This window comes from Pseudoalteromonas luteoviolacea (assembly GCF_001696455.1).
GTDB lineage: Bacteria > Pseudomonadota > Gammaproteobacteria > Enterobacterales > Alteromonadaceae > Pseudoalteromonas > Pseudoalteromonas luteoviolacea_C.
Genome location: NZ_MAUJ01000007.1, coordinates 115,344 through 230,686, shown reverse-complemented (window position 1 = coordinate 230,686; position 115,343 = coordinate 115,344). Strand labels below are relative to the sequence as shown.

Annotated in this window: 104 protein-coding genes and 1 pseudogene (2 of these 105 cut by a window edge); 53 read left to right on the top strand and 52 right to left on the bottom strand. The window is 43.0% G+C overall.

Going from position 1 to position 115,343, the window contains the following annotated elements; translation table 11 throughout:
• From A7985_RS19080 to A7985_RS19060, 5 genes are all read right to left on the bottom strand, one after another.
• Positions 1-548, bottom strand: partial view of a response regulator transcription factor gene (locus tag A7985_RS19080; RefSeq protein ID WP_065792018.1) — the 5' portion only. 184 nt of this gene lie to the left of the window's left edge; 548 of the gene's 732 nt are visible here — the first part of the coding sequence; its start codon is at positions 546-548; the stop codon falls past the left edge of the window.
• An 84-nt stretch (positions 549-632) separates the two neighbouring features.
• Entirely contained in the window at positions 633-1,331 is a 699-nt protein-coding gene (locus A7985_RS19075) for a spondin domain-containing protein (RefSeq protein WP_065792013.1), read from the bottom strand.
• A 9-nt stretch (positions 1,332-1,340) separates the two neighbouring features.
• Positions 1,341-2,042 (bottom strand): spondin domain-containing protein, encoded by a 702-nt coding sequence (locus tag A7985_RS19070; RefSeq protein WP_065792012.1) that lies wholly within the window; start codon positions 2,040-2,042, stop codon positions 1,341-1,343.
• 146 nt (positions 2,043-2,188) lie between these two features.
• On the bottom strand, positions 2,189-3,979 hold the full coding sequence (locus A7985_RS19065; RefSeq protein ID WP_065792011.1) for an alpha-keto acid decarboxylase family protein: 1,791 nt from the start codon (positions 3,977-3,979) through the stop codon (positions 2,189-2,191).
• Positions 3,980-4,052: 73 nt separating this feature from the next.
• On the bottom strand, positions 4,053-6,014 hold the full coding sequence (locus tag A7985_RS19060) for an FAD-dependent L-amino acid oxidase (protein WP_065792010.1): 1,962 nt from the start codon (positions 6,012-6,014) through the stop codon (positions 4,053-4,055).
• 383 nt (positions 6,015-6,397) lie between these two features.
• Here A7985_RS19060 and A7985_RS19055 point away from each other — a divergent pair, with 383 nt between their 5' ends.
• Positions 6,398-8,017: a tetratricopeptide repeat protein gene (locus A7985_RS19055; RefSeq protein WP_065792009.1), complete on the top strand. Its 1,620-nt coding sequence runs from the start codon at positions 6,398-6,400 to the stop codon at positions 8,015-8,017.
• Here A7985_RS19055 and A7985_RS19050 read toward each other — a convergent pair.
• The 3 genes from A7985_RS19050 to A7985_RS19040 form a co-directional block, all read right to left on the bottom strand.
• Positions 8,014-8,949 (bottom strand): glycoside hydrolase family 16 protein, encoded by a 936-nt coding sequence (locus tag A7985_RS19050; RefSeq protein ID WP_176716775.1) that lies wholly within the window; start codon positions 8,947-8,949, stop codon positions 8,014-8,016. The genes A7985_RS19055 and A7985_RS19050 overlap by 4 nt on opposite strands.
• A gap of 190 nt (positions 8,950-9,139) precedes the next feature.
• Positions 9,140-10,225, bottom strand: coding sequence for an efflux RND transporter periplasmic adaptor subunit (locus tag A7985_RS19045; protein ID WP_065792007.1), 1,086 nt, complete (start codon positions 10,223-10,225; stop codon positions 9,140-9,142).
• A gap of 10 nt (positions 10,226-10,235) precedes the next feature.
• Positions 10,236-13,355, bottom strand: a complete 3,120-nt coding sequence (locus A7985_RS19040; protein WP_065792005.1) for an efflux RND transporter permease subunit — start codon at positions 13,353-13,355, stop codon at positions 10,236-10,238.
• A gap of 593 nt (positions 13,356-13,948) precedes the next feature.
• Here A7985_RS19040 and A7985_RS19035 point away from each other — a divergent pair.
• A complete protein-coding gene (locus A7985_RS19035) occupies positions 13,949-14,407 on the top strand; it encodes a hypothetical protein (protein ID WP_065792004.1) in 459 nt (152 codons plus the stop codon).
• A gap of 44 nt (positions 14,408-14,451) precedes the next feature.
• Here the strand turns inward: A7985_RS19035 and A7985_RS19030 are convergent, their stop codons facing one another.
• The 7 genes from A7985_RS19030 to dinG form a co-directional block, all read right to left on the bottom strand.
• A complete protein-coding gene (locus A7985_RS19030) occupies positions 14,452-15,246 on the bottom strand; it encodes an NPP1 family protein (RefSeq protein ID WP_065792002.1) in 795 nt (264 codons plus the stop codon).
• Between the two features lie 132 nt (positions 15,247-15,378).
• Complete coding sequence (locus A7985_RS25835) at positions 15,379-15,552, bottom strand: YbaM family protein (protein ID WP_247684753.1); 174 nt, start codon at positions 15,550-15,552, stop codon at positions 15,379-15,381.
• The gene (locus A7985_RS19025; protein WP_065792000.1) at positions 15,542-15,817 is read right to left on the bottom strand and encodes a late competence development ComFB family protein; all 276 of its coding nucleotides are present in this window, start codon (positions 15,815-15,817) and stop codon (positions 15,542-15,544) included. Before A7985_RS19025 ends, A7985_RS25835 begins: the two co-directional genes overlap by 11 nt.
• 116 nt (positions 15,818-15,933) lie before the next feature.
• Positions 15,934-16,836 (bottom strand): histone deacetylase family protein, encoded by a 903-nt coding sequence (locus A7985_RS19020; RefSeq protein WP_065791998.1) that lies wholly within the window; start codon positions 16,834-16,836, stop codon positions 15,934-15,936.
• Between the two features lies 1 nt (position 16,837).
• On the bottom strand, positions 16,838-17,437 hold the full coding sequence (locus A7985_RS19015) for a primosomal replication protein (RefSeq protein ID WP_065791996.1): 600 nt from the start codon (positions 17,435-17,437) through the stop codon (positions 16,838-16,840).
• Positions 17,434-18,213 carry a sulfite exporter TauE/SafE family protein gene (locus A7985_RS19010; RefSeq protein ID WP_065791992.1) on the bottom strand — a complete coding sequence of 260 codons (780 nt, stop codon included), beginning with the start codon at positions 18,211-18,213 and terminating at the stop codon, positions 17,434-17,436. Before A7985_RS19010 ends, A7985_RS19015 begins: the two co-directional genes overlap by 4 nt.
• Positions 18,214-18,216: 3 nt before the next feature.
• Positions 18,217-20,286 (bottom strand): ATP-dependent DNA helicase DinG, encoded by a 2,070-nt coding sequence (dinG, locus tag A7985_RS19005; protein ID WP_065791990.1) that lies wholly within the window; start codon positions 20,284-20,286, stop codon positions 18,217-18,219.
• Between the two features lie 23 nt (positions 20,287-20,309).
• Here dinG and A7985_RS19000 point away from each other — a divergent pair, with 23 nt between their 5' ends.
• From A7985_RS19000 to A7985_RS18980, 4 genes are all read left to right on the top strand, one after another.
• Positions 20,310-22,682: a DNA polymerase II gene (locus A7985_RS19000; RefSeq protein ID WP_256096802.1), complete on the top strand. Its 2,373-nt coding sequence runs from the start codon at positions 20,310-20,312 to the stop codon at positions 22,680-22,682.
• 493 nt (positions 22,683-23,175) lie between these two features.
• The gene (locus A7985_RS18995) at positions 23,176-25,845 is read left to right on the top strand and encodes a TonB-dependent receptor domain-containing protein (protein ID WP_065791988.1); all 2,670 of its coding nucleotides are present in this window, start codon (positions 23,176-23,178) and stop codon (positions 25,843-25,845) included.
• A gap of 721 nt (positions 25,846-26,566) precedes the next feature.
• On the top strand, positions 26,567-29,377 hold the full coding sequence (locus A7985_RS18990; RefSeq protein ID WP_065791986.1) for a TonB-dependent receptor: 2,811 nt from the start codon (positions 26,567-26,569) through the stop codon (positions 29,375-29,377).
• Between the two features lie 777 nt (positions 29,378-30,154).
• Positions 30,155-32,941, top strand: coding sequence for a TonB-dependent receptor domain-containing protein (locus A7985_RS18980; RefSeq protein ID WP_065791982.1), 2,787 nt, complete (start codon positions 30,155-30,157; stop codon positions 32,939-32,941).
• A gap of 413 nt (positions 32,942-33,354) precedes the next feature.
• Here A7985_RS18980 and A7985_RS18975 read toward each other — a convergent pair whose 3' ends face one another.
• Entirely contained in the window at positions 33,355-35,685 is a 2,331-nt protein-coding gene (locus A7985_RS18975) for a DEAD/DEAH box helicase (protein ID WP_065791980.1), read from the bottom strand.
• A 103-nt stretch (positions 35,686-35,788) separates the two neighbouring features.
• Here A7985_RS18975 and A7985_RS18970 point away from each other — a divergent pair, with 103 nt between their 5' ends.
• Positions 35,789-36,625, top strand: coding sequence for a M90 family metallopeptidase (locus tag A7985_RS18970; protein WP_065791978.1), 837 nt, complete (start codon positions 35,789-35,791; stop codon positions 36,623-36,625).
• Between the two features lie 77 nt (positions 36,626-36,702).
• On the opposite strand, the gene A7985_RS18965 is transcribed toward A7985_RS18970, so the two are convergent.
• The 6 genes from A7985_RS18965 to A7985_RS18940 form a co-directional block, all read right to left on the bottom strand.
• Positions 36,703-38,598 (bottom strand): DEAD/DEAH box helicase, encoded by a 1,896-nt coding sequence (locus A7985_RS18965; protein ID WP_065791976.1) that lies wholly within the window; start codon positions 38,596-38,598, stop codon positions 36,703-36,705.
• Positions 38,599-38,726: 128 nt separating this feature from the next.
• On the bottom strand, positions 38,727-38,990 hold the full coding sequence (locus A7985_RS18960; protein ID WP_065791974.1) for a GrxA family glutaredoxin: 264 nt from the start codon (positions 38,988-38,990) through the stop codon (positions 38,727-38,729).
• 122 nt (positions 38,991-39,112) lie between these two features.
• Entirely contained in the window at positions 39,113-39,391 is a 279-nt protein-coding gene (locus A7985_RS18955) for a peptidylprolyl isomerase (protein WP_065791972.1), read from the bottom strand.
• Between the two features lie 172 nt (positions 39,392-39,563).
• Positions 39,564-41,636: a TonB-dependent receptor plug domain-containing protein gene (locus A7985_RS18950; protein WP_065791971.1), complete on the bottom strand. Its 2,073-nt coding sequence runs from the start codon at positions 41,634-41,636 to the stop codon at positions 39,564-39,566.
• Between the two features lie 112 nt (positions 41,637-41,748).
• The gene (locus tag A7985_RS18945) at positions 41,749-42,234 is read right to left on the bottom strand and encodes a TlpA family protein disulfide reductase (RefSeq protein ID WP_065791969.1); all 486 of its coding nucleotides are present in this window, start codon (positions 42,232-42,234) and stop codon (positions 41,749-41,751) included.
• 173 nt (positions 42,235-42,407) lie between these two features.
• On the bottom strand, positions 42,408-44,132 hold the full coding sequence (locus tag A7985_RS18940; RefSeq protein ID WP_065791966.1) for a GNAT family N-acyltransferase: 1,725 nt from the start codon (positions 44,130-44,132) through the stop codon (positions 42,408-42,410).
• Positions 44,133-44,299: 167 nt separating this feature from the next.
• Between A7985_RS18940 and A7985_RS18935 the strand changes: the two genes are divergently transcribed.
• Both A7985_RS18935 and A7985_RS26570 read left to right on the top strand, forming a co-directional pair.
• A complete protein-coding gene (locus A7985_RS18935; protein WP_065791965.1) occupies positions 44,300-45,220 on the top strand; it encodes a 2-hydroxyacid dehydrogenase in 921 nt (306 codons plus the stop codon).
• Positions 45,221-45,461: 241 nt separating this feature from the next.
• Positions 45,462-45,605 carry a hypothetical protein gene (locus A7985_RS26570; RefSeq protein ID WP_176716774.1) on the top strand — a complete coding sequence of 48 codons (144 nt, stop codon included), beginning with the start codon at positions 45,462-45,464 and terminating at the stop codon, positions 45,603-45,605.
• Between the two features lie 46 nt (positions 45,606-45,651).
• On the opposite strand, the gene smrA is transcribed toward A7985_RS26570, so the two are convergent.
• The 3 genes from smrA to A7985_RS18920 form a co-directional block, all read right to left on the bottom strand.
• Positions 45,652-46,233 carry a DNA endonuclease SmrA gene (gene smrA / locus A7985_RS18930; RefSeq protein WP_065791963.1) on the bottom strand — a complete coding sequence of 194 codons (582 nt, stop codon included), beginning with the start codon at positions 46,231-46,233 and terminating at the stop codon, positions 45,652-45,654.
• A gap of 227 nt (positions 46,234-46,460) precedes the next feature.
• Positions 46,461-46,700: a hypothetical protein gene (locus tag A7985_RS26975; RefSeq protein ID WP_065791961.1), complete on the bottom strand. Its 240-nt coding sequence runs from the start codon at positions 46,698-46,700 to the stop codon at positions 46,461-46,463.
• A 102-nt stretch (positions 46,701-46,802) separates the two neighbouring features.
• Positions 46,803-47,264, bottom strand: coding sequence for a hypothetical protein (locus A7985_RS18920; RefSeq protein ID WP_065791959.1), 462 nt, complete (start codon positions 47,262-47,264; stop codon positions 46,803-46,805).
• Between the two features lie 92 nt (positions 47,265-47,356).
• On the opposite strand from A7985_RS18920, the gene A7985_RS18915 reads away from it, so the two are divergent.
• Positions 47,357-47,740, top strand: a complete 384-nt coding sequence (locus A7985_RS18915; protein ID WP_063355236.1) for a response regulator — start codon at positions 47,357-47,359, stop codon at positions 47,738-47,740.
• Between the two features lie 64 nt (positions 47,741-47,804).
• On the opposite strand, the gene rpsT is transcribed toward A7985_RS18915, so the two are convergent.
• Positions 47,805-48,065, bottom strand: coding sequence for a 30S ribosomal protein S20 (gene rpsT, locus A7985_RS18910; protein ID WP_010382487.1), 261 nt, complete (start codon positions 48,063-48,065; stop codon positions 47,805-47,807).
• 405 nt (positions 48,066-48,470) lie between these two features.
• Here rpsT and murJ point away from each other — a divergent pair, with 405 nt between their 5' ends.
• The 13 genes and pseudogenes from murJ (at position 48,471) to A7985_RS18845 (ending at position 63,162) form a co-directional block, all read left to right on the top strand.
• Entirely contained in the window at positions 48,471-50,045 is a 1,575-nt protein-coding gene (gene murJ, locus A7985_RS18905; protein WP_256096800.1) for a murein biosynthesis integral membrane protein MurJ, read from the top strand.
• 98 nt (positions 50,046-50,143) lie between these two features.
• A complete protein-coding gene (gene ribF / locus A7985_RS26765) occupies positions 50,144-51,070 on the top strand; it encodes a bifunctional riboflavin kinase/FAD synthetase (RefSeq protein ID WP_065791953.1) in 927 nt (308 codons plus the stop codon).
• A gap of 24 nt (positions 51,071-51,094) precedes the next feature.
• Positions 51,095-53,923, top strand: a complete 2,829-nt coding sequence (ileS, locus tag A7985_RS18895; protein WP_065791952.1) for an isoleucine--tRNA ligase — start codon at positions 51,095-51,097, stop codon at positions 53,921-53,923.
• 9 nt (positions 53,924-53,932) lie between these two features.
• On the top strand, positions 53,933-54,439 hold the full coding sequence (lspA, locus tag A7985_RS18890) for a signal peptidase II (RefSeq protein WP_063371637.1): 507 nt from the start codon (positions 53,933-53,935) through the stop codon (positions 54,437-54,439).
• Positions 54,436-54,875 (top strand): annotated as a pseudogene (fkpB, locus tag A7985_RS18885) (FKBP-type peptidyl-prolyl cis-trans isomerase). The gene lspA and the pseudogene fkpB overlap by 4 nt, the downstream one beginning before the upstream one ends.
• Positions 54,875-55,804: a 4-hydroxy-3-methylbut-2-enyl diphosphate reductase gene (gene ispH / locus A7985_RS18880; RefSeq protein WP_065791951.1), complete on the top strand. Its 930-nt coding sequence runs from the start codon at positions 54,875-54,877 to the stop codon at positions 55,802-55,804. Before fkpB ends, ispH begins: the two are co-directional and overlap by 1 nt.
• Positions 55,805-55,807: 3 nt before the next feature.
• A complete protein-coding gene (locus tag A7985_RS18875; protein WP_065791950.1) occupies positions 55,808-56,851 on the top strand; it encodes a sensor histidine kinase in 1,044 nt (347 codons plus the stop codon).
• Positions 56,829-57,503, top strand: coding sequence for a LytR/AlgR family response regulator transcription factor (locus A7985_RS18870; protein WP_065791949.1), 675 nt, complete (start codon positions 56,829-56,831; stop codon positions 57,501-57,503). Before A7985_RS18875 ends, A7985_RS18870 begins: the two co-directional genes overlap by 23 nt.
• 97 nt (positions 57,504-57,600) lie before the next feature.
• Complete coding sequence (pilV, locus tag A7985_RS18865; protein ID WP_065791948.1) at positions 57,601-58,152, top strand: type IV pilus modification protein PilV; 552 nt, start codon at positions 57,601-57,603, stop codon at positions 58,150-58,152.
• Position 58,153: 1 nt separating this feature from the next.
• A complete protein-coding gene (locus A7985_RS18860) occupies positions 58,154-59,131 on the top strand; it encodes a PilW family protein (protein ID WP_065791947.1) in 978 nt (325 codons plus the stop codon).
• Positions 59,125-59,616, top strand: a complete 492-nt coding sequence (locus tag A7985_RS18855; protein WP_065791946.1) for a pilus assembly PilX family protein — start codon at positions 59,125-59,127, stop codon at positions 59,614-59,616. The genes A7985_RS18860 and A7985_RS18855 overlap by 7 nt, the downstream gene beginning before the upstream one ends.
• Entirely contained in the window at positions 59,613-62,756 is a 3,144-nt protein-coding gene (locus tag A7985_RS18850; RefSeq protein ID WP_370671176.1) for a pilus assembly protein, read from the top strand. Before A7985_RS18855 ends, A7985_RS18850 begins: the two co-directional genes overlap by 4 nt.
• Positions 62,746-63,162, top strand: a complete 417-nt coding sequence (locus tag A7985_RS18845) for a type IV pilin protein (RefSeq protein ID WP_247684763.1) — start codon at positions 62,746-62,748, stop codon at positions 63,160-63,162. The genes A7985_RS18850 and A7985_RS18845 overlap by 11 nt, the downstream gene beginning before the upstream one ends.
• On the opposite strand, the gene A7985_RS18840 is transcribed toward A7985_RS18845, so the two are convergent.
• Together A7985_RS18840 and A7985_RS18835 are read right to left on the bottom strand one after the other, a co-directional pair.
• Complete coding sequence (locus A7985_RS18840; protein WP_256096799.1) at positions 63,159-63,686, bottom strand: GspH/FimT family pseudopilin; 528 nt, start codon at positions 63,684-63,686, stop codon at positions 63,159-63,161. The genes A7985_RS18845 and A7985_RS18840 overlap by 4 nt on opposite strands.
• Before the next feature lie 281 nt (positions 63,687-63,967).
• Positions 63,968-64,510 (bottom strand): GspH/FimT family pseudopilin, encoded by a 543-nt coding sequence (locus tag A7985_RS18835; RefSeq protein WP_081310631.1) that lies wholly within the window; start codon positions 64,508-64,510, stop codon positions 63,968-63,970.
• A 131-nt stretch (positions 64,511-64,641) separates the two neighbouring features.
• Between A7985_RS18835 and glnB the strand changes: the two genes are divergently transcribed.
• A complete protein-coding gene (gene glnB / locus A7985_RS18830; protein ID WP_010382451.1) occupies positions 64,642-64,980 on the top strand; it encodes a nitrogen regulatory protein P-II in 339 nt (112 codons plus the stop codon).
• A 43-nt stretch (positions 64,981-65,023) separates the two neighbouring features.
• Here glnB and A7985_RS18825 read toward each other — a convergent pair whose 3' ends face one another.
• Positions 65,024-65,782 carry an outer membrane protein assembly factor BamD gene (locus tag A7985_RS18825; protein WP_065791943.1) on the bottom strand — a complete coding sequence of 253 codons (759 nt, stop codon included), beginning with the start codon at positions 65,780-65,782 and terminating at the stop codon, positions 65,024-65,026.
• A 123-nt stretch (positions 65,783-65,905) separates the two neighbouring features.
• On the opposite strand from A7985_RS18825, the gene rluD reads away from it, so the two are divergent.
• From rluD to A7985_RS18795, 6 genes are all read left to right on the top strand, one after another.
• Entirely contained in the window at positions 65,906-66,883 is a 978-nt protein-coding gene (rluD, locus tag A7985_RS18820) for a 23S rRNA pseudouridine(1911/1915/1917) synthase RluD (protein ID WP_065791942.1), read from the top strand.
• A gap of 60 nt (positions 66,884-66,943) precedes the next feature.
• On the top strand, positions 66,944-67,612 hold the full coding sequence (pgeF, locus tag A7985_RS18815; protein WP_370671175.1) for a peptidoglycan editing factor PgeF: 669 nt from the start codon (positions 66,944-66,946) through the stop codon (positions 67,610-67,612).
• 78 nt (positions 67,613-67,690) lie between these two features.
• The gene (gene clpB, locus A7985_RS18810; RefSeq protein WP_065791941.1) at positions 67,691-70,267 is read left to right on the top strand and encodes an ATP-dependent chaperone ClpB; all 2,577 of its coding nucleotides are present in this window, start codon (positions 67,691-67,693) and stop codon (positions 70,265-70,267) included.
• Positions 70,268-70,439: 172 nt separating this feature from the next.
• Entirely contained in the window at positions 70,440-71,375 is a 936-nt protein-coding gene (locus A7985_RS18805; RefSeq protein WP_065791940.1) for an NADP-dependent oxidoreductase, read from the top strand.
• Between the two features lie 67 nt (positions 71,376-71,442).
• On the top strand, positions 71,443-73,020 hold the full coding sequence (gshA, locus tag A7985_RS18800; protein ID WP_065791939.1) for a glutamate--cysteine ligase: 1,578 nt from the start codon (positions 71,443-71,445) through the stop codon (positions 73,018-73,020).
• 116 nt (positions 73,021-73,136) lie between these two features.
• The gene (locus A7985_RS18795) at positions 73,137-73,745 is read left to right on the top strand and encodes a transglycosylase SLT domain-containing protein (RefSeq protein WP_065792113.1); all 609 of its coding nucleotides are present in this window, start codon (positions 73,137-73,139) and stop codon (positions 73,743-73,745) included.
• A gap of 81 nt (positions 73,746-73,826) precedes the next feature.
• On the opposite strand, the gene A7985_RS18790 is transcribed toward A7985_RS18795, so the two are convergent.
• Together A7985_RS18790 and A7985_RS18785 are read right to left on the bottom strand one after the other, a co-directional pair.
• Positions 73,827-75,104 (bottom strand): HlyC/CorC family transporter, encoded by a 1,278-nt coding sequence (locus A7985_RS18790; protein WP_081310630.1) that lies wholly within the window; start codon positions 75,102-75,104, stop codon positions 73,827-73,829.
• Between the two features lie 83 nt (positions 75,105-75,187).
• Positions 75,188-75,991 (bottom strand): cytochrome C assembly family protein, encoded by an 804-nt coding sequence (locus A7985_RS18785; protein WP_065791937.1) that lies wholly within the window; start codon positions 75,989-75,991, stop codon positions 75,188-75,190.
• Positions 75,992-76,155: 164 nt separating this feature from the next.
• Between A7985_RS18785 and ffh the strand changes: the two genes are divergently transcribed.
• Entirely contained in the window at positions 76,156-77,535 is a 1,380-nt protein-coding gene (gene ffh, locus A7985_RS18780; RefSeq protein WP_065791936.1) for a signal recognition particle protein, read from the top strand.
• 79 nt (positions 77,536-77,614) lie between these two features.
• Here ffh and A7985_RS18775 read toward each other — a convergent pair whose 3' ends face one another.
• Genes A7985_RS18775 through A7985_RS18760 form a run of 4 tightly spaced genes read right to left on the bottom strand, consistent with a single transcriptional unit; the run spans position 77,615 to position 81,005 of the window.
• The gene (locus A7985_RS18775) at positions 77,615-78,358 is read right to left on the bottom strand and encodes a HugZ family pyridoxamine 5'-phosphate oxidase (protein ID WP_065791935.1); all 744 of its coding nucleotides are present in this window, start codon (positions 78,356-78,358) and stop codon (positions 77,615-77,617) included.
• Positions 78,351-79,148 (bottom strand): heme ABC transporter ATP-binding protein, encoded by a 798-nt coding sequence (locus A7985_RS18770; RefSeq protein WP_065791934.1) that lies wholly within the window; start codon positions 79,146-79,148, stop codon positions 78,351-78,353. The genes A7985_RS18775 and A7985_RS18770 overlap by 8 nt, the downstream gene beginning before the upstream one ends.
• Complete coding sequence (locus tag A7985_RS18765; protein WP_065791933.1) at positions 79,141-80,190, bottom strand: FecCD family ABC transporter permease; 1,050 nt, start codon at positions 80,188-80,190, stop codon at positions 79,141-79,143. The genes A7985_RS18770 and A7985_RS18765 overlap by 8 nt, the downstream gene beginning before the upstream one ends.
• A complete protein-coding gene (locus A7985_RS18760) occupies positions 80,187-81,005 on the bottom strand; it encodes a heme/hemin ABC transporter substrate-binding protein (RefSeq protein WP_065791932.1) in 819 nt (272 codons plus the stop codon). Before A7985_RS18760 ends, A7985_RS18765 begins: the two co-directional genes overlap by 4 nt.
• A 240-nt stretch (positions 81,006-81,245) precedes the next feature.
• On the opposite strand from A7985_RS18760, the gene A7985_RS18755 reads away from it, so the two are divergent.
• From A7985_RS18755 to tyrA, 6 genes are all read left to right on the top strand, one after another.
• Positions 81,246-83,339, top strand: a complete 2,094-nt coding sequence (locus tag A7985_RS18755; RefSeq protein ID WP_065791931.1) for a TonB-dependent hemoglobin/transferrin/lactoferrin family receptor — start codon at positions 81,246-81,248, stop codon at positions 83,337-83,339.
• A 276-nt stretch (positions 83,340-83,615) separates the two neighbouring features.
• Positions 83,616-83,864: a 30S ribosomal protein S16 gene (rpsP, locus tag A7985_RS18750; RefSeq protein ID WP_023398624.1), complete on the top strand. Its 249-nt coding sequence runs from the start codon at positions 83,616-83,618 to the stop codon at positions 83,862-83,864.
• 17 nt (positions 83,865-83,881) lie between these two features.
• Positions 83,882-84,415: a ribosome maturation factor RimM gene (rimM, locus tag A7985_RS18745; protein ID WP_065791930.1), complete on the top strand. Its 534-nt coding sequence runs from the start codon at positions 83,882-83,884 to the stop codon at positions 84,413-84,415.
• Positions 84,415-85,179: a tRNA (guanosine(37)-N1)-methyltransferase TrmD gene (trmD, locus tag A7985_RS18740; protein ID WP_065791929.1), complete on the top strand. Its 765-nt coding sequence runs from the start codon at positions 84,415-84,417 to the stop codon at positions 85,177-85,179. Before rimM ends, trmD begins: the two co-directional genes overlap by 1 nt.
• A 33-nt stretch (positions 85,180-85,212) precedes the next feature.
• Positions 85,213-85,572: a 50S ribosomal protein L19 gene (gene rplS / locus A7985_RS18735; RefSeq protein ID WP_065791928.1), complete on the top strand. Its 360-nt coding sequence runs from the start codon at positions 85,213-85,215 to the stop codon at positions 85,570-85,572.
• A 270-nt stretch (positions 85,573-85,842) separates the two neighbouring features.
• Positions 85,843-86,976, top strand: coding sequence for a bifunctional chorismate mutase/prephenate dehydrogenase (gene tyrA, locus A7985_RS18730; protein ID WP_065792111.1), 1,134 nt, complete (start codon positions 85,843-85,845; stop codon positions 86,974-86,976).
• A 102-nt stretch (positions 86,977-87,078) separates the two neighbouring features.
• Here the strand turns inward: tyrA and A7985_RS18725 are convergent, their stop codons facing one another.
• On the bottom strand, positions 87,079-88,233 hold the full coding sequence (locus tag A7985_RS18725; RefSeq protein WP_065791927.1) for a chorismate mutase: 1,155 nt from the start codon (positions 88,231-88,233) through the stop codon (positions 87,079-87,081).
• Between the two features lie 310 nt (positions 88,234-88,543).
• Here A7985_RS18725 and A7985_RS18720 point away from each other — a divergent pair, with 310 nt between their 5' ends.
• On the top strand, positions 88,544-91,528 hold the full coding sequence (locus A7985_RS18720; RefSeq protein WP_065791926.1) for an EAL domain-containing protein: 2,985 nt from the start codon (positions 88,544-88,546) through the stop codon (positions 91,526-91,528).
• Here A7985_RS18720 and A7985_RS18715 read toward each other — a convergent pair.
• Positions 91,525-91,854 (bottom strand): translation initiation factor SUI1, encoded by a 330-nt coding sequence (locus tag A7985_RS18715; RefSeq protein ID WP_065791925.1) that lies wholly within the window; start codon positions 91,852-91,854, stop codon positions 91,525-91,527. The two genes, A7985_RS18720 and A7985_RS18715, sit on opposite strands and share 4 nt — an antisense overlap.
• A 144-nt stretch (positions 91,855-91,998) precedes the next feature.
• On the opposite strand from A7985_RS18715, the gene A7985_RS18710 reads away from it, so the two are divergent.
• The 4 genes from A7985_RS18710 to A7985_RS18695 all read left to right on the top strand — a co-directional run bounded on the left by A7985_RS18710 (position 91,999) and on the right by A7985_RS18695 (position 96,143).
• A complete protein-coding gene (locus tag A7985_RS18710; protein ID WP_039608683.1) occupies positions 91,999-92,304 on the top strand; it encodes an STAS domain-containing protein in 306 nt (101 codons plus the stop codon).
• Between the two features lie 17 nt (positions 92,305-92,321).
• Positions 92,322-93,971 carry a SpoIIE family protein phosphatase gene (locus A7985_RS18705; protein ID WP_065791924.1) on the top strand — a complete coding sequence of 550 codons (1,650 nt, stop codon included), beginning with the start codon at positions 92,322-92,324 and terminating at the stop codon, positions 93,969-93,971.
• Positions 93,972-94,113: 142 nt separating this feature from the next.
• A complete protein-coding gene (locus A7985_RS18700) occupies positions 94,114-94,773 on the top strand; it encodes a GAF domain-containing protein (protein ID WP_065791923.1) in 660 nt (219 codons plus the stop codon).
• Positions 94,774-94,949: 176 nt separating this feature from the next.
• Positions 94,950-96,143, top strand: coding sequence for an amino acid aminotransferase (locus tag A7985_RS18695; protein WP_065791922.1), 1,194 nt, complete (start codon positions 94,950-94,952; stop codon positions 96,141-96,143).
• 101 nt (positions 96,144-96,244) lie between these two features.
• Here A7985_RS18695 and A7985_RS18690 read toward each other — a convergent pair whose 3' ends face one another.
• On the bottom strand, positions 96,245-96,559 hold the full coding sequence (locus tag A7985_RS18690) for a YebG family protein (RefSeq protein ID WP_065791921.1): 315 nt from the start codon (positions 96,557-96,559) through the stop codon (positions 96,245-96,247).
• A 212-nt stretch (positions 96,560-96,771) separates the two neighbouring features.
• Here A7985_RS18690 and A7985_RS18685 point away from each other — a divergent pair, with 212 nt between their 5' ends.
• On the top strand, positions 96,772-97,071 hold the full coding sequence (locus A7985_RS18685; protein WP_065791920.1) for a ComEA family DNA-binding protein: 300 nt from the start codon (positions 96,772-96,774) through the stop codon (positions 97,069-97,071).
• Between the two features lie 15 nt (positions 97,072-97,086).
• On the opposite strand, the gene A7985_RS18680 is transcribed toward A7985_RS18685, so the two are convergent.
• Entirely contained in the window at positions 97,087-97,389 is a 303-nt protein-coding gene (locus tag A7985_RS18680) for a hypothetical protein (RefSeq protein WP_065791919.1), read from the bottom strand.
• A gap of 13 nt (positions 97,390-97,402) precedes the next feature.
• A complete protein-coding gene (dsbB, locus tag A7985_RS18675) occupies positions 97,403-97,906 on the bottom strand; it encodes a disulfide bond formation protein DsbB (protein WP_370671178.1) in 504 nt (167 codons plus the stop codon).
• A gap of 458 nt (positions 97,907-98,364) precedes the next feature.
• On the opposite strand from dsbB, the gene A7985_RS26565 reads away from it, so the two are divergent.
• The 3 genes from A7985_RS26565 to A7985_RS18665 all read left to right on the top strand — a co-directional run bounded on the left by A7985_RS26565 (position 98,365) and on the right by A7985_RS18665 (position 100,098).
• The gene (locus A7985_RS26565) at positions 98,365-98,523 is read left to right on the top strand and encodes a hypothetical protein (protein WP_176716773.1); all 159 of its coding nucleotides are present in this window, start codon (positions 98,365-98,367) and stop codon (positions 98,521-98,523) included.
• 23 nt (positions 98,524-98,546) lie between these two features.
• The gene (fadR, locus tag A7985_RS18670; protein WP_065791917.1) at positions 98,547-99,260 is read left to right on the top strand and encodes a fatty acid metabolism transcriptional regulator FadR; all 714 of its coding nucleotides are present in this window, start codon (positions 98,547-98,549) and stop codon (positions 99,258-99,260) included.
• Between the two features lie 232 nt (positions 99,261-99,492).
• A complete protein-coding gene (locus tag A7985_RS18665; protein WP_065791916.1) occupies positions 99,493-100,098 on the top strand; it encodes a peroxiredoxin C in 606 nt (201 codons plus the stop codon).
• 67 nt (positions 100,099-100,165) lie between these two features.
• On the opposite strand, the gene A7985_RS26970 is transcribed toward A7985_RS18665, so the two are convergent.
• From A7985_RS26970 to smrB, 4 genes are all read right to left on the bottom strand, one after another.
• Positions 100,166-100,288, bottom strand: a complete 123-nt coding sequence (locus A7985_RS26970; RefSeq protein WP_256096798.1) for a hypothetical protein — start codon at positions 100,286-100,288, stop codon at positions 100,166-100,168.
• 1 nt (position 100,289) lies between these two features.
• The gene (locus A7985_RS18660) at positions 100,290-100,535 is read right to left on the bottom strand and encodes a hypothetical protein (RefSeq protein WP_065791915.1); all 246 of its coding nucleotides are present in this window, start codon (positions 100,533-100,535) and stop codon (positions 100,290-100,292) included.
• Between the two features lie 173 nt (positions 100,536-100,708).
• Entirely contained in the window at positions 100,709-101,509 is an 801-nt protein-coding gene (locus A7985_RS18655) for a response regulator (protein ID WP_065791914.1), read from the bottom strand.
• 191 nt (positions 101,510-101,700) lie between these two features.
• Positions 101,701-102,255 (bottom strand): endonuclease SmrB, encoded by a 555-nt coding sequence (gene smrB, locus A7985_RS18650; protein ID WP_065791913.1) that lies wholly within the window; start codon positions 102,253-102,255, stop codon positions 101,701-101,703.
• Between the two features lie 83 nt (positions 102,256-102,338).
• On the opposite strand from smrB, the gene prmB reads away from it, so the two are divergent.
• Entirely contained in the window at positions 102,339-103,274 is a 936-nt protein-coding gene (prmB, locus tag A7985_RS18645; protein WP_065791912.1) for a 50S ribosomal protein L3 N(5)-glutamine methyltransferase, read from the top strand.
• Between the two features lie 158 nt (positions 103,275-103,432).
• A complete protein-coding gene (gene aroC / locus A7985_RS18640) occupies positions 103,433-104,533 on the top strand; it encodes a chorismate synthase (protein WP_065791911.1) in 1,101 nt (366 codons plus the stop codon).
• 48 nt (positions 104,534-104,581) lie between these two features.
• Here the strand turns inward: aroC and A7985_RS18635 are convergent, their stop codons facing one another.
• From A7985_RS18635 to A7985_RS18615, 5 genes are all read right to left on the bottom strand, one after another.
• A complete protein-coding gene (locus tag A7985_RS18635) occupies positions 104,582-107,128 on the bottom strand; it encodes an Ig-like domain-containing protein (RefSeq protein WP_065791910.1) in 2,547 nt (848 codons plus the stop codon).
• A 133-nt stretch (positions 107,129-107,261) separates the two neighbouring features.
• Entirely contained in the window at positions 107,262-108,101 is an 840-nt protein-coding gene (locus tag A7985_RS18630; protein WP_065791909.1) for a mechanosensitive ion channel family protein, read from the bottom strand.
• A 29-nt stretch (positions 108,102-108,130) separates the two neighbouring features.
• Positions 108,131-108,820 carry an LrgB family protein gene (locus A7985_RS18625; protein WP_065791908.1) on the bottom strand — a complete coding sequence of 230 codons (690 nt, stop codon included), beginning with the start codon at positions 108,818-108,820 and terminating at the stop codon, positions 108,131-108,133.
• The gene (locus tag A7985_RS18620; protein ID WP_081310629.1) at positions 108,813-109,193 is read right to left on the bottom strand and encodes a CidA/LrgA family protein; all 381 of its coding nucleotides are present in this window, start codon (positions 109,191-109,193) and stop codon (positions 108,813-108,815) included. The genes A7985_RS18625 and A7985_RS18620 overlap by 8 nt, the downstream gene beginning before the upstream one ends.
• A gap of 21 nt (positions 109,194-109,214) precedes the next feature.
• Entirely contained in the window at positions 109,215-110,009 is a 795-nt protein-coding gene (locus A7985_RS18615) for a crotonase/enoyl-CoA hydratase family protein (protein WP_065791907.1), read from the bottom strand.
• 249 nt (positions 110,010-110,258) lie between these two features.
• Here A7985_RS18615 and A7985_RS18610 point away from each other — a divergent pair, with 249 nt between their 5' ends.
• The 3 genes from A7985_RS18610 to A7985_RS18600 are packed head-to-tail and all read left to right on the top strand — an operon-like array spanning position 110,259 to position 111,911.
• Entirely contained in the window at positions 110,259-110,573 is a 315-nt protein-coding gene (locus A7985_RS18610; protein ID WP_065791906.1) for a DUF440 family protein, read from the top strand.
• Between the two features lie 36 nt (positions 110,574-110,609).
• Positions 110,610-111,428: a DUF481 domain-containing protein gene (locus tag A7985_RS18605; RefSeq protein WP_065791905.1), complete on the top strand. Its 819-nt coding sequence runs from the start codon at positions 110,610-110,612 to the stop codon at positions 111,426-111,428.
• Positions 111,429-111,434: 6 nt separating this feature from the next.
• Complete coding sequence (locus tag A7985_RS18600; protein WP_065791904.1) at positions 111,435-111,911, top strand: hypothetical protein; 477 nt, start codon at positions 111,435-111,437, stop codon at positions 111,909-111,911.
• A gap of 9 nt (positions 111,912-111,920) precedes the next feature.
• On the opposite strand, the gene A7985_RS18595 is transcribed toward A7985_RS18600, so the two are convergent.
• Both A7985_RS18595 and ygfZ read right to left on the bottom strand, forming a co-directional pair.
• The gene (locus tag A7985_RS18595; protein WP_065791903.1) at positions 111,921-112,406 is read right to left on the bottom strand and encodes an FKBP-type peptidyl-prolyl cis-trans isomerase; all 486 of its coding nucleotides are present in this window, start codon (positions 112,404-112,406) and stop codon (positions 111,921-111,923) included.
• A 10-nt stretch (positions 112,407-112,416) separates the two neighbouring features.
• Positions 112,417-113,325, bottom strand: a complete 909-nt coding sequence (gene ygfZ / locus A7985_RS18590; RefSeq protein WP_065791902.1) for a CAF17-like 4Fe-4S cluster assembly/insertion protein YgfZ — start codon at positions 113,323-113,325, stop codon at positions 112,417-112,419.
• A 238-nt stretch (positions 113,326-113,563) separates the two neighbouring features.
• Between ygfZ and A7985_RS18585 the strand changes: the two genes are divergently transcribed.
• Positions 113,564-113,815 (top strand): FAD assembly factor SdhE, encoded by a 252-nt coding sequence (locus tag A7985_RS18585; protein ID WP_065791901.1) that lies wholly within the window; start codon positions 113,564-113,566, stop codon positions 113,813-113,815.
• Complete coding sequence (locus A7985_RS18580; RefSeq protein ID WP_141685398.1) at positions 113,796-114,203, top strand: hypothetical protein; 408 nt, start codon at positions 113,796-113,798, stop codon at positions 114,201-114,203. The genes A7985_RS18585 and A7985_RS18580 overlap by 20 nt, the downstream gene beginning before the upstream one ends.
• Positions 114,204-114,207: 4 nt before the next feature.
• Here the strand turns inward: A7985_RS18580 and nadB are convergent, their stop codons facing one another.
• Positions 114,208-115,343: the 3' portion of an L-aspartate oxidase gene (gene nadB, locus A7985_RS18575; protein WP_065791899.1), read on the bottom strand. It continues 466 nt past the right edge of the window; the window shows 1,136 of its 1,602 coding nt (coding positions 467-1,602); its start codon lies beyond the right edge, outside the window; its stop codon occupies positions 114,208-114,210.

The following is a 115,343-nucleotide window of genomic DNA, read 5'->3' as shown; positions in this document are numbered from 1 at the left end:
GAAAAAACTTGATTTGGGTGTTTGGCAAAAAACATTAACAGGTCAAATTCGGTGGCAGTTAAATCCAGTGGTTGTTTGTGTAGCGATACTTCATGACAGTGTGGGTCCACTTGCAAATTACCCACAGTGATAGGGGCGGGTGTGTCATGGGCAACTTGACTAGATTGTTCAGCCTGTAAAAGCTTCACATGCCTAAGTTGTGCTTTAATTCTGGCTTGAAACTCTCGATAGCTAAAAGGTTTGCAAATATAGTCGTCAGCACCCATTTCAAGACCAATGATACGATCCATTTCGCTGCTCTTTGAAGTCAGCATCACAACACTGATTTTTGGATGTAGGGTTTTGATTTCCCGGCACAACGTCAGGCCATCCACGCTTGGCAACATGATATCAAGTAATACAATGGCGTAATTTTGGTTGGTAAGCTGGGACATAACGCCCTCTCCACTTGCAAGGTGATCCACTTCTAGATCAAGCTCACTGACGTGAACACGCAATAGGTGTGCAATATCTAAGTCGTCTTCGACAATGAGAACCTTTTGATGCATATACTAACCTCCAGCCAAACCACTGATGTGGTTGACATGTACTCGCCCCAGCCACTCGCAATGAGAGCTGGAGCGAGTAGGAGGCTATTTCATTCTTGTGATAGTGATCGCCATCAATGGGTTGTCAAACTTATGGTCGCTCGATAGTACTGAGCTAGACAAACCATCATCTTGACCTACAACACCCGGGTGCATTGCGACCTTATTTAATGTCTCTCGCTGTGCGTTAAACCCTTCACCGCCATCTGCAGGTCCTGGGATCGTGCCACTGGCTTCTGTATTCGCTTCGGTACCCGCATCATATGCATAGGTGACAAAGCGCATTTCTTCGCCGACAGCCATAGAAGAGACATCTAGAGCATTAAGACCGGTAAAACCATCATTTGTATTCACCATCATCGTAATTACTGATAATTTTTGGTCAGCCAGCGTTTCTTGGCTTAATGTTAGCTCCGCTTTTGCACCCGGTGCCAAAGGGGCATCAGTGCTTGCTTTTGTCTGGACGACATCTAATCCTAGTAGCCCACTGTTATCGCCTCCTTCAGCCAACACCTCAAGTGCTTCACTTGCTGGCTCGCCCAGTTGCCAAAATTGGCCCTCTTTGTGCAGTGCAACACCAATCGGCGAAAGCGGCTGCGCATAGGTTAAATTGGTCGCTGTGATTTTAATCATCGCTTCTGTCGGTGTTGGCGTTGGATCAACAGTCATTGGTGGATCGTCATCGTCACCACACGCAACCAGAGTTAAGCAGGCTAATGGGATTATTAATTTAGACAGTTTCATGGTGCCCCCTTATTTAACCGTAACGGTAACTTTTGCTACAGGGTTAAGCCAGCGGTGTACTGTGTTGTGTAAGTCACTTTTGCCACCTGTTGCTTCGTCATCGCCAAGGTTACCGCGGTGGATATGTATCATTTCGTTGCTTTCTGTACTTGTTACACCACTGCCTTGCGTGCCAGGATCGACGCCAGGTGAGGCTGGGATGCCCAGTGTGCCAGGTGCACCAGAGCCATCAACAACCAATTCGTTGTTGGCTTCGGTACCCGCATCATATGCATTTAGATAAACGTGATATGTACCTGCTTCAGATGGAATTTTCCAACTGTTTAAACCAATGAAGCCGTCATTGGTTGGCAGCATCATTGCAACAATCGATAGTCTGTCATTGCCATCGCTCGTTTCCAGGCTAGCCATTGTGCTTGCAACAGGGGCGAGTAATCCACCTGCTGGGTTGCTTACGGTATTAGCACTAATGCCTGTTAATATTTCGTTTAAACCGTCTAAGCTGCCACCTTCGGCCATCGCTTGCAAAGCTTCCGAGGCTTTTTCTCCGGTATTAAACAGCATCGCATCGCTGGTGTGTGCGGTAACTAATATTGGAGTAAAGTAGATACCTTGGGTAAGGTTAGTTACTTTGACTTCCAACGATGCGGCGCTTGCTGCACCTGAAGCCAAAAGTGATCCTGCGATGAGTGATAGTATGCGTGTTTTCATAATCTGCTCTTATTGTTTGGATTTAACGTTAATAAGCATGCAACGCAATTGTTGAGAAACACTCGCTCAATTATCACGAAAGTATCACGAATGTATCATTTTTTAATTGCGGCACAGAAAAACCAGCCTTTAAGGCTGGCTACGGTTTAAAATTTACCTGCAGGTGGCCAATCGGGGTTGCTGATTTCATCCTCTCCAACCGCGCTGCCTGCTTCTTTACGAATGGTCAATGGCGTATCTTCTTTGGGAATACACACCTCTACGACATAATTGATACAGTCATTCGTGCGTATTTCTTCCATCACGCCTAATAGCTGCTCAACGGTGGTGACTTTTATCCCTTTACCACCAAATGCATCAGGTAACTTTGATATTTGCCAGTTTGGTAGGTCATTGTAGCTGTATACGCTATTGAGTAGCTTGTCTTGATAATCAACAGGAGGGTGTCTGAATGGGTTCGGGTTTACCAGATATTGTTCAATGCCATAAATGCCATTGGCTAACACGAATACGACCGTATTTTGTCCGTACGCGTGTTGATCAGCGACTGCTTGGCAAGTTTCATGGAAAGCGCCATCACCGACAACAACAACTGCGCGTTTATCTGGGTAAGCACATTTTACCCCTGTACCGGCCGGTACAGAGTAGCCAATAGATAACCAAGCGGCTTGCGCAACGAAGCCATTACGGGCGGGAACTTTGACACTTTGTGCGCCTATCAAAGGGAATCCTGCGTCGACAATCAAAACATCGTCTTCTGTTAGCCAGCTGCTCATTGCGGAGAAAAAGCTGTCGTAACCCAAATAATCTTGTGAGCTTTGTAGAGGCACAGGAGCGTGTGGTTTTCTGATCCCCTTCAGGTTTGCGGAACTTTGTTTGGCAAGTTCGTCAAATTCGGCGGTGAGGCAGTTCAAGTAATCTTTTAGTGTCACAGAAGGATAGAAGTTTGCACCTACATACACCCCTTGATGTGCTGCCAAAATAGTGTTGCTTGAACGGATATCTTGGTTACCGGTGTCTTTACCTGTAGTCCAAGCACCCATACCGACCAGTACGCCATCTTCCCCCACAAGCTGTTCAACTTCGCTAGGAGACATAGTTACGCAGCCTTCAAACCATGGGTGTGTTTCAGCGATCACCGATTTACTGAGTGCCGATGTGACAAAGTGGATGTGACCGTCTGGCATACTGTGTTTGCGATTAATCACTTCGAGCAAATTGAGAAACTCGTCTTGCAAACCTAAACGCTGCAACTCAATACCTGCCCAAAAGATACTTTTAGGCTTTGATAGCATTAATTTTAAGGTCGCTTGGGCAGCCTCTTGTGCACAGCTAACCGTAAGCGTGTCATTTTTACGTTCTCTAATGCGCCCTTGTGGTCTTTGACACGGGCTGCGCCAAATATCTTCGGTGACTTCAAAATAAACAGGGCGCTGTTCACTTAACAGGGCGGTCAGTGCCGAGTCTATTTGGAATGGTGCTTGCAATGCATTCGTTATCCGCTCAGCGGCGACGGTAATTGGCCTGAACATATGAATGTCGACAAATTCGTAACCGGTAGTGTGTGAATAGAGCAAGCCAGCACATTTTGAAATCTGATCTTCTTTATTAGTTGGCGCGCCATTAATGAGAATAACAGGCACTTGCTCGACATAAGAGCCCGCGATGGTATTGAGTAGGCTGAACGCACCAACACTATAAGTGACATAAAGTGCACTGGGGCCTTTTAATCTCGCATAGGCATCGGCGGCAAAGCCGGCACAGATTTCATTGGCATTGCCTTTTATGGTAATTGGAGACTGACTGTCTGCTAAAATGGTATCCAGCAACCCAGCGGTGTAATTGCCAGCTACTCCAAACATGTGATCAACGCCAATTTCTTCTAATCGATCTTTGAAGTAATCCGCAACGGTATATTCTTTAAAACTTGTAGTCATAATAAATCTCAATGATTTGTGCGAGCGCAGCGATCAATGGGAGTTGATCGCTGCTAGAAATAGACAGTAGGGGTTACTTGACATCAAAGTAACTAAGGTTGACTCCTATGACACTGGCGTCATCTGCTACTTTTTCTATCGGAGCCGCACTGGCTGCAAAATTGGTTTCAATGTATTGATTGATAAGCTTGCTGGAGTTTTCTTCGTACACGGCTTTGATAGCATCGGAAGATGAAATATTGGTAGATTCAAAATAAACCTGGCTCAATGGTTTGAGTCCAAACCCTTTTTCAAGGGCTAAGTCAGTTGAGCGCAATGCCCCTTCAACCCACCCCTGATAGTCAGAAAATGCCTCTCCACAGGTAAACAAGTTGGGCAATGGTTCAGCGAGGGTCGCCATGACCTCTTTATCGTTGGCACCAACAGCCCATTGGTGAACGCCATAACCAAATTGCCGACTAGCTGGAATATCAAATCTGACGCTGCCCTCCCAAATGCGTGCGCTGGTTAATATAGGTGCAGGTACATAATGGGTGTTAAAAATATCTTTAAAGAATCGTGTTGCTTGTTCAACCACCGCAGTAGAGGCCGGGTAAATATCATCTGGGACACTTTCTACGTAATGGTCTTGTTTTGGGTTATGGTAGGTTTCTCCGTTATTTTGCAAGTTGCTCCAGAAATTGATATTGAGATAATCGCAATATATTGTCAGGGCAGCAGGGCGCTCGTACTTGTCGTTACCGATACGCTCTAGCTTTTCTTCAACGGCACTGGAAGGGTGGGTCGTACGCTCTTGATACATAAGCGCGGCAGCCAGTTCTTCATTAACAGCATAAAAGGGATAGACAGAACCTGTTGGTAGATCAGCAAAGTTTGGACCAAACTCAACCGCAGGTCGGCCAGTTGTGCCGCGACCCCACCACGCAGAGTCATAGTAGAGGTTGATTTTGAGCAGGGGCTGGTTGCTCGCAGATTGTAGTGTATTCCACAGTAATTCTGAGCGGTCTTGCTCTAAGCGGTTAATCACATTTGACCGAACAAATAATTTTTCCAAAGCAAGTCTTGGTAGGCCCAAGATGACTTTTTCTGCTTTAATTTGACCTTTGTGCACTTTACCGTGCGCATCAGTATGCGCATAATGCAGCGAGTATAGGCCCGATTCCTCAGAAAAATCGATTTCTTCAATGGCTGTTTGCAAGTGAATGTTATCCGTGCCCACTTCTTCAACTAATTTGTTTGGTAGCGTACTAAAGCCATCTTTGAATGTTTTGAATTTAACGCCAGCGGGAAAGTCTTCCAATAGCTGATAGGCCACACCCGCATTCATTTGTGATAAAAATGTACCGTTAAAGCCTAATACACGATACAGCATGGATATGCACTCTTGAGAGTAGCCCATATCCGTGTATAGGTCCCAAAGTGTCCACTCGTTTAAGCCTTGCCCTTTCCATTGACACTCAAGTCTAAAGTCTTGCCAAAATTGCGGTCCACGGACTTTGGGCCTTTGCTGAAATTGTGGGTTAGCTTCCAAAATACGGTTAAAGACCACATTGACGATATCTTTCGGGTTAACGCCTTGCTCTGACTGATCTAAGTTATATAAGTGAGACCATATAGCGTAATCATCTTGCTGTGCGTCTTCAACGCTAAAGCTTTCCCCCCTGAAAAACAAACGGTTGTTGCCACCGCTGTTCATAGGAAAAGGGACAATATCGTCTTGTAAGTTAAGCTTCAAAAACAGCGCCATTAAATCATCCATGCCATCAAACAAAAAGCGCATGCCACCTTGCTCTTCTTTGACAGTGATCGTTTTGGGCGTTTCTGAGCGCAAGTTCTTAAACTCAATCAAATCTGAATCTAAACGCCCACCCGTTCTATCTGAACGCTCAAAAATGGCAAGATCCTGACAGTTTGCTTCTTGTTGTAATCTCCAAGCGCTGTATAAACCGGACATACCAGCGCCGACAATGGCTACTTTTACTTGAGAAGGAAGGGGCTTATCCGTTATTTCTTTTCCAAATGCGTAATGTGTCATCGTTTTTCCTTAGCCTTGATGGTTAAGTCTACTTTGACAGACGACTACTCCTATAAAACCACTACTGCGACTGTGCTGCAAAGCAGATGATTAAATCTGCAGTATTGTTAAAAGTTATTATCTCATTTCTGGCTTTACAGGTATTTGCATCGCAAATGTAGCGCCAGTAAACATCTCAATAAATGTAGCACATAGGTTAATTTATTTGCGGCATAATGTTTAGAAAGGAGAATTTCTGCAATGGTGAGTGTTTTGTACAGAATAATATTGAAAAGAACGTATATCGTCGCTTGAGAGTGATTGTGAGTTAAGGCAAACTACATTTAAAACATGTGGTTATATTTAAAATGATTGCTTTATGTGAATCATTAAGGTGTTAATTGATGCGCTTCAGGCTTGAAAATAAGGAGGTCGATCTTACTCGAGGCAAGGTACGTTTTCTGGATGTTGAGCCAGTTCAAACCTTTGAAATAAGAGCGAAAACGCTTCAGGTTATGGAAGTGTTGGTACAAAATCGAGAAAGAGTCGTCACGAAGCAAGAGTTGTTGGACAGTGTTTGGAGTGATTTGGTTGTACAAGAGCAAGTGTTAGTACAATCAATCAAAGAGGTGCGTGATTTATTGGGGGCAGAGACGATAAAAACGTTTCCCAAGTTAGGGTATCGTTGGATTGCCGCCATAGAAATCATGGATACTTCGCCAAGGCAGATGAGCCTACTGAAGTCGAATCGTTTTTCCATAGGCTTAATACTATGTAGCGCATTGCTCTGTGCAGTTTACTTTATCTTTATTAACTCCGTGGCTTCACAACTCCCTAAGGTGGCATTTTTACCTGTAGAAAATGCGATGCCGGATGAGATCCATGATTGGGTACCCATTCAAGGAATGGACCACTTATCTCGAACACTCAGTCAACAAAGTAAGTTACAGGTCAGTGCGGTTGACGATGTATTGTTAGCGATTGATCGCATTAATAAAGTGAGTCTTGGGCCTCAATATTTTTTTCAATTGCAGCAAAGGTTGGATGCGCAGCTAATCGTACAGACGCGTTTAACAGGCTACCCTCAAGATTTACAGCTTCACTATACCCTTCATTCCCAGTTGGGTCCTCAACAAGGTGTCATATTGGCACCCAATATAGATAACGCTTTTAATGAACTGGTTGATATTTTGACACAAAAGTTTGGCCAATCAGCTCAACTCTCAACCAACCAATACCACAGTGCATTTAGCAATCAAGCCTTTGCAAAAGGTGTGAATGCATACCTACAAAGAGACTATGAAGCCGCAATTACACTCTTTCGCAGTGCGCTGGTTGAACAGCCCGATATGTTAGCGGCAAGGCGATACTTAGCGGGCAGCCTTGCCAATACTTATGACTTTAAGCAAGCAATCAGTTTGCTCAAGGGAAGCCTAAAGATTGCAGATACTTCACAAAGCCAAAAAGAACATTTGCGTGCTAATTTGATGATTGGTTATTTACTCATCAATTGGCCCCAAGGTAGTGACAGACAAAAAGAGTTGGATACAGCAGAGCAGTTCATAGCAAGGGCTAAAAGTTTAGCGCAATCCAGCCAAGATAAGCTGTTTATTGCGTACTCTTATGAAGAACTCGGAAAAATAAAGCGTTTGCAAGGCCATTATAGCGAGGCGACCAGGTGGTTATTGGCTGCACTCGAGTACCACCAGAGCTTTCGCGGTCGGTATGGTCAAACTGCGGCGCTGATAGAATTGGCACGTATTGCGATTGCGCAAAAAGAACTAGAAGAAGCTAAGCGTTATTTTACCCAAGCAAAGCAAATCGCCGATGACAGCAAAGCCCATCCAAATCAGATTTGGGTGCTGTTAGCACAGGCTGATATGTACAGAGATTTAAATGAGCAAACTCTGGCGTCAGAGCTTGCTCAACAAGCCCTTGAAATCGCATATCGAGCCGACAGCCCGCAGCTCATTGCAAGGGTAGAGGCATGGTTTGCACACGTGCCCATTCACACCGTTAATTAAAGGCTACAATAATCAGCTTGTTTGGGTTGCCAGTCCGGTACGGTATCTTGCTGCGCGATTTTGTTTTTACGCAGCTGCTCGACAGACTGAGTAACGTCGCGCGGCGAGATCACTTCATCTTTGATAAAATAAACCCAATCGACATCGTGATGGTATTGGCGCATTAGGTTAGACTGCACGAGCTTATTGGGGTCAAACCACTGATTGAAGTTTATGGACATTGGCACTTCAGGGTAAACATCAGCGCCATGTGTCGCAAAAAGGTGGCCATTTACGTAGTATTTTAAAGTGTTATTTGCAACTTGAAGTACTAATGTGTTCCACCCTTGCAGCGATTCTATGTGGTAGTCATAAGCATTCACCTTGGTCCAAGGCGTCAATTGAAAGGTTTCCCAAGATGTGGCAAATAAAGCTAGGCGCTCAGTACCCCAGCCGCCATTTGGCAAATACTCAAAATCCATTTCACTGTAATTTTTATCCATCGGGGCCTGTAAGGGACTAATGGCATAAAATGTTTGAATGACCGCATCGCCATCTGGGCCATATTGTGGTGCATCATTGAAATATACTCTGGCTGCATAGGTTCCTTCACGGTATTTCCGTTTATGACATATTTGCGTATGTCGAGTATTTTCAGCTGTACCATCGGTTTTGGCAGTAATACGCATCACGGTATTATTTGAATCTATTGGGTCGGGGTGAAAGCTGATCCCTTCTTTCCACCAGATTGCATTTTTAATCCCTGGGTGACCTGTTTCATGACGAAATTGCCAGCCATTTTGTTGTGCCTCTGAAAATTGTCGATAACTAAAGTCATCAAACATCACTGCGTGTGTCTTTGCGTTTGCAAATGGGGCAGTTGCACAAAACCCGATCATACCTGCTGTCATGAGTCCTAGTTGTGTTTTTATTAGTAGCTTGTTGATTAGCATGGGTGCTTACTCCTATGAATTGCTCGGCAGTTAGCTTGAATAAGGAGCAAGGGAGAAGCTAATTAAACTTGCTTAAATAAGGTAATTGGCAGGGTTAAAAAAAATTAAATCAATGATATACATAGTTAAATTTAAAAAATGAGCCATTGCTTATCCATAAGCAGGCTCATTGGGCTAGTAATTTTTCATGTTAGTTTAACGGTTGCACTTCGACTTCTTGGCCGTCCGTAAGTCGCTCTGCACCGCGCACTGCAATTCTGTCACCTACCTTTAAGGCATTGATATCTGCTGGTGTAATGGCGACCAGTCTACCTTCACCTTTTCCAACTTCAACGGGGATTTGAGTGACGGTGTTATCCGCGCTTACTTTGACGATGTGCACGCCTTGCTTACGAATGATCAAAGCATCCCTATTGATGAGCATTTTAGCCTGCTGTGATTGCAGGGGTACTGTTACGTCTACCAGTTGACCGACCGCAAAAGTACGTTTGGTATAGGTACCTAGCTTTGCTCGCACTTCTACCGTCTGAGAACGAGGGTCGGTAGCTGGGATCACTGCTGTGACCATTGCTTGTGCCCTTAATGGGGTATCTAAATCCCCTGTCTGAATTGGCAGCGCTAAACCAGGCTTAACATAATGTAGATATTTAACTGGAACGTATAAACGGGCTTCTAAATTATCGATGTCAACAAAGTTCAGCAGTTCATCGGCACGACTGACCTCTCTACCTGCGCGCTTAAAGCGTTCACTCACGACACCTGAAAATGGTGCGCGAACCGTGGCGCGCTCTAATTGATCAGCAATCATCTTTAGCTCGATTTTTGCCAACTCGATATCCGAAAGCGCGAGATCATGTTGATTTTGTACACTGTCTACTTGCGCCGCCGCTGCGCTATTGGACTTAGCCAAACGTTTCAAGCGATTTAATTCCTGTTTATGAAACTTCAGATTCACTTGAGCACGATTAAGCATTTCTTTTTGTCGAGCTTGATCAAGCTCTAAGGGCAAAGTGTCCATTTTAACCAGAATGTCTCCTTCGCTGACATGTTGCCCTGGTTCTGCGACATACAGAACGCGGCCTGAGATACCGGCTGTAAGGATGACATCTTTTTTACCAAAGAGTGTCCCGTTGACTGCCAAAGAGCTTGTCAAAGGTGCTTGGGTGACAGGCTCCACGGTCACTGGGAGAGCAGCGTGGCTATTGAAGCTATAGATTGCAGTGCTGCATGCCAATGCGAGTGAAAAAAGTTTGACGGTAAAAAGTGAATTTTGCATTGGAATTTCCTTACTGATTCGACACTAAATTAAGTTTAGGCTGGGGTTCAGGTTGCTGATTAGAGCTAGGGTTTTTAGCTTTGCCCAATTGCAGCAGGCTTGGCATGAGAATGAGAGTGAACAGCGCACTAATCGCCATACCACCAACGATAACCGTTGCCAAACCACGATAAATTTCTGAACCCACACCCGGTACTAACGTTAACGGCAACATGCCAAACAAGCTTGTTAATGTGCTGAGATATACTGGCCTTGCACGCATTAATACGGCTTGGCGAACAGCTTCTTGCCTGATTAGGCCATTTGCTTCGGCTACGCGTGTTTGATCAACAAGCAAGATGGCATTGTTGACGACAAGCCCCAACAGAATGATAAAGCCAATCATGGTCAATAAATCTAAAGACTGAAATGTAAACAAATTCAGAACATACAGGGCGATTACCCCGCCAGCCGCAGCCATAGGCATCACCATGAGGACTAATAAACTGTCTTTTGCCGATTTAAACAGGGCGCTCATAAGCAGGAACAAAATGAATAAAGCGAGTACAAAATTGAGTGTCATTTCTTGAATTGCAGAATTGAGCTTTTGCGCATTACCCGCCAGAATGACACCGGCATTACTGGGTAAGGTCTCTTTGACTTTAGGGAGTACTTGCGAAACCAAAATCTGCTGTGCTTGCTCGAGCGTCATATTTGCTGGTGGTGTAACAACCACACTCACCGTGCGACGACCATTGACGCGGCGCAATTGGCTAGGGCCAACAGTACGCTCCACCCGAGCCAGTTCCCCGACTGTTTGAACGCCTGAGTCCGGTGTAACTATAGGCAGAGCTTTTAATTCCTCCGGCGAGTCCCATGAGGTGGCTCGCAATATGACATTCATACGATCGTTGCCGTTAAAATACTCATTGATAAACAAGCCACCAGTAAACGCCTGCATTGCTTGTGATACATCTTGTCGCGTGAGACCCGCTTGCGTAATGCGTCTATCATTAGGATGAAGTCTAAGTTCAGGCTCTGCCATATCCAGTCGTGGTTGTGGTTGCGCTGTTGCTTCTGGCATCGCCTCTTTGACTGCTGCAAGTGCCGTTTGAGCGCCGATTATGAGGTCATCCATATTGGGGCCAGTCAGGTCGATATTGATATTGCGGCCATCCCCACCGTTGGATACTTGGATCATCGAGCCCCTGAATAAGAATACTTGTGTGTCAGGTAAATCAACCAGTATCTCTTCTCTGGTGACTTTCATTAACTCTTCTACTCTTTGCGGATCTGCCGAGTAGATAAAGCCACCTGCGTTTGAGCCAAATACGAATTGATTAAAGCTCTTAATCCCGGGCTGTTTTTCCCCGGTGTAATAGGGCATTAATCGTGCTTTAACGCGTTTAAGCAGCTCTTCTTCCATGTAAGTGATGTTTGCACCAGGTGGTGTGACAAGAGAGAAAAAGAAACCGTCAGTGGGCGCCTGTGGCATAAAGTCGGTCTTTGGCAACATAGTCACCGTGATGAATAAAGAGCCACCAATGAGACCTGCAATCCATGAAACTTGTTTTGTTCGAGTATTTGTTAGTTTCATGATTAAGCCAGTCAGCTTATGCCAATACTGCTTATAAGGGTCTTGCTTTACTTTACTATCAGGTAAATAACGGTTTGCGATAGGGATGATGGTGAGCGCACTGATCAAAGAAGCGATAACGGCAATCGATAAAGTTAAGGCTAAATCAGAAAATAACTGACCTTCAATGCCTGCCATAAACATGATTGGCAAAAAGATAGCCACGCTGGTGGCAGTCGATGCAAAGAGCGCTCCAGCAACTTGTGTTGCCCCCCTGAGTGCTGCTTTGGCGTTGTCCATGCCCTCCGTTTTTAACCGAGCGATGTTTTCTTGTACTATGATGGCGGCATCCAATACGAGCCCAACTGCAAAGGCGAGACCTGCCAAGGAAATAACATTAATACTGCGGTCAAAAATATTCAGTGCTAAGAAGGCGACCATTAGTGAAACGGGTATTGTTGCGGCGATAACCAGAGTGGTTCGAAGTCCTCTGAAAAATAGCCACAGGATGATACAAGACAGCAGTACACCCAAGCCTAAGTTACTCTTTACTAATAACAGTGCATTACGGATATGCACCGACGCGTCGAAACTTAGCTCGATCGACAATCCGGCTTCTTTGAGCGGGCCTGCGTTTAACTCTTTAATCGCAATGTTGATATTGTCCAGTAGTGCAACGGTATTGGCGTCGTTAATCCTTGCGACACGTATATAATAAGCTGGCTGCCCGTTTCGCCCACTCATTGCAAGTCGGTCAGAAAAGGTTTCTTCAACGGTGGCAATGTCGCCCAAATAAATGGGCCTTTCGTTAGAGTAGCCAATACGCATCTGAAGCATGTCTTGCAAGTCATATTGGCCTGTAAAGCGAACGGTATATTGTCGGCGACCAACGTTTGCAAGCCCCGCGGAAGTATCACGAGATGCTTGTAAAGTGCGACGTATTTGGTTAAGGCTAATGCCCAGTGCAGCAGCTTTATGTGGGTCAAAGGTAATACGTAATTCTCTTGAGCGTTCACTGGCTAGATCAACGCGAGAAATACCGGGTATCTGGGCTAAGCGAGGCTCGATGATTTCTTCGATACTTTTTTGATATTTGGCCATATCAAAGCTGAGGCCCTCATCGCCCGCATCAAGGGGCAAAACAAGTAACGTGGCAGCTTGACCTGCAGAGCCACCAAAGTTGCCACCGGCAGAGACGACAGGGTCAATGGCATCAAGAGGGAGTGGTGGGGCTTGATTTAAATTGGTCAGTACATCCAGCATGGCTTGTTGCATATCAGTGCCGATGGCAAAAGTCAGCGTAATAAAGCCATTGCCACGGTTAATCGTGGTATCAACCTGCAGTGCACCTGGCGTATTTTTTACGGCGTTTTCTAAGGGCTCAAGGATCACAGACTCCACTTCTTCAGGGGCGGCTTGCCTCCAACCGGAAAAAATAGTGATTTGTGGTTGTTCAATATCGGGAGTGAGCTGAATAGGGAGCTTAAAAATACTGATTAATCCAAACACCATAACCAAAACCAGTAGCACAATAACACTGGCCGGATTTTTTAATGAATTGCGCGTTAAATTCATGACAACTTCCAAGTTTAACAGTACTTATTGCAGTGTAACGATTAGGCAAAAAACTGCTAGCACCAAAAATTAACGGATAACTCGAAATCACGATAAATGGTCACTTTTTCAGGTTCATTTGCACTGCCGTAATAACTTGTAACGATTTTGCAGATTTTGAAATATTACCGTATCATTTGCTGGCGAAAAATTAATCGCAAATTAGAGCGGTTTTAGCCTTTTCTAACCTTGTCTCCATATTAGAAAATTTATATTGAATGATACTTTGGCCAAAATGACCACTAATTCTTCAGCCTAGCGTTTTAGCTGGATGATTAATAATTTCATAATGCTGACATCAATCGGACATTAAATTGACGCGTATTTGATATAGGTTAAAAATGCTAGGATCTCTTAAAGTTTAACTGTATATGGTCTATTTGCTGGATTAGAATCCGAGCAGAAAAATGGAAATATCATCCTGAAACTATGAACAATTCGCTTTATTACGTAGGCTTTTTTAACGGTAATGAGTGAGGCGTAACGGATGAGCTTGTTTACGGACAAACGACATAGCACCTGAAATATGAAGTTTAATAGAAAGGAGTATCGAAATGTTTGTCGCCTTAAAATGGGATCATCAAATAGGTGCCCATTTTGTATCTTGGATTGTAGTTGAGTGCTCGGCAATAAGAGATAAATTTGGTTTGCCGCAGGCGCTACCGCCTCGTAGAGACGTTGCATATTTTGTTGACCCCCAGACTGCAGAACGAGACGCAAAGGCATTTGCTGATCATAAAAATGGCGTTGCGAGTGTATCTTGTGAGCAGGATTATTCCCCTTATTTATCTGATCATCACGGTTTTGTGCACTATCAGTGGGACCATACGTATCTCGAAGAGCTGGTAAAACATGCTGTTCTTTATTGGGAAGATGGTCACCATATTGAAGCACAACCAGTTCGCAACGACGTTGCTTATTTCGTTTGTCCCGAAGACTCTGAATCAGACAGCCGATTTTTTGCACAGTACAAGCTCTTGATTGATGGTCAATATATGTTGTGTAGCGCATAACGACATGACAATGCATGAGGGTCTTTTCGAGACCCTCATCTTTGTTATTGTGAGGCGGTTACATCAGCGTTAGAGAAGGTCGGAAAGTTAGCTGGCTTAAACCTGTTTAGGTTGTGTAAAAAGCGGCTATCTTTAACTGGCAATGTCGCAGAGCCGTAATCATATTGATTGAGCTTAGTTCTAAGCGTTTGATTACTGACACCATCCCCTTGCATGGTGTACCAGCTTATTATATTTGGTGTCACAAAGCGGTTATAATGGTTTTCGGCGACTTCATTTGATTTTGCGAATCTAAATGCGTGAGTGAGTATGCCATCTTTATGGTAAACAATCTTTAAATGGCCATTCTCAAAAGGCAGCTCATTGGCTGGCTTTGTAAAAAGATCACCGTGTGCGCTGTAGCTTCCATGTGTCACGATGCCATCTTTGGTCCAAACTGCGGCATATTCCCAGTCATGTCTGTGCCCCCCACCAAAATAAGGAAAAACTTGGTCTTTTTTAAAATACATAGCGTAAAAGTGGCCACAGTAGATGCCAGTTTCTGTATTTTTACAGGCGTAGCGGTGCACTGTATTTGAAGTATTTAAAAATTGGCTGTCTCGACAACTCCCGCCTAATGATCCTGTCGTTTTTAGACCTGAGTTTTGAACGCCTGTGCGGCTTATCCCTGCACTGGGCAAACATCCATCAGTATCAAAATCAAATACTGGCTCCGTGTCATTTATCACATAACTTGGCGGTAGTGCCTCATCGAGCGCGGCAAAATCATTTGCAATTGCTAAGGTACTTAAAAGAGTGAAGGGTAAAACAATATAGGGAAATGCGTTTGTATTTCTCATAATATTCCTTGTTGTCACAATGGATAGACATATCAGCGACGTGTGAAGCACGTATTTATGATCACTTACATACAGCTGAAATGACTTACGTTAAAGAAATACTATGACATATTTGTATTTAAATTGTTAAATTTAAGTTTTTTGCTCTAGCTGTATTTTATTTAAAAAATCTTGCTTTACAATTTCTAGAGCTTGTAGCACATCTTTGGGGGCAACTTCATTTTGTTCCAGTAGCATAATCAAATCTACCGCGAGCTTAACATGCTGCGGCGCATCATCGAGAGGGGACGTTTTTTTATTCATCATTAAATTGCTTTTTTTTGGCTACTTGCTTTATCGCGACCTCAATGGCGACGTCAACACGTTCTTCCATTTGTTGGCGCTCAGATTGTGGTAAATAAAACTCCATATCCACATCATAGCGAATATACCGAGCTGGTAGTTGATTGAGGACGGTACAGCAAAAATCTGCCATTACATTTTCGTCGTACATCTCATGTAACTTTCGCTCTACAATTTTTTCGAGCATAACTTTCTCATAGTAGTTATGCAAATCATCATGTAGTTTCATGGCGTTATCTCTCACAGTGGGTCTTTTAAGTTTACAACATAAAGTCTGGGTGTGCGACTTACTATCTAAGCAAAATCATCATCTCATGGAGTGCTAAGCACGGTTGATATTTTAGATCACTTTAATAAATTGGAACGCAGTAGAGCCCTAAAAAGCTGTGTATGTACGTCTACCAAAGATGCTAAATCTCTTTGATAACCGCCACCTAATGCGCACATCAAAGGAATATGTTGTTGCTGGCAAAATGAGAGAATGAGCTCCTCACGAAGAAACACCCCTTCCAAAGAAATGGCAAAATTCCCCAGCTCATCTTGAACATATATATCAGCCCCTGCGTTGTAGAGAATAATATCGGGATTGTGCAAGCGTGTGCACAGCGATAAGGCTTGTTCTAATGTATCTAGGTATTGACTATCTCGCGTGCCCTTCGGTAAGGCAAAGTCGTAATCTGATTGCTCTTTTAGCCGAGGGAAATTTTGTTCGCAATGCAGTGAACAAGTAATGATATCAGAACGACCTTTCAAAATGGCGGCAGTACCATCACCTTGATGCACATCGCAGTCTAGGATTAGTATGGTTTCTGCTTTGCCTTTATCAATCAGGTCGCAAGCGGCGATAGCTAAATCGTTAAAGATACAAAAACCGGTGGCTTTGTCTGCATAGGCATGGTGATAACCGCCAGACAAGTTTGCCGCAAAGCCTTGCTCAAGTGCTTGGTGGGCAGCGTGGATACTCGCGCCAACTGAGAGTAGGGTACGTTCTACGAGGTTTTCGGACCAAGGAAAACCCATCCGTTTGATGTCTGGAGCGCTCATGGTGCCTTGGCAAAATGAGTTAACATAATCGACGTGGTGACACAAATTGAGTTGTGCAGGTGTGGCTTTTTGATGGTTAATTAAAATATGCTCTGCCAACCCTAAGCGTTCAATTTGCTGCTTGAGCATCGCGTACTTCAAAATAGGAAATCGATGCCGTTCTGGAAGCGTGAGGTCACTATAGATAGGGTTGTAGTACAACATACTAGCGATTGCCTTGCTTTTCCAGAAGCTGGATTTTTTCCTCTGTTGCTGAAATAGCCTTGCGACAACGTCCTAATCGAGTATGCAAAGCGAGTATTTCAGCATTTAATTGTGCATTTTTTTCTGCATTCGCACCCTCTAATTGGGATTTTCGAATATCGATCATTTCTTGCAAGCGTCTTTCAAATTCATGATTTTGCGAAAGCTCTTGATACAGTTCATGGGATGATTGCATGATACGTTGTACAGCTTTGCGATAAACCTTGGCTTTTTTTGGGATATTAAGCTTGTTCTCTTTGGCCCATACAGGGGTAGACTTAAGCACCTTTATGATGGCTTGCATCTGCTCTCCAATTTGCTCCACGGCAAATTGATAAGCATGGCGGTTTTGTTCCGGTGGTAAGTTTTTCAATGCGACTTGTATTTCTTCCACATAGTCTACCAGCAGTAAGCTCTTGGTATGAAACAAGTGACTGTCGAATAAGCTTGGCTGGTTTTGAATATAGCGGTTTTTGTCGAACCACTTTGCATTGTCAAACTGCGTTGCTTGGTTAGCCAATTGGTCGAGCTTACTTTTGAGTCTAAGGAAAGCTTGATTCATGCAACATATGCCTCAAAAATGAGTTTGCCCGCCAAAAGAATGACCACAGTGTTGAAGATGGGTTTAATTAACTTACTACCAAACTTTATCGCTGAATGCGCACCAATCCAAGCCCCTAACATCAAAAAAGCACCCATTGTAATGCCTAACAAAAAGTTCACATGACCAAGTGCGACAAAAGTTATCAGCGAAATGAAGTTTGAAATAAAGTTCATTGAACGCGCTAAACCGCAATTGAGTAGTAGACTCATTTTGTAGAGTAAGCTGTTGGAGGCAGTCCAAAATGTACCAGTGCCGGGGCCTGCTAATCCATCAAAAAAACCGAGTGACAAGCCTTGCGCCCACTGTTTTACTTTCAGCATTTTGGTTTTCTCTGGGAGGGCGTGTTGTTCTGTTTTACTTAAGCTGCCAAACAGGCTGTATAGCGCCACCATAATAATAATGACCGGCAGTAATTTGTTCAAAAACTCAATACTAAGTTTGTCTACAAGCAAAGTCCCTAACAAAGCCCCAATGGCCGTTGCTAACATTGATGCCGCCCAAAACCTCGGGTTGAAAAGTTGCTTTTTATAATAGGTAAAACTGGCGGTTAATGATCCAAAACTAGCCGCCAGTTTATTGGTGCCTAGCGTAACGTGGGGAGGGAGGCCGGCAGTTAATAAGGCCGGTACCGTTAGCATGCCACCGCCACCTGCGACAGCATCTATAAAGCCCGCCGCTAAAGCGACTGCACATAAAAGTGCCCAAGTGAGAGGATCAAAAGCGAGTTCAAGCATTTATCAGTCTATTTGCCTTGCAAAGGGTGGCAGCGTGTCAAGCATGGCTTTACCGTAACGTTTCGTTATCAGACGCCTATCAAGTATCGTGATGCGACCAGAGTCAGTTTCTTTGCGCAGCAGTCTACCACAGCTTTGGACTAATTTCTTTGCTGCATCAGGCACTGTGATAGATAAAAATGGATTTCCGCCTTTTGATTGAATAAATTCGGCTTGTGCTTCTTCAACCGGTGAGGTTGGTACCGCAAATGGTATTTTTGTTATCACCAGGTTTTCGAGGTATTTCCCTGGCAGGTCTAGTCCTTCTGAAAGGCTTTGTGTACCAAATAAAATGCTGCCAGCACCTAAATCTACCGCAGCTTTATGACGAGTTAGTAACGCTTCGCGTGACATTTCCCCTTGTACCAAGATACTGAGCTTTTTCTTTCTAAGCGCGGTAACAACATGATCCATTTGCCAATAAGATGCAAATAACACCAAATTGGCTTTATTTTTATCAAGGTATTCAGGCAGCGCCTCAGCAAGAAAATCACTAAAAGTTTTATCCGTCGGCTCTACTTTTGTTTTAGGAATGTGCAAGGTTGCCTGAGTTGCATATGCAAATGGCGAATCCGCTTTGATAAATTTTACGCCGGGCTCATTGCTTAAGCCACTTTCTTTGGAGAAGTGATCAAAGCTGCCAAGTGCTGTGAGTGTGGCTGAGCACAAAACCGCGCCTGCGCATTCACGCCACAATTTATCTTTGAGATAAAAACCGACTTCAATGGGGCAATCACACAGCAAATGATCGTGATGGTGTTTGTATTCCATCCGTTTTATCCAGCGCGCATGAGGAGAGCTTTCTCCTTTGGCAGCGTAACTAAACCACAGCTTGTTTAATTGCTCTAAGCGATTTATGTACTGGCCGCTCTCGACAAGAAATGGGTCGGCTAAAAACGGTTGGACATCGCCATCTGAGACATCAGTTGTTAAGGCATCGTGCATCTTATTGATTGCTCTTAGTGCATCTAAGGTCGCATCTGCAATGTCTTTAGCCTGAGTTGTCAGTGACTCAGGTACTTCGCCGTGAGTGAATCGATAAGTATCGTCATCGTTATACTTAAAATCGGCTTGGTCTAAACTATCGCGTACGGATTTTAAAAACTTACTGGCATCATTTACGGCATCATTGAGTTTAAAATTTTGGCCAATGGCTTTTTGCGAAACAATGACGCCAGCCATTCGGCCGCTGAATTTTAGTAACTTTTCGAGCCACTCTATGGTGCCTTTTATTGTTGCTGCCGCGGAAGAGAAATCCCGTGTTATGTGAGGCAAGTGATGGGCTTCGTCAATGACATAGAAGGTGTCTTCGGGCTCCGGCAAAATTGTGCCTCCCCCTAATTCTAGGTCCGCGAGCAGCAGAGCGTGGTTAATGACCAACACGTCCATCTGTTGAATTTTTTGCCGAGCTAAATGAAATGGGCATAGATTGTGAGATTTCATTTGCCGTTGGCATGCATGCTTGTCACAGGCAATTAAATTCCACACTTTGTCGGGGATGGTGTCTTCCCAGCTGTCGCGATCTCCTGCCCACTGTTTGTTTTGATAGGCATTGGCAAGCTCTCTTAAGCACTTCTGTTCCATATCGGTTAACGGCGATGAAGTGGTTGGCACTAACGAGAGTTGTGTATCGTCTTCATTAATTGCAGCCATCAACTTTTGTACGCAAATGTATCTTTGTCGGCCTTTTACCAAATCAAACTTAAAATCGATCCCACTGTGTTCTTTAAAAAAAGGCAATTCCTTTTCTATGAGCTGCTCTTGCAAAGCCACCGTGGCAGTTGAGATAACGAGCTTTTTCTTTTTGGCGAGCGCCAAAGGCAGTGCGCCAAGACAGTACGCCAGTGATTTACCCGTGCCCGTACCTGCTTCGATAACACAAATACGCTGAGACTTATGATATTCACCGGCAAGTGTTTTGGCGATTTCTGCAACTAGATAGTTTTGGCTACTGCGCGGACGATAGTCTTCCAATTGCTTGGCGATGTTCTGATGGGCATGACGTACGGTTTTTTTCATTGAGTCTGACAACATGTGGATCGCCTAAGCAAAAAAGTATGGATATAATTACAGGGGTGTATTTTAGGCGGGGTTCACATTTGGCACAAGCAGTATATCAGGGCTTTGTTTTATCTAGACAGCAGGTGTCTCATCGAGGGCGGCTGCGATTATGTTATTGGCTGAAAACAGAGCAGGGCGTTATCAAGGCATTTGTTGAGCATGAGCGCAGTGTTTTTTTTATTAAAACAGCTGACACCGAGCAAGCAACCAAGATACTAGAAAAACTTGAAGGCGAGTATGAAATGACGCCTTTAGCTTTAAAACACTTTGATCAATCTCCTGTCACTGGTGTGTACTTTCCGCATTTGTCTAGCTTTTACCGAGCAAAAGAAGCACTCAATAAAGTACTGCCTATATATGAAGAAGATATTCGCCATGCTGATCGCTACTTAATGGAGCGTTACATTAAAGGTGGGGTGTGGGTGATTGGAGAGGCATCTCAGCAGCAAGGTTACATAGAGTTGAACAACGCCAAACTCAAAGCCAACGACACATTTATGCCTCAGTTTAAGATGTTGTCTTTTGATATTGAGTGCAGTGGTGAAGGTATTTTGTTTTCTGTGGGGCTGGTCACAGGTGCAGAGCGACTCGTTATTATGATTGGCGAAGCACAGTCTTGTGATATGAATATCATCTGGGTTGAGGATGAAATTGCTTTGCTAACGACTTTGTGTGACGAAATAAATCGATTGAATCCGGATGTGCTAATCGGTTGGAATGTGATTGAGTTTGATTGCGTTGTGCTTCATGAGCGGGCACAGGCGCTTGGCGTCGCCCTTAATATCGGTAGAGATGGGGAAGCGATGTTGGTTTCCAGCGGTCATTTTACTCGTGTACTCATTCCTGGTCGTGTGGTTGTCGATGGTATTGACACCATGAAAAATGCGACCTACCACTTCGAAACATTTAAATTGAGTTTTATCGCGCAAGAGGTGCTTGGTCGCACCAAGCTGATTGGCCAAGATGACCGATTAGAGGAAATTGTGCGCCAGTTCCACGAAGACAAACTGTCACTAGCCAACTATAACTTGCAAGACTGCGTGCTAGTGTGGGATATCTTTTGCAAGCTGTCGTTGATGGAATTCGCTATTGCGCGAACTAAATTGACCGGGCTTGAGTTAGAGCGAATGGGGGGCTCAGTTGCTGCATTTACCAACCTTTATTTACCTTTATTGCACCGCAGTGGCTATATCGCCCCGAACCTTGGTGAGCATGGTTTAAATTTTGATAGTCCGGGTGGGTATGTAATGGACTCAAAACCAGGGCTTTATAAAAACGTGCTCGTGTTAGATTTTAAAAGCCTTTACCCTTCGATCATACGCTCATTTTGTATTGACCCTATGGGACTGATTGAAGGTGAGCATGCGCCGGTTACCGCCATTCCGGGGTTTAACAAAGGGAAGTTTTCTAGAGAGTTACACCACCTTCCTAAGTTGGTCGCACAACTAGCTGACGAGAGGCAGCTGGCCAAGCAACAAGGCGAGCAAATGTTGCAACAGGCAATCAAGATCATCATGAATAGCCTTTATGGGGTACTTGGATCTAAAGGGTGCCGTTTTTATGACCCGAGGTTATCGAGTTCAATTACGATGCGTGGTCATGAAATCATGCAAACCACGCGACGCTGGATAGAAGAGATGGGTTATGAGGTGATTTATGGCGATACGGATTCTACGTTTGTTCAAGTTGGAGAGCATTTTTCCGCATCGGAATGTAAGCAATTAGGCGTGGCCTTGATGCAGGATATTAATCGACGCTGGTCTGAGCTGATCCGTGCAGAGTATCAACTTGAGAGCTTTCTAGAAATCGAGTTTGAAACGCATTACAGCCCATTTTTTATGCCGACGATTCGAGGGCAAGAAACGGGGTCTAAAAAGCGCTATGTCGGACAAATAGAGAAAGCCGGATCACAAGCGCTGGTATTTAAAGGAATGGAAACGGTGCGCAGTGACTGGACTCAAATTGCCAAAGAGTATCAGCAGGCGGTGATACGTGCATTATTTGATGGAGACAATGTCGTTAAAGTCACCGAAGATTATATTAGTCAAATAACCTCAGGTCAGGTGGATGACAAGCTGATATACAAAAAAAGATTGGGCAAATCGTTAGAGTCGTATGTGAAGAATATCCCTCCTCATGTCAGGGCGGCCAAAGAGGCGACACAGCAAGGCAATATTTCAGGCTTAGGGAAGGGGAGTCAAATTGCTTACTTTATCAGTAACACTGGCCCTAAACTGTTCATTAATAAAGTGGCACACCTTGACTATACACATTATATAGAGAAGCAAATACTGCCCATATACAAAATGTTGCCTGAAATAGATGAAAATGCCATCAATTTGGCTGGACAACGTTCGTTGGACTTGTAAACCTCTGAAAGCGATTGTTTATCGCTTTGTAATATTCACGAGTGAACTGCTCAGCCCTTCGCCACTGTTCAAAGTGCCATTTGCCAGCATGTAAAGTTTCTTTGGGGCTTATGTAAAGGAAATATTTTAATTTGGTTTTGGTGTATAAAAGTTGAGCACTTAGACAAAAAGAAAAAATATTTTTTTTAACCTTGGTAGCTGTTGATTTCTTCAGCTTTAGTATCCTGTGCCTAAATAGTGAACTTGCCAACTGTGAAATTAATTAATTTATTTCTATATTTTGAAGTAAGTGTTTATTTACTTTTTAAACCCATTAATTAATAGGTTTTTCGTGTATAACTTGTGTTAGTAAGTGTTAACTGCATCAGGTTTGACGCTTAACATGCCTCCCGATTAGTATCCCTCGCGAATTTTCAAATCAGGCCATTAGAGCCAGATATAAAGACTTATAAAACTCAAGCTTACCAACTGTAGTAAGCCCAGGGAGAATCACATGTTGAACACTAAAGTTACTAAAGCTGTGCGTATTGCATTGGCATTTGGTGCAGCTTCTTCTGCTGCTGTCGCAAATGTAGCGATGGCAGAAGAAGGCGCGGAAAAAGTAGAACGTATTGAAATCACAGGCTCACGTATCAAGCGTGTAGATATGGAAGGCGCAAGCCCTGTAGAGGTTATCTCAACAGCTGAATTTGAGAGCCAAGGTCGTGTTTCAGTAGCAGAGGCGCTGCAAAGCGTTACTTCAAATAGCTTTGGTTCGGTTGCACCATCTTCTGGCAGCAGCGGGCAGTCACAAAGCACAGTGAGCTTGTTAGGTGCTGGTGCTGGCCGTACGTTGGTACTAGTAGACGGTAAACGTTTAGGTGGTTCTCCATCACTTAATACAGGTGGTGCAAACCTTAGCTCTATCCCGATGGCGGCAGTAGAGCGTATCGAAATTTTAAAAGATGGTGCATCTGCAATTTATGGTTCTGATGCAATAGCTGGTGTTATCAATGTAATCCTGAAAAAAGATTTTGAAGGTGCAGCATTCGATATCCAAGTTGGTCGTCCAGAGGCAGATGGTGGCGAGACGAAACAAATGTCTATGTCATTTGGTGTGAGCTCGGACAAAGGTAATATTACGTTTGTTTACGACCATCAAGAGCGCCGTGCAATCTTCGACCGCGATCGTTCATACACTTCTGCGACGATGGAAGACTCGAACAATGACGGTGTAATCTCAATTTACAACGAAACAACGGGCATTAGCTATTTCGGTGCAACGGTTCAAGGTAAAGATGGTAACTATTTGGCTTCACCAAAGTGTGATGAGCTATCTAAAAATGTACCTGGGTTTATTGGCAAGCTAGATCAAGGCAGCGCTTTAGGCGGCATTGGTAAAGGCGAAGTATGTGGCTATGCATTCGCTGATGTATCGGCAAACATGGCTTCAACAAAGCGCGATTCAATCATGACTAGCCTTACGTACGAACTAACCGATGATATCGAGTTGTATGCGCGCGGCATGTTTAGCCGTAATGACTCTTTTGGCCGTTACGCGCCGCCAGCAGCTGAGTGGGAAAACATGGCTGCTGACAACGAGCACAACCCAACTAATGACGTAGTAAATGGCCAATTCCGTTGGTACCAACTGGGCAATCGTGACGGTGAAGTGACAGATTATCAACAAGACCTACTAATTGGTCTTAAGGGTATGGCTGGTGACACGGCTGAGTGGGAAGTGTCTTACCATAAAGCAAGATTAGACTACCGCACGGCTGGTCGTTATTACCTAAGTTATGCAGGTCTTGCTTACAATGAACTAAACGAAATTGATATGGGGTCAGAGGAAGGTATCAACAACATGCGTGCAACAACGTATGCTGAGAACCAAAGTGAACTGGATCACTTCTTTGCAGGCCTAGGTTTTGAGTTTGGTGAATTGCCAGGCGGTATGATCAGCCACTATGTGGGTGGTGAGTATTTTGAAGAGATCTTATCTTCAAAGTATGATGCACAAAATGACGCAGGCTTAATCGGCGGTAATGCAGGTGGTTCTGGTCACGGTGAGCGTGATGTGTCTGCGTTGTTTTACGAAGTTGCACTTCCAGTCCTAGATAATCTTATTGTAAGCGCAGCATATCGTTACGATGATTACAGTGACTTTGGTAGCGTTGGTAACCCAAGCATTAAGGTCGAATACCGTCCAATGGATGACCTATTAGTACGTGGTTCATACTCTGAAGGTTTCCGTGCTCCGACGCTTAAAGAGCTATACGGTGCTGACTCTGAAGGTAGCCCAACGACAACGGACTATGTTGCATGTCGTAATCAGCTTGGCGCAAATGCAACGCAATCGCAAATTGCTCAAGCGTACGCGAAATGCCCAACGAGTTCATTCAAAGAAGTTAGACAGAGTAACCCTGATCTAGGCCCTGAAGAGTCTACATACATCAACTTAGGTGTCGTTTACTCTGGCCTTGAAGACGTTTCTATCAAAGTTGATTACTTTGAACTAGAAGTGGACAACGTAATTTCATTGATCACCATCCAAGATTTAGTTCACTTGGAAAATGGTAATCGTCTTGATGAAATTTATGCAAAGTTCCCTGATGTGAGCTTAAGCCGTGGTTCAAATGGTTCTATTGCTGGTAAATCTTATACTCAGTCTGCGAATGGTTCATTTATGTCACGCAAAGGCTTTGATATTGATTTGTCATACAAGCTAGACACACACTTTGGTGAGTTTAAGTTTAAGAGTGTAACGACTCTTCTAACAGAAGTTGGTGAAGATGTTTACTTCTCTGGCCCAACAAGCGATCAGAAAGGTGGACCACAACAACCTGATTGGCGTTCACAATTCACGGTTAATTACTCTTTAGATAATTTCTCATTGAACTGGACGACTGATATTATTTCAAATACTTATGAAAATGACGTTGTACAGGTTGATGCAAATGACAACCCTTACATTGTGTACACGGGTAACTTACCAACATATGTGACTCACAACCTGAACATGAAGTTCTACACTGAGACTTACGGTACGTTCACTTTAGGTGCGCGTAACTTATTTGACAAAGATGTACTATTTGATGAGAACGGTAAGTGGGTAGATGACGCTATGTACAACACCGGTCATATCGGAAGAGAGATCTTCGCTGGTTACAGCATCAGTTTCTAATTAAGCAATATAACTAACAAAAGCCCCGTATCGATACGGGGCTTTTTTTGTTACTTCGAAAATTATCCTTTCTAGTAGTTTTGGATTGCTCATCTTTGAGTCTCTTAATTCAAGATTATTAGCCCGTTACAAATATTCCTCACTATTGCGAAAAGCAGGTTTAATTAAAATTAGCCATTTTTGTTTCTTTTATGGGTAAAAGATCAAATTTATGTGTTGCTTGTTTTTTATATGTAAATGCAATCAGCCTGTCCGTCCTTGTTTTTACGTTATTTTATCCGATTTCATATGTTAACAATCAAATAACCTTGTCTGGTTCTATATCTTAGTGTTTTTAAGTTTATGTTTTTAAAGTGATTATGATTTGCATGTTTAATGTTTGTTAATTGGGTGCGGATTTTTGGGGTTAATTATTGCGTTTAGTGATCTAATTTGACATGGGTTTTGTTTTTGTAATTATTCTGGATATTCTGAGGATTTGAGCTAGCATAAAATAAATTAATTAAAAACAGAGGGTTAATGTTTTTTGTTTGTGCTTTATGTAACTATTTTTGTTGTTTTATGTATATTTTTGCAATGATGTATGAAATAAAATTGTTGACGCTTCGGGTTTGGATTGTTTAGTATTCCTGCACCATGTTGCTCTAAGTGCAACAATAAAGATTTGGTTTACACCAATTAAATAATTATAACCACGCAAATGTGGTCCTGGGAGATTCAAATGTTAAACAATCAAGTAACCAAGGCTGTGCGCTTAGCACTGGCTTTAGGTGCGGTATCAGCTTCAGCTGTTACCGTTGCAGAAGAAGCTGATACACAAGAAGTAGAGCGTATTGAGATCACAGGTTCTGCGATCAAGCGTACAGATCTTGAGGGTGCTTTACCTGTAGATGTTATCGATGCTACTGATATTGCAAAGTCGGGTGTAACATCTGTACCTGATTTAATCGCAAACATTCCATCAATGCAGGGCTTCACTGCCGCAGGTGAATCTGTAGGTGGTGGTGGTGGTGGTATCCAAACTGCTTCACTTCGTGATTTAGGCGCAGAATACACACTTGTACTTATCAACGGTCGCCGTATGGCTTCATCTGATTCTGGTTCAAGTATTGATATTAACTCAATTCCGCTTGCAGCTATCAAGCGCGTTGAAATTCTAAAAGATGGTGCTTCTGCATTATATGGCTCTGACGCAATCGCGGGTGTTGTAAACTTCATTCTTAAAGATGATGTTACAGACTTCACAATTACAGCGCGTCACGACAAGCCAAAAGATACTTCTAGCTCAAACTTCTCTTTCACGGGTGGCTTTGGTGATTTGGGCTCTGACGGTTTCAACATCATGGCAAGCGTCAGCTATGACCAACAAGATAACCTTCGCTCAGTCGACCGCGATTTTGCTAAAACAGGCTTTGTTGAATTTGACTACGAAGGCCAAAGGTTGATTGCTATCGCAGGTTCATCAAACGCGATCCCGGGTAATGCTTACGTTACTTATAATACGCGTGACGAAAATGGTAACCTTGTTTTCAATGAAGAAAGTGGTAAAAACGTTACTGCAACATATTCTTTAAACCCATATAAAGAAGCGAACGGCAGTTGTCACGCTACAAGTGCGCCTTCTGGGAACGCGTGTCAATTCGACTACACAAGCACGCTTGAAATCCAACCAGAAAGTGATCGCCTAAACGGTTTCTTACAAGGTACGTTTGCAATTAACGATGAGACAGAGGCATACGTCACAGCATCTGCTTCAAAGTTTGAAATGACGACTCGTATCGCACCTTACCCAACAGGTACCTTCTCACTAGATCCTGATTCAGCAGTAGTACAAGACAATGTGACTAAGTATTTGCCTGACAATGTAAAAGCAGATATGACGAAAGTTGCAGCGCGTTGGCGTGTACTTCCGGGCGGAAACCGTACTGATGAGTGGAGCACAACAACTAACCATATCGTAGCAGGTATACGCGGTGATTTCGGTGAGTGGAACTATGATTTCGCAATCACAAGTTCAGGTGCTGATCGTGAGCAAAACCGTATTACTGGTTACCCACTTCAAAAAGAATTCATCGAGTTAGTAACTTCTGGCGAAGTGGATATCTTTGCAGACCCTGCAAGTTTGACGGATGAACAAAACACTGCTGTTAGAAACACAATGTTCAGTGGCAACTGGGAAACAACAGAAACAGATTTATTTGCTGTAGATGGTAAAGTATCGGGTCCAATTGCAGAGCTTGATGCGGGTACTGTATACATTGCGGCCGGTTGGGATTATCGTAAATCAAGCTACTCACTAACGAATGGTAAAGGTCAGAATGACGAAGTGGTTCTCTTTGAATCAGCGGGTACTGAGTTTGACTTAGAGCGCGACAGCTACGGTGCATTCGTTGAAGTAGTAGTGCCAGTTCTTGAGAATTTAGAAGTCACAGGTTCACTACGTTACGATGAAATCGGTGAAATCACTGACTCGAAACGCACAGGCAATCAAACGGTTAACCAAAGCGCAGATGATACAACGTACAAGCTAAGTGTTTCTTACAGACCAACTGATGAGCTGCTACTACGCGCTTCGTATGGTACGGGCTTTAAAGCAGCAACAATGCGCCAGATTGCAGAACCTCGTGTAGAGTTTGGTGTAACGGCATCGTCTTACGTTTGTCCACAAGAGTTGAGACAAGAGATCGCGCAATTCTGTCATACAGATAAGCTTCAGTATGATGTTTACCGTCAAGGTAACGCTGACCTGAAACCAGAAACATCTAAGCAGTATACGTATGGTTTTGTATGGTCTGGCGACCAAGGTATCAGTGTTGGTATGGACTACTGGAACGTGAAGATGGAAAACCAAGTTGACCGTCTGACTCAAAACCAGATTTTCTTTAACCCGGTTACTTATGCAGAGTGGTTTACAACTAAGATAGATCCAGGTACTGGTAATACTGTTGTAGCTATCATCCAGGCGGCAGATAACGTTGGTGAATCAAGAAACTCAGGTATTGACTGGCACTTTGATTACACCACTGAATTCTCTTTCGGCACACTTAAGTCTCAGCTAATGGGTACTTATATGATAGAAAGTGAGAGGTTGCGTGTTGGTAGCGACAACATTTGGGATACTAGCCTAGGGCAAGTAGGTACAAATGAAGCAGTTACTTTCCGTAACATTGTAAACTTCAACAACACATTCACGCACGGTGATTTCACACACAGCTTAAACGTTAAAGCGCGCAGTGGTTACAGAGATGCACCGGCTAGCAATAGCTTCTATGTTGCTAAAGCAGATGACTGGGATGAAGGTGTTGATGGTAGTGAAATTCAGTTGAATATCCCAACGTACATTACCTTTGATTATCGTCTAGCATATGCTTGGGGTGACAACGCAAATATCGGTTTTGGTATCAAGAACTTATTTGATAAAAAGCCGCCGTTTACCCTTAACGCAGCAGCGGGTCACCAAGTGGGTTACGACCCTCGTTACTCAGATGCATACGGTCGTGCATTCTACTTACAAGCTGATTACACATTCTAATCTAGCCTAGGTTCAAGCTTTGAGGGGACATACTCAAAGCTTGGATTTATAAGTGTATTTTTGAATTCTTGGTAAGAAAAATTCGAAAATCATTATGAGTATGTAAGTATGGTACCTAATATTTGTACGTTAACGTTAGCTGCTGTAACACAGCATACTTTTTAAATTAAAGATTGTTCAAAAACCCCGCTATCGCGGGGTTTTTTTTTGTTTGTTTTGTTTCTTTTTTTTCAATTTTTTTATTTCCAATTTGTGTACAATGTTTTTTTTGTGTGTTCCTTGGCTTGTTTTTTGAGCGATCATATATTGCGAGTTTAATTCATATCATTTGTGTTTCAAACCCTGTCTAGTGCCAATCATGATTGATGGCTTCTCTGAAATAAAAACATTTTTAGTTTGTCTCGAAATATAAAAAAGATAATTTTTTCATTTGTTTTTAGCGGTTTTCGGCTTTTTTTGAACACTTGGCTGTTGGTTGGTTTTATTGGCGATAGTTCAGATCGCGCTCCAAGTGGCAAGTGCTTATCGTGCCTTAACGAGTAGATTTTAGGCATATAAATAAATCCATCCTGGATGAAAAATGCTCAGTTGATAGTTGCGCTTTTTGCAATTGTTTTGTGTTTCAGCTCTATTTCACAAACTTGCATGGGTATTTACTTTGTGGTTACTATACCCGCGCTGTTTCATATAGGGTACACATAAAAGCAACCTGCTTAACCTTATATTGAAGTAAAAAATAAAATAAAAGCTTTGCAAAAAGCTCCAGGGAGAAAACAAATGTTAAACAATAGAGTTTCAAAAGCGGTTCGCCTTGCGATCGCGTTTGGTGCTGCATCGTCAGCATCATTCGCTGGCCAAGTAATGGCGGCAGGCGAAGAAGGCGCTGATAAAGTAGAGCGCATCGAAGTAACTGGTTCACGTATCAAAAGAACAGACCTTGAAACGGCTGTTCCAGTAACATCTATCGGTAAAGCAGAGATCGGTGACACTGGTACTCTGAACATCCAAGACATCCTTTCTCGTTCACCAATTGCACTAGCGGGTTCTGACCAGACATCTTCTGCGTTCACGACTACAACTGTTGGTTTGAACACAACTGAACTTCGTGGTCTAGAAGAAGAGCGTACACTTATTCTTGTAAACGGTCGTCGTTTCGTATCTGGTATGATCCCATCAGCTGGTTACGCGGTTGACTTAAATGCAATCCCTGCTCGTCTTATCGAGCGTATTGACGTCCTTAAAAGTGCATCTTCAGCTATCTACGGTTCTGACGCTGTAGCTGGTGTTGTAAACATCATCCTACGTGATGACATCGAAGGTGTTGAAGTATCTGGTCAAACTGGTCTTACAGATCGTGGTGACCGTGAAAAGCACAGCTTAAACGTTACTTTAGGTAACACATGGGATTCAGGTAATGCTTGGATTTCAATGGGTTATGATACAGATAAAGGTATCAAGTCAGTAGATCGTTCTTTCTCAGCTCGTGATATCAGAGCAACTGACGATGGCATCGAAGTTTCAAACTCTAGCTACCCACCAGGCGCACGTATTAACGGCTATAACGGTGACGGTACACCTTACGAGACTGCTACTAACTCATTTAACCGTTCAGCATACCGCCAGCTAGCTACGCCTCTTGAGCGTAAATATATTTCTGGTAGCTTGAACATTGAAGTTTCTGACAATGTAACAGCTTTCGCAGAGTTCCAGTGGAACAATGCAGCAACTGACGGCTCAACAATTGAACCTGTACCAATGAACGTAACTTCTGATATCTGGAAAACAGATGTTGGTAGTCAAACGCTTGGTATGAGCATTGACTCTCCTCTAGTTCCTGATCTTCTACGTACTAACCTACGTAAAGATGGCATCGAAAACCTAAACGAAACACTATTCGTTCGTCGTCTAGCTGAATTCGGTCCTCGTGATACTAGCCTTGAGCGTGATACTACTCGTGTTGCAACAGGTTTCACTTGGGACTTGGATGGTAACTGGGCACTAGACACATACGCGACTTACGGTCAAACAACGCAAACACAGCAAAATGGCGGTCAAATGAACGTTGAGCGTGCACGTTTTGCTTTAGATGTTGAAGAAGTAGATGGCGTTATCCGTTGTAAAGATGAGCAAGCTCGTCTACAGGGTTGTGTACCTCTAAACCTATTCGGTGTTAATTCAGTATCACCAGAAGCGCTAGCGTATGTAACTTCTCCAGCTAAAGTTTACGGTAAAGTAGAACAGTCAGTTGTTTCATCAGTAATTTCAGGTGAATTACCACTTGAACTTGAAGGTGGTCTACTTGCAATGGCTGCTGGTGTTGAATACCGTTATGAAAAAGGTGTAGCGCAACCAGGTGACCTTGCACAGGTTGGTGCAGCATCTACAAACAAATCAGCTGCTACAGCTGGTAGCTTCTCTGCAACAGACGTATTCGTAGAGTTCAGCATGCCAGTACTAGAAAATGTACGTATTGACCTAGCTGCTCGTGCTTCTGATCACTCTGTAGTAGGTGATACATTCACTTACAACATCGGTGCTGAGTTCCGTGCAACTGATACATTAATGCTACGTACTTCATACGCAACTGCAGTACGTACACCTAACGTTGCTGATTTATACGGTGGCCGTGGTGAAACTTTTGCTTCAGTAACTGCACCTTGTGATGGTCTTAAAGCGGATGGCACTGGTCTAGAGAACGCAACTGTTGCTGCAAACTGTATGAAAGATCCAGCAGTTGCTGCTCGTATTCAAAAAGAAGGCATTTTTGAGTTATCATTATTTGAAATTCAAGGTGTTGGCGGTACTCTAGGTGGTTCTCCAGACGTTAAAGAAGAAACTGCTGATACATTCAGTATCGGTGCAGTTTGGCAGGCAACTGATGAGCTATCTTTCACAGTTGACTACTTTGACGTTAAGATTGAAGATGCAATTACTCAGCTATCAAGAACAACAGTTATCACACGTTGTTACGAAAGCACTGATTTCACAGTAGGTTGTAACGGTTCATACGTTCGTAACCCAAGTACTGGTGCTCTAACTGAGGTTCACACTTCTTCAACTAACGAAAATACAATCGAAGTTTCAGGTGTCGACTTAGAAGTTGATTACCGTATCGATACTGATTACGGTACGTTTGGTTCACAGCTAATCTACACGTACACTGAAGAGTGGAAAACTACGAGTCAAAATACTGGCGCATCTGAAGAGAATGTTGGTGAAGTTGAAACTCCTAAGCACCGTTTCAACCTTAACCTAACTTACGGTTACGAAGATATCAATGCACGTTGGAGAGCGCGCTACTGGGATTCTGTAGTTGATACTAATCAAACTCAACGTCTACCAGATGCTTACCACAACATTGACTCTGTGATGTATCACGATGCTTCAATCGGTTACAGCCTGTTTGACGATACTAAATTCACTTTCGGTATCAACAACGTATTTGATAAGAAGCCACCTCTACTTCCTCGTGGTGTAAGTGCAATGACAACTGCAAATACAAACTCACGTGCGTATGACATTGCAGGCCGTGCTTACTTCTTGAACTTTGAAACTAAGTTCTAATTGTAAGACATAAGTCTTTAGAAAATTCAAAACCGGACGTCAGTCCGGTTTTTTCGTTTATGCTACAGGCTACGCTGTTGAGTTACATCAAAGTGATGAGCAAGGGTTTTTATTATTGAGGGGTAAGTAGAAAAAGCTAAAAGGCCTTTATAAGCTACGTTAACTATTCATGTGTATTTATAAGTAACCAAAGACATGTAAGGGTTTTAATATACTTTACTTGCCTTATCATAAGATTGTTTAGGTTTTAATAAGGTGTGTTTTTTGCTGTTTCGATTGCTGTTTTAGAGCTGATTGTTTTTAATGAAATATACAAGCAGCTCAATATAGCATGATAAATGATATTATTACTTTTCCATGTAACTAGATTAACCAATTAAGTTACTCATCGGTTTTGTGGAGAGTAAAGTTTTTCATTTAATATCAACCACTTTACTTGCTTTTTTGAACTGGATTTTATATCCCTGCCAACTCGGCAATTCCCAACGTTTAGGTGCGTCTTTTCTTGCGCCCGATATATACTCAATGATAATGCGTTTAGATAAAAAATTATAACTCACAGATAGCTCGAGTTCCGGGAGAATAACTTTGATAGGGTGCTTTTCAATAAAGGGGGTTAATATCCAGTCTTCGACTTGTTGAAAGTGTAAGTCGACTTCTTCGATTAACTCTAAATCCTCGGCTTCATTAATACCCAATTGCTTTAGTCGGCTGTGAATATATTGATTAACCGTCGGTAAGTTATTGTCGATTTTTTCATATTGATAATAGAGATTATGTTCCTTAAAACTGCGGGTTAGTGTGTCGTATAAACCGGGGAATAAATCGCCGGACTCAATAAGCATGACACACGCATCGATCAGGTTGTCACCCTCTGCAATCATCGTTTGTTTAGAAATAGTGACACCTGCATACTGAAGGTCTGCTTCAATTTGTATGCCTCGTTCATCTATATATGCGTGTTTGAGTATGGGGGTTGCTAGCCCCAAACTCGCCACAGATTTTAAAGGCATTGGCGCAGCTATGGTTGCCATGGTCATTGCTTGCTTAGTGCCTTTTCCGGCTAAAGCAAAGGTGTCTAATACTAACATGGCATCAGTGCCTTCGGTGACTCTGGAGGTATTCGATGGCGAGACTTCAATGTCTCCATTCCCGAAGCCTCCACGGCGGTTTTGTCTTTTGACAAACACCCACTCAGGTTTTATGGCGGCTATGGCACTGATCAGCGCTGCTCTATCGTAACTGGCAGCGTGCTCTAAATCAGGAAGAGAGAAGGCCTCGCGCAATTGATTGCTAAATTGTTTGGCTTCGTTTATTGCCTCTGATTCTATTTGCAATAGGCCATCCAATTTGCCTCGGAGCAGTGCGATGACGAGTTCGACATCACAGCAGTTCGGTAAGAGCGTATTAAGTTGATCGAGTTGTTCAAGGTTGTTTGGCAGTTGATAAACGCGCGCAGGCACTGATATGACGGCAATAACATCAATCGCAGCCTGTTTAAGTGCGCCTGAAGGCATTTGAGCAATAATATGGCCTAACTCTGCGTCAACGGGTAAAGGGTAAAGTAAATTGCCAAGCGTCGTGGCGGTTTGCTGTGTATCTAGAGCGCCAATGCGGGTGAGTATTTTCAAGGCTCGAGCTTTAGAAGCATCTGGGAGCGCGTCTATAAAGTCGAGAGAATCGACACCTTGCGATGCGCATCCAGCGGCTAAAACCAGCTCAGTAAGTGCCTCACGCTGTATTTCCGGTGGTGTGCGCTCAATAAGTGGTGCGTATTGACCGTAGAGTCTAATGCAGACTCCAGCTTGTGTACGACCAGCTCTCCCTAAACGTTGTTTGGCTGAATCTCGACCTATGGCATCTAATCCCAGAACTGTTTTGCCATTTCTAAGGTGTGTGCGTCTTTCTAGGCCTGAGTCCACTACGCAGGTCACATTGGGGATGGTTAAGGATGTTTCTGCAACATTGGTCGCCAATATGATTCGCTGCTGCTGTTGCTGAGCAAGCGCCAATTGCTGTTGTGATTTACTGCATCCACTGTAAAGCGTGACGACCAAAGCTTCCAGTGATTTTAGCGCTGATTGACAAGCCAAAATCTCCCCTTTACCAGGTAAAAAAACGAGGATATCGCCCTTTGTCATTGTTTGAGCATGTTTGCACGCTGCAACCACCCTGTCCGCAAGGTGCTCTTTTCGCGGTATTGTTCGCGGCTCTTTTGCAATAAAGCATTCTTCCACAGGGTACATATTGCCTTCGCTGTGTAGGATTGGTGCATCTAAATAACGGCTTAATCTATCTGCGTTTAAAGTAGCAGAAGTGAGCACCAGCCGATGCTGATTGTGCTGTTTGAGTAATGCGAGCAGTAAATCCATGTCCCATCTGCGCTCGTGAAATTCATCAAGCACAATATGTGAAAAAGCGGCCAGCTTGTCTTCAAAATACCACCTAAGTGCGACGCCTGGGGTCACAAAGACAATGTTGGTATCGTCAGTAAATACCGTTTCAAATCGAATAGCATAACCCACTTTTTCCCCGAGTGGTGTCGCACAAAGTGAAGCCACATATTCTGCGAGCGATGTGCAAGCAATACGCCTTGGTTCAACGACGAGTACTTTACCTTGAGTTGCGGCCCATATTGGTAGCTGTGTAGATTTTCCTGAACCCGTTGCAGCGGTGACCACAACATCTTGCTTTGAAATCGTGTTTAAAAATTGTTCTTTTATCGACTCGATAGGCAGCGACATGATTTTTATTTCTAGGTACTTTTTTCGGGATTTTACCAAAAAATTGTTGAAAAGGCGCAGATATGCACACACTTAAATTAAAAAGCACAGTATATGAGCAAGTATGATTAATATAATGTTACTTATCTTTTTAGTGGTGTTTGTGGCGGTGTATTGGCGCCTTGACGACATAAAAAGATACTTTTGGCAAAGAAAATACCAGCAGCAATCGCTTTCACGCGCTGATAAAAAAGTACTTCTAAAGTATATGCCTATTTATCGCAATATGACGGATCATGATAGAGAAAAGCTAGAAAAGCATATTGTCTGGTTTTTGGGCGAAAAACGTGTCATCGGAAGAGATGGGTTGAAAGTGACGCGGCCTATGGCTTTGATTATAGCAGCGGATGCGTGTTTATTAGTGATTAACCAAGCATGGCCACTGTACCCTAATGTAAAAGAGATACTGCTTTACCCGAGTCAATACTATGCCCCGCAGACGAATAAAGACAGTGCAGGTTTGGTAAGTTATCACACGGCAGTGAGGCAAGGGGAGTCTTGGCCCGGGGGAACGCTCGTTTTGAGTTGGCATGACGTGCTCGAAGGTAATCGTTTGCCCGGCGACGGTCATAACTTGGTATTTCACGAATTTGCACACCAACTCGACCAGCAAGCAGGGAATACCAATGGCACACCTGAATTGCCAAAAGAAATTAGTTATAAACGGTGGGGCGACGTGTTGGGTCGTGCATACAGCCAGCTTAAAATGCAGTTAGCGTACCATATGCCTCACGTGATACATGAGTATGGCGCAACCAACGAAGCCGAGTATTTTGCGGTGCTGACAGAAACCTTTATTGAAAAGCCCAATGAGCTAAAACAAGAAAACCCAGAATTATTTAACCTGTTAGTCAGTTATTTTCGTTTTGACCCGAGGGACTGGCTGGGGAGACCCGCCTGATAGCAATAAATTGTTATATCGTATTCTGGAAACAAAAAAGCCGCTAAAAAAGCGGCTTTTTTTAATCATCAATCAACTTATGAGAAGTTGATTTCGTTACGCTCGTTGCTATTTTTACGGCGATTGTCACGGTTACCATCTCTGTTACCGTCACGACGCTTATCACTACGAGGATCACGGAAGCTACGCTTACCGCCATCACGACGTTCACCACGCTCTTCAAAGCGACGGCCACCATCACGACGCTCGCCACGCTCTTCAAAACGTCTACCACCTTCACGGCGATTGCCACCATTACCACGTGCTTGGTCAGCAGGGTGTGTGCTCTTCGTCATCTTCATTGGACGTTGACAAATGTGCACACCTTGGAAGTGAGTTAACGTCTCAGCTGGCATATCCTGAGGAAGCTGAACAGTACTGTGCTCATCAAACAAACGGATTTCACCGATAAACTTGCTTGAGATATCAGCTTCATTCGCAATGGCACCAACAATGTTCTTAACTTGAACACCATGCTCACGACCCACTTCAATACGGTACGTATCCATAGGTGCAGAGCTATTGCGGCGGCCTTTTCTGTCGCCACGGTCACCACGTCTGTCATCACGGCGATCACCACGGTTACCATCGCGGTCACGACGCTCGCGTTGCTGTACTTTGATCTCTTCAACTTTAAGCGGAGATTGCTGTTGAGCTAGGCAAAGTAGTGCAGCTGCCAGTTGCTCTTGGCTAAGTTCAAGCTTTTCACCTAAACCTTGAGCAACTTCACTGAAGAACTCAATGTCTTTGTGATCAAGTGACATGCTTAGCTTGTTCTGAAGTGCTTCAATACGCTTTTGTTCAACGATTTTTGCACTTGGAAGCTCTACTTGCTCGATGTCTGAGCGAGTATGACGCATGATGTTACGTAGTAAGTAACGCTCGTTACCTTTTACGAACAAGATAGCTTTACCTTTACGACCAGCACGACCTGTACGGCCGATACGGTGAACGTAAGCTTCACTGTCTTGTGGAATATCGTAGTTGATAACAAGGCTTAGACGGTCAACATCTAGACCACGTGCTGCAACGTCTGTTGCGATAACGATATCTAGTAAACCACTTTTCAGTCTTTCAACTGTGCGCTCACGTGCTTGTTGGTTCATGTCACCATTAAGTGGTGCAGCAGAGAAACCTTCACGCTCTAGTAGCTCAGCAAGCTGAACAGTATCGTTACGAGTACGGACAAACACGATAGAAGCATCGTAATCTTCCGCTTCTAGGAAACGAACGATAGCTTTGTTTTTATGTGTAGTTGCACGCCAGTATACTTGCTCAATTGTATCTACAGTTGAGTTACGAGGTGTGATTTTTACTTGTTCTGCATTATCTAGGTACTTAGAACAGATAGATTGGATCTGCTTAGGCATAGTTGCAGAGAAAAGACATGTTTGCTTTTCTTCTGGTGTTTTTTCCATGATGCTTTCAACATCATCGATAAAGCCCATGCGTAGCATTTCATCTGCTTCGTCTAGTACTAATGCATTTAGATTAGAAAGATCAATGGTCTTACGGTTAATATGGTCGATTAAACGCCCCGGAGTTGCCACGATGATCTGTGCGCCACGGCGAAGTGCACTTAGCTGCACGCCATAGCTTTGTCCACCATATAGCGCAAGTACTTCTACGCCTCTGGTGTACTTAGCATACTGCTCGAACGCCTCTGCAACTTGCAATGCAAGTTCACGAGTCGGAGTCAGTACTAAAATTTGTGGTTGCTTAACGGATGCGTCAACATTGTTTAATAGCGGCAGAGCGAAAGCTGCCGTCTTGCCCGTACCCGTTTGCGCTAGTCCCAGTACGTCCTTTCTTTCTAGCAATAACGGTATACATTGAGCCTGGATCTCAGAAGGTGATTGATATCCTAGCTCTTCGACTGCTTTAAGGATTGCAGGAGAAAGGTCTAAAGATTCAAACGTTACTGGTTCTGACATTAATGCGCCTCAACAATTTAAAAGAGGCGGCATTGTACAGTAAAGAAAAAATAAATGCTTGTATAAATTGGCATTAAATTTGTAGGTGCTTGATATAGACCAAAAAATAAACAAAAGTTTTTTTGGGCCTACTGATATAAGCCCAAATTTTCTTTGGCATAAGCCTCAAAATCGTCAAAACCACCAATATGATCTTGGTCGACAAAGATTTGTGGAACCGTGTTGCAAGGCTTACCCGCAGACTTTTCTAAGTCCGCTTTACTCACACCTTCTTTATTAATATCGACATAGCGAAAGTTAAAGTCGTCTCTCGATTCTTTCAAGCGAGTGGCAAGATCTTTCGCACGTACACAATAAGGGCAGCCTTCACGACCAAAAATAACAGTAAACATAATTCAACTCTCTTTTAGTATTTGCAATGACGATAAGTATAGTGCAATGAAGATTAATGAAAATTGATTAAAACCTATTAGGGCAATCTGTTTTTTAGATTGGAGGCCATGGTTTTCTAAAGTTATGAACGATAGACTGTCTTAATTAAATGAAAGCCAAATTTTGTTTTAACAGGACCATGTACTGCGTAAAGTGGTTTTTTAAATACGACATCGTCAAAGGCTTTAACCATGTCGCCTTTGTTAAACTCACCTAAGTCGCCCCCTCGTTTTTTCGAAGGACAAGTCGAGTGCTGTTTTGCAAGTTTATTAAAATCACCCCCTTTATCTAACTTAGCTTTAATCGCTAAGCATTCTTTTTCGGTTTTAACTAAGATGTGATAGGCGCAAGCTTTTGGCATGAAAATACTCCAAGGGTCTTAAACGCGCAGATCATGCAAGGCGTTGGCGAAAAACGCAAGTGGCAATTGCTTGCTCGCCATGCCTTATTTAGGAGAGTAGGTTGTTTGTCAGAGAATTGAGAGGTGACGGTGTATGTCACCTCTCGATTAGATCCGCGACTCAATCTTATGACTAGAAAGTGACACTAAAGCCAATAGAGGGCCTCATTTCAAAATCATCATTTTCTTCTTTGATATATAAGTCGTTCACAGATTTCACTTTGTCATAATCTAAATCTATGTATGCTACGTTGTCTTGGCCATAAGCGTTCATTAATTCAAAAATTAACTTACCGTCTAGTCCAAATAATTGTGTTTTTCGCTCAAAACGTACATCTAGACGGTGATAGGTTTTGAAGCGCTCTGAAAATGGGTCTCCGTAGACAGGTAAGAAACGGTCTTCATGATCTGGGTTTTCTCTTACGCCGACAATGGGTGTATAAGCCTGACCACTGCGGGCCGTGAAGTTAAACCCACCTTGCCAAAGCTCATTGATTTCATAGTGGAATACGGCGTTGAAAACCAAAGGCGTATCAGCGTAGTAATCACGCGTGATGTTGCGGCTTAAATCCGTGCGCTCACTTTTTGCATAACTGAGTGCGACCCAACCATACCAGTTATCCGTTTTGTTCTTGTTGATTAAAATATCCACCCCGTATGCTCTGCCTTCTACTTGGTTGTTGTACAGCAGGTGCGCATCTGGACCATCATCAATGGCAAGTGGTAAATCTTCCATGGTCTTATAGTAGCCTTCTATCGACCATGACCACTCATTTTCAAGCTCTTGCCTAAAGCCTAACGTGCTGTGTGTGGCAACTTGAGATTTTAGTTTCGGGTTGCCAATTTCGGGTAGGATATGCTCCACATCTTGCATGCGATTGTAGCGGCCAATTTTCGCAGAGATAACGCTATTAGGTGTCACATAGTAATTCACAGCAGCTCTAGGAGAAGTAAAGGTTTCGTCGGTATAGCGGTTGTGCTGACTTTGTACGCCTACTTCAGTTTGCCACAACTCGTTAGGCTGCCAGACATGCGTTATACCAACAAACCCAGAATCAACATCAATACTGCGTTTTCCGGATATACGCTCTCCCTTTTTCAAGTCGCAATCTGGGTCTAACTCGGTACAAAGATATTGAAACGTGTCGTATTCATACGACGTTTCGTTATCAAAATATGCGGCGTCAAAGATGAATCTATTTTCATTATTGAGTGTGTAGTTTAGTCTTGCTTTATAGGTATATTGTTTTTCACTTTCTTGTTCAAAAAAGCCCGATGTTTTGGTTGCGAGCTTACCGTATTCTAGTCGGCCTGAGTGGTCGAGTGCACCCACGCCCACACGTAAATGAAACTTTTTATTGTAGTGATCCCAGAGGATATTTTGGCTATTAAACTCTCGAATAAACCTAGCGTCCCCTTGGAATTCAGGCGTTTTTTGAGCTAATTCAGAACGCTCGTTAAACCCTGCCGCCGCTGAGTCCTCTGCGCCAGTAAAATTGAAGGTCAGCGTATTATTACTGTTAATATCCCAAAGAAACTTGCCTTGATAATCATGGTCATCGGGTGCGTCATTGACGATGATACCGTTCGGGTTACCATCATCATCTTCTAGTTCTTCTCCCTCACTAAAAAATAGCGGCAGGGTGCTTTTTCGCCCTGATACATAAAAAGCAGTATTCTCTGTTGCTTGGCCCTCAACAAAAAAACCAGCATTAAACATGGTGAAGTCTAAGGTTGTTGTGATTGATTGGTATTTCGGATTGCGCAAAGTGACATCAAAGACGGCACCAGTTGCATTGCTATAACCTGCGCCATAGCCCGCTGAGTATAATTGAAAGTCTTGGATTATGTGGCGGTTGAATATGGAGCTACCAAAGTCGTGGAATATGTAGCCTGCGGGCATAAAATCTACTTCGAACATATTATCGCTTGGCGATGAACCTCGTACGGCAGGTTCACTCATGGAACCACCGGCTGCAACAACGCCGGGTAAAGCATACACTGCTCGTAATGGATCGCCCATAGCACCAGGCATTTCAATCAGCTTTTCGGTATCTTCAGTTATTTCAGACGTAATTGAGCTGCGTTTATAAATAACTTCGATGTGCTCCATGTCTTTTTGTTGAGATTGTGCTGTGGCTGACATAGCCATGCACAGCATCAATGGCGATAAGGCAAAGCGTTTTAGAGCGGTGGGTGCAAACATTGTCGAGTCCCTTTGGAGTTGAATTGGTTGATTTCGCGGGACAGTGTAAGCAAAAAAAGCGTTTATTTATTTGGGCTTTAGGTAATAAAGTGTTTGGAGGTTATACACTTTTTTACAAGCGTAATCGAATACCAAGCTCGCTGGAGTATCCAATGGAGCGTTCGATTATCTTTAGCTCTGGATCCATAACATAGTATGTAGGGTAAGCTTTGACTTTATAATCAGAGGCCGTTTTTCTATTGCCAAGTAGGATTGGCATACTGAGGTTTAAGTCCTTGCTAAATGCCTCAATCTCTTCCGTACTTTGGAAATCTAATGCGATGGCTACGGCATTGACTTTACCCAGCCGGTGCAGTTTGTCGATATTTGGCATGCTATAGCGACAAATATTGCACCAAGGGGCAAAGAAATAAACCACCGATCGCTCACCTTGCAGTTGGCTGATGTTGTAGCGCTGTGATTCGTCACTCATCATCGGAAGTGAAAAATAAGGGGCTGATTGCCTGCCATTGTCTTCGAGCATACCTAATTCTTGGTAGGCGAAAGCTGCTGACAGAACGACGACAAAGATGATGACGTTTATTAGATATTTAATCATTGTTGGCGCTTATTATGCCTTATTCGTTAATGAAGACCGAGCGCCAGTATAAAAAATTGCAAAATGCTTGCAAGGTGTTTATACCGAATCAAGCAACATTTATCGTAAGATTATGTTGCCAGCGTCTATTTAATAGATTGCTGGCAATAAACGCTGCTTTGATCCTGAAACTATTAATCCTGATAAATATTGTCACCAAGATAGCGTTTCGCTTTGTTCGCTTTGAGCTTTGTTAAGTCCACCAAAACGAGCCCATCGATACAATTGTTAAAGTCTGGGTCAATACTAAAGCTTAAGAAATTGGCACCACTCTCCTCACACAGCTCGGTATATTGCTTAAATAATGTCGGCACCTGAGCGCCCATATTGGCGAGAATATGTTTGAGTTCAGCAAAGTCTTCTTTTATGTCATCGCCACTAAACAAACTTTGACAAGTGCTGAGTTGAGACTGGCTCAATTTGAACTCATTGTTTGGCATGGCAAGTTCTGGTAGTTGCGAAAAATAATGTTGATAATGATATACCAGCATCGCTTTAGCTTTATCAGGCAAGGAATTTGACAGACTTACGGGGCCAAATAAGTAGCGATGTTCAGGGTATCTCTTAATGAAAGCACCGATACCATACCAAAGATAGTCAAGGCTTTTTCTTCCCCAATACTTTGGCTGCACAAAGCTTCTTCCAAGCTCTAATCCTTGGTCAAAATAGGTTTGCATGTCATCTTTATAAGAGAATAAACTACTTGTGTACAGGCCTTTGACGCCATGCTCTTTGACAACTTGTCGTGCACTGGCCAAACGGTAAGCGCCAACGAGTTCCAGTTGTTTGGCATCCCACAGGACCAGTTGTTGATAGTACATGTCGTATTTATCAGTATCTCGGCGCTTTCCACTGCCTTCGCCAACAGCGCGAAAAGCAATCTCTCTTAATCTGCCAAGCTCTCTAAATATGGCTGAGCTCCCCTGATATTGGTAAAGGTAGATTTGCATGCCATCGGAAGTTTCACCCAGTCGTTCACATTGTTCTATGGCTTTTTTAAGCTCTTTTTTACACTCAGGCATTGCAATAGGGGTTTGCGTTTTGAGTGGCAGTGACTTTTTGCTATTGAGGCGATACAACTGTTTGCGTATCAGTGCAACGACTTCTTTGTCTTTTAGGTTATCTAGTCGGTATGATGTGGGTGGAATGCTAGCACCGATTTCAAACTCAAGAGACTTTTGTCTTTGCTTAAACATTTCTTTGACTAATAGTAAACTGGCTAAGGGTTTATAGATCATGGATGTGCCATAAAACAGTGGGCTGTTTTTAGCTTTAATGAAAATGGGCAGGATAGGGCAATTTGCCTTTTTAGCCATACGCAAAAAACCACTGTTCCATTTACAATCCTTGATGCCAGTAGGGCTGAGCCGAGAGACTTCTCCAGCAGGGAAAATAAGCAATGCCCCTTCTGCTTTGAGGTGTTTTTGAATATTTGCCAGTTCTTGTTTTCTGCTGGCGTTAGATAAATTATCAACAGGCAGCAATAATGAATGCATGGGCGTGATAGACATTAACATCCTATTTGCCACGACCTTTAAGTCTGGTCGCGCTTTAGCCAGCACCTTTATCAGCGCTAATGCGTCTAAAGAACCAATCGGATGGTTGGCGACAATGACAACACTGCCTTCACTGGGAATATGCTCGATTTGTTTAGGTTTAAATCGCGCATCAAAATCGAGCTCCTCCAGTACTTGCTCAACAAATTCAAGTCCTTCTAAATGTGGATAAGTATCGGCGAAGGCAACAAACTCCTGTTCGTGTAAAAGGTATCCAAGTCCCTTTTTAACAAGTCCTTTCACTTTTGGTGAGTTTTCTAACTGAGGTAGGTTGGCTTCGATCACTTTATCGACACTGATCATAATTTTTCTCTACGACGTTTTTTATAGAGATTAAGAATCAACTATGACATTGATGTTGCATACTTATGTCAGTTTTATGGTGATGTGTTTTAACGACTCTAGGTATCTTCGAAAACACAAGCAGCGTTATAATGACCTTAAAAATAAGAGTTGAGGAGATTAAATCTATGTCAGTGCTAGTGTGTGTGACTGGGAGAAACAACGACAAGTTAATGGCAAAGCTGAATGAGGCATTACCCGACGTTAAAATTGAGCTGTGGCCCCACTGTGAAGATCTAAATCGCGTACAATTTGTATTGGCATGGAATGCGCCCGATGAGCTATGGGCGCAATTGCCTAATCTTAAAGTGGTTCAATCTTATGGGGCTGGCGTTGACGGTATCGCGCTCGATAAGTTAAAGCCCGATGTTTCTGTGGCTAGGATTGTAGATGAGCAGTTAAGTGCTGATATGGCGGAGTATGTTCTGTCTCATGTGCTTGCTAATAAGTTAAGACATAGGGAGTATGCGACAAATCAAGGGCACAGAAATTGGAAACCTCGCCGTGCCAAAAAGGGAAATGAAGTAGGCATACTCGGACTTGGTGAGCTTGGACGTGTGACTGCAGAACTACTCGGCCACCATGGTTTTTCAATACGGGGGTGGTCGCGCACACAAAAATGTATTTCTAATGTTGCATGCTATGCTGGAGAGGCACAATTAGAGGCGTTTTTATCTGGTATCGACTACTTGGTGTGTCTGTTACCACTTACCCAGCAGACTAAGGGGATTCTCAATGCTGAGCTTTTTTCACAGGTACCTCCAAATTGCGTATTGATCAATGTTGCCAGAGGTCAGCATTTAGTTGAAGCGGATCTGCTTGTTGCATTAGACAACAATGAATTGGAAGCAGCGGTACTGGATGTATTTTCAACAGAGCCTTTATCAGAGAGCCATCCGTTTTGGTCACACCCTAAAGTTACAGTGACACCTCATGTCGCAGCTGTAACCAATATGGATACCGTTGTTGCACAGATTGCAGCTAATGCACGTGCCTGTTTAGGGAATAACCCATTAGAAAATCGAGTCGATTTGGGCCAAGGGTATTGAGAAGGCAGTCATTGGGAAGCCATTGTAACTAAGCGAATTTTTATCTGAATTATTCTCAAGTATCTATTTTAGGGGCTGTTAAGTGAGCACTTATATTTAACTTTATGATTTGTAAGTAAATGTAAGTAAGAGTAAGTAAGAGTAATTCTAGTTTACAAAATTACTGTATAAAAAAACATCTTGAGACGAACTGCGAGTTTCAGTATGTTAGAAAAAAAACAATAATAAACAGGAAAGTACAATGAAAAACGGTCAAGGTGGTGTAAAGCTCTCTTTTGTCGTTATTTCAGTCGTTGCATTAGGTGTTTCAGCTTGGTTTAACCAAGCCCAAGCTGCTCAGTTAGGCACTTGCAATACCACGCTGATTGCAAAATTAGCCGAATGATATTGGGGCAGCTCGCCCCAATTTAAAAATGATGCGTTAAGGCATATTACCTTTTTGCGTGGATCTCTCGATTTTCCAGTTTCTTTTCTTCACTCTTTTTTAGTAACACATAGGTAGAGCCGCTTCCACCATGGCAAGTTAATGCTGAGTGGAAAGCCAATACTTGAGGCATTTCTTGCAGCCACTTATTACAGTAGCTTTTTAAAATGGCGGGAAAGGGTTTGCTTTTGAGTCCAATTCCATGACGGAGCAACAACACTCTAATATTGCGCTTTTGGCAGTCCGTCACAAATTCAAACAGTGATTGGCGTGCTTCTAAAAAAGTTTTCCCATGTAAATCCGCAGTCGCGTCGATTTGATACTTACCAAGCCGCAGGTTTTTGTATACACCTTCTTGCACACCATCCTTCTTATAACCAAGTTGATCATGAGGGTCGAGAAGGTCTACATATTCAGTGGAAAGAAAATTTGGGTCAAAATCGAGTTCTTTTTGTGCAGCTGCTCTTCTTGCGAGCTGTGCGTCGCTTGGTTGGTTCTTTTGGCGCTGAAGTTGTGCCCGATTATCTTGTGCCAACGGAACAACGTCGCCCATGGAAGCTAAAAATAGCTCTTCATCAGTCATGGCCATATTAACTCTCCCCAATACGGTGCAATTTCCTCGATTCTAGCTTAACAGTGGTGCATTTGAATAGAGCTACTAATGCGATTGCTGCTTTTTTCACTACTCGTGAGAAGCACGGAAATAAATTACACTTTAAGAGGAAATTAAATGTGAATAATTATGTAGTAATTCTTGATAGATATTTTTAATGATTTATTGCCGGAACGTTTGAGTTCGGCGGGGAATATGTGGGCTTAGTTGGCGTCGTATTGCTCTGTTGTAAAAACTTTAAAGAGATAGAAAGAATTGATCAATATTAAGCCTAAGTTAGAAATCACTGAAGTATTCATAAGATCCAGACTAAACAATACAAACAACAAACTACAAGCCATAACGGCCGCTATACGCAGTAATGTACGATGATTGATAAAAAGAGCTCCAAATCCCAGTACTAGCAGTAATGTATTTAGTAACCAGTCAAACTCGTTAGCCATGATCTTAAAATAACTCCATAAATGATTGCAAAGGGGCGCCATTATGCGCCGCTTTTTTATTCACTTCAAACGAGTAATTTTACTATTTTCGGATTAGTTTTTTTAATCTAAAATTAAGTTTTTCATTGCGGCTATGAATCCTTCTTTCTTGATAATTGCATACTTTTGGCAGGTGTCTGGGTTTGATACATCTTGACACAAATAAAGCGTATCTCTATCTAGCGCAGGTATAGGCTGTAAAATTGAATCAAAAAGGACGGGTTTTACGCCGGGCAGGCCGGGCCAATACACACTTTGAGCAACCAGCCCCAGTTTTTTATAAGTGATGAGCTGAGGTTTGGGGAAAAGAACGGCAACAACTGCTAATATTCCAATAATTATCATCTTTTTAGCTTTCGGCTTAGGAGATGCTTCGGTTGCAGCATTTTGCAGAGCTTGTTGTTGAAGGGCTTGTTGACGCATTTTTTGTTGTGGTGACAGACGTTGTTTTTTCTTTTTAGCTGCTTGTTGCTTTTGAAACTCGCTTTTATTTAGGAGTGTTTGTTTTTTTGGATTAATTGCCATGCTTAGGTGTAGCCTTTTGGTTGCAGGACTCTATAATAGTTCTATGCTATAGATGATAGCGCATTTCTAATTACTAGCCCACGGGAAAGGATATGGAACAACAAATCTCTATTCTCATTGTTGATGATGTAGGAACTGTTAGAAGCTTTTTGCATCAAACACTGATGCATCTGGGAATCGACAATGTCACAGAAGCTTCGACAGCGAAACAGTGTATAAATGCGTGTGAAGAGCGTCATTTTGATATTGTTTTTTTAGATATTGAATTACCTGATGGAGATGGTAAAGAACTTATTGCCGATTTGGCACAGATAAACCCTGATATTAATGTGGTGATGGTGTCTGCACATTCCACAGTTGATAATGTTAAAGATGCAATAGAGCGAGGCGCAAAAGGGTTTGTAGTAAAGCCATTTTCTCCGAAGAAAATTGCGGCAATGTTGAAGAAATTTTACCCTAAATTAGAAATAGCTTAGATATTGGTGAATTACAGATATAAAAAACGACTTACGTCGGTTTTTTTATATCCATTTCCACAGATTATAGCGCTTTGATTTTAGCAGCTAGGCGGCTCTTATGACGAGCAGCTTTGTTCTTGTGGATTAGACCTTTAGTTGCGTAGCGGTCAAGGATTGGAGTTGCAACAGCGAATGCTTGCTGTGCAGCTTCTTTATCACCAGCTTCAATAGCAGCGATTACTTTTTTGAAGTAAGTACGCATCATTGAACGACGGCTTGCGTTGTGCTGACGACGCTTTTCGCTAGTGATAGCGCGTTTTTTTGCAGACTTGATGTTAGCCAAGGTATGCTCCTAACAATCTTTTAAAAATAAGCTTAGTTTAAAGGCCGAGGACTATGCCTGTTTTATGATCCAATGTCAATAAAAAATAACCTGTCCGGCCTAATTGTTTCATGCGGAATACACGCAGGTTTTTACCTATCGCAAAATAAGTTATAAATTGCGTGTTCCTATCTGTCTGTTTTAACTATCTCCTTAACCTTAGGCCCTCGGCAACAGCGATAACAGACAACGAATCAAGAAACCTTTGGTCCCCTGATTAATGGCGCCATTGTAGCAAAACAGTCAACTCAAGCCTAGCGTTATGTTTAGGCGATAGGCGATTGGAGTGAATAAAGGTTTTCTATTATGGTTCTGTTGAGTATATGGCATACTTGACGCCCTCAATTGGATAGTTAGGTGAATTTAGTGGCGAAAGGGTTGTTTAAGTCGGGCATGATTGTAAGTGCAATGACGATGTTGTCTCGAATTTTGGGGCTTATACGCGATGCCGTGGTAGCAAACTTACTCGGCGCGGGACTTGCTGCTGATGTCTTTTTATTTGCTAATCGGATCCCTAATTTTTTCAGACGTTTGTTCGCAGAGGGGGCCTTTGCCCAAGCATTTATCCCTGTGCTGTCAGAAATAAAAGAAAAGCACGGTGACGATCAGGTGCGGGTTTTTGTTGCTCAAGCGGCAGGGACGTTGGGTACCATTCTGTTGCTAGTTACTATTTTGGGGGTGATAGGTTCTCCTGTGATTGCGGCGCTCTTTGGCACAACTTGGTTTATTGATTGGTGGCAAGGTGGCGAAAGTGCTGCCAAATATACGCTGGCTAGTAATTTGTTGAAATTTACAGTGCCATATTTATTTTTTATCTCTTTGGTTGCGCTAAGTGGTGCTGTGCTTAACGTTTACAATCGATTCTCCGTCGCAGCATTTACGCCTGTACTCCTTAACGTAAGTCTGATCAGTTGCGCTATTTTCCTACATGACAAATTTGATCAAGGTGCATACGCATTGGCTATTGGTGTATTCATAGGCGGTCTGATTCAGTTGTTGTTTCAACTCCCTTTTCTTGGCAAGTTGGGGATGTTGTCTAAACCATCTTTTGCATGGCGAGCACCCAATGTCGTAAAAGTGCGCAAGCTGATGCTGCCTGCGATTTTTGGTGTGTCGGTGAGTCAGATAAACTTACTACTAGATACAATCATTGCTGCTGCGTTAATGACTGGGTCCATTGCATGGCTTTACTATTCAGATAGGCTAATTGAATTTCCTCTGGGGTTATTCGGTATTGCCATTGCAACGGTAATTTTACCAACGCTTTCTAAATTACATGCTAATGATAAATCAGAAGATTTTCAAAAGACAATGGACTGGGGCGTGCGATTTGTTTTGCTACTGGGTATACCTGCTATGGGCGGGTTAATTGTAATTAGCCCGTTAATTATTTCTGTTTTGTTTGGCCATGGTGAGTTTCTCAATTCTGGTGTGGATAATATCGCAGCGGTAAGCGCAGGTGTAACAGCGTATAGTGTTGGACTTGTGAGCTTTATGCTTATCAAGGTATTGGCGCCCGGTTTTTATGCCCGTCAAGACACTAAGACCCCGGTAAAGATAGGCATAAAGGCGTTGGTATTGAATATGGTTTTCAACTTGGCATTAGCCCCATTTATCGGGTACTTGGGACTGGCTTTGGCAACTTCTTTATCAGCGACATGTAATGCATTATTACTTTACTTGGCACTGCGCAGTGACAATGTCTACCGAGTTTCTCGCTTTACCATTTGGTTCGCTTTGAAGTCTATTGTAGCGACCATTGTCATGTCTCTTTCGGTTTACTGGTTATCTCAGCAAATGGCTTGGCAGCAGGAGAGCACGTTGATGCAAGTCTCAATTCTTTGCGGTTTGTTAGCTGTTGCTATGACGCTATATTTCTCAATAATGTTTATTTTTGGGGTCCGAATATCGACAATCAAAGAGATCAAGCAACTTGATTAAGAAATAGGTCGGTTTGAAACGTGTTCATAGCTCGCATTTCTAGGTAACTTGGGTATAATCGGGCTTTTTGAAGACTCGAGCAAAAAGGCACTCGTTGTATGCAATTGATCAGGGGCATCCACAATATTCGGCCACATCACTATGGTTGTGTGTTAACCATAGGCAACTTTGATGGTGTGCATTTGGGTCATACCGAAGTATTGAAGGGGCTAAAGGCGGATGCTGAAAAATACAATTTGCCTAGTACCGTGATGCTGTTCGAGCCTCAGCCGCAAGAATTTTTTATTAAATCTAAGGCACCGGCTCGATTAACTCGACTACGAGACAAACTCGCACTACTTGCCGAGATAGGCATAGAGAGAGTGATATGTGTCAGCTTTAACAACAAGTTTTCAAATTTAGAAGCTGAGTATTTTGTCCGAGAAGTCTTATATCAAAAATTAGGTGTGAAAGCGTTAACCGTTGGAGATGACTTCCGATTTGGCAAAGCGCGCAAAGGAGACTTTGCAATGCTTCGTGAAATCGGCAAAGAGCTTGGTGTGCACGTAAAAGATACGCAGAGCTTTCGTCAACAAAATAGTAGAGTGAGTAGTACTTTAATTCGTGCAGCGCTCGCAGAAGGGGATGTAGACAAAGCACATGAAATGCTTGGTCACACTTATGCGATTTCTGGACGAGTGATCCACGGTTGGAAAAAGGGCCGAGAGCTTGGCTTTCGAACCGCTAATGTCGCATTAAAAAGGCAAGTAAGCCCTGTTCAGGGAGTTTTTGCGGTTAATGTTTACATTAATAATGAAGTATTCAAGGGTGTAGCCAATGTTGGTACTAAACCAACATTAAACGGCAAACGAGCGTTGTTGGAGGTTCACCTGTTTGATTTTGACCAAAATATCTACGGTCAATTTATTAAAGTGGAGCTTATCAATAAGCTTCGAGATGAGCAAAAATTTGAGTCATTGGCACATTTGACACAGCAGATCACCGCGGATGTCGATGCAGCCAAAGCAGTATTTTCTAAAATTTAGGTAGCCGAACGGAAAGTAAGTTAAATGAGCGAATACAAACATACTTTGAATTTACCGGAAACACAGTTTCCGATGCGTGGCAATTTGGCACAACGCGAACCCAAAATGCTTAAAAAATGGTATGAACAAGACCTATATGGTCAAATTCGCATTGCGAAAAAAGGTAAAAAGCCATTTATACTGCACGATGGCCCTCCTTATGCGAATGGCAATATACACTTGGGCCATTCAGTAAATAAAATTTTAAAAGACATTATCATTAAGTCTAAGACCTTATCTGACTTTGACGCACCTTATGTGCCTGGTTGGGACTGTCACGGTCTTCCAATTGAGTTGATGGTAGAGAAAAAAGTTGGTAAGCCAGGCAAAAAAGTATCTGTTGCTGAGTTCAGAGAAAAATGTCGTGAATATGCTCGTAAGCAAGTTGAAGGTCAAAAGACAGACTTCAAACGATTAGGCGTATTTGGTGACTGGGATAAACCATATCTCACAATGAACTACGACTTTGAAGCGAACGCGATTCGTGTACTAGGTCGTATCATTAAAAATGGCCACTTACACAAAGGCGCAAAACCTGTGCACTGGTGTACAGACTGTGGTTCTGCACTTGCAGAAGCTGAAGTTGAATATCAAGACAAACAATCTCCAGCAATTGACGTGCGCTTTGAGTTTACAGATGCAAGCGCGGTTGAAAGTGCATTTGCATTGGCTGAAGGTCATAAAGGTAACGGTACTATTAGCACCGTAATTTGGACAACAACACCTTGGACACTACCTGCAAACCGTGCCGTAGCTGTGCATGGCGGCCTTGAATACGCACTTGTACAAGTTGAAGACGAAGGTAAAGAGCAGCGCTTAGTACTTGGCTCTGAACTGGTTAAAGATGCACTAGATCGCTTTGGCTTTAAACACTATCACGTGTTGGGCTACTGTAAAGGGGACGTGCTTGAAAAGCTAGAAGTAGCACACCCATTTTACGATTTCAATGTACCAGTCATCTTAGGTGAGCACGTTACTACTGATTCAGGTACAGGTATCGTTCATACCGCGCCTGGCCACGGTCAAGAGGATTTTGTGGCCGGCCAAGCATACGGTCTAGAAGTTGCGAACCCGGTTGGTGCAAATGGCGTGTATTTACCTGATACCCCCATTTTTGCAGGTCAGCACGTATTCAAAGCCAATGCAAACGTAATTGAATTACTGACTGAGAAAGGCATGTTAATGCATCACCATGCATTAACGCACAGTTACCCGCATTGTTGGAGACATAAGACACCAATTATTTTCCGTGCTACTCCTCAATGGTTTGTGAGCATGGACCAAGCCGATCTTCGCAAAGATTCAATGCAAGAAATCGAAAAAACGCAGTGGATCCCTGCATGGGGTGAAAACCGTATTGCAAATATGGTTGAAGGTCGTCCTGATTGGTGTATTTCTCGTCAGCGTACTTGGGGTGTGCCAATTGCACTATTTGTTGATAAAGACACTGGTGCACTTCACCCTGATACTGAAAGCCTAATTGCGAAAGTGGCAGACTTAGTGGATCAATCAGGTATTCAAGCTTGGTATGACCTTGAGCCAAGCAGCTTACTAAATGAAGCTGACGCGCAGCAATATGTTAAGGTACAAGACACATTAGACGTGTGGTTTGACTCTGGCGTGACGCACGCATGTGTTGTTGATGCACGTGAAGAGCTGACAGGCCCAGCTGATCTATACTTAGAAGGCTCTGACCAGCATCGTGGCTGGTTTATGTCTTCAATGATGACTTCGGTTGCTATCAATGGTCACGCGCCTTATAAACAAGTGCTTACGCATGGTTTCACCGTTGATGAGAATGGCCGCAAGATGTCAAAGTCTTTAGGCAATGTTATTTCTCCTCAAGATATCATGAATAAGCTTGGTGCGGACATCTTACGTTTATGGGTTGCATCAACGGACTACACAGCAGAAATGACAGTGTCTGATGAGATTTTCAAACGCTCTGCTGATCGTTACCGCCGTATCCGTAACACCAGCCGTTACCTATTGTCCAACTTAAGTGGCTTCAACCCTGAGACAGACTCAGTTGCGATTGAAGACATGGTTGAACTTGATAGATGGATCGTGGCACAGGCTGCTGAGCTACAAAATGAAATTGTTGAAGCGTATGACAATTACCAAATGCTGGTAGTTACTCAGAAACTAATGAATTTCTGTACAGGCGAACTAGGCTCTTTCTACTTAGACGTGATCAAAGACAGACAGTACACGGCTAAGAGCGATAGCCATGCAAGACGTTCTTGTCAAACCGCGCTTTATCACATTGCAGAAGCAATGACTCGCTGGATGGCGCCAATCTTAAGCTTTACAGCACAAGAGATCTGGGAAGTTCTACCTGGTGAACGCGGTGAGTTTGTATTCACAGACGTTTGGTATGAAGGTATCAGTGGTGCAACTTGCGGCAAGTTTGACAACGAGTTCTGGCAAGAATTGTTAAACGTACGTGATGAAGTGAACCGTGTGATGGAGAATGCACGTAAAGAAGAAGTGATTGGTGCAACGCTTCAAGCTGAAGTTACGCTATACACAGGTGGTGAGCTTGCTGAAAAGCTGCAAGGTTTAGAAGATGAACTGCGTTTTGTATTATTAACTTCTAAAGCACATGTTGAAGTAGTGACAAGTAAGCCAGAAGGTGCGGTTGCTTCTGAAATCGACGGCTTATTCATTAAAGTTGCTGCAACAGACGCCGCTAAGTGTGAGCGTTGTTGGCACCACAGTGAAGATGTAGGTAGCAATGAACAACACCCTGAGTTGTGTGGTCGTTGTATTACTAACGTCGATGGCGAAGGTGAGCAACGTAAGTTTGCATAGGAGTTTTAAGTGACCAATTTGACCGAACGTAGTGGTCTAGTGTGGTTATGGTTAAGTCTACTGCTTTTTGCAGTAGACTTTGGTACCAAAGCACTAGTCGTGGCAAATATGAAGCTTTACGATTCTATTGAGTTATTACCATTCTTTAACTTTACCTATATGCACAACTATGGCGCTGCGTTTAGCTTTTTAAGCGAAGCTGGCGGTTGGCAGCGATGGTTTTTAAGCGGGATTGCTGTGGCAATTAGCGTACTGTTAGTTGTCTGGCTGAAAAATTTGCGCGCAAACAACTGGGTGTTGTGTGGTGCATACTCGCTCGTGTTAGCTGGTGCAATCGGCAACCTCTATGACCGAGTAACGCTAGGCTATGTTGTCGATTTCTTACATTTTTACTATAAAGATTGGCATTATCCAGCATTTAACGTTGCTGACATGGCGATAGTTGGCGGTGCTGGGTTACTTCTATTTGATGCATTTTTCGGTGATAAGACAGATACTCGGGAGACAAAAGCGTGAGTGAACAAGCCATAGGCCCAAAATCAGAAGTGCTATTCCACTATTCAATTAAGTTGGAAGATGGTTCTGCTGCAGACTCAACTAAGGTTAACAATAAGCCTGCAAAGTTATTTATGGGAGATGGAAGCCTCACAGAAAATTTTGAAAGCTGCTTGCTTGGGTTAAAAGAAGGCGATAACAAGTCTTTTGAACTGCAGCCAGAGGATGCTTTGGCATGCCAAACCCTGATAACATCTATTACCTAGATAGAACTAAATTTGGTACAGATACACCAGCTGAAGTCGGGAGTATTATTGCGTTCACTCAACCTGATGGCACAGAGCTTCCTGGGTTAATCAGAGATGTTGCAGGGGACTCAGTTACGGTTGATTTTAATCATCCGTTAGCTGGGCAGGTAGTGACGTTTGAAGTTGATATTCTTGAGGTTCATAACTAATGGAAATATTACTGGCGAACCCGCGAGGGTTTTGTGCAGGCGTGGATAGAGCGATCAGCATAGTTGAACGCGCGCTGGATATTTTTGAAAAACCGATTTACGTGCGACATGAAGTTGTACATAACAAGTATGTGGTTGATGGGCTGCGTGCGCGCGGTGCTGTATTTGTTGAAGAACTTCATCAAGTGCCGGACGATAGTATTGTTATATTCAGTGCACACGGTGTTTCGCAGCAAGTGAGGCAAGAAGCCAAAAGACGAGAACTGAAAGTGTTCGACGCGACGTGTCCGTTAGTAACTAAAGTGCATATGGAAGTGACCAGAGCGAGCCGTAAAGGCACTGAATGTATTTTGATTGGACACCATGGTCATCCAGAGGTTGAGGGGACGATGGGTCAATATGATAATGCAGAAGGTGGAATTTATTTGGTCGAAACACCAGAGGATGTCGCATCTTTAACTGTTAAAGATCCGAGCAACTTATTTTATTGTAGCCAAACGACACTCTCTGTGGACGATACCGCTGATGTGATTGAAGCGCTTCGCGAGAAGTTTCCTGAAATCCACGGACCTCGAAAAGACGACATATGCTATGCAACACAGAATCGCCAAGATGCTGTGCGTGACTTAGCTGATAAGGTCGATCTGTTATTGGTTGTTGGCGCAAGAAATAGTTCCAACTCAAATAGGCTACGTGAGCTTGCAGATAAAATGGGCACTCAGGCATATCTAATTGATGATGAGAAAAGCATTTCTTCTCAATGGTTTGACAATGTTGAAAAAGTGGGTGTAACTGCGGGGGCCTCGGCGCCAGAAGTACTCGTTCAGCAGGTTATTTCACATCTCAAGGCGCTTGGTGGTAAAACGGTTGTTGAAAACCCAGGTCAAGAGGAAAACGTGGTTTTTGCAGTGCCTGTGGAACTGAGATAAGTTATGACTCCATGGGTTAATTCATCGACAATTGACCATGGTTTACTTAAGGCGATGCTTACCGAGCGGGGCATCTTAGCGATGATTATCGGCTCGCAAGCTGTCGCCTTTATTTACACGTTGTCGAGCGGTAAAGACTTTTGGCTAAGCCTCGGTTTAGTGAGTTTATTTACCCATGCAAACGCGTTTGTCACGCTAGCTCTGATAGCCGTGGTTGCCAAGTTAATCAAAACACTTAACTTTAAAACGGAACTTGGGGTTACATTACTTTCGTTTCAGTCTGTGTGTTTTATCACCAGCATCTTAGTTCAATACTCGGTTTTCTCTCCTGTTACGCCTGTAGATTGGCAATTTGTTTTAAACAACAGTGCTATTTGTGGCTTTGTCGTTATCTTGTTATTGCATTTTATGGCCATTTATATCGATAACTTAAACACTATCGCTCACGCCGCGAATGCAGAACTCGAGGCATTACAAGCGCGTATACGTCCGCATTTTTTACATAACGCCTTAAATACACTTGCGGAATTGTGCCATGAAAACCCAGATGCAGCAGAAGAAGCCGCATTAACAATGGCAAAGCTTATGCAGGTGGCGTTTGCCAGCGGTAAAAGACATAGCCTCGCTCAAGAAATATCCCTGACACGGGGGTATTTGACCATTGAAAGATATCGCTTTGAACACCGATTGAATGTGCAGTGGCAAATAGATGATGTCGACCTGAATGCCATAGTACCCGCCCTAATTATTCAACCTCTTGTAGAAAATGCGGTGGTACATGGTATTGAACCGAGGGTAGGTGGTGGTGTCATTGAGATAGGCATAGCACAAAAAGATGGCAAATTAGTGATTAATGTTACTAACCCATTCAATGCACATTCACGCTCTCGCTCAGGGCAAGGTATTGCGTTAAATAACATACGAAGACGCTTACTTATTTATTTCGGTTCAGATGCAACTTTGAATACATCGCAAAAAAGTGTTAGATTCTCAACAACAGTGACGCTGCCGCTAGGAGCTTTGAATGAAATATCTGGTAGTCGATGATGAACCGATCGCAAGACGCAGAGTAAGACGATTATTCACTGACTATGACACTTTTGAATGTGTTGGCGAGGCCGCTGATAGTCAGCAGGCGATTGAATTAGCAGCGCAAAATCAACCAGATCTCGTCTTATTGGATATTTCAATGCCTGGCATGGATGGTATTGAGTTAGGTAAGCACCTTCGAGAAGCCCACCCCGATATTAAGCTAATTTACGTCACTGCGTATCCTGAGCACGCTTTAAAGGCTTATCAAGTATATGCGTCGGGCTATTTGGTTAAGCCTATTGCACAGCAGCAACTCGCCGAGCTATTGAACCATATATTTCCCAATTCGTTGGCAAAACTACAGTTTCAGGTTGGACATGACATTCGTTGGGTTAATGTCGCCGATATTATCATCGCACAAACGGATGACAGATATACACATATCTATTTTGGCAGTGGTGATGCACTCATTGACACGCCTTTAAAAAAGTTGCTTGCAGACTACCCTACACACTTTGTGCAGGTGCATAGAAATACAATTGTTAAGAAAGCAAGTATCGTAAAATTAGAAAGTACAGCCGGCGCGCATAAGGTTATTTTAGACGGCGTGGATGAGCCTGTACAAGTGAGCCGCAGGGCTTACTCGAGTCTAAAATCACTGTATTAACCATTGACCCACATTGATTGACCGTTCAATCACATTGGTGTTTGGTTGGTGAAAAAAATCGATACTATATACTCTAGAGCATAGATTGAGTTTTTTCATGAGTAGATTGTTTCCAAAAGTAAACCAAGCTGGATTCACCCTGTTGGAGGTCGTGATAGCCTTCATGGTGCTCAGTTTTGGGTTGCTCGGTGCCGTTGCTCTACAAGCAAAAGCGAAACAAGCCAGTTTTGATTCCATGCAGCGCGCTGCTGCGGTAGCGTTGGCTGGCGATATCATGCAGCGAATTCGTTCAAATGACACAGCTAATCTTATTGATCACTATGGCGGCTCATTTACAAGCCAAACACAACTTGCCAATGACTTAACTTGTTTCTCTAATTTTTGTAACAACCTATCCATAGCGAATTTGGATAAAGAGCAGTGGAAGCAAGCTATTCGAGCAAAAGAGAATACGGGGTCGTTAGACGACACGACAGTTTGTATCACGCCTGTAAGGGATGGCGACGGGTTCTCCGTGACGGTCACGGTGGCTTGGGTCGGTAGGCAAGCGATTAAAGCGAATAATAATACGACTGCTATCAATTGTGGTACGAAAGACGACTATCGCAGACTCGTGTCTATTTCCAGCTTTGTCTTGGTACGGAGTTAATATGCGTCAACGTGGTTTTACCTTAGTTGAAATCTTGATCTCGCTATTCATTGGTGCGATTTTACTTGGTGGTGTGGTGGCCACCTATGTAAGCATGCGTGTAACGACGAAAGACACCATGGCAATCGGTGAGTTACAAGAAATCGGACGGCTATCGTTAACGCTATTACGCCGAGACTTAGAACAAATTGGCTTTTGGGGCACCTTTTATGACCAAGGCTTTAGCAGTAGTAACTCTTTAGGACCTGCAAACCCGCCAGGAGATTGCTTTGGCGGTCTAAACAACGGCAGCTTTCCGGCCGTTGTTCCAACTAACTTTAGGCCTATTTATGCTGCCTACACAACATCTGGAAGTGCATTGGGGTGTGTCGTGGGGGCGAAAAAGAACACAGAAATTTTGCAGCTAAAATTTTTGGAAGGCGATCAGATCACTAACGGCGTAGTCGACCAAAATAAATATTATTTCATTGCGCAACAAGAGCAGGCGATATTTGTTTCTGGACCAAGCTTTACAGGTTTACCTAACGTCAACGCAACACTTTGGCCATATAGCCACCATGTTTATTTTATCGAAGATCAAGAAATCACCTTAGACAATAACAAAGTATCAGTGCCTGTATTAAGAAGAAAAAGATTGACGGTAAATGGGGATATAACGACTGAAACTGTGATTGAGGGCGTTGAAGACATTCGGTATTTGTTTGGCATTGATATCGATGGAGATAGCAGGGTAGACAGTTATCGAAGCGTCAGCAAAATGACAGCGAGTGACTGGGAAAGATCTGAAGGGGTGTTGACCGTACAGGTCATTGTTTTAGTCAGATCACTGGAACCAGACCCAGGTATTAATTTGAAAAATCAAACTTACACCTTAGGTAATGACGGAGATAAGGTTGTTCATACCTTCTCTGATAACTATCGGCGCACGGTATTTTCGACCACAGTGCAACTGTATAACATGGGGTCATCAGCATGGTAAATAAACGTAATCAGCAGGGGATGGTATTAATTGTATCTATGGTACTTATCGTTGCGGTGACGAGTGTTGCTGTGACCCTGATGAGCAGTAGTACCATTGATATAAAAATAACCAATGCGGCACAAGAACGCGAAACCGCTGAAGCATACTTAATGGGCGAAGTACAAAGGCTGGTTAAAGATCAAAAGCAACTCTTAGGTGCAAGTAAATTCCACTTCACCAATGGCCAAATAGACGCAAATGATAATGGCGTGCACAAGTTTAAAAGCACAGACGTAGACGCCAAAATTGACTTTGAGTTGAAGAATTTAAACAAAGGTCAGTTAGAGGTGCCATGCCCCAGAATTTACAGTTACACCGAGGGTGTCGTATGCAACATGACTGAGCTTAGGAGCTCAGTTGAATATGGCGACCAAGGAAGACACACCGTCACAGTTGTCATCGGCATTGGGCAAGAGATTAGAGATGTGAAGGCGGATCAATGATGTTTAAGAAACTAATTACTTTCATATGCTTTGTATTTCTTGCACCAGTATTCGCCGAGGATATTGAGTTATATGTAAAACACGATGTTGGCGGTACAGAAAAGTCTCGTGTGATTTTGATCTTTGACACATCGGGCAGTATGGCTTGGGATGTGAATGACGGTCAGCGATGCTACGAATACAGAAATTTTAGAATTCGCTCTGTAGATTGCTTTGATACCTCAAAAACGAATAAGACCTGTTATAAATATAGAAATGGCCGATATCGCTCTTCAAATTGTGGTGATAGCCGGTTAAAGGTTGCTAAAGAGGCGATGGTATCTTTGGTCAACGACAACAAAGACTTTGACTTTGGCTTGATGCGTTTGTACTCCAGCTCTGGAGGTTACGTATTGAATGGTCTTGGTGCAGACCCTAGCGTTGTGGTAAGTAAGATTAATAGCTTACGTGCCAGTGGTAATACACCATTGTCAGAAACACTTTGGGAAGCTTATCTCTATTTGACTGGCCGAGCCATAGACTATGGATACAATGGCGGTAACAACAGAGACAAATCGATAGAGTCTAACGGTTATTACAAATCACCTTTTGCGCCGGTTGTTGGCGAGCCAGAAAGGTGTGATACGTCAACCAACATTATATTGATGACAGATGGTGATCCCACCAGTGATAGCGGTAAAAACAGTGCCATTAGCCAAACGTATTATAATACTTTTGGCTCTTACCCAAGCCGGGTATCAAACAACTATTTAAATTCATTGGCAAAGATCATGCGTGGCTCGCAAGATAAGCAGGTTGACCTCTACCCTGCGACCGCGGACAAGCAGGACTTTGCGCGTGTATATACCATCGGATTCGGCACGGGTATGTCCAATGCTGGTAAAACGTTGCTCGAGCGAACAGGTAAGGTGGACGGCGGTGGCGATTATTTGCATGCCAACACCGCTTCCCAGTTATCAAATGCCCTTAAGTTAACAATCTCAAAGATACGTGAGCAAAGCGATAGCTTCTCAGCTCCCTCTGTTTCTACTAGTAGTTCAGATTTGAGCCGCAGTGGTGACTCGGTGTATTTCACCATGTTTTACCCTGAAACGCATACCCGTTGGACCGGAAACTTAAAAAAGCTCAAGGTAACTGGTGGTATTGTCCATGGTATGGGCAGCACGTCAAACGCCATTAACGACAAAGGCCAAATTGGTAAGAGCGTAACGACATATTGGTCAGAACCTGGTAGTAAAGATGGTAATGTGGTTTTAGAAGGGGGTATCAACTATCAGCTTTCGAATCGTCAGACTAATCGAAAAATTTACTCGGATTTTGGTAAAGGTAAGCTCTACAACTATGATTACAATACAGCACTAAATGCACATCAAGGCTCTTTGTCCAACCTTGCCGCTAAGTTTGCAACCTCCACTTCGGAAGTTGCCAATGTGATTAATTGGTCGCGAGGACAAGATGTTGACGATGCCGACGGCGATAACAGCCGTACTGACCGAAGAAAAGATATTTTTGGTGACCCCTTACACTCACGTCCTGTCAGCTTGGATTATGGTAACGGTGATTTACGCGTCATTGTTGGCACGAATGCAGGCTTTTTACATATGTTTAAGGATAATGGCAACACGGTTACTGAGAGTTGGGCCTTCATACCAGACTCATTGTTGGACATATTAAAGCCTTTAAAAGACCGCAAAAGAGACACCAAACTGTATGGCATGGATGGCCCTATTACTGTGTACTTCTGGGATAAAAACGACAGTGGCGTCGTCGACTCTGGAGAAAAAGTTTGGTTGATCGCAGGTATGCGTCGCGGTGGCAATGAATATTATGCATTCGATATTACTGTGCCGGACTTACCAAAGTTGATGTGGGGGGGGCCAATTAAGGGCGGTAATGGCGCATTCGCTGAGTTAGGTCAAACTTGGTCTAAACCAATCGTGTCATTTATTACAGCACAACCAGATAAACCAGTCTTGATATTTGGTGCAGGTTACGACACCAATAAAGACAATGTTGCGTTTTCTGAGGATAGCAAAGGGCGCGGATTATACATTGTCGACCTACAAAGCGGTAATCCAATTTGGTCATTGACACCGGCCACAGGCTTTAAAGGGAAACACAGTATTGCAGCTGATTTGAGCGTCCTCGACTCTGACTACGATGGCTTTGTTGATCGAATATATGCAGCAGACACAGGGGGAGGAATTTGGCGAGTAGATATCCCCAGTACTAAACCTGATGATAAAGATGCGCCATGGACGCACTTTATGTTCGCCAATTTGAGTGGAGCTCAAGATAACCAAAAGAGACGCTTTTTTTATCGTCCTATGATAGCGCGAACATATTTTAGCAAAGTAACATTGGAAAATGTGAATGGTAAAATCACGAAGATTCGTAAAGATGTGCCTTACGAAGGGATTTTGATCGGCAGTGGTAATCGCGCTAAACCGACTTCAACTTTTGTGAATAACTTCTTGTTCATGGTGCGTGATGAAAACACCAAAACACGGTCTTTTACAGCGGGAAGTATACCAGCGACTATTCGTGCAGGTCAGCTGCTAAATGTGACCAATGACCCATTTAAAGCGAGCCTGAGCAGCTATGACAGCTTTACTGACAAAGAAGCAGAGCTGGGTAGTGCAAAGGGCTGGCGCATCGCATTGAGCTCCGGTGAAAAGTCATTGTCGGCTGCAACAGCCATCGGTGGACTGGCTTATTTCACTTCCTTTTCACCAACAACGGTATCAGAAAATCAATGTAGTATCGGTGAGGGCTCAGGCTATTTATATATCGTACATTTGCATTACGGTATGCAAGTATTTCAAAAGCGTCGCTATCGTACGACTGCAACGTTACCAGATACACCGAGAACACACTATGATGTATACGTAGATCCAAATACGAATAAAAAGACGGTTAAGGCTAAGATCATCAGTCCAACTGTTATCAAAGAAGATGCGGTCGATGAAATGTTTGGAGGTAATCCAGCTGATGGTATAACACCACAGCGCTTAGAGCCCCCAGGAGTTTACAAAAATAAAGATGGCTCGGCAAATGTACCGGGTGTGTCATCGCTAGAGATTACGTATGAAACAAGACAGTTGTTTATCTACAAGAAAGAAGACAATGATGAAAAATAGAGAGAAATCGACTAAAGGGTTTACCCTAATTGAGTTGATGATTGTGGTGGCTATATTAGGGATCTTAGCAACGCTAGCATATCCCAATTACCAAGGTTACTTGCAGCGAGGTGCCAGAGCTGAGGCAATGACAATATTGCTGGATGCCGCTAATAAACAAGAGCAATATTTTGTTGATAACAGAGAGTACGCGAGTAGTTTGTCAGATATTGGTGTGCCGACAACAAGCGGTAATGGTTACTTTAATATCACAGTTATTTTGGCCAGTGGCGGTTATACGTTGACAGCAACAGCTGCCAACGGGCCTGTAAAGGGGGATCTTGTGTGCACGAGTTTATCTCTAAATAATTTGGGCATTAAGTCCATAACAGGTACGGGCAGCGTTGACCAATGCTGGGAGCGTTAATTACAAAGTCGAGTATCTTTTAACGTTGTACGCCCTGTCACACTAAGTGAGAGGGCTTTGCCTGACTTAGAGCCATCACGGTGAGTGGTACAATATACAAATGTGCCATTGGCTAGGCCCCAAGTTGACCCCGTGTGCTTAAATATAACAGCATGTCTTGGGTAGGTTAGTTCATCTAATACTGGAATATGCTCAATGACTCTTAGCTTAACATCCTCTTTGTCAAATGATCTCAGCTGGCCTTTATCTATAAATATGGTGAGTTCATTATGCCACTCGGAGCGTATACATCGATTCTCTAACAATGGGCATAGAGTTATCCGCTCTCCACTGTAAATGGCTTGCAGTCGTGCATAGCTGAGCGCCCGGTCTAGGGATACGAGCATTCTCTTTGGCCTGTCAATAACTAACATCTCTGAAAGTGATGGGATACCCATCGCAATTAAAATTGCACTTATGAGGCCGACGACAATAAGTTCGAAGAGTGAAAACCCCTGCATTACAAGCCTGTTTGGCTTTTTCATAACGGCTCCTTGCCGAAAAATAGAAATGATCTAACCGGTAGGTATCACTTTAGACATCGGGTGCGACCTAACATGGGCTAGGATTAATGGAGGGTGTTTGAGGTGAAAGCGTATTGAGTGGACTTTCAGTGGCCGAATTACAAACTAGGCGCATTAGTTAATGCGTGTTCTTATTGTTTGCAATGCAGTATAGATGCTTAATTAATGAAAGAGTTAATGTATAGATAAAGGGGCGCGACTACCAATATGGGTAATCTGAGCTTGCCGACCCCTTTATTGTTTTACAAAGTGCATGTGTCAGTGGTGTTTCCGGTATACAACGCAGTACCAGCTTGAGTAATGCTCAGGCTTTGGTTTTGCGCATTTGCGCCGTTTGGACAATACACAAAATTACCATTTTGACCGTTTCCTAATCGGCCACTGGAGTCAAACTTCAATGATGCGACTGGGTAGTTGAGCTTATCGTTTGTGCTGACCTTTTCCATGACTCTTAGTAAATCATCATTATCTGCAGAGTACGTACCGCTGTTATCCCTATCTAAAAAAACCACAATTCGGTTGCTTTTCCAGTTCGTAGTGCAAGTAAAGTCTTGGTTTGAGATGAGTAAGCTCTCTATCGCTGGACAGATAATAACGATTTCGTCACTGGCAGTGGCTTTAGCGCGTGCAAATGTCACACTGCGTTTTAGTTCAAGTAAAAAGCTTTCTGCGCGATTGTCTTGAAAAGTAGCATGCGTAAATGAATAAGTTAAACCTGCCAGAACGCCTAAAATAGCGATTGTAATTAACAGTTCAAGTAAGCTCATGCCCCGTTGATGCTGCATATTAAGCTCCTGATACATGTAATTGGGATACTTTATATTGCGCCTTTTCAATATTTTATTCAATACCTTTGTTTGCCTTGCTTGGCCCTATTGTCTAAAATCGACGCACTACCAGAGGAAGCATGATAATCATGAAAAAGATTGAAGCAATAATTAAACCATTTAAGTTGGATGATGTAAGGGAAGCGCTGTCTGATATTGGCATTACGGGCATGACAGTTTGTGAAGTAAAGGGTTTTGGACGCCAAAAAGGTCATACGGAGTTATATCGTGGTGCTGAGTACATGGTAGACTTTTTACCTAAGGTAAAGCTAGACATCGTACTGGCGGAAGAAGATGTCGATCGAGCGATTGACGTGATATTAAAAACCGCACAAACGGGTAAAATTGGTGACGGAAAAATCTTCGTTACAGAAGTTGAGCGTGTGGTTAGGATCCGTACAGGTGAAGAAGACGAAGAGGCAATCTAGTTGTCTAAGAATTCGGGCATCAGTAGATGCCCGAAAAGTTGTGCTATCGTTGATTTAGCGCACGCGTTTTTCTAACGTGTTCACTGAGCTCAGTAAGACCTAGTTTGTCATAGCTCTTTTCCATCATATCTAGCGCTTCAAGTAAATAGCTACTTTGAGAGTAGTGCTCTAGGACATACTTACCGCGATTTGCTGCTGCTAAATAGGCCTCTCTTTCAAAGTAATAAGTGGCGATTTTGAGCTCGTAGCGCGCCATCTTGTTAAGCAACCAAGCTAACCTTTTTTTCGCTTCTGGCGTGTAGTTACTGTCAGGGTAGTTTTTAACTAGCGTTGATAAATCTTGAAAAGCTACACGTGTTTTACTTACATCACGGTCAGCGCGATCTACACCAAAATAGTCTTGAAAGGCATTTTCATCAGCTTTGATGTTAATTAATCCGCGCATGTAGTACATGTAATCAAGGTTTTTGTGGTTTGGGTTTAGGCGAATAAAACGATCTACCGTTGCGAGCGCTTGATCTGTGTTACCGGTTTGGTAAAAAGCGTACACCAAATCCATTTGTACTTGTCTAGAATATGGGCCAAACGGATAGCGAGCGTTAATTGCGCTCAGCAATTGAATAGCTCTGGCGTATAGGCCTGAATCTAATGTTTGTTTAGCGTCTTCATAAAGCGCCTGTACCGACTTATTTGGTACGCGTTCTATTTCTTCTTGTTCTGGGGCCGAAGAACATGCGGCTAATCCTAGTATCGATGCGCTTATTACAACTGCTGTAGCGCGTTTTCCCAACTTCATTATCATTTTATTTTACTACCTTCGTTGTCTTCGGCTAGGCCAAGTCGGTAAAACCGAGTAAACTATGCATTTATGCGATTCTAACCCAGTCGAGCGAGGCTTGCACTGGTAATTTAGGTAAAGTTACACATGTCAGAGCAAATTTCTCTACAAGCCGAAGTGCCAATCGAGTTAGGCGGTAAACGTCTAGACCAAATATTAGCGCAATTGTTCCCTGATTTTTCACGTTCAAGAATAAAAACTTGGATATTAGATGAAAAAGTGACAGTAAATGGTCAATTGTTGAGCACCCCAAAAGAAAAGCTGTTCGGTGGCGAACTCGTAGAGATCGAAACACAAATTGAAGCAGAACGAGAGTACGAAGCGCAGGATATCGCGCTAGATATTGTTTACGAAGATGATGATATCTTAGTTATCAATAAACCAATGGGATTGGTCGTGCATCCAGGTGCGGGTAATCCCAATGGCACAGTATTAAATGCGTTACTGCACCATCACCCCGATATTATCAATGTTCCGAGAGCGGGGATTGTGCATCGTCTAGATAAAGACACCACGGGATTAATGGTGGTTGCAAAAACAATTCAAGCGCAAACTCACTTGGTAAAGAACTTACAGGCGAGAACTAACTTTACGCGTGAGTATGAAGCCATTTGTAATGGTACGATGACTGCGGGTGGTATGATTGAAAAACCGATTGGACGTCATGCGACTAAACGTACTCATATGGCTGTCCATGAGATGGGTAAGCCGGCTATCACGCACTACCGTGTTGCTGAAAAATTCAGAGCACATACTAGGTTAAGATTGCGTTTGGAAACAGGGCGTACTCACCAAATCCGTGTGCACATGGCTTATTTGAAACATCCACTTATTGGTGACCAATTATATGGTGGTAGACCTTGCCCGCCTAGAAATGCATCGGAGTCTTTTTTGGACACCCTAAGAAGTTTTAAGAGGCAAGCACTACACGCTGTAAAGCTTAGCATCGCTCACCCAATTACAGGTGAAATGATGACTTGGGAAGCGCCTATCCCAGATGATATGCAAGCACTTACTGACATGCTGCGAGCTGACAGTAAGGAAAATCCGCAAATTGAGTACTAACTCAATGCTATTGCCAAGCTGGCCATTACAAAGCCAAATCGGTGCTGTTGCCAGCACCGCTTGGGCGGACACTCTAAAGCGCCTTTTGATAAGCTAAATCTCGCTTATCATGTAGGCGACAACGAGAAAGATGTCGCTAAAAACCGCTCTGTGCTAGACGCTTATTTACCTGCGGAAGCGACTTGGCTTGACCAAGTACACGGCAATAAAGTTCATGTATTAAATCAAGATACAGATATATCGCAACTGGTTAGTGCAGATGCCATGTATACAAATTTAAGGCGCAGGCCTTTAGCTATTATGACCGCAGATTGTTTGCCTATTTTGCTTGCTAGCAAGCATGGAGACGAGGTTGCAGCGATCCATGGTGGTTGGCGTCCTCTTGCTGCTGGCATTATTGCAAACACCCTCAAACATTTTTGTGCACCACCAACAGAGGTTGTGGCTTGGTTTGGTCCCGCAATTGGTGTATCGGCATTTGAAGTTGGTGCAGAAGTCCGCCAAGAATTCATCGAACAGGGCACTGAGTTTAGCCGCGCATTTAGTCCTACGACGTCTAATAAATACATGGCCGATATTTTTCTAATTGCAAAGCGCCAGTTACATGCGCATGGTGTCACCTCAATCTATGGTGGAAATGCATGCACGGTGTCTCAACCCGAGTTGTTTTTCTCGTACCGTCGCGATGGGCAATGTGGCAGAATGGCCACTGTGATCTGGCGCAAATAAATTAAACCTACCACTTGATCCTGCTTGATTGAGGACCCATTTTAATAAGTAGTTTAGATTACTTAGGTGTGAAATCTCATGCGGTTAGACAGATTTACCAGCAAATTTCAAAGTGCGTTATCAGATGCGCAATCACTCGCTTTAGGAAGAGACCATCAATTTATTGAACCTGTGCACTTGATGTATGCGCTGTTACAGCAAACAGGGTCAAGTGTTAGGGCGCTGTTTGCACAAGCTGGGGTGAGTGCGGATGAGCTAAACACCAAGTTGTCTCAGGCCATTGAAAGGCTGTTTAAAGTTGAAGGTGTTGGTGGCGATGTCCAACTCTCTAACAATTTAATCTCATTGATTAATCTGTGTGATAAATACGCACAAAAGCGCAAAGATAAGTATATTTCCAGTGAGTTGTTTGTGTTCGCTTCATGCGAGGACAAAGGCGAGCTAGGGGACATATTTAGAGCGCTCAATATCACTCAAGATAAAGTTGAAAAGGCCATTAAAGCGATTCGTGGGGGCCAGAAAGTTGATAACCCAAACGCCGAAGAAACTCGCCAAGCACTTGAGAAATTTACCATAGATCTTACCGAACGCGCAGAGCAAGGTAAATTAGACCCCGTCATTGGGCGCGACGATGAAATACGTCGTACGATTCAAGTATTGCAAAGAAGAACAAAGAACAACCCCGTTTTAATCGGTGAGCCAGGTGTGGGTAAAACGGCGATTGTTGAAGGACTTGCGCAGCGCATCATTAACGGCGAGGTGCCAGAAGGGTTAAAGCATAAGCGTGTGTTATCTCTTGATTTGGGTGCGCTGGTCGCGGGTGCCAAGTATCGTGGCGAGTTTGAAGAGCGACTGAAATCCGTACTCAATGAGCTTGCCAAAGAAGAAGGTAGCGTTATTTTATTCATCGATGAAATACACACAATGGTGGGAGCCGGTAAAACGGACGGCGCGATGGATGCTGGGAATATGCTTAAACCAGCGTTGGCAAGAGGAGAGTTGCACTGTGTGGGTGCCACAACGCTCGACGAATATCGTCAATATATTGAAAAAGATGCTGCACTTGAAAGGCGTTTTCAAAAGGTGTTTGTGTCTGAACCAACAGTGGAAGATACAATTGCTATACTGCGTGGCTTAAAAGAAAGGTACGAATTACATCATTCAGTAGATATCACCGATCCCGCTATTGTCGCGGCTGCTAATTTGTCTCATCGCTACATCAGCGACAGGCAACTACCTGATAAAGCAATCGACCTGATTGATGAAGCAGGCTCTTCGATTCGTCTGCAAATTGACTCAAAACCTGAGCAGTTAGATAAACTGGAGCGACGCATCATTCAGTTAAAACTGGAAGACAATGCATTGGCGAAAGAAAAAGATGAGGCCAGCCAACAACGCCGCAAAGAAATGCAATCGTTGATTCTTCAGTTAGAAGGTGAATACAAAGAGCTCGATGAAGTTTGGAATGCAGAAAAAGCATCTTTGCAAGGCACTCAAGTGATTAAAGCGGAATTAGAGCAAGCACGCCTTGACCTTGACGTTGCGAGAAGAGCCAGTGATTTACAACGTATGTCTGAACTTCAATATGGCCGTATTCCAGCACTAGAAAGAAAATTGGATCTCGCGTCGCAAGCTGAAATGCAAGAAATGAGTTTGCTTAAGAATCAAGTCTCTGAAGATGAAATTGCGGAAATACTGTCTCGTTGGACAGGTATCCCCGTTGCAAAAATGCTGCAAGGTGAACGTGAAAAGCTACTCCATATGGAGGATGAGCTACATCACAAAGTAATTGGTCAGGACGAGGCAGTGAATGCCGTGGCAAACGCCATACGTCGATCCAGAGCTGGGCTGGCGGATCCCAACCGCCCAATTGGCTCATTTTTGTTCCTTGGGCCAACAGGGGTGGGCAAGACGGAGCTAACCAAAGCGTTGGCGAGTTTTATGTTTGATACTGAAGATGCCATGGTTCGTATTGATATGTCAGAATTTATGGAGAAGCATTCAGTAGCACGCTTGGTGGGGGCTCCGCCGGGGTATGTTGGTTATGAAGAAGGTGGTTATTTAACGGAAGCGGTAAGACGTAGACCGTATTCGGTTGTGCTACTTGACGAGGTTGAAAAGGCGCACCCAGATGTGTTTAACATTTTGCTACAGGTGCTGGATGATGGCCGTTTAACCGATGGCCAAGGTCGTACGGTCGACTTTAAAAATACTGTGATTATCATGACCTCTAACTTAGGCTCTGACGTTATTCAAGAGCAAGCGGGTAACAACGATTATGTAGCGTTAAAAGCTAAGTTAATGGAAGTACTGACGACTCAATTTAGGCCGGAGTTCATTAACCGCATAGATGAAACGGTTGTTTTCCACCCATTGGTGACCGAACATATCAAGGAAATCGCCAGTATTCAGCTAGACAAACTAGCGTCTCGATTAAAAGACAATGGATTTGGGTTTGAGGTGAGTGAAGACGCATTAGAGAAAATAGCGCAAAGTGGCTTTGACCCGGTATTTGGTGCGAGGCCGTTAAAACGTGCAATTCAGCAATATATTGAAAACCCATTAGCACAAAAGTTATTGCAAGGTGATTTCACGGGGGCTGACACAATTAAGATCTCAGTCACACATGATGTAATCAACTTCGACGCCCAATAACTTTGCATATTATTACAGGCACTGGCTTATTGTCAGTGTCTGCCTTGAAATCGACTTTCAGATACTGAAATATTATCTTACGAATCACCTTGAGAATACGATGAAGTTATTGGGGGGATCTCGTTTTATATGGTAGATTTAATAGCTATTTAGTCCATCTTGATGACACTTCATGAATAATCAATATAAGCAAATAGGCATAACCGAGTTTGGTACTTCTGAACAGCTGTGTGTCAGAGAGGCAGTAAAGCCTATGTTGGATACAAAGCAGGTTTGGGTACGTGTACTTGCTTCATCAGTGAATCCTATAGACATTAAAACGCGCAGTGGGCTTGGGTATGTGGCTCAAGCTAAATCTGAAGGGGCATTTTTACCGCTTGGCTACGACTTATTAGGGGTTGTTGAACAAGTAGGGGATAAAGTCGCAGGCATACAGCCAGGCGATACAGTTCTTGGTATGGTTGGCTTTCCAACAAACCCAGGATGCTATGCATCACACGTAGTTGCAGATATCGAACAGATTATTTCCATCGACGAGAAAGTTTCCCTTGAAATAGCAGGTCTAAGTTTAGCGGGATTAACTGCTGTTCAAGCGTTATCTAAGCTGTCGCCAAGTAATGGTACGTTATATATAAATGCACCAACAGGTGGAGTTGGGCACCTCGCTGTTCAAACGGCAATGAATGCAGGGTTTGATGTTGTTGCAGTGACGACACGCAGCGATTTGATTGAGTCGATGGAATTTAAAGTACCCAACGTACATTACGAAGACTTTTTTGCTCACAGAAGAACTGGGCAGTTACTAGACCTAGTTGGTGGTGACATTGCAAAGCAGATGTTGAGCAATATGGCGTCTGGTACTCACTTTGTAACAGTGCCAACTGTGACAAAGGATGATGTAATTACGCATGGTCAAACGTTAAATATGCACGGAGAAGGTGTACTGGTTATGCCCAACCGCGAGCAATTAAACGCTTTATATCAAGCTGTCAGAGCCGATCAGCTAAAAGTGCTCGTGAGTAAAAAGTATACGTTAGATGAAGTAAGTCAGGCGCATTCATTCGTGGAGCAAGGCCAACACTTTGGTAAAGTTATAATTGTGGCTTGAGTATTTTTAATATGCCCCCATTGATGATGGCATAACTTAAGCTTGATCCGAGCCTCGAGGTATTTTTTTGAAACAAACTAATTTAGCAAGCAAGCTAGAAAAGCTTGCCACATCCACGCTTGTATCCTCTTTAACTGGAATACAGCGGGGTATAGAACGAGAAGCACTGCGGATCCAGCCATCTGGCAAGATTGCCAAAACACCTCATCCTGAAGGTGTAGGTCACCCGTTAACACATAGTTCAATTACAACTGACTTTTCAGAATCTTTGCTTGAGTTTATTACTCCGGTTAGCACTTCAGCAGAGCAGACTTTGTCGCAGTTAAGAGATTTGCAAAAGTACACATTAGCCAATATGGGCGACGAAATGCTATGGCCAATGAGTATGCCGTGCTTTATTGAAGACCAGCAAGACATCGTATTAGCACAATTTGGTAACTCTAATATCGGTAAAATGAAAACCCTATATCGTGAGGGGTTAAAAAACCGTTATGGCAGCATGATGCAGGCAATTGCGGGTGTGCATTTTAATATTTCGTTTCCAGAAAGTTTTTGGCTAGCGCTGCAAGAAAGCGAGCAGGACAACAGCGAATTACAGAATTTTATTTCTAATAAATATTTAGGGCTTATCCGTAATTTCAAGCGTGAGTTGTGGCTCATTAGTTATTTGTTTGGTGCTTCACCTGCGTTGTGTAGTTCATTTTTGCAGGGTAAGGAAAGTAATTTACCTTTTGAAAAGCAGGGCAAAGGTACCTTGTATCTGCCCCATGGTACGGCGCTTCGTTTAGGTGACTTAGGTTATACCAACAGTGAGCAGTCATCACTAAAAGTCATGTACAACAGCTTGACAGAGTATGTAGCAGGTTTACAAAGAGCGATACGTTGTCGTTCAGATCTTTATGAAAACATTGACGATTTCCATGCTGAAACGCCCAAGCAATTAAATAAAAACATCCTTCAAATTGAAAACGAGTTCTATTCGCCAATTAGACCTAAACGCAATGCGAAAAAACATGAAACTCCAACTCAGGCTCTATCTCGTGGTGGAATTGAATACATTGAAATCCGCGCGTTGGATGTCAACCCGTTCTCTGATACAGGTATCAGCATAGAGCAGATTAGATTTTTGGATGTATTTTTAACTTATTGTTTGCTAAAAGATGCGCCTGAAATGAGCTGGGAAGAGCAGCAAATATCAGATCAGAACCTGCAAAGCGTCATCAGCACTGGCCGTGATACCAGCACTTTGCTTAAGCAAGGAGAGGAGCAGGTAACGATTGCCCAATGGGGTAATGAGATATTTACCGAGCTCAAAGAAATTGCTGAGCTATTTGATGCAGCACATGGCAACTCTGATTACTCAGATACAGTGCACCACCTCGCTACCTGGATAGAAAACCCGGACAACACTTTTTCTGGCCAGCTCATTTCATCGCTTTTAGCAAATGGCGGTGATGCATCAGAGCAAGCGCTTGATATTGCAACGCGTTACAAAAATGAGCACCTAAAAACAGATTTTCAGTATTATTGTGAAGCCGATTTAGACAAGCAAGCAAGTCAGTCTTTTGAAGATGAAAAAGCTGTAGCTGCAAACGATGCTTTGTCATTTAAAGCATTTTTAAAAGACTATTTCGAAAAGGCATAAAAAAACGCAGCCAATTTGGCTGCGTAAAAAATATCAGGGATGAAACAATGCTAAACTGCTGCATTCAAGTATTATGACCTCAGCAAATTGGAAAAGTTCAGGTGAGTTCAAAAAAAATGCGAAAAAAAATAATATTTTTACCTCTACTTCTTGCAATGGCCGGTTGTGCCACCGCACCACCCAAGCAACCTAATGATATTTGTAAGATTTTTGAAGAAAAAGAAGATTGGTATTACGACGCGCGCGATGCACAAGAAAAGTGGGGGTCGCCAAAGCATGTCTTAATGAGCATGATGTATCAAGAGAGCTCATTTAGACATGATGCAGCCCCGCCAATGGAATACTTTTTAGGTTTTATTCCGGTAGGCCGAGCGAGTTCTGCTTATGGTTACTCTCAGGCTAAGACGATGACTTGGAGTGATTATATCCGCGAAACGGGCAATTCGGGTGCAGACAGAGATGACTTTGAAGATGCTATCGACTTTATGGGCTGGTTTGTTTATAAGACACATAAAGTGAACGGTGTATCAAAATGGGATGCATACGCACAGTACCTGAACTACCACGAAGGGTGGGGAGGGTATCGCCGTGGTACTTATAAAAAGAAAAAGTGGCTGATGAAGGTAGCCAACAAAGTAAAACACCGTGCGTCTCGATATGGCGCACAGCTTAAACGGTGTGAAGATGACTTGGATAAAAACTGGTTTGAGCGTTTATTTTCATAAAGGCCAGTAATCGGGGTTAAGAGCTCGAAGCTTTATAGAATGATGCAAAAAAGGCCAGTGATGTGACACTGGCCTTTTTCATTAGACAGGCGACTTTGTGGGTTGAAGAGGGAATACTTTAACCACTTTAATCATATTCTCTTTTACTTCTAAAACTTCCATCGGATAGTTGGCAATTTTTAGGCTAAGTTGAGATTCCGGAATATCTTCAAGATACTCAACAATAAGCCCACTTAAGGTTTTTGGTCCTTCGGTGGGTAGCTCCCAACCCATTTCTTTATTTAAGTCACGAATGTTGGCACCGCCATCAACAAGTACGGAACCATCGCTTTGTACAGTGACTTCGTCGCTAGGCGTTGGTGTTTGGGTCGTCGTAAAGTCACCGACAACTTCTTCTAAAATGTCTTCCAGCGTAACGAGCCCTTGAATATCACCATACTCGTCAACAACAAGCCCTATGCGCTCTTTGTTTTGTTGAAACTTAAGTAATTGTGTGTTGAGAGATGTCCCTTCTGGAATGAAGTAAATTTCACGTACTGCACGCAGCAAAGAAGGTTTGTCAAACTGTTCTTTAGTAAGTAGGCGCAGTGCATCTCGAGAGTGAATAAAGCCAACAGCATCATCGATTTGATCTCGGTATAAGAGCACCCGAGTGTGTTGAGCATTGGTCAATCTACGTGTAATGTCCTTCCAATCGTCATTTATGTCGATGGCATTGATCTCACTACGGGGGATCATGATGTCTTCAACGGTCACTTGTTCAAGGTCCAAAATTGATGTCAGCATGCTACCGTGATTAGTTGGCAGCATGGCACTTGACTCATTCACAACTGTTTTTAACTCTTCTTTACTTAGGCTATGCTCTTCAATTTGTTCAGGAGAGACTCCGAAGAGTTTTAGCATGCCATTGGTGATCCAGTTTACTGTCACAACGACTGGGAAGAGGACTTTAAGTAACACTTTTAAAATAACAGAGCTTGGGAATGCCACTTTTTCAGGATATAAAGCCGCGAGTGTTTTCGGGGTGACTTCAGCAAAAATCAAAATTACCAATGTAAGCGCAAACGTTGCGACCACAATACCTGCGTCGCCGAGTAAGCGCATACCAATCACTGTTGCTACGGCTGACGCTGCAATGTTAACAAGGTTATTACCTATAAGGATAAGTCCGATCAAACGATCCGGTCTTTTGAGCAGTTTGTCTACACGCTTAGCTGATTTATTATTTTCTTTAACTAAGTGTCTAAGTCTGTAGCGATTAATTGACATGATACCGGTCTCTGAACTTGAGAAGTAACCGGAAATCAGTATCAGTACGCCTAGTATAATGAACAGGGCGCTAGTGGATATGTCGTCCAACAGAGGATCCTTTTTTTACTTTCGAAAGGCTATTAAGCGTCAGCATAGAATAAGAGTCAAGCTCCATGCTCACTTTTCTTATTCTAAAATTTATCTAAGATGACTTCCTGTATAAATCTGCTTCCAAAATAGGCCAAAGTAACGATTCCAGAAGCCCCAAGTACAGCAAACACGACGGGTTTGCCACGCCAACCAAACTGATGGTGGCCAATGGTCACTGCAGTAAATATGCACCAACTAATTAGCGACAGAACGGTCTTATGTATAGAGGCTTTATCAAACATGCCATCCAAAAATGCAAAACCGGCGATAAGTGCAAGGGTTAAAAGGGCAGTTCCGACTGTAAGTAGTTGGTATAGTTGTGACTCTACCTGCATAAGAGGGGGGAGGTGGCTATTCATGATGGCGAGATCTTTGTTTTTGAGTCGTTTATCAATAAAGAAAAACTGTACCGCGTACAGGGTGGCGATGATCAAAATACAATATGCCAACAAGGATAAGGAAATGTGTGTGACGAGTCCTAAATCTACGTTAATGTCATCCATAATAATGTGGTGTGGTATAAATAAACTTGCCACGAGCAAAATGGCAGCAAAACCATAAACCACCGGCAGCAACAGGGTTGCAGGAAATTTAAGCGATACAGTTGTGACTGAAACCACGATTATCCAACAAGTAAGCAGAGCAATGTTAATCGTGCTTAAGTCCTGACCATGCTGTGTAAACACAGAATTCACAAGTACTAGCATGTGGCTCAAAATGGCAACAGTACTTAAAATGACAGTTAATTTTTGGCTCGGCCCCTCTTTGTGGAACAGGCGTGAAAGCACGTGCCCCGTCGCCAGTGTGTAAAACAGGCTCGCCAACAATGACAAAATAATGATCATGAACTTTATGTCTACTTTACGTGGTCCTTTAATAGGCTATTGTATTTTAAGCCTCGTCGCTTGCATAGACTTTGTAAAAAGAATCTTTGTATAACTTGAATACTGTATTAGTTGCGCGCATATCAGTATAATGTTGCGTAATTACGAGATAGTGGAAGCGATACATGTTTGAGAACCTCCAAGAACGCTTAGGAAAAACGCTTAAAAATATCAGCGGCAGAGGCCGTTTGACTGAAGATAATATTAAAGAAACGCTGCGTGAAGTGCGCATGGCGTTCCTTGAGGCTGACGTTGCGCTGCCTGTTGTACGTGAGTTTGTAAAGCAAGTTAAAGAACGTGCCGTAGGTGTTGAAGTAACTAAAAGCTTAAGTCCTGGTCAGGTTTTCATTAAAATTGTGCGTGAAGAACTTGAAAAGGCCATGGGTGAAGCAAATGAAGAGCTAAACCTAAATGCTCAGCCGCCTGCAGTTGTTATGATGGCCGGTTTACAAGGTGCTGGTAAAACAACGAGTGTTGGTAAACTCGCAAAATTTCTAAAAGAGAAAAAGAAAAAGTCAGTGCTTGTCGTGAGTGCCGACGTATATCGTCCTGCGGCTATCAAACAGCTTGAGACATTGGCTTCAGAAGTTGATGTTGAGTTCTTTCCGAGTGATATTTCACAAAAGCCAGTGGATATTGCCAATAATGCGGTAAGTCACGCTAAGAAAAAGTTCATCGATGTGGTGCTGGTGGATACGGCGGGTCGTTTGCATGTCGACAGTGACATGATGGATGAGATCAAAGATCTTAACGCAGCAATCAATCCTATAGAAACGTTATTCGTTGTTGACTCAATGACAGGTCAAGACGCCGCCAATACGGCTAAAGCATTTGATGAAGCGCTGCCGCTCACCGGTGTTATCCTGACTAAAACAGATGGTGATGCACGTGGTGGTGCCGCTTTATCTATTCGTCATATTACGGGTAAACCGATTAAATTTATCGGTGTTGGTGAACGTACCGACGCGTTAGAGCCTTTCCACCCAGATCGTATCGCTTCACGTATTCTTGGAATGGGTGATGTTTTATCACTGATAGAAGAAGTGGAAGCTAAAGTCGATAAAGACAAAGCGGCGAAAGTTGCAGAAAAAGTATTTAAAGGCGACGGTTTTACACTTGAAGATTTTGCTGAGCAACTTAAGCAAATGAAAAACATGGGCGGGATGATGTCTATGTTAGAAAAGTTGCCAGGTATGAACAACTTACCGGATGCAGTAAAAGGTCAAGTTAATGACAAAACCTTTAACCAGATGGAAGCCATCATTAGCTCGATGACACCAAAAGAGCGCGCAAGACCAGAAATCATTAAAGGGTCGCGTAAGAAGCGTATTGCAGCGGGTTCTGGTACTCAGGTACAAGACATCAACAAGCTACTTAAGCAGTTTACCCAAATGCAAAAAATGATGAAGAAAATGAAAGGTAAAGGCGGCATGATGAAAATGATGCGCGGTATGAAAGGCATGATGCCACCGGGTATGTTTGGCGGCGGCGGTCCTAAATTTTAATCTTTACTAGAATGAGAAAGGGAAGTGATGGCACTTCCCTTTTTTACGTTCTCGAATAAGGCTTAAATACCCTCAGTGTCTATTCTTGAGCCGTTTCAGTACTGAACTCTTTTCTTGCTAATTTAGTCAGTCTTACCAACTCCATACGAACAGCTTTACTATCCATACAGACATTCTCAAATTGGATGTAATAGTTTTTATCATTCGCTCTCAAGTAGCAGCCGTCGGGTACAATCGTGGTCATCACTACGTTATCTGACTTTATTCCATGTGCCTTTTGAAGCATCAGCTGATTGGCATCGGCATGGTCGTCATTCATGTGTTCGACCATTCTTTTCTCATCTTCGAGCGACCACTCGGGCTCTTGGGCATGCCATTCGTCTTTTTCAATCCAAAATATATGGCCGAACCCACCGATGTAACGAACACGTTTCACTTCCATCCGCCACAGCTGAAAATCATGGGCTTGACGATATGATATTGCTTCAGGGTATTGACGCTCGTAGCGTTCAAGGAGCGCTTCCGATTCTTCAGCGGGAACGGGGGCCGCATCACCTACAACGGTTACGCGGGCATGCGCATTTTGATCCCCTTCTTCGGCGGCATCAAATACGGTTGCACACATGCGGCTGTCTTCATTGAGGTTGCGAGAGTGTTGTGCAATCCCTGCAATGTAAAATATAAGTCTGCCTTGATTGTCCGTCATAAAAGGAGACACAGATCCAAAAGGATAACCATGAAGGTTTTTAGAGATTGTTGAGATCACACAGACATTTGATTGTCTAACTAAAGTGCGTGCTTCAAAAGCGGCCTGTTCACGCATTAGAGGCTCCTGTTAGCGGTTCTGAAAAAATCATAGGGATTTGAAAGCTGGGGTGCAAGTTTATTTGCATGCCAGCTCGATAGATTGGTTGTAATACATCAGGTTGAAGCACATCGTTGGGCTTACCGTCGTGATAAATATTACCATGATGCAAGAGCAAAACTCTGTCAGCATACAATGATGCCAGATTGAGGTCATGTAACACCGCAATAACGGTGTTACCTTGATCTGCAAATGCTTGCGCTTTACTTAATGTGGCATGTTGATGGTGTAAGTCGAGCGCAGATGTCGGCTCATCTAACAACATTAACTTACCTGTTGTTTGCTTTTTATGAGCGTCGAGTTGGGCAATACACCTAGCAAATTGGACACGTTGAAATTCACCGCCGGAAAGTACAGTAACATCTCTATCGGCTAAAGGTTCAAGGGACATTTGCGCAATGATCTCGTTGACCGCGTCCGCCTGATTTTGGGTGCTCTCGTGGTAAGGGTAACGACCCATCGCTATCAACTCTGCCGCGCTAAATGCAAAGTTTACTCGATTGTTTTGCAATAGCATGGCTCGTTGAGTAGCGAGAGTTTGCGAGTCAAAGCTTTGCATTGGCTTGTCGTTGAATAGCACTTTACCTGAGTATTCTAAATCGTCGCAAATTGCGCTTAACAACGTCGATTTGCCCGCACCATTCTCGCCAAGTAAAACGATAAATTCGCCTTGTTTAGCTGAGAAAGAGAGGTCATGTATTATGCGTTTATTACCGCGCGTGATGCCGATATTTTTACATTCAAGCATGAATACCTCGCTTTTGTTTTATGAGCTGATAGACGAAAAACGGTGCGCCAAACAGCGCTGTAACAATACCGATAGGCAGTTCTGATGGCGCAACAATCAATCTAGCAACCCAGTCTGCCAAAAGCATCAATAGGCAGCCCAATAGCATGCTTAACGGCAACATTTTTCTTAAATCTGGCCCAACTAGCAAACGCGCAATATGAGGAACAACTAAGCCAACAAAGCCAATCATACCAGCCATCGCAACGGCACCACCTACACCCAACGCGACTAAGAAGACGACTTCGGTTTTCAAACGTTTTACGTTCACACCTAAATGCCTTGCATCTCGCTCACCTAACATTAATGCATTAATTTGACGCCTTTTTAAGACAAGCATGGTGGTACTGACCACAATAAGCGGCGCGCCATAGATCATTGCCGACCAGCTTGCTCCGCCGAGAGAGCCCATTTGCCAGTAAGTCATCAGTCTCAATGAGCTGTCATCTGCAAAAAAGCTAAACAGGCCAATGATTGCCATTGCAATGGCATTGATTGCAACACCAGCGAGGAGCAATGTTGTGATTTGAACTTGGCCCTGATGATTAGCTAAACGGTAAATAACGCTGGTAATTGTCAATGCGCCAATGAAAGCGGCAGGTGCAACCATAGCTTCATTTATAAAGCTGACTTTAGGCGCAAGCGCGATAACCGCGATTGCAGCAACCGCAGCCCCACCGGTTACACCCATCAAGCTTGGATCTGCCAGTGGGTTCCGACAAAGCGCTTGAGTTGCGGCCCCGCTGCATGCGAGCACAGAGCCAATTAAAATGGCCAAAGTGAGTCTAGGCAGGCGGATTTGAGATACCACACTCATCTGCAACGCATTAATATCTGCTGTCATCGAATCTGGTAGTAGCCATGCAATAGGCATTTTCCAGTCCCAACCAACTGGGCCACTACTTAACGAAAGCCAGCCGAGGCTCAGTAGTAATATTATGCTCAGCCAGTACCACTTTACATGCTGCTTGGAGTTTAAAATGGGAAGTGCAATATTACTCATAGTTTTTGCTTACGATGGAATGAGTCTAATTCAGCAATGGCTTCGGGTAGACGCGTGGTCATGCCTAGCGCCATAAGTGAATCCATTACCAAAAGACGACATTCCTTCGCAGCGGGAACAAGTGCCAGAGCTGCTTGTTGACAAAATTTTTGCGGTCCACCTGCACCATATACAACGTGACTGGGCGCAATGATAAAATCAGGGTTACTAACTAATAAAGCCTCGCGATTAAATGGTTTAAAGCCATTGTGTGAAGCGAGGTTTTTAATACCCGTATAACCAAATAGAACATCAGGTACGGTTTCTTTCCCAGCTACCATGACGCCACGGTCACCTGCTGAAAGTATAAAAAGCGCATTGGTTTTTGACGGTGAAGGTCTTTTTGGTAGCTTTTGCTTCAGAGATGCTATAAGCGTTTCAGCTTGCTGTGTTCTATCTAAGTCTTTTGCGACCGCATTGATTAAGGTGTACAAGCCTTCAACAGCGTCTGGCTTATCATATTGATGTACAGTGACACCTGTGCTTTTTATTTGTGTTAATACTTCAGGTCGTCCGGCCCCTTCCAAAGTTAAAATCAAGGTTGGCTTTTGAGATAGTATCCCTTCCGCGGCTAGATCTCTGTAGTAACCTACTTTTGGTAATTTTGTTGCTTTGATTGGCCAAGTGCTTGAAGTGTCCACTGCGACAACTTGGTCACCTGCACCCAGTGCGAATACGATATCAGTAATGGTACCACCTGCGACAACAATGCGTTCGGCAGCAGCTTGAAAGCTCATCACAGTCAAAAAGATACCTATAAATATTGCGTGTTTCATTGTTTTTCTCACGTTTAATTACTTGAGTTATGGCCTACAGGTACGTTGATTGACGCACTGATGAGCCTCTTATAAATCCTTTATGAGTACATTTATCCGATGCGGCAATAATACATTTGATAGCAAATAAAATCTATATGATTATAGAAATGCAAACAATTATCATTTGAGTTGTGTGAGAAATACCTTTATAGTGCACAGCGAAATTTATTCGTTCTTCCTGTTTGAGGTTAAAAGATAATGTTTAAACAAACTACTATTTCGCTAAGTATTGCAGCAGCGTTCTTTGCTGCGCCAAGTTCAGTTGCGGAGCAATTTGAGAAAGACAGCGAGGTCATCGTAGTATCTGGGTCGCGTATTGAGCAAAAGCTTGAAGACGTTGCGGGCTCAGTAAATGTTGTCACCGAACAAGAAATTGAACGTGAGTTAGCAGTGGACTTGAATAGTGCATTTAAGTATCAAACAGGGATAACAACTACGGGCTCGACAGGAGAAGCCCAAGCGCTCAATATTCGTGGTATCGGTGGAAACCGTGTTGTATATATAAAAGATGGACGTCGTTCGAATGATGCTTATGCTTCTGGGAGTGGCAGCCTTATTGTTGGTCGAGGGTATTTAGACGTCGACAATGTGAAACAAATTGAAGTTGCCAAAGGTGCAGCTTCCTCTTTGTATGGCTCAGATGCACTGGGTGGTATTATTGTTATTACGACTAAAAACCCTTCTGATTATTTAGCAGGAGAGAATACATTTGCTCAAGTAGGGCTTGGTTTTAATGGCGTGAGTGATGAAACGAGTTTGAGTGGGACTTTTGCTGCTCAATTAAGTGACAACAATGCTTCTTCAATACAAATCACCCGTCGAGATGGTGATGAAGTTCAAAACTTCATTGAGTCGTTGGATAGCTACGAATACACTTCTAACGCGGCGATTATAAAATCCGAGTTCACGTTATCTGAGACTTCATCTTTATTAGCCACGATTGACTATTTTGAGCAGGAGTATGATCAAGTCATCACAGAAGGTACGTTTGAAACAGTCGATAATAATGAAAATGTCTCATTCTCACTTCAATTTGAAACCAGTGCCAGTACAGTACTCTATGATAACTTGAATGCGCAATTATACTTGAGTGACTTTGATCAACAGAGCGACCAGATAAGAATGGGTTTTACAGGTACGTCTGTCTCTCACAATGATTATGGTTTTGAGCAGTCAATATTTGGTACTCGCTTAGTTCTGGATAAGCAATTACAGACTGGTGATATCGCACACCAAATAGTTTATGGAATCGACTATGATAGCTACGAAACGGCAAGACCCCGTGTAAGCACTGTCAAAGACTTGCAAGGTAATATAATTAATGCTGACGTGTTTAAGCCGACATTTCCAGGTGCAGATACCACAATGTTAGGGATCTTTTTGCAGGACAATATTACTCTGGTACCTGATGTTTTGACTTTGAATGCTGGATTAAGGTTTGATAAGTACGATATGAAGGCAAAGCATGATGATTTATATCAGGGCAGTGAGTTTGGCGATTATAGCGAATCGGCGCTATCACCAAAACTGGGCCTTATCTACTCATTTAATGATAACCTTAACCTTGTTGCACAATATGCTCGCGGCTTTAAGATCCCACCCCATGACTTGGCCTACCAAAGCCATGGCGTGCCAACGCGATATCAAATTATACCTAATGCAGATTTAGAATCTGAAACCAGTGACAGCTTTGAGTTTGGTATGAAAGGTCACTTTGAGGATAAGCAGTTTTCTGCAACGTTCTTCCAGTCTGTTATAGACGACTTTATAGGCACAAATGTAGTTCGCATGGAGCCGGGACCGACTCCTACCTCTAGACCTGTGCCCATTATGCAATATCAAAATGTGGCCGAAGTGGAGTTTAAAGGATTTGAGACTAATTTAATGGTTTGGCTCAATGACAATATCTCAATCGATACTGGTTTAACTTATGTTCAAGGCAAAAATAAAGAGACTAATCAGTATGAACCATCAATCAGCCCGCTCAATGGCTTTATAAAAGCGCGTTATGAGGCCGATAATTGGTCTGTCACAGCCGCATTTAAAGCAGCCAAGCGTATGACGAAAGTACCGGATGAGAAGAGAGTAACAACTTCTGGTTGGGGTACAGTTGATGTCTTTGCTGATTATGATTTAGGTAATTGGAAACTCAATGCAGGTATTTTTAATTTGCTTGATAAGGAATACACGCCTTATGAAAGTGTTGCAGGGCTATCCAGAAGTACCACCAATTTGGCTGATTATACGCAGCCTGGACGTTATTTAGCAGCCAGCGCCAGGTTTACTTTCTAAACATAACATTCTCCCTGAAGCCACATGAGTTGTTTTTATGTGGGATTATTTGAAATGGGTGTAACCTAGTTACACCCACTTTTACTTTATTTGTAGCTCGTATTGTGCATTCAAACTTCACGGTTCGAGGTCCAAAAAGGCCGAGGTATGTCAAGATTGAGAATTAAATCTAAAACATACTTGCATTGTTGAGAAAAACTCGTACAATTCCCCAGCTTCCCGTAGTGGGAAGTTATATCTTATTAATGAAAACAGTCAATCTATGTAGAGGACGGTATGGTAACTATTCGTTTGCAACGTGGCGGCGCTAAAAAGCGTCCATTCTATCAAATCGTGGTTGCGGATAGCCGTTTCTCGCGTGACGGTCGTTTCATCGAGAAAGTAGGTTTCTTTAACCCAATCGCTTCTGGTCAGGAAGAAAAAATTCGTCTAGATCTTGCTCGTGTTGATCACTGGGTAGGTCAGGGCGCATCTCTTTCAGATCGCGTAGCTAAGTTAGTTAAAGACGCTCGTAAAGCGGCTTAATAGGCGTAAGTGTAACCATGAGTCAAGATAACACCTCGACACTTGTTGTCGGCAAATTAGGTGCCCCTTATGGTATTAAGGGTTGGCTTAAGGTGCATTCATTTACTGATGATCCCCAAGGGATCTTCGATTTCAGCCCATGGTTGATAGGGCAACAAGGTAAATGGCAAGCTCTTGAAGTGAGTGACTGGCGTCGCCACAACAAGGGTTTCATCGCTAAATTTGCGAACATTAACGACAGAGACGAAGCAATGGCTTATACCAACGCTGAAATCGCAGTTAGTAGTGAGCAGCTTCCTGAATTACCTGAAGGGGAGTTTTATTGGCGAGACTTAATTGGTATGACGGTTGTAACCAATAAAGGTTATAACTTAGGTCATGTCGATGACCTTATGGAGACTGGCTCAAATGATGTTTTGGTTGTGAAAGCAAACAAAAAAGATGCATTTGGTCAGACTGAACGCTTAATTCCATTTTTGACAGACTCTGTCATTATTGAAGTTAAGCACGATGAACGTGAAATTACGGTTGATTGGGATCCAGCATTTTAATGAGTGAACAGCAAAAACTTTGGGTCGGCGTTGTATCGTTGTTCCCTGAAATGTTTGATGCAGTTACTCAGCAAGGTGTAACTGGTCGAGCTGTGAAAAACGGTTTGATTGAGTTCAATTGTTGGAACCCAAGAGAGTATGCGACCGATAAGCATCGTACCGTGGATGACCGCCCTTATGGTGGTGGCCCAGGTATGTTGATGATGGTAGAGCCGCTTGAAAAAGCCATTCTAGATGCAAAAGCTGCAGCTGGTGATGGTGCAAAAGTAATTTACATGTCTCCACAAGGGCGCAAACTAGACCAACAAGGCGCCGCTGAATTAGCGACGTCTGAAAAGTTGATTTTAGTTGCGGGTCGATATGAAGGTATAGATGAACGGATCATCGAGTCTCACGTAGACGAAGAGTGGTCCATTGGTGATTTTATTCTCAGTGGTGGCGAACTGCCCGCCATGACACTTATTGACGCAGTCGCGCGATTGGTGCCTGGTGTGCTTGGTCACAATCAGTCTGCTGAGCAGGATTCATTTTCGGATGGCCTGTTAGATTGCCCTCACTATACTCGGCCTGAAACATTGGATGGAAAGCAGGTCCCTGCTGTATTACTCAGTGGGAACCACAAAGAAATTGCCAAATGGCGCTTAAAGCAGTCATTGGGCAGGACTTGGCTACGCCGTCCGGACTTGTTGCGTAACCTAGCTCTGACTGAGGAGCAAGCAAGGCTTCTTGCTGAATTTCAGCAAGAACATGAAGCTTGTGGCTAGAAGACAGTTACTCCTAGGAATGTGAGAAATAAAATGGCAAAAGTAAACCAAAATATTATTAAAGCGCTTGAAGAAGAGCAGCTTAAAAAAGACGTACCTGCGTTCGGCGCTGGTGACACAGTAATTGTTCAGGTACGCGTAAAAGAAGGTAACAAAGAGCGTCTACAGGCCTTTGAAGGTGTTGTAATCGCTAAGCGTAACCGTGGTCTTCATTCATCTTTCACAGTTCGTAAGATCTCGAGCGGTGAAGGTGTTGAGCGTGTGTTCCAAACACACAGCCCACTGGTTGACAGCGTTACAGTTAAGCGTCGTGGTGCGGTTCGTCGTGCTAAGCTTTACTACTTGCGCGAGCGTTCTGGTAAATCTGCACGTATTAAAGAGAAACTTAACTAATACGCGCATACTACCTATGCTTAACAAACAGGCCGCTTTTGCGGCCTGTTTGGTTTCCAAATATAGTAATCAAAACCTCCCCCTAATGTTTTACTTGGCCCTAGACTTTTAGGTCTCAGCACTTTTCTCCTACTATTTTTCCTCACTATGAAGATCATTGCCTACAATTGTCTTAACAACGAAAAAAGGTACTTTCTTAATATCAAGCGTCCTGTTAGACTGGGTGTAATTATTTATTTACTAGTGTAAATTAAGGTTTACGGTATGGGGATGAGAGAAGACTTAAGCTTGGATGAGCTGCGTGAACATATTGATACGTGTGACAGTGAGCTAGTTAGCTTACTCGCTAAAAGGCGTATGCTCACCGAGCAAGTCGGTAAGATAAAACAACAAAATGGGGCTCCTTTGCATGCACCTGAACGCGAGGCTGCGTTAATTTCAGCAAGACGGGCTCAGGCGGAAGAAAAGGGCGTTAACCCTGAGCTTGTCGAAGATATATTGCGCAGGATGATGCGCGAGGCATACGAAAATCAGCAAAGTGAGCTCGCCTGTGCAGCACCTGAACTCTCACCCATTGTGATTGTGGGTGGCGAAGGGGCAATGGGGCAGTTGTTTGCAAAACAGTTCAAACGTTCCGGTTATGAAGTGAAAGTCCTCGATAAGGCACAGCAAGATCAGGCGGGCGAAATTCTACAAGACGCGAAGCTGGTATTAGTCAGTGTGCCCATTAACACGCTGGAGGACGTCGTAGCAAGTTTACCAAAGCTGAATCCAGAGTGTATTTTGGCTGATATAACATCAGTAAAACAAAAACCCCTAAGTTGTTTGCTTGAGCACCACCAAGGGCCCGTTGTTGGGTTACACCCAATGTTTGGCCCTGACATATCCCATTGGGTGAAGCAAACCGTCGTCGCTTGTGAAGGGCGCCAACCAGAAAAATATCAAGGGCTGTTGGAGCAGCTGAAGATATGGGGATGTTATATCGCGCCAATGGAAGCAAAAAAACATGACCAAGCAATGCAAATTATTCAGGTTATGAGACATTTAACCACATTTGTATATGGGCAGTTTTTAGCTCGTCAATGTCACACTTTGGAGGAGCTAAGAGGGTGTTCCTCTCCGATTTATCAGTTGGAGTTGATGATGGTTGGACGGCTGTTTGCGCAATCGCCAGAATTGTATGCTGATATCATGTTGGCACAGTTTGAAGATGTGGAAGGGCTATTGGCAAGTTACCAAGACACTTTTGCTCAAACCTTAATAAACCTTAAAAACCAAGATAAAGCAGAGCTTATTCGAGGGTTCGATATGGCTAAAACCTATTTCTCAGACAGTGCCCACTCGTTTTTGGCACAAAGTAGAGGGATCTTGAATAAAGCCAATGATGCCAAAGTATTGGGCTAATTATCGAATTGAGTGTAACAATGGCACTGATATTGTCGAATAAATGCTCCGCTTGTCGGAGCGTTTTTTTGCCCCAGCATTTTCTGGGGCTATGAGTGGTGCTTAAATTGGGTCAACGGCTTTTAGGGATTCGCTTTGATAGCAGCCTAAAATCCTGACTGTTTGCGTATGTTCCTTCAGTGACTCAAGCGCTTGTTGGACATGCTCTTCTGCAATGTTTGCATGCAAATCTACATAGAACACTTCTTCCCAAGGGTTGCCTGGAACTGGGCGTGACTCCAGTTTAGTCATATTGATACTGTGCTCTTTAAATACCATTAGGGCGTCGGCTAATGAGCCCACATGCTGCTTAGTTGCCATGATTAAGCTTGTCTTAGTGGGGATTTGAGTTGAAACCTGTAGAGGTTTTCGAGCAACAACGATAAAGCGGCTATGGTTTTCTGCTTGATTTGCTAATTCATCTTTAATTACTTCTAGGCCTTGGCTCTTACCTGCTTGCGCAGAGCCAATCGCAGCGCTTTGTGCCGTTTCTGCCGCCATCTTGATGGCGCTAGATGTCGAATCGCAAGTTTCTTGAATCACATCAGCAAGGCTTTGAATGAAACGACTGCACTGTGCAAATGGTTGTGGGTGAGCATAGATTTTTTTGACGTCTTTTAATTCAATACCCGGCTGAGCCAGCAAGCAGTGCTCTACACTGTGCGTCACTTCGCCGACGATTGAAACCTGTGCATGTTGCATCAAATCAAAAACCTCATTGATACTACCGGAACTGGTGTTTTCTATTGGTAGTATACCGAAGTCAGCTTTGCCCTGCTCAACACTGGTCGTAATCTCATCAAAGGATTGACAGCCTAACTCGACAAGTTTGCCAGGACGGCGACTGAAATATTTATGGCAGGCCAATTGGCTGTATGAACCTTGCCCTCCTAAATATGCAACTCGATGGGTGTCGTTAACAGTGTCAGGGTTTAAGCTCTTTTGTAGCATGGCTTGTTGATTTAAAACTGAATCTTCCAAAATGACTTGAAAGACATTGTTTATATAAAAAGGGTCTAACCCTAAAGACTTGCCATAGTTGATAAGTTTTTCTAACAGGGCGAGTTCGCGCTCTTCATCCCTGATAGGTTTGTTGTTATTTATTTTATATTCTAAAACGCCATGGCTGATGCGCCTGCGTTTAGCTAATAATATTAACAGCTCAGAGTCAATCTCATTAATCTCTGTCCTCAATGCATCTAAAGTATCTTGCGTCATGGTCCTCACTCCCATTTTGCCAAAAAAAAAGCCTCCCGAGTTTGGGAGGCTTAGCTATTCGTTGTTACGCGCAAACAGATAAGCCTCTTCATCTAAAGAAGCTAAAAAAGAAAAAATAAGGGCGCGTAATGAAATTCATATTTTATTTAAGTTCAAATTCGTAACGTTAGGGTTATTATTAACACATAACATTGTAGGAATACAATAAGGTATTTTAATTTATGCTTTAATTGGATTGGCTACGAATTACGTGATCTGATATATTCAAAGCACTTTATTAAAAAAAACATAACAAGGTTAAGGTTTTATCGTGGGCAATCGCCGTCCTCCTTCACGTTTTGGTGCCAATTCACTGAGCGTGAAATTGTCAATTTTGATTTCAGCTGTCTGTGTCATTGCGGGAGTTTTTGCTGCTGCTCTGATGCTTAAGTCGGAAGAGAAACACCTAGTTGAGGCGGAGTTTAAGCAGTTGCGCAGCATCAGTGAACAAGCCATTCAACAGTTTTCCCAGTATCTAGAGTTGAAAAAAAATCTAGCACAACAAACCAATGTGGTGGTTTCGAAGCGATTGTTACCAATTGCCGATAATAGTGACATTAGTGATAGTGACCTTGCATTAACGCCAACCGCTGGCCGTACACATAGCGTTGCACTCAATGGGATGTCAGCTGCTTACATGTTAAAAGAAGAGCTATCTGCGACGGATAGGGAGCTGTTTAAAAGCTCAGAATCTCTTTGGAATATTTTGTCTCCCATATTGTTACAAGATTTTTTTAATTTTTATCTCTATACCACTGAAGACTTTGTGCGTATCGCTCCTCCTAATTCAGTGCTGTTGGAAGATGAAAAAAGCCGCCATGCTAACATGCATGCTCAGCCACTATTGCGCGAAGAGTTAAACCCAACCAGAGAAGCAATTTGGTCTGATGTCCATCACGATCCGGTCTGGAACAAATGGGTGGTAAGCATTTTAGTGCCGCTGTATGAAGGCGACTTGTATCGTGGTTTTACTGGTAGTGATATAGAGCTCGAAACTTTATTGGCAAGATTGCCAAAGCCGAATGCGGAGCAAAGCTATATTATTTTTGATAAGCAAGGACGAGTGCTGTCTGCACCTAGCTTGCTTAAAACGACATTGAGCGCGGAGCTGCTTAATAAAGACGCGTTACCAAAGTCCATTCAGCAGGTCATAGATACTGCCATTAAAGTGAACCTACCTAGTTTTCAAGATGAGTTTATCCATGCTGAAACCAGTCATATTGCCAATGTAATGCACTTGGGGGCATTAGATTGGTATGTTGGGATTTACAAACGCAGAGATACAGCACTGCATGCTCTCGAAGAGTTAAAGGTTAAGTTTTTCGGGCTATTTATATTGTATGCCGCATTTGTCGCGATGCTATTGCATCAGGTACTTTACCACCTTATTTTGAAGCGCATTAATCAGCTGGTAAAAGTGCTGATTAGTTTTGGTCGTGGTCAATGGGATCACCCTAAATTGTCAGACAGCGACGATGAAATCGGATTACTAAATGCCTCATTCAATGACATGAGCGATGATATTAAAAAATTAGTAAATGGTCTTAATCAGCGCATCAACGAAAAAGAAATCGCGGAAAAAGCAGCTAACCGTTTGTCTAAGGCTGTTGCATTTTCAGGTACAGGTGTGGTCATAACCAACGAAAGATTTAAAATAGAATACGTTAACCCCAAAATGGTTGAGATGACCGGTTTCTCGGAGTCTCACTTCTTGGACTCTCCATTGCTGAGCATCATCTCTAATGAAATGGCCATTCTAATTGACGACATTGATTTTGATTTGAGAAGTCGCAATTATTGGCGCGGTGATACATTGCTACAAAGTAGTAGTAACGAGCAAATTTGGGTCAGCTTGAGTATTTCTCCAATTAGAGAAAACGGCGGTCGTATTTCTAGTTATGTAGCATCAGCCCAAGATATTTCATTCGTAAAAGAAAGCCAAAGGAAAATGGAAGAGTTGGCCTATTTTGACACCTTAACGGGCTTGGCTAATCGTACTTTTTTCCGTATGCAATTGCGCAAATCGATGGCCTTGGCATCGCGAGGTCATTATGCATTTGCATTGTTCTACTTTGACCTTGATGAGTTTAAGCGTATTAATGATACCCTTGGCCATGATGCAGGAGATCGTCTACTCGTTGAAGTTGCAGACAGGTTAAAACAAAGATTGAGGGCGGAAGATACCATCGCCCGATTGGGTGGTGACGAGTTTGCCGTATTGTTAAGTGGTATCAGTAAACGTGATAACGCCATGGATGTCGCCCATACAATTCAGAAAACGCTTAGTGAACCCATCTCGTTAGGAAATAACGAGGTGATTGTCAGTGCCAGTATTGGTATTACGCTTGCGCCGTATGATAGTCAAGAAGAAGAGCAGTTGCTTAAGCATGCAGACTTGGCAATGTATGAAGCGAAGGCAAAAGGCCGCAACACATTCCATTTCTATTCTCAAGAGCTCAATGCAGCCGCTAACGAGCGTCTACATATAGAAAACGAATTGCGACAAGCTATCAAGAGTCAGCAATTTTCGCTTCAGTATCAGCCTCAAATTGACAGTAAAACAAATAAAATTGTCGGCTACGAAGCGCTGATCAGGTGGTTTCACCCCACTGAGGGGCCGATACCGCCAACCAAGTTTATTCCCATTGCTGAGACAACAGGCTTGATTGTCGAAATTGGTACTTGGGTTTTACAAGAAGCTTGTCGGTTTTCGGCTTTATTGAGGTCTAAAGGGTATACGGCGGACATCTCAATAAACTTATCAGCACGGCAATTTAAAGACACTCAACTGATAGAGACCATTTCAGAAACGTTAGATGAAGTGGGATTACCGCCGGCGTTCTTACATTTGGAATTAACCGAGAGTATGCTCATGGGAGATGTTGAGGCCGCCATTGAGCAATTAAAAGAGATGAAAAAGCTGGGCGTTTCATTATCAATCGATGATTTTGGTACCGGTTACTCGTCACTCAGCTACCTCAAACGATTCCCTGTCGATGTGCTTAAAGTCGACCGTTCGTTTGTCAAAGACATACCTGAAGATACAAATGATATGGAAATTACCGCAGCGATTATCGCAATGGCGCAAAAGCTGAGTATGAAAGTGATTGCCGAAGGGGTAGAAACTGCTGAGCAAGTAGCATTTTTACAGAGAAATAATTGCCATATTGTACAAGGGTACTATTACAGCGCCCCACTAACAGAGCAAGATGTATTTGGACAAGCGCAGGAAATCATGAAAGCTGCAGGGAATTAGCCCCCTGCAATTTTTACCTTAAAGCCTTGAGCAACGAGCAAACCCTTGAGTTTTTCGCGGTCGTCACCTTGAATTTCAATAACGCCTTCTTTGACGGCTCCACCTTGTCCCATCTTACTTTTTAATAGCTTGGCTAGCTTTTTTAAATCGTGTTCGTCAGGGTTTATCCCTACGACGAGCATTACCCCTTTTCCCTTTCTACCTTTTGTTTGACGTTCGATTCGAATATGTCCGTCTTTGAAAAGTTTTACTTCAGGTTGTTGTGGCTCTTCATCGGCTTTGATCCTGCCAAACTCGGTAGAAAAGACTAAACGAGAATCTGACATTGTTTACTCCAAACTTATTTTATTAGCTCGATAGTAGCAAAAAGTGATTTACCAAGTTATATTTTTTTGGCGAATTTGCTTAATACGATTATATTTAAAACAGAAAGATGGATAACAATACTAAACTTTGAGTAGGAGCTTGCGATGAGCCTGAGCAAAAATGCTTCAGCTGATGGAAAGACTTTAACGATTCAAATTAAAGGAAAATTCGACTTTAACCTAGTGCAATCATTTCGCCAAGCCTATGCAGAGGTTAACGATGAAACCGAAAAAGTGGTCGTTGACTTAAGAGATACGGATTATATGGACAGTTCTGCGTTAGGCATGTTACTCAACATGAAAAAGACCCTTGGAGATTCTGTAGGAAGCATACAAATTAGCAACTGCAGACCTCAATTGAAAAAGATTTTGCAGATCTCAAGATTTGATAAAAAATTTGAAATTGACTGATTGAAATAGCTTTTAACATGTTAATTTTAGTTGTTGATGATCAGCCTCTAAATTGCCGGCTGTTGACAACCATGCTGGAGCACCAACACTACGACGTGTTGGTTGCAAACAATGGATTGGAAGCGCTAGAGTTATTAAAGCAACACGAAGTTGATATTGTGTTGTTAGATGTCATGATGCCAGTCATGAATGGCTTTGAAACCGCCCCTAAAATCAAAGAATTCGCCGGTGATGTTTACTTACCCATTATTTTTATCACAGCACTTGAAGATCACGCCAGCTTTGAGAAATGTCTGCGAGTTGGCGGGGATGACTTTATTCATAAGCCTTTTGATCGTGTGATTTTATCTGCAAAAATACGTGCACATGCACGCACACGAAAGCTCAGCAAAGAAGCAAATGAGCAGAAAAAACAGCTTCAATACCATTACAATCAGACTGAACGAGAGCATGAGATTGTCGAGCACATATTCCGTAATGCGCTTTCGGGGCAACAAAAGTTTGAGTCGATATGTGACTTCCATCTATCACCAGCATCCATGTTTAATGGTGACATGTTTTTAATGGCAAAGAGCCCAATAGGAGGCTTTTACTGTTTACTAGGCGATTTTACGGGTCATGGGCTAGCCGCGGCAGTTGGTGCATTACCTGCTTCCCGAATTTTTTACACTATGGTTCAAAAAGGTATGGCTGTGGGAGACATTGCGACTGAGTTGAACAGCTCACTCTATACCTTGCTACCTGGTCATATGTTCTGTGCGGCTGCAATCATTGAGATAAGTAGTTCAGGTAAAAACATCTCAGCGTGGATTGGCGGGCTGCCAGATATCTATTTGATCGACAGACAAGGAGGCGTGCTCAAGACGATTGAATCTCAACATATGGCATTAGGAATTTTGGACGAAGATGAGTTTGAAAGAACCATACTCCATTTTGAGGTTGAAACGGGTACGCGCTTGGTGATGGCGACAGATGGCATCATCGAAAGTGAAGGCCCAGATGGGAATATGTTTGGCGAATCTCGACTTGTTGACACACTAGGGAGTAAGCCTGAAATATCAACACATGAAGTCATAGACTGTGTAAGAAATTATTCAGAACATGCAGAGCAGCAAGATGATCTCAGTATCGCGATAATAAACTGCTTACCCGCAGAACAAGAAAGTAAAACAAAATCACATTATTCGTCAATTCCATTTAATGTGTCTGTAGCGCTTGATGCAGAGCAAATGAAAACCACAGATCCAGTCCTTGAAATCGTCAATGTATTAAGTAATGTGGAAGGTGTGGATGCACATCGTTCTAATATATTTTTATTATTATCAGAGGCGTATAACAACTCCCTCGACCATGGAGTATTGGGGTTGAGTTCTGATTTAAAGAACCAAGAAGATGGTTTTCTTGAATACTATGCTCAAAGAGCTGATGCACTCTCAAAACTGACTGACGCATCAATTGAAATTTCAGCTGCCTTTTGCCCCCATGCGAGCAATATTACCTTCGAAATTTGTGACTCAGGTTGCGGCTTCACTCCCTCTTCTGAGCCGTCTGATGGTTACTCGTCCAATGAACATGGTAGGGGAGTACAATTACTGTCTGAAATAGCAGACAGCGTCACATATAACGAAACAGGGAATCAAGTTTCGCTAGTTTACCTACTGCTTTAAATTCATAGATACCGTTTGTAATTTTTATTCACTGATGCCTGTCTTATTGCATTCGCATTAATAAAAAATTGCCTTGGCCTATGGCCATGTAGTGATTTGCATGTTAGATTTACTTTAGATATATAGATGTTTGGATGGCTAAATGATTTCAGCGTACTTAGATAAAACACAGACACCCCTCGGTTCGGCACTCATTGAAAGTAAAATTGCAATGTTAGAGGAGCACCTATCTACGAAAAGTGCTCAGTCTACTTGGTCATATCAAATTCCCGAGCTTGGAGAAGGTGGCAGTTGTAGTCTATTTGGAAACTTGCAAGACGCTCCGTTCTTACTAAACGAGTACATAGACAATAATGAAAGAAACGATGCGTTATTATCTAAGTTGCAGGCCATTGTAGATTTTGTTCACAATCAAACTGGTGTTGACTGGTTCGGCATTTATCAAGCTAGACTGATTGAAGACGAGCGCCAGTTGCTGAAGCTAGCATATGAAGGTGCGCCAAGCAGGCCACTATTTCCAATTAATGAACAGTTTGCTGCAACATCAAACAATATTCAAACCGTGATGTCAGAAAAATCTCGAATTATTAACGATATTCCAGCCTATATTGCGCAAGGTGGCGAGTACTATACTTGCGATCCTAAAGTACAATCTGAGGTATGTTTACCATTGCTTGATGATAATTTTGAGTGTGTTGGGATCATTGATGCGGAAGCATTTAGTAAAGACTTTTTTACTGCTGACAATTTATCTGTACTTGTTGCTGCGTGCTTGAAAATAACGCACTACCTTCCGCATTAACAAGGCTCGTCTTCTTGTTAATTTGTGTTAGTATTGGTGGCAACTTTAACCCCATGGCTCTTACGCAGTATCTAGATGAATATATACTAAATGCAGGGCAGGGATGATGAAGTAAAGCACGCTTTTATCCTGTCTTTCGTTTTTGCGTACCAGTTTTTATAGGAAAAGAAATACACATGTTTTCAGAACTAAAACCACTTCCTACAGACCCTATTTTGGGCCTTATGGCTGCTTATAAGCAAGATGATAACCCTAATAAAATTGATTTGGGTGTAGGTGTATACAAAGATGAGCAAGGTGCTACACCTGTGCTTAAAGCGGTCAAAAAAGCAGAAGCATTTCGCCTAGAAAATGAAACAACAAAATCTTACATCGGGTTAGCTGGAAACTTAGATTTTTGCTCGAAGATGGAGCAGCTTCTTTTAGGTGATAGTCACACATCACTATTAGCTAACCGTGTACGCACGGCGCAAACACCAGGTGGTACAGGTTCATTGCGTGTAGCGGCTGAATTCATCAAGCGCTGCAATAAAGACGCAACTGTTTGGGTAACAACACCAACTTGGGCAAACCACATCAGCCTATTTGAAGCTGCAGGATTAAATGTCAAAGAGTACCCTTACTACGATTATGATAATAAAGGTCTTTTGTTTGATGAAATGATCGACACGTTAAAGCAAGTACCTAAAGGGGATGTTGTTTTAGTACACGCGTGTTGTCATAACCCAAGTGGTATGGATCTAAATGCAGAGCAATGGCAAATTTTTGCTGATCTTGCGAAAGACGTTGGATTCACACCTTTAGTAGATATCGCTTATCAAGGTTTTGGTAGCAGCTTAGATGAAGACGCAAATGGTCTTCGTTTACTTGCTCAGACAGTTGAAGAGATGATCATTTGCTCTTCTTGTTCGAAGAACTTCGGCTTGTACAGAGAGCGTATTGGTGCATGTTCGATTATTTCTAAAGAGAGCGCAATTGCAGATATTTCAAATTCTGTCTTATTAAGCGTGGTGCGCAGTATCTATTCAATGCCGCCTGCACATGGCGCAGACATTGTTAATACTATTCTATCTAGCGATGAACTAACGCAGTTGTGGCATGAAGAGTTGGCAGAGATGCGTAATCGCATCAATGGACTACGTAGCCTTGTCAAAGACAGTCTAGCCGAGAGAAATACTGGTCATGACTTCTCATTTATTGAACGCCAGCATGGTATGTTCTCGTTCTTGGGTATTAACAAAGAGCAGATTGACCGTCTGCGTGAAGAGTATTCGATTTATATTGTTGGCTCTAGCCGCGTGAATGTTGCGGGTATCAGTCAAAGCAATATTGATTACTTTGCAGATGCTGTTGCGTCAGTATTAAAGTAATTGACTGTATCGAACTATACAATCAAAAATGCCCAACTTTAAGTTGGGCATTTTGCGTTTTGTGGGACGAGTCAGCTAATGAATGGCGCTACACGAGATCATCAAGCTTGCTTAATTGCTGTTACCTTGTCGTCGCTGGCTTCATCAGCCTTCTTTGCCGGTTTTTTAACATCTTTCTCTGCAGCCGGTTTGCTACCCTTTAGTACTGAAATAAAATCATCTTTGTATTTTGCCATCTCGAGCGCAAGCGATTCTACTTGTTGCTCGCTCAATGGTACGTCGACTTTTTCTAACATGCCTTCCAATGCTTCTGCGACATCCAGCATTTTATCGTAGGCATCAGCCTCTTTTTTGCTAGTAAAAGTCATTCGTTCTACTCCATTTCTTTCAACCACATATTTTACAACAACAGCCATGATCACCCTCCATAAAACACTGTTTTTTTATACAGTAAACCTAAATAGGCTTTAATGCAACTTTAAGTCGCTTTATTAGACGCTCAAGATGAAAAAAATACAATGAAAATATTCCTATTAGATTTACAAACTAAGCGATAAAACTCTATGTTTATCAATGCCAAAAAGGCAGATAGATTTGTTATTTAAATAGATTCAATAGGAGGGATCACATGCTATTTAAAAATTTATGGAGTGCAGCATTATTTATTGGTGCGCTTACCTTGTGTCATGTCGTACAAGCCCAAACTCAAAGCACAGTGCCAGAAGTCAATCAAGTTATGGTAAACATTAATACCGCGACAGTGGAGCAACTAATCACGTTGCCAGGCATTGGGCGTTCGAAAGCATTGGCGATTGTAGCCGATAGGGAAGAAGTGGGAGAGTTCAGCGACTTAGAAGCGTTAACGCGGGTTAAAGGGATTGGCAAGGGAATTGTTGATAAGCTTAAAGAGCGTGTCGTTTTTCAGTAGGGTAGATTGCAGAGCCTATAAGGGGCTCTGCTCAAACTCTTTCAGCGCACTGTCTAAGTATTTTAGTGCAAATTGAATTTCAATGGGCACTGTAAATAGTGGATAAGCAAGGCCTGCAACAAATAATACTGGGAGTAGGTAGAAACCTTCAAAGTAAGCCAGCGCCATAAAGAAAGGTGTTAAAAGCAGTAGCTTACAAACGGCTAATAGCACTTTTTCCTTACCATCTAGCATGCTCAAAGCAATTGCTTTGACTTTTTGTTTATCCCTCAAGTTGAGAGAAGACAACTGTGGCACTTGGCTCAATCTAAAAATCATGGGGTTCTCTATGTTACTTTTTAAACACTATAATAGGCACAAATATTATAAAGCTAATTGCGTAAGCTGCAAAAATAACTTCCATCCAACCTGGCATAGATAGCCCTGCAAATGACCAGTCAATACTTGAACAGCTGCCAGTTACAGCGAAAAACGATGGGATCCACTCATGCAATGGCACTGGAAAATTAGGCTCGAATGCGCACGTGAACGCGAAAGGATCGGTTGTTGTTTGCATGTCGAGATGCTCTCTTGCAAGTAACCAGCCCCAAATGGCAGCTATGCCCCATCCCGCAGTTGCGATAAGTCGAACTATATAGTTGCCTTTGCCCAGCAGTCCTATTAGCGCCGCAATTAATACACCTAAAACAGCAGTGCGTTGATAGATGCACATAACACAAGGTTCTAAACCCATGGCATATTGAAAGTACAATGCTACGATTTCAAAAATCAGGGCACTCATAAATAAGGTTGCCCAAGCAGTGGTTGAGCGAGAAAAGCTCGCCAATTTATCCAACATACTATCTCCTTTTTTTGCCGCTATTATGGCGAGGTAAACTTCATATCGCAATGTATTTGCGATGTTGATGATGGTACCGCAACAGGAATTTGCGCCTTGTGCAACTTTGCATTTTCGGTGTTCTTAATGATGAAAAGCCGTGATATAAAGCTGAGTTGCACGTGTTGAACTTCAGCTACAAACTAACGTGCTGTATTTCTGACAGTTTAAACACAAATTTGTTTCGTGGTTTAATAATATTTTGAATGTAATGAGATAGATAGCCATACAGGTGCGATAATCTCCTTGGTTATTAGGCTAAATATCAATGTTCAAAAAGGTATATAGAGTTCAAGCACGCTTGTATAGGTAAAAAACACAGCGTGTTTGATGTGTTAAATGGTTTGCTGAGCTGAGTGAAGATGGAAGGCGGTATTTGTTACTTACCTAATTGGTCCAAATCTTAGCGAGGCCTTATGATGTCTATTGTTGATCAGAATGGTATTACTGCTTATCAATTTGCAGTTACGCTTGTTACTTTGCAGCCATCTGGTACAATCAGTGGATTAACGAGTTGCATTGTCGTGGATCGCCTGCTAGCTAAAGCAATGTGCTTCATGAATACAACGCCTTAAGTTGTAATATTAAGTGGTGCTAAATGAGAATTTTTAAAGCCAAGAGCCCAGCAGGTTTTGCTGAGGAATACATAGTTGAATCGATTTGGAATGGTGAGTTTCCACCGGGCTCTATTTTGCCTGCTGAACGTGAACTATCAGAATTAATCGGAGTGACTAGAACAACTTTAAGGGAAGTACTTCAACGTTTGGCACGTGATGGCTGGTTGACTATTCAACATGGTAAGCCAACCCGTGTAAATAATTTTTGGGAGACTTCAGGTCTGAATATCTTGGAAGCGTTGGCTCGCCTAGATGAAGACAAAGTGCCTGAACTTACAGATCAACTGCTTTCAGCCAGAACAAATATCAGCGCGATTTATACGCGTGCAGCTATTAAGCTCAACGGCGCAAAAGTGGTTGAAATTCTTGCTCAGTACAGTGAATTACCAGATACCGCTGAGGCATTTGCAGATTATGATTATCAAGTGCATCATCAACTGGCTATTGCTGGTGGCAACAAAATTTATGTTTTAATTTTAAATGGCTTCAGAGGCCTGTATTCAAAAATTGGTTGTCATTATTTCTCTGAACCTAAAATCAGAAAAATTACGAGAGAGTTTTATCGTGATTTAACTGAGTTGGCCGAGCAAGGGGATCATGACAGAGCCATTTCTCTTATTCGTAAATATGGGCATCAATCCGGTGAGCTATGGCAGCATATTCGCACGGATATGCCAGATGGCATTATGGATTAACCATCGCACGAAAAAGCTCCAAAAGGGGCTTTTTTTGTATCTAAAACCCAGTGCCATCGAATTTATAGATTGTACCTATCGGATAATTCGATTGTTATTTTGGGTAAGAGCTGAATAAAATTAGGCAAATTTTTTCAAGGGGTTGTTTTTCGCAAACAGCGCCTCAATAATTAGAATCAAATTACAAAACGATTTGTATATTGGAACTAAACCTAACTATTTGGAGAAAACAATGGGTGTATTAGTTGGCCGTCAGGCTCCTGACTTTACAGCAGCAGCAGTACTTGGTAATGGTGAAATCGTAGACAGCTACAATCTACATGAGCGTATTAAAGGTAAAAAAGCAGTTGTATTCTTTTACCCACTAGACTTCACTTTTGTTTGTCCTTCAGAGCTAATCGCTTTTGACAAGCGTTATGAAGAATTCCAAAAGCGTGGTGTTGAAGTAATCGGTGTTTCTATCGACTCTCAGTTTTCACACAACGCATGGCGTAACACGCCAGTAAACGAAGGCGGTATCGGTCCAGTTAAATATGATCTAGTTGCTGACGTTAAGCACGAAATTTGTCAAGCATACGACGTTGAGCACCCAGAAGCAGGTGTTGCTTTCCGTGGTTCATTCCTAATCGATTCAGAAGGTAACGTACGTCACCAAGTAGTTAACGATCTTCCTCTAGGTCGTAACATCGATGAAATGCTTCGCATGGTTGACGCACTAGCGTTCCATGAAGAGCACGGTGAAGTGTGTCCAGCTGGTTGGACTGAAGGTAAATCAGGTATGGACGCAAGCCCAGAAGGTGTTGCTAAGTTCCTATCTGAAAACGAAGGCCAGCTATAAGCTGAATTTGCCACCGTTTTAAAACCCGCTTTTAGCGGGTTTTTTACTTTCAGCATCCTGCGCTTTATCATACCCGACCCATAAACCATTTTTGACTGATCACTTTAACCGTTTCGATTGAGAAATACGCCAGCAGCAAACTGATAACTGGTATTGCTAACAAGCTTATTAAGGTTACTTCGCTAAACATATTAGTTTTCCTTTTTGACTTCATCAGAGTCAGTTTGAGTTGCTTCGGCATTGTCACTAATACGAATGAAACTATCTACAAGGGCTTTTTTCGTATTGATTTTTAACTCAACGATACTTGTTTGAATGTTTTCACTAACACGACTTTGAATCTCATCCAGTAATTCATTACTTACGGTACTTGCATTAGCAGTCACTGAAGCGCCAGCTAAAAGGCTTACTGTCATTAGTTTTGTGAATACGTTCATTGTCTTGCTTCCTTTGTTTGTTTAGTCGTAATAACTATTACAAAGGTTGTGCCAATTCAAAAAATAATTTTAAGCGTTTGAAAAATATGAGTTTTTATTTTTGTGAGGAGGCTGGTTAAAAACGGGTGTGGCGAATTTAACCAGTTGGAATGACTTTTTTAACTACTATTTAGTTAATTTTGCTCAAGCATTTGATAGATTAATTGTTTGACGATATTTGGCTCAAATGGTTTATCACACATTGCATTGACACCTGACTGAGCAACATTCGCTAAGTGCGTTTCATTTGCCTCAGATGTGACCATGAGTACTGGCACATGTGCGTGTTCATCAGAGCGGCGGATAGCCTCCGTAAGCTCTTGGCCATTGACTTCCGGCATATTGTAATCAGTGACTATGAGGTCAAACATACTTTCTTGCAAAACATCGAGGGCTTGCGCACCATTTTCAGCTTCGGAGATACGTGTTGCTCCAAGATTTCGTAAAACACGTTGGATATGATTACGTGCAAGCGTTGAGTCGTCTACGACTAAGATCCTTAAGTCCTGAATATCATATAAATCTAGCTCTAGTTCTTGCGGAGACAATAAATCTAACGTGGCGTTAATCGCTTTACCCAAATGCTCTTTTGTGAATGGCTTGGGAAGAATAGCAACCACACCAGACTGTTTATAGGCTTCAAGCTGTTGTCGGCGAGTCTCACTAGATACCAACATAAACGGTAATTGATGGTCGCTATAGTTTGCATGTACGTGGTCAAGTAAAGAAAGCGCGTCACCATCCGGTAAATAGAGTGTGCAGATAATGAGATCTGGGATATGTGAGTTTAACGATTCAATGGCCGTACTGACTGATTCTGCGAAATCAATCTGTTGCACACCTTCTTCTTTAAGTTCGTTTGCGATGATTTTACGTTGGGTCACCGAAGGCTCGACGAGTAATATCGTCAGATCTGTGCTGAGTAAGTCGTTCATGTTTAACCTGAGGATAAAAACAGAATAAATGGTAATGTCAGCTGACTCTCACTGCGGTATCAGGGCAATAAGGCACACATACAAGAGTATGAGATTAGCTGTATATGGTTCAAAGCTAATATAGCGTATTTGTAAACAATAGGCTAGTTTCGTGTGATTAGGAGAGTTAGGAAGTTAACTGATGTTAACTTCTACCTGCGAAACTCTAAGTTTTGGGGGAGGTCGACTAGGATCAAGATTGCGCCTTTTCCTCCATATTCTAGCGGTGCTTGGTGCATGGCTAGAATATCGGGGTGCTGCACCAGATAATGCGGAACTTTATGTTTTAAAATTCGTTCACCAATACCGTGGACAATACAGGCGCAGCTGATATGTTGTTTTTTACAGGCATGTATTAAAGCTGCAAGTTCATCTTTTGCCGTTTCTTTATTCATACCGTGCATATCTAAAATGAGTTCTGGTGCGTAATCACCACGTCTCAATTGTTTTGCAAGATATTTATCTGCGCCAGGACGAACATAGTTAATGGTTCCATTGGTATCTATGTCTGGCACATACTCATCTGAGAAATAGAATTCTGCTTGATGTTGTTTTTTTTGTTCTGCGATCACCTCACCTTTAAAGCGTGTTGCTTTACGTTCATGAACAACAGTATCTTGCTTGAGTTGTTGTGTGCCGGAAATTGCTTCGCGAAACAGGTCAAAGTCGTCAGAGGCCATAGTTACTTCAGGATAATCTCTAGTCATTCGTGCATTTTAAATAAAAAAAGCATAAAAACCTAGCTTAAAAACCGCTACAATGCGGCTATCTACAAAGTGTGAGAATAATCATGAGTGAATTAGCAATAACTAACGAAATCGCTGAAGAGGCTTACCGAGATTTGGTAACCATGCAGGATTGGTTGCGCTGGACTACAAGTCAGTTTGTCGCCAATGGGCTTTTTTATGGCCATGGTACAGATAATCCTTGGGATGAAGCAGTAAATTTACTCTTACCCACGCTTAATTTGCCTGTAGATGCGCCTAAAGATTTAATGCAATCAAGACTCACTGGCACTGAGAAGAAGCGCTTAGTTGAAGTGATAAAACTGCGCATCGAGCAACGTATCCCAGTACCATATTTAACTAATCAGGCTTGGTTTGCGGGTATGCCCTTTTATGTTGATGAGCGTGTATTGGTTCCCCGTTCACCTTTTGCTGAGTTGATCACCAAGCAATTTGAACCTTGGGTAGAATCACCGAATGAAGTAACACGTATTCTTGATATGTGTACAGGCTCGGCATGTATTGCAATTGCACTGGCTAAGCACTTCGAAAATGCGCAAGTTGATGCTGTGGATATTTCGTTTGATGCGTTAGCAGTCGCTGAAATGAATATTCACGACCATATGATGGATGAACGTGTATTTGCTATTCAGTCAGACGTCTTTAGTGGCGTACCAGGTCAAAAGTACGATTTAATCGTCGCTAACCCGCCTTACGTGGATGCTGAAGACATGGCTGATCTACCTGATGAGTTCCATCATGAGCCAGAGCTCGGACTAGCGTCAGGTGATGATGGCTTAGATGTTACGCGCGTATTGTTAAGAGATGCAGCGGAGCACCTCACTGACACTGGTATTCTATTTGTCGAGGTGGGTAATTCTATGGTACATATGGATGCATTGTACCCAGGTGCGCCGTTTACTTGGCTTGAGTTTGAAAAAGGCGGCCTTGGCGTGTTTATGATAAGCAAACAGGAGCTGGTTGCTTATTTTAACGATTAATTTTTGCTGTGCTTTGCCTGTGTGAACGTTATCACCGCAGTTGGCTTTGTACGGCAAAAGCAAGTAGGCAGTAATCGGCCTATTTTAGTTAGTTAGGCACAAACGTGCCTAAATTGACTCTCTGGAGTCAAAACCGTAACGAGGAATGAGGAAAGTTAATGGCAGGCAATAGCATAGGCCAAATATTTCGAGTGACGACCTTTGGGGAAAGCCACGGCACAGCACTGGGTGGTGTTGTAGATGGTGTACCCGCAGGACTTGAAATAACCGAGGCCGACCTACAAGTTGATTTAGACAGACGAAAACCAGGCCAAAGTCGCTATACAACTCAGCGCCGTGAAGGAGATGAAATTAAAATCTTGTCAGGGGTGTTTGAGGGAAAGACAACAGGTACAAGTATTGGTCTATTAATCGAGAACACAGATCAACGTTCGAAGGATTACAGTAAGATTATGGACGTGTTTCGTCCTGGTCATGGTGATTATACGTATTGGCACAAGTATGGCCATAGAGATTACCGTGGTGGTGGTCGCTCTTCTGCGCGTGAAACTGCTATTCGCGTTGCGGCAGGTGGTATCGCGAAGAAGTATTTGAAGCAAGTACATGGCATTGAAATTCATGCTTGTTTATCGCAGCTAGGCCCAATTAAAGCCGAGTCATTTGATTGGTCTGAAGTAGAAAACAATGCGTTTTTCTTTCCAGATCAGAGCAAGCTCGAAGCGCTTGATGAATACATGCGCGATTTAAAAAAGCTAGGTGACTCGGTAGGCGCTAAAGTTAAAGTGGTTGCGAAAAATGTCCCTGTTGGTCTAGGAGAGCCTGTATTTGATAGATTGGATGCCGAGATTGCGCATTCACTTATGAGTATCAATGCGGTAAAAGGTGTTGAGATTGGCGACGGTTTTGATGTGGTTGAGCAGAAGGGCTCAGAACATCGAGATGAGCTGACGCCAGAGGGCTTTACGAGTAACCATGCTGGCGGTGTATTGGCTGGTATTTCTACTGGCCAAGATATTATCGCATCAATTGCACTCAAGCCAACATCAAGCATTACGGTTCCTGGTCAAAGTATTAATACGTCAAATGAACCTGTTGAGATGATCACTAAGGGGCGACATGACCCTTGTGTTGGGATCCGTGCAATTCCAATTGCAGAGGCGATGATGGCGATTACATTAATGGATCACCTGTTGCGTCAGCGCGGACAAAATCCACATGTCGATGTGCCTCATGGCCCAATTCCTGGGCAAGCTAAATAGTAAAAAGGCACCTTAGGGTGCCTTTTTTGAATCTCAGGTATCTAAGCCTTAGTTACCTTGGTTCATCTGTGTCAGCTTGTCGCCAATTGGTTTTGAGAAGTTATAGCCGTCATATTTATCCCAATTAATCGACCAAGTCATCACACCCCCAAATTTAGGATAGTTGAAGGCTGGCTTAATTGTGCCGCAACTCAGTCCTTTCGTCAGGCAATCCAATGCCGCGATAATATTGGCTGTGGGTGCTTGCCCAGAATTTGCAGATTTAGGCCCTGAAGGTAGACCAATAGCAACTTGATCATCTCTAAGAGGCGCAAAGCGCGTGCCATTGGCTAGATCAAACCCTTCAACGAGCATCTTTGCATGGGCAACCATCATATTGACTGAGCCTTCTGGCGCACTACCAGGCTCATAAGGGTTGGGCAAACCGCCATTGTTGTATAACTGTACGTGAAGTAGATCTAGCGTATCGCGCAGTGCGTCTATCACAGGGATGTAGGCGCCCCAGATACCTGAATAAGCTATCATACCACCATGAACATAAGGGTGCTCCGGAGCCATAGTTAGGACCATGTTCCCTCCCATATTTTGTTCAATTTGCTTGATTGCACGAGGTAAACGGGCTTGGATTTGAGAGCCATGGAGCAAGTTTGAACCACTTTCTAGATCAATATCTAACCCATCAAAACCCCATTCTTGGATAATATTGGTTAAGCTGGAGACAAAGTTTGCTTCATCAGCATCTGTATTCAAAGTAATAGTACCTTCGGCACCACCGAGACTCAGTACAAACACTTTTCCTTGTGCCTGTAGGGCTTTCATATCGGCTTTAAATTGCACTGGGTCAATTGGTGGGCAGTTTGAATGAATGTCTTTTTCAAATGGCTTGAAGTGTACTGTACCGTCTGAATTACGATCATTCTCAGCAAACGCGATATCAATAATATCCCAAGCTGGCGAGATCTCTGCTAGTGGAATAGGGCAGCCTGCTGGATTAACAAAGTTATGCCAGTACCCAATGAGTTTATGCGTCTTGCCAATTGGCTTATCAATGACACTGATGGTTGCCCCGGCGCTGGTTGCTTGGTTACCGGCACTGTCTTTAGCGACAGCTGTTAAGATTTGAGAGCCAGTTGCTGCCGCGGTGTATGACCAGGTGTAAGGCGCTGTATTATCAGTACCAAGTAAGGTGCCATTTGCGTAGAAGCTGACATTATCTATTGACCCTGTGAGCGCTTGCGCATCTGCTGACAGTTTAATGGTACTGCCTACCGTGTACTGTGCACCGGATAGTGGCTCGACCAAGTCAACAACCACAGGCTTATCCGTTACGTTTACAAAGATTTGCTCTGTTGTGACGTTTCCTTCGTTGTCCGTTGCACTCGCTGATAATGTGACCGCTCCAAGCACTGTAGGTTGCCAATTTGCATTGCCACTGCCGGTGTTGAAGCTGGCAAGAAGAGTTTGATCTGCAAAAATATCAAGCTGAGAGATAGTGCCGTCTGCATCTGTTGCCGTAACCGAAATGGCGGTGCTTTGGCCTTGAAGTACTGTGCTATTGGCACTGGGCGTATTAAATGTGATTGCTGGTGCGATGGCGCAGATCCCTAAATCAGTCCATGCATCTTGCCAATGTTGGCCATTTCCAGGTTCGTATGCCCATTGTGCATTAGAGCTACACCAGCCGCCAACATCACATCGGTACTTACGATTGTTGTGACTGACCAGCTCACCATTTTGATAAGTTGTGCCTGCTTTATAAGATTTCAGGCCAGCACATCCGCCTTGACTTGGTGAAGCGACCTTAATCTGGGCGGTCACATTACTACTGGCCGCTTGGTTATCTGTTGCTGTGACTTTAACCTGTATTTGACCCGCGATATCACTCACCCAATTATAATCAATCATCCCATCTGTAAAACTCGCAACTTGTGTATCATTAATGAATACAGATGCGCCAGTGACAGTACCATCTGCGTCTGTAGCAGCAGCTTGGATCCTGACAGTATCGCCAAGCGTATATTGGCTGTTATTGGTTGGTGACGTCAGTTCAATTGAAGGTGGAGTGTTTACCGTACCGTCTTGAACGCTAATCGTCACTTTACTTTGAGTGCTGACGGCACCTTGGTTGTCTGTTGCTATGGTGGCAATAGTATGTGGGCCTGTCTGCGCTATCCAGTTTGTTTGGTAGGGAGCTTGATTGTCATAGCCGACAGAGACGTCATCAACGAAAAACTCTACTTGTGCCACCGTACCGTCTGTGTCACTTGCATTTGCAGATAGGACAACGCTGTCATTGGGGCTAAAAACAGTGCCTTCTGTGGGGGTTAATAGGGTCACCACTGGGCTTTGATTCCCGCCACATGTGCCGAGGTGTTTCCATACTCGATAATCGCCAGAATTTTGCTGTGGATTTTCATTTTGGCTATACCATCGAGCTTCAAAGGCGTTGCTCTGATGCTGGATTTGGTCTCCTGCACGGTACACTTTAGATTGCTGCCATGCCGCGAGGTTGGTGCAATCGGCGGCAAATAAATGCATGCTCGACACGAGCATGGCACTACCACTCAGCAAATAACTCAATTTGCTCTTTTTCATTGTTTTTCTCCTTACATGTTGTATGTTTTGTGAACAAAACGTATCCAGCATAGAACTATGTGAAGGGTTAATCAATGGCTTTTTGATTTGATAGAGCAGGGCCTCACTTGAGCAAGGCCATTTGTATTGGAGGCTATTGGGCCCCTCGTTGGTCTGACTTTATTGTGACTACGCGTTGCGGGAACGGGATTTCAATTTGGGCATTTTTTATACCTGCATAGATAGCCATATTAATGTTGAGCTTATTCTCAATCAGCTCTGTGGTGGGAGTCCAGTAGCGGTAGCTAATCACAATGGCGCTATCAGAAAAAGACTCAATACCTACTTGAGGAGTCGGGTCGCTTGCCACGCATTTTTCGTTTTGTAAGATCGACTGGATTATTTCAATCGCTTTATCAGCGGGTGCGTCGTAGGCGATGCCAATTTCGCCTTCAATATGCGAAAAGTTGAATGAGTTATGCAGTACCTCCCCGATGATATGCTTATTAGGCACCGTTATTTCAACTTTTTGCTCGTTGACCAAAATTGTATAACCAAGTTCTATTGACTTAACTTGGCCGCTGACATTTTTAACGCTGATGGTGTCTCCGACCACAAATGGCCGAGTAGCAATCAGCGCAAGCCCGGCACCATAATTAGACAGCATTCCTTGCACTGCTAAACCAGCACCTAAAGAAGCGGCACCAATTGCAGCAACAAAGGGTGTAACGCTAATGCCCACTTTGCCCAGTGCAATAATTATGAACATACCAACAATTAAAACCTTGACCACATTCGCCACGAAGTTTGAAAGCGTGACGTCTATGTTATGGTTCAGCATTAATCGGCGTGTTGTGTCTGCGAGCTTCTTAGACAACCACAGCCCGATTATGAGAATGACCACGGCTCCTAGCAATTGCATACTGTAATTGAGTAAGTAATCACGAATGAGGTCGTAGTATTTTTCGAATTGGGCGATTTCTTGCTCGATCAAGTTTGGCTCCTTGTAATATGGTTTGTTTTTTATTTGCTTAAACTACTGAGTATAGTAAAAAATATAGGTACCCAAAAAGCACTGATTATTGCACTAATGATCATCGCTGCTGAGGCAAAGGCACCAGCCTGAGGGTGATGCTCCATGGCAGTTGCAGTGCCTATTGCATGACAACTGACGCCTAAAGCAATACCTTTGGCCTGTGGCTGAGTAACATTGCATAATTGAAGTAAACTCAGCCCAAAGACACTACCAAATATACCAATTAAAATAACCATCGCAGCGGCAATACTTGGAATACCGCCGATCATGTCGGTAATAAGGACCGTGACGGGCGTTGTAACAGAAAGTGCCATAAGGGAAGCTGTTAAATTTGGCCCAACTTGAAATAGCACACATAGCATAAAAGCGAGGCCGGTCGAAAGAGAAATACCAATAAATGCACAGACAATAAGGAACAATAAAATGGGTCGAATTGCCTTAAATTGTGTGTATAAAGGATAGGCTAACGCCACGATCGCGGGTTCTAGCAAGATGTTAATTGGCATACTGGCAAGGTAATAGGCGTAGTAATCAACACTGCTTACTGTTAGTAACACTGCAATAAGCACCATGCTGAGCAATACAGGATTGAGTAGGGGAAATGGCTTTTGGTTATATAGGATGCGAATAGCAATGAACAGTGCAAATGTCGCAAGGCATACAGTAAGACTAATCACGATATCGGCCTTTGCTTGCAAATTTGCCGACTGCAAGTAGTGCAAGTGTAGGTAGCACAACTAACAATATGATGATAAGCAAGGCGTTTTCTGCCAGTAAATTAAGGTAGTTTATCACCCCCACGCCAACTGGAATGAAGAAAAACGCGAGGTAACTTATGAGCGGTTGGCAGACAGGTATGAGCCAATCGACTTTAATAATGCGCCCTTGCAGAAGCGCAAATAAAATTAACATTCCCAGCAACGGTGCTGGTATGGGCAAAGCTCCAAATGCCACAATCATTCTTGCAGACCAGAGGCAAGTAACAACCACTAAGGTACCAAAAGTTAACTTGGTTAGGTGCACAGATAGTGTTTTTACTCTTGGCTTCACTTAACAATACTCACTTTGTTATTACCATTTTCCTCGCTGATTATAAGGACTAAACTCACTTTCTTTCACTCCATTTTTCATTGCAATTCGTGTGTTTTTTGCGCTAAGTAGCCTTAATTGATACCAGGTTTCTTTCCAGAGCAAGGACCTTGATGGTGGCTGATAGGCTTGATTGTAAAGCAACTTGATTGCTGCAAGCGCGTCAGGTGAATGGTGATTGAGTGACTCAATGTGCCTTGAAATAAAATCCTTGGGATGGTCATCAATGTCTGTAAGGAGGCCCATCTCTTTGGCCGCAAGTGCATCGATGCGCTTCGCTTCAAATGCAAGTTTAAGGCTGTGATCTTGCTTTACATAGCTAGGTAAAATCACACTAGTGCCCATATCTGGACAAAGCCCCCAACGAGATTCCATAATCGCAAACTGTGCATCAGGCTTTGCGACTCTAAAGTCTGCACCCAATGCTATATGTAGACCGCCGCCAAGGCAGTTGCCTTGGATGGCAGCATAAACGGGTACCGGTAGCGTTCGCCAACCAAGTACAACGCGTTGCACTAGATTTTGGTTTCCAGGAAGGAGTTTAAACAACAGCTTGACGATTTGCATAGGGCTCTGCATGACGCTTTGCACATCCAATCCTGCACAAAAGTGCAGCCCATCCCCTTGTAAAATGACTGCGCGTATCTGGCGATTTTTCCGTATTTGCCTAATAATGTTATCCATTGACTGGAACATATTGAGCGTCAGAGCATTTTGTTTGTTGGAGCGCGACAGTACCACATGTGCAACGTGGTGGTGTATGTCAAAGTTAATCATGACCAATCCTGCATTTTCGTTATTCTTTATTTGTTGTGTAGAGCTTTTACTCAATCTTGCTATATAGAGAAATGGGATTCAAGCAGATATTCATTGTTATTATTTGTGTAGCTTATGTTCAGATTAGCATTTTTTGCGCGCTCAAATGCGCTTTGGCGTTAAATTTATTCAATACACCGGATCCTTGTAGAAAATGAAATTGTGGATTTGATATGATTAACATATTAATAAATTTTTGGAGTTGAGTTTATGTCGGCGAGACTGAGTAGCATTGAAGACGTAACGCATCAGGCATACGATATCTTTTTGGAGTTAGCACCTGAAAATTTATCACAAGAAGATATTGATCTATTTAACGAGCATCGCGAAGAATATGGCTTTATCGAAGAGAGCGATATTGATGATAGTTGGGAGAGCATAGTCGCATTTGAACAAGAAGCAGAGCGTGAGCATTTTGTTCAAGTGATTATCGGTATTGAGTTTGAAGACAGTGACGAAGTATTTGCAAAAGTGCTCATTAGTCGCGACTTAGACGCACCATTTTGCCATGTCGTGTGGAAGTAGAAGTAATAATAAAGAGATGTTCGTTAGGTGAAAAATGTGAAGTTGCTCTTGGTCATGTTGTTTTGCGTGCTGAGTACAAGAGTATATGCGGTAGACCCATTTGAAGACTTTCATGAGTATGGTGAATTGTCTGAAGAAGAGATCCATGAGTTACATAAAGGTGAATTCTTATATGGAGATATCGAATTCGGATATATTGCTAACAGTGGCAACACGAAAAACTCATCTTTTAAGCTACAGAGTAATTTTTACCAAGACTTTGAGTACTGGCGTAATCAGTTCAAACTAGACGGCTATTACGCTGATGAAGAAAACTCAGAGACAGGCATTGAGGATGAAACTGCTTCTCGTTACTTCTTCTCTGCACAAACGAGTTATAAGTTTGGTGTGGATAACGAATCATTCTTTCTCTACGGAGACTATGAAGTCGACAAGTTCAATGGCCGTGAGTACACATCCACATTTGCACTTGGCTACGGTAACCGATTATTCGAAGGCCGAAAAAACACCGTAGATTTTACCATTGGCCCCGGTATTTCTATGTACCGTGTAGATGACGAAACAGAGTTAGAACTTGGGCAAAAACGCGTTGAGCGTGGCGAGCTATTAAGATTGTCATTGCAATGGGAGCGCAATGTATCTAAACGTACAAGGTTTAATCAAGATTTTAGCTACGCGCAGTCAGTTTCAGGGTTGGGAGGACGCGGGTTTTCAGAAACATCTTTAATCAGTCAAGTTATTGAAGGTTTGTCTCTTAAGGTTTCTTATACTTATCGGTATAATTCCCAGCCTGAAGAGGATAAGAGAAAAGTCGACACCGAGCTGGGTGTGACATTCGTATATAGTTTTGATTGAGGCAATATGTATCAGAAGACGCAACTCGCATGGGCTATCTGGGGTATCTTAGCTTGGTTGAGCACATTTGTAATAATGGGCGCTGTGCTGCTTGGGCACAATCTTGGCGTCTTGGCTTTTGGCATCATTCTAGTGTTGGTCGCATTCTTTTTTTATGGATTGACCATTGAAGTAGACACTCAGAGCAAGCAATTGCGCTGGTGGTTTGGTCCCGGGATCGCTAAGAAAACACTGAGTTTCGACGATATTGATGAAGTAAAAGCGGTAACGAACTCGTTTCGTCATGGCATTGGGATGCGCATTTCACATGACGGCTGGGTATATACCGTATCTGGTTTCAAAGCAATTGAAGTTAGCATGTTAGATGGCACCAAGTATCGATTAGGTACAGCGGATCAGCCGGGTTTATTAGACGCTTTGAGAGACAAAGTAAAAGATAAAAGCGAAACAGACATAGCCGAAGAAGAAAAAAGCGCCCTGTAGGCGCTTTTTTTAGTGGTCGTGACCGCAGCCGCCCGCGCCATGAACATGGCCATGTGCCAGCTCTTCCTCAGTGGCTGCGCGTACATCAATAATCTCGACGTCAAAGTGCAATGTAATCCCCGCTAGAGGATGATTACCATCCACAATCACTTCGTCTTCTTCAACACCAATGACGATGACAGCTTGTTCACCTTCATCCGTTGTCGCACGAAATTGCATACCAACTTCGACTTCGATACCTTCAAACATGCTCTTTGGAACTGCTTGAGTTAAATTGTCGTTTCTTACGCCGTAACCTTGCTCAGGTTGAACTGTAACACTGACCTGATCGCCAGCTTGCTTGTCTATAAGCGCGTCTTCTAAGCCTTTAATTAGAAAGCCCGTTCCAATGATAAGCTCAAGAGGCTCCTCATCAAACGTGTTATCAATGCTGTTTTGGTCGTCATCCAAAACAGAGTAATGCATTTTGACCACAGTATTTTGGGCAATTTTCATAGTTTTTCCGTTATTTATCTTCTATAGAGTAAGGCAGTGCCTTGATATGTAGCCTCACTGAGTCATTGTCTTTGGGTCTCAGTACTGCTGATTGTTGCAAGTCGTTTGGTAACACCGCTAATGCATAGTAAATTTGTGCTTGCGTATCATAAACTTGATGAACTACCTTGCCAGCTCTTCGCCAATTATCCTGTTCCAGCTGCATTTCAATATCTTGAATTTGAATTGGCGCTTTTGACTCACCATGAACGATAAACATTGCGCGCTTGTTTTTACCTAAGTAGCGCATACGAGCGACTGTTTCTTGTCCAGTATAGCAGCCCTTTTTGAAGCTAATGCCATTTAAGGCTTGTAAGTTGACCATTTGAGGCACGAACTCGTCGATGACATTGTCATTGAGTTGCGGCTCACCAGCGAGAATACCGTTGATCTCAAACTGAGAGGCATCAGGTTCTACTTCTAGCATCTCAGGTAGTTTTTGATTGGCCGCTAAGATGAGAATGAGTCGCTTGCCATCTAATTTGAGTGCTTTGCCATCACCGAAGTTGCATGCGTTATCTTCATCATTAAATTGAATGCCTAATGAAGTACATAAGTCATCTAATGTATCAGTCAATACACCAAAACAGTGGTGATTTGACATCGCGATATCTACTTTAGCAAACACCCCGTATTTATTTAGCTCGCGATGCGATGCTTCTGCTTCTTGCGGTGACCCTAATAAAAAGTAGTTTTCATTCAGCGCAAAAACTCGCATCGCAGACCAAAGCTTACCTTTTGGGCTGCAGTGTCCAGTCCACAAGAAGTTAGTGTCTTTAACTAAGTTGATGTCTTGTGTGACTTGACCATGTAGGTAGCTGAGCTTGTCAGCTCCAGATATGGAGAGCAGTTTATAAGGGAGTTGATATGCTTTGGCCATCTTACTGATCCTGAGTATTTTGTTTGCAATATGTTACCTGATTAATGGGGGGGGAGATAGGCAAAAGCAAGATCAAATGACAACTATTCTTAATACTGACGAAGTTGTATGCAAATAGTGCGCACATTCACACAGTGATCAGGGTCAAACAATACGATATAGAATTTTAAAGCGTCCAAAGTATCGGTTATACTGAGGTCGATATTCGAATAATTAAGACAAGAGGAACGCCGGTTATATGGCCCAATTGTATCCTAAATCACGTATTAAGTGGGCATGCCGTCGTGGCATGTTAGAGCTTGACGTATTGCTAGAGCCATTTGTTGAAGAAGCTTATGACCAGCTCAGTGATGAAGACAAAATGGTTTTTCAACGTTTATTGGAAGTGGAAGACCCAGATTTATTTGCATGGTTTATGGGACATGAAAAATGCCCGCATGCCGATTTAGGCCAAATGGTGCAGTTTATTCTTGACCGAGTCCGCGTTTAGTATCGAATTTAAGAAAAATACCCCAGACCACACTATGATTGTGGTCTTTTTTTTATGTCTCTGGTTTGCCTTATTCTTGCTGCTCCCAAATTTTTGGTGGCTAAGTATTGTCCTCTGCTATATCGGTTTTCTTGATGCGAAAAAACGCCTCTATGAAATAACGCCAGATAGCGGGATCGTGCTAATTCAAGAAGGGCAAACTTGGCTACAACTCACAGGTGCTGGATTAGACATGCAAGGTGATATCCTCTCAGCGCATCGATACGCGAACTGGTTAGTGCTTTCGGTGCAAACAGACGAAGGGGTCAAACGAGTGACTTTTCTTGCCAGTGCAATGGACAAAGTAAGTTGGTCTCACTTTAATCGCATTGTACTGGCAAACCGCTGAGTCGCTATTTGTTAGGTTCTAGTACTGTCGGTTTTGGATCTTGCTTTTGCTCAGGGAAATCAATGGTGTAGTGCAGCCCTCGGCTTTCAGGCCTAGCTAACGCACTCCTAATGATTAACTCTGCCACTTGAACTAGATTACGAAGCTCAAGTAAGTTATTACTAACTCTGAAGTTTGCGTAATATTCTTGGATCTCTTGCTGCAAGAGTTCAACACGTCGCAAGGCACGTTCAAGTCGCTTGGTGGAGCGAACGATGCCAACGTAATCCCACATAAACAATCTGAGCTCGTGCCAGTTATGGGTAATGACAACCTCTTCATCTGAGTCACTGACTTGACTTTCATCCCAAGGCCTAAGTGCTTGCAGGTCGGCTTGGTTTTCGATGTTTGCGAGAATATCTTGTGCGGCGGCATGGGCAAAAACAATACATTCCAATAGAGAGTTACTGGCCATACGGTTTGCGCCATGTAGCCCCGTATAAGCAACCTCACCCACAGCATATAGGTTACTGATGTCGGTTTTGCCATTGAAATCTGTCATCACTCCACCACACGTGTAGTGTGCAGCAGGCACAACTGGAATAGGCTCTTTGGTGATATCCAGACCAACACTTAAACACTTGGCATATATTGTGGGGAAGTGTTCAATAATGAAATCTTTGTTTTTATGTGAAATATCAAGGTAAACGCAGTTTGCGCCGAGGCGCTTCATTTCATAGTCGATTGCACGGGCAACGACATCTCTTGGTGCAAGCTCTTCACGCTCATCAAAGTCAGGCATAAAACGGGTGCCATCAGGGCGTTTTAAATGGGCTCCTTCACCGCGCATAGCTTCAGTGATTAAAAAGTTTTGCAACTCTGGGTGATACAAGCTAGTGGGGTGGAATTGATTAAATTCCATATTGGCAACACGGCAGCCTGCGCGCCAAGCCATTGCAATACCATCGCCACTGGAAACATCGGGGTTTGATGTATAAAGATAGACTTTACTGGCACCACCAGTTGCTAATGCAACAAATTTCGCAGCTATAGACTCAACGCAATTTTGCCTGCGATTGTAGACATATAAACCCTTCACTCTTTTGGGATCACAGCTCTTTTCTGTGATTAAGTCTATCGCGTTGTACTGTTCAAGCACTG

Bases quoted from the DNA above. Each gene is read 5' to 3' on its own strand.
- A7985_RS19075 (WP_065792013.1), bottom strand. From the start codon at position 1,331: ATGAAACTGTCTAAATTAATAATCCCATTAGCCTGCTTAACTCTGGTT.
- A7985_RS19070 (WP_065792012.1), bottom strand. From the start codon at position 2,042: ATGAAAACACGCATACTATCACTCATCGCAGGATCACTTTTGGCTTCA.
- A7985_RS19065 (WP_065792011.1), bottom strand. From the start codon at position 3,979: ATGACTACAAGTTTTAAAGAATATACCGTTGCGGATTACTTCAAAGAT.
- A7985_RS19060 (WP_065792010.1), bottom strand. From the start codon at position 6,014: ATGACACATTACGCATTTGGAAAAGAAATAACGGATAAGCCCCTTCCT.
- A7985_RS19055 (WP_065792009.1), top strand. From the start codon at position 6,398: ATGCGCTTCAGGCTTGAAAATAAGGAGGTCGATCTTACTCGAGGCAAG.
- A7985_RS19050 (WP_176716775.1), bottom strand. From the start codon at position 8,949: ATGCTAATCAACAAGCTACTAATAAAAACACAACTAGGACTCATGACA.
- A7985_RS19045 (WP_065792007.1), bottom strand. From the start codon at position 10,225: ATGCAAAATTCACTTTTTACCGTCAAACTTTTTTCACTCGCATTGGCA.
- A7985_RS19040 (WP_065792005.1), bottom strand. From the start codon at position 13,355: ATGAATTTAACGCGCAATTCATTAAAAAATCCGGCCAGTGTTATTGTG.
- A7985_RS19035 (WP_065792004.1), top strand. From the start codon at position 13,949: ATGTTTGTCGCCTTAAAATGGGATCATCAAATAGGTGCCCATTTTGTA.
- A7985_RS19030 (WP_065792002.1), bottom strand. From the start codon at position 15,246: ATGAGAAATACAAACGCATTTCCCTATATTGTTTTACCCTTCACTCTT.
- A7985_RS25835 (WP_247684753.1), bottom strand. From the start codon at position 15,552: ATGATGAATAAAAAAACGTCCCCTCTCGATGATGCGCCGCAGCATGTT.
- A7985_RS19025 (WP_065792000.1), bottom strand. From the start codon at position 15,817: ATGAAACTACATGATGATTTGCATAACTACTATGAGAAAGTTATGCTC.
- A7985_RS19020 (WP_065791998.1), bottom strand. From the start codon at position 16,836: ATGTTGTACTACAACCCTATCTATAGTGACCTCACGCTTCCAGAACGG.
- A7985_RS19015 (WP_065791996.1), bottom strand. From the start codon at position 17,437: ATGAATCAAGCTTTCCTTAGACTCAAAAGTAAGCTCGACCAATTGGCT.
- A7985_RS19010 (WP_065791992.1), bottom strand. From the start codon at position 18,213: ATGCTTGAACTCGCTTTTGATCCTCTCACTTGGGCACTTTTATGTGCA.
- dinG (WP_065791990.1), bottom strand. From the start codon at position 20,286: ATGTTGTCAGACTCAATGAAAAAAACCGTACGTCATGCCCATCAGAAC.
- A7985_RS19000 (WP_256096802.1), top strand. From the start codon at position 20,310: ATGGATATAATTACAGGGGTGTATTTTAGGCGGGGTTCACATTTGGCA.
- A7985_RS18995 (WP_065791988.1), top strand. From the start codon at position 23,176: ATGTTGAACACTAAAGTTACTAAAGCTGTGCGTATTGCATTGGCATTT.
- A7985_RS18990 (WP_065791986.1), top strand. From the start codon at position 26,567: ATGTTAAACAATCAAGTAACCAAGGCTGTGCGCTTAGCACTGGCTTTA.
- A7985_RS18980 (WP_065791982.1), top strand. From the start codon at position 30,155: ATGTTAAACAATAGAGTTTCAAAAGCGGTTCGCCTTGCGATCGCGTTT.
- A7985_RS18975 (WP_065791980.1), bottom strand. From the start codon at position 35,685: ATGTCGCTGCCTATCGAGTCGATAAAAGAACAATTTTTAAACACGATT.
- A7985_RS18970 (WP_065791978.1), top strand. From the start codon at position 35,789: ATGATTAATATAATGTTACTTATCTTTTTAGTGGTGTTTGTGGCGGTG.
- A7985_RS18965 (WP_065791976.1), bottom strand. From the start codon at position 38,598: ATGTCAGAACCAGTAACGTTTGAATCTTTAGACCTTTCTCCTGCAATC.
- A7985_RS18960 (WP_065791974.1), bottom strand. From the start codon at position 38,990: ATGTTTACTGTTATTTTTGGTCGTGAAGGCTGCCCTTATTGTGTACGT.
- A7985_RS18955 (WP_065791972.1), bottom strand. From the start codon at position 39,391: ATGCCAAAAGCTTGCGCCTATCACATCTTAGTTAAAACCGAAAAAGAA.
- A7985_RS18950 (WP_065791971.1), bottom strand. From the start codon at position 41,636: ATGTTTGCACCCACCGCTCTAAAACGCTTTGCCTTATCGCCATTGATG.
- A7985_RS18945 (WP_065791969.1), bottom strand. From the start codon at position 42,234: ATGATTAAATATCTAATAAACGTCATCATCTTTGTCGTCGTTCTGTCA.
- A7985_RS18940 (WP_065791966.1), bottom strand. From the start codon at position 44,132: ATGATCAGTGTCGATAAAGTGATCGAAGCCAACCTACCTCAGTTAGAA.
- A7985_RS18935 (WP_065791965.1), top strand. From the start codon at position 44,300: ATGTCAGTGCTAGTGTGTGTGACTGGGAGAAACAACGACAAGTTAATG.
- A7985_RS26570 (WP_176716774.1), top strand. From the start codon at position 45,462: ATGAAAAACGGTCAAGGTGGTGTAAAGCTCTCTTTTGTCGTTATTTCA.
- smrA (WP_065791963.1), bottom strand. From the start codon at position 46,233: ATGGCCATGACTGATGAAGAGCTATTTTTAGCTTCCATGGGCGACGTT.
- A7985_RS26975 (WP_065791961.1), bottom strand. From the start codon at position 46,700: ATGGCTAACGAGTTTGACTGGTTACTAAATACATTACTGCTAGTACTG.
- A7985_RS18920 (WP_065791959.1), bottom strand. From the start codon at position 47,264: ATGGCAATTAATCCAAAAAAACAAACACTCCTAAATAAAAGCGAGTTT.
- A7985_RS18915 (WP_063355236.1), top strand. From the start codon at position 47,357: ATGGAACAACAAATCTCTATTCTCATTGTTGATGATGTAGGAACTGTT.
- ribF (WP_065791953.1), top strand. From the start codon at position 50,144: ATGCAATTGATCAGGGGCATCCACAATATTCGGCCACATCACTATGGT.
- ileS (WP_065791952.1), top strand. From the start codon at position 51,095: ATGAGCGAATACAAACATACTTTGAATTTACCGGAAACACAGTTTCCG.
- ispH (WP_065791951.1), top strand. From the start codon at position 54,875: ATGGAAATATTACTGGCGAACCCGCGAGGGTTTTGTGCAGGCGTGGAT.
- A7985_RS18875 (WP_065791950.1), top strand. From the start codon at position 55,808: ATGACTCCATGGGTTAATTCATCGACAATTGACCATGGTTTACTTAAG.
- A7985_RS18870 (WP_065791949.1), top strand. From the start codon at position 56,829: ATGAAATATCTGGTAGTCGATGATGAACCGATCGCAAGACGCAGAGTA.
- pilV (WP_065791948.1), top strand. From the start codon at position 57,601: ATGAGTAGATTGTTTCCAAAAGTAAACCAAGCTGGATTCACCCTGTTG.
- A7985_RS18860 (WP_065791947.1), top strand. From the start codon at position 58,154: ATGCGTCAACGTGGTTTTACCTTAGTTGAAATCTTGATCTCGCTATTC.
- A7985_RS18855 (WP_065791946.1), top strand. From the start codon at position 59,125: ATGGTAAATAAACGTAATCAGCAGGGGATGGTATTAATTGTATCTATG.
- A7985_RS18850 (WP_370671176.1), top strand. From the start codon at position 59,613: ATGATGTTTAAGAAACTAATTACTTTCATATGCTTTGTATTTCTTGCA.
- A7985_RS18845 (WP_247684763.1), top strand. From the start codon at position 62,746: ATGAAAAATAGAGAGAAATCGACTAAAGGGTTTACCCTAATTGAGTTG.
- A7985_RS18840 (WP_256096799.1), bottom strand. From the start codon at position 63,686: ATGAAAAAGCCAAACAGGCTTGTAATGCAGGGGTTTTCACTCTTCGAA.
- A7985_RS18835 (WP_081310631.1), bottom strand. From the start codon at position 64,510: ATGCAGCATCAACGGGGCATGAGCTTACTTGAACTGTTAATTACAATC.
- glnB (WP_010382451.1), top strand. From the start codon at position 64,642: ATGAAAAAGATTGAAGCAATAATTAAACCATTTAAGTTGGATGATGTA.
- A7985_RS18825 (WP_065791943.1), bottom strand. From the start codon at position 65,782: ATGATAATGAAGTTGGGAAAACGCGCTACAGCAGTTGTAATAAGCGCA.
- rluD (WP_065791942.1), top strand. From the start codon at position 65,906: ATGTCAGAGCAAATTTCTCTACAAGCCGAAGTGCCAATCGAGTTAGGC.
- clpB (WP_065791941.1), top strand. From the start codon at position 67,691: ATGCGGTTAGACAGATTTACCAGCAAATTTCAAAGTGCGTTATCAGAT.
- A7985_RS18805 (WP_065791940.1), top strand. From the start codon at position 70,440: ATGAATAATCAATATAAGCAAATAGGCATAACCGAGTTTGGTACTTCT.
- A7985_RS18795 (WP_065792113.1), top strand. From the start codon at position 73,137: ATGCGAAAAAAAATAATATTTTTACCTCTACTTCTTGCAATGGCCGGT.
- A7985_RS18785 (WP_065791937.1), bottom strand. From the start codon at position 75,991: ATGATCATTATTTTGTCATTGTTGGCGAGCCTGTTTTACACACTGGCG.
- ffh (WP_065791936.1), top strand. From the start codon at position 76,156: ATGTTTGAGAACCTCCAAGAACGCTTAGGAAAAACGCTTAAAAATATC.
- A7985_RS18775 (WP_065791935.1), bottom strand. From the start codon at position 78,358: ATGCGTGAACAGGCCGCTTTTGAAGCACGCACTTTAGTTAGACAATCA.
- A7985_RS18770 (WP_065791934.1), bottom strand. From the start codon at position 79,148: ATGCTTGAATGTAAAAATATCGGCATCACGCGCGGTAATAAACGCATA.
- A7985_RS18765 (WP_065791933.1), bottom strand. From the start codon at position 80,190: ATGAGTAATATTGCACTTCCCATTTTAAACTCCAAGCAGCATGTAAAG.
- A7985_RS18760 (WP_065791932.1), bottom strand. From the start codon at position 81,005: ATGAAACACGCAATATTTATAGGTATCTTTTTGACTGTGATGAGCTTT.
- A7985_RS18755 (WP_065791931.1), top strand. From the start codon at position 81,246: ATGTTTAAACAAACTACTATTTCGCTAAGTATTGCAGCAGCGTTCTTT.
- rpsP (WP_023398624.1), top strand. From the start codon at position 83,616: ATGGTAACTATTCGTTTGCAACGTGGCGGCGCTAAAAAGCGTCCATTC.
- rimM (WP_065791930.1), top strand. From the start codon at position 83,882: ATGAGTCAAGATAACACCTCGACACTTGTTGTCGGCAAATTAGGTGCC.
- trmD (WP_065791929.1), top strand. From the start codon at position 84,415: ATGAGTGAACAGCAAAAACTTTGGGTCGGCGTTGTATCGTTGTTCCCT.
- rplS (WP_065791928.1), top strand. From the start codon at position 85,213: ATGGCAAAAGTAAACCAAAATATTATTAAAGCGCTTGAAGAAGAGCAG.
- tyrA (WP_065792111.1), top strand. From the start codon at position 85,843: ATGAGAGAAGACTTAAGCTTGGATGAGCTGCGTGAACATATTGATACG.
- A7985_RS18725 (WP_065791927.1), bottom strand. From the start codon at position 88,233: ATGACGCAAGATACTTTAGATGCATTGAGGACAGAGATTAATGAGATT.
- A7985_RS18715 (WP_065791925.1), bottom strand. From the start codon at position 91,854: ATGTCAGATTCTCGTTTAGTCTTTTCTACCGAGTTTGGCAGGATCAAA.
- A7985_RS18710 (WP_039608683.1), top strand. From the start codon at position 91,999: ATGAGCCTGAGCAAAAATGCTTCAGCTGATGGAAAGACTTTAACGATT.
- A7985_RS18705 (WP_065791924.1), top strand. From the start codon at position 92,322: ATGTTAATTTTAGTTGTTGATGATCAGCCTCTAAATTGCCGGCTGTTG.
- A7985_RS18700 (WP_065791923.1), top strand. From the start codon at position 94,114: ATGATTTCAGCGTACTTAGATAAAACACAGACACCCCTCGGTTCGGCA.
- A7985_RS18695 (WP_065791922.1), top strand. From the start codon at position 94,950: ATGTTTTCAGAACTAAAACCACTTCCTACAGACCCTATTTTGGGCCTT.
- A7985_RS18690 (WP_065791921.1), bottom strand. From the start codon at position 96,559: ATGGCTGTTGTTGTAAAATATGTGGTTGAAAGAAATGGAGTAGAACGA.
- A7985_RS18685 (WP_065791920.1), top strand. From the start codon at position 96,772: ATGCTATTTAAAAATTTATGGAGTGCAGCATTATTTATTGGTGCGCTT.
- A7985_RS18680 (WP_065791919.1), bottom strand. From the start codon at position 97,389: ATGATTTTTAGATTGAGCCAAGTGCCACAGTTGTCTTCTCTCAACTTG.
- A7985_RS26565 (WP_176716773.1), top strand. From the start codon at position 98,365: ATGATGTCTATTGTTGATCAGAATGGTATTACTGCTTATCAATTTGCA.
- fadR (WP_065791917.1), top strand. From the start codon at position 98,547: ATGAGAATTTTTAAAGCCAAGAGCCCAGCAGGTTTTGCTGAGGAATAC.
- A7985_RS18665 (WP_065791916.1), top strand. From the start codon at position 99,493: ATGGGTGTATTAGTTGGCCGTCAGGCTCCTGACTTTACAGCAGCAGCA.
- A7985_RS26970 (WP_256096798.1), bottom strand. From the start codon at position 100,288: ATGTTTAGCGAAGTAACCTTAATAAGCTTGTTAGCAATACCAGTTATC.
- A7985_RS18660 (WP_065791915.1), bottom strand. From the start codon at position 100,535: ATGAACGTATTCACAAAACTAATGACAGTAAGCCTTTTAGCTGGCGCT.
- A7985_RS18655 (WP_065791914.1), bottom strand. From the start codon at position 101,509: ATGAACGACTTACTCAGCACAGATCTGACGATATTACTCGTCGAGCCT.
- smrB (WP_065791913.1), bottom strand. From the start codon at position 102,255: ATGACTAGAGATTATCCTGAAGTAACTATGGCCTCTGACGACTTTGAC.
- prmB (WP_065791912.1), top strand. From the start codon at position 102,339: ATGAGTGAATTAGCAATAACTAACGAAATCGCTGAAGAGGCTTACCGA.
- aroC (WP_065791911.1), top strand. From the start codon at position 103,433: ATGGCAGGCAATAGCATAGGCCAAATATTTCGAGTGACGACCTTTGGG.
- A7985_RS18635 (WP_065791910.1), bottom strand. From the start codon at position 107,128: ATGAAAAAGAGCAAATTGAGTTATTTGCTGAGTGGTAGTGCCATGCTC.
- A7985_RS18615 (WP_065791907.1), bottom strand. From the start codon at position 110,009: ATGATTAACTTTGACATACACCACCACGTTGCACATGTGGTACTGTCG.
- A7985_RS18610 (WP_065791906.1), top strand. From the start codon at position 110,259: ATGTCGGCGAGACTGAGTAGCATTGAAGACGTAACGCATCAGGCATAC.
- A7985_RS18600 (WP_065791904.1), top strand. From the start codon at position 111,435: ATGTATCAGAAGACGCAACTCGCATGGGCTATCTGGGGTATCTTAGCT.
- A7985_RS18595 (WP_065791903.1), bottom strand. From the start codon at position 112,406: ATGAAAATTGCCCAAAATACTGTGGTCAAAATGCATTACTCTGTTTTG.
- ygfZ (WP_065791902.1), bottom strand. From the start codon at position 113,325: ATGGCCAAAGCATATCAACTCCCTTATAAACTGCTCTCCATATCTGGA.
- A7985_RS18585 (WP_065791901.1), top strand. From the start codon at position 113,564: ATGGCCCAATTGTATCCTAAATCACGTATTAAGTGGGCATGCCGTCGT.